Raw genomic sequence first — 115017 nt, forward strand, 5'->3', positions numbered from 1 at the left:
TCCCGTTAGGATGATGCAAGACAGGGCCCTACAGCAAGTTCAGCGTAAGCACTGTATCGACATTGTTTGGACAATGACCAGTCTTGAGCGTGAGTCGAAGCTGCTGGCTGTTCGCATTCCTTTATTAAAGGGCTTATTAGGCCAACGAGTGCTGATGATCCGCCGAGAAGACCTGCGTCGGTTTAAAGACATTCAGCACTTGAGTGAGTTACGCCAAATGCGTGCCGGACAAGGTATGGGTTGGCCAGATATTGAAATTCTAGAATACAACCGCTTGCCAGTGATTGAAGGTAAAACCTATGAAGGTTTGTTTGGCATGTTAAAGCGCGGCCGTTTTGATTATTTCCCTCGAGGTATTAGCGAAATAGGCGCGGAATTAAAACAGCATAAGCGGGATGATTTTGTTACCGAACCCAGAATACTACTAAGTTACCCAGCACCCATTTATTACTTTGTTAACCCAGAGAACACTATATTAGCCGAGCGTTTAGAACAAGGCTTAAGGCTTGCCATTGATGATGGAAGTTTTGATGCTTTGTTTAAAAAATTCAATTACCATAAGTTGGCAGATTTAATGGAAAATCGCTTGGTGTTTAAGCTACGCAATCCGTCCCTACATCCTAAAACGCCGATTGATGAAGATAAACTTTGGGTACTGCCTAACCTCGTTAAAAATTTGCAGTAGGTGCATTTATTGCTTGTTTCAAGCATTCAAGCAGCAATATATATTGTGAAAACATTGTCATTTCGCCTAGTATGAAAGGTGATGAAGTTCACTTTTTTGTTGTTAAGGCTATTACGTTTTTTGCGTCTTATGTTGAACTGTGGACTGAATCAAAAATCTATCGTTAAGCTAGGCTAGTATCGCCTTATTTAGCGGGTTGCAGAGGTCTTCCACCTTTTTGTTACTCTCATTGTATTGAATCAGTTTTAGGAGTTTTTCATGCCTTTCGCACAGCAAGATAAAAAAGTGCAAACGTTTACCCTCAAGAATGCTAGGGGGAGTGAGGCCACAGTATTAGCATGGGGAGCCACTCTGGCCAGTTTAAAAATAAAACTGAATGGCGGAGAGTTACGTGAAGTGGTTCTGGGCTGTGACAGTTTTGAAGATTACCTAAAACAAGACGCTTACTTAGGCGCAACGGTGGGGCGCTATGCTAACCGCATCAAGCAAGCGCGTTTTGAGTACCAAGGACAAGCTTATGCCTTAAGCGCTAACCAAGATGAGCATCAATTGCATGGCGCGAACGATTTTAGCCACCGCGATTGGCAAGGCGAGCAGCTGGCAGATAACAAAGTCCGTTTTACCATTAGCTCGGCCGATGGAGAGTGTGGTTTTCCTGGCAATATGCAGGCTCAGCTTGATTACACCTTAGATGAAGACAATCAATTAGTTCTCGATTACTCGGCTACTGTAGACAAGCCTTGCCCGGTAAACCTTACCGACCATAGTTACTTTAATTTAAACGCTGGGGTTTCAACGGTATTGCAACACCAACTATACATTGCAGCTGATCAATATTTACCAGTGGCAGAGGATGGTATTCCTGTTGATGGCTTAAAATCTGTAGAAGGTACCGGCTTTGATTTTAGGCAAGCTAAGCTGATTGCTGAAGATCTTAAGAAAGACGCGGATCAGCAGCTGGTGGGCGGCTACGATCATAGCTACTTGCTGCAAGAGCAGGTGGTGAGCGATGGTAAGCCAGTAGCTCGTATTATTGCCGACGACGCTTCTCTAGCGATGGAAGTGTATACCAACAAACCTGCGATTCAGCTTTATACCGGTAACTTCTTAACTGGTAATCCAGGGCATAATGGCCAGGTCTATCAGGCGCATAGTGGCGTCGCCTTAGAAACCCAATTTTTGCCGGACTCTCCCAACCGCCCAGATTGGCCACATCAAAGTTGTTGGCTACAACCTGGCGAAAGCTATCAATATCAAACCCGCTATCGGCTTTATCAACCTTAGGCATAAGCTTCCCTAAATATTGAAGTTTTTGTAGGCAGCGTACCGATTTTCAAATACATCGTGTATGCTGCTTGCACCATACTCCAAATCTAGGGATGTTTATTTATGAAGAAATGGTTGGCAATGTGTGTTGGTGTGCTTGTATTAAGCTTTCAATCCGTCGCGGATGACTATCAAGCTACAATTCAGCAATTTAAAAAGTCTGATAGAACTACCCCGTTTTTTAACAATGCTTATGGCTATGCGGTGTTTCCTACCATTGGTAAGGGCGGCATTGGTATCGGTGGCGCTTACGGCGAAGGCAAAGTCTACCGAGGTGGAGCCACAACAGGCAGTGTGAATATGGGCCAAGTTACTCTTGGTTTCCAGCTTGGTGGCCAAGCGTTCAGCCAAATCATCTTCCTTCAAGATAAACGCGCTTACGACGAGTTTACTAGCGGCAGCTTCGAGTTTGGTGCTCAAGCTAGTGCAGTGGCGCTAACCATTGGCGCTTCTGCTCAAGCTGGTACATCTGGCGCCGGAGCAGCAGCAGGCGAAACCCAATCTAAAGCCCACTATGTAAGTGGTTATGCGGTATTCACCTTAGCTAAAGGTGGTTTAATGTATGAAGCCAGCATTGGCGGACAGAAGTTTAACTATACTGCTGAATAAACTTATTGAAGTATTAATGTAAAAAGCGAACTTAAGTTCGCTTTTTACATTCTTTCAACTGAGGGGTTTAACTATTTAGCTTTCCAAAATAATTAGAAGTTATAGCGTAAGCCAGCGTAGAAACCACTTACTGTTATATCGACGCCGTCAATATCTGCGTTAGCGCTTCTGTAACCAGCATTTAAACCAAGTCCGTTATTAAATACATAGCCACCTTCTACACCCAGTTGAAGACTAGAATCAGACTCTGATGCAGTTTCATTTGTTGAAAGGTTCTTTAGCTCCAGCTCCATTGACCCTAAACCAATTAGGCCCGCGATATAAGCATTTTGGGTGAAGAAGAACATAGGTTTTGCATTAAGGTAAAAAGCACTGCCTGAGCCTTTTAGGACATCTAAATAAGTGACATCACCAATAGTGCGATACTCTGCTTCTAGGCCAATTTTAAATTTTTCCGAAGCTTCAAAAGCATATCCGCCAACTAAATTGAAGCCGACATCATTGTTATCTTTAAGAGAAATACCATCTACTTTTAGCTCAGTTTCATTGCTAAACGCAAAGTCTGCACCAAGGTAAGCTCCGCCAGCCGCGTTGGCTGCTCCTGTAACAAATAAAGAAAGTACTAGAGAAGTTTTGATAGATTTAAACACTAAATATTAATCCTTTAATTTTAGTTTAAGATAGGTTTTTATTAATATTTATATTATCAATGGTTTGTTTTTTTGACAAGTTAAAAGAAGAATGCTTATGATTTATTTAGTTTTTTTACAGATATTTTATACTTTTATCGGTTTTGCTTGAAATTATATCTGTGAGGCTCTTTTTACTGATTTACAGTCTGCCTATTCTAGGTGGCTATACTAAATAGGTAGGTAGTGTTTCTGTTTCATAGTTACGTTAATCGGAGCGGACCAGACCTTATTGTCTTTATCCCGTTAGGTTATCAGCACCTTTTTATTGATAAACCTGACGAGCTTCTTTCCGTCCAAAATCCAGTGCATACACTCAATGTCTATTCGATAGAGGTGGTGTTTCCGCTTTCAATATGCACTACTGAATTGATGTAGTAATATTTCCACTCTAGGTAGTGAAAAAACGAATCAGATATGCGGTGTTTTTCAGTTTAACAAACACAGTTCCTAAAATAGCTCCCCTCTATTTAAAGCTAAGCTCCTTAATGCTTAGCAACTAGTGATTCATTCACTGTCGATTGACATTCTCGATAGAATTATGAGTAAACAACTTACTTTCAATGACTAATTATAGTTTTGAGTTAGTTATCTAGATAATAAGAATTTGGCTTAATGGAAGGTTGGTTAGACGGTAAAAAAAGCCGCTTACTACTTCGAAGAGAAATTCCGCGTTGCAATGAGCCGAACAATAAAATTACTAAAGTCTTCTTTAGCACCTTCTTTGGCGGAAGCAGTGGTGATCGTTGGAATGCAACTAAAGACGAGTTTGCTTGGTTTGATGAATTTATCATCTCGCCCAATCGCATAGGCTATCCTGGCACTTGGCTAGACTAGTTTTTCGTGAGAAAACTGTAGTGGAACACCGCTCATTTGCTTGAGTAGTGCTCCCTATATTTACTAGCAAGTTAGCATTCAAGCTAATGAGTTACAGACGTTTACTCTTTGGAAAATGAGCAATGTTTAATTAGCTTGGCTGGTTGACGTTGAACCAGTATTTCCCCGTTACGCACAGATAACAATACTTCGCCTTGGCGTTGAATCACCGATAAATCGTCTTCTCCTTCTAGCAAAATAAAGTTTGCAGGTTTGCCTACTTCAATGCCGTATTCAGCTTCTACTTGTAAGGCTTTAGCGCCATTGTCGGTTATAAGGTCTAAGGCTTTAGATAACTCGCTATAACCCATCATGTGGCAGATGTGTAAACCCGCATCTAATACTCTTAGTAGTTTACCGTTACCTAAGGTATACCAAGGGTCTTGAATGGAATCTTGGGCAAAGCAGACGTTCATTCCGGCTTCGCGTAACTCTTTTACTCGAGTCACTCCGCGTCGTTTCGGGTAAGTATCAAAGCGACCTTGCAAGTGAATGCTCTCGGTAGGGCAAGAGACAAAGTTGATTTTAGATTTTTTGAGTAGTCTAAATAACTTAGAGCAATAGGCGTTGTTGTAAGAATGCATTGCGGTGGTATGGCTGGCAGTCACGCGCTCGCCCATATCAAGCTCTAAGGCTGCGGTGGCAAGTACTTCTAAAAAGCGTGAGGCTTCATCGTCTATCTCATCGCAGTGCACATCTACCAATAAACCATGTTGTTTGGCGAGCTCAACCACCCAGCGCATCGACTCAACCCCATACTCGCGGGTAAATTCGAAGTGGGGAATACCGCCTATTACATCTGCTCCCTCTTTAATGGCCTGTTCCATTAAGGTTTTGCCGTTAGGAAAAGACCAGATCCCCTCTTGCGGAAAAGCCACTATCTGTAAGTTGATAGCGGATGCCAGCCTGCTTTTTAACTTGGCAATGGTTTTTAGGGCAGTGAGCTGTGGATCGGTAACATCGACATGGGTTCGAATGTATTGCACCCCATTTTCCACCAAGAGTTGCACGGTTTTTAGCACCCGTTGCTCTATGTCTTCCGGTGTGAGTAGCGGCTTGCGCTCACTCCAGCGCTCAATGCCTTCAAACAAAGTGCCACTCATATTCCAAGAAGGCTGCCCGGCAGTGAGTACTGCATCTAAATGAATATGCGGTTCAACAAAAGGAGCGCATAACAAATTGCCAGCCGCATCTATGGCATCTTGATTGTCGGGCAAATCGGGGAACAAGGCTGCAGGTTGCGGCTCGATGTGAGTAATTAGGCCATTGTCGATGGATAGGCTAAATAGCTCTGCTTGCCCTCTTAAGCGTGCGTTAATAATTTTCATGATAATCCTTGAACAGAGTGTTGTTGCCGCTGGATTGTTAAAGGTTCCATCAGCAGGGCATTTTGTAATTCTAGTCGTTGCTGGGCTTGCTCTAAGTCACAACCGGTAAGTACTTGCACTTTGGCAAGGCGATTGCTGAGCGTATTACGGTGAATATTAAGCTCTTTGGCGGTTTGTCTTAAGCTGGCCAAATTGTCGAAGTAGCTGCGCAAAGTATGCTTAAGTGTGATTAAGCTCGGTTCTTGGCAATGGAATAAGGGCCCAAGTTTATCGCAACAAAACCTGAGTAAAATTTGCGGATCTTCGATTGCGGCAAAAACCCGACTTACTCCCAAATCTAAGTAATGAACAATGCTGGAGTGGTGGCTTTGTAATTGGCTGAACTCTGCGGCTTGCTTTGCCTGTAAAGCGGCATTGGCCAATTGGTTTAAGCCTTGTGGGCTTATGCTTAGCCCTAATTTGTATTTAAGCTCTTGTGTTGCCAAATACTGATTAAGTTGCTGCCAAAGACTACGCTGTTGCTCTAAAGAGTCTTGGGCTTGTATGGGTAACAGTAAATACCAACCATGGTGATCCTCAATTAAAGGGTAGGGGCTGCGCATGCGGTTAAGCCATTGGCGCAGTTGAAATACCCATACATTTAAATCACTCGCATCGCTAACCTGCGGTTGCAGTTGAGCAATACTAATGGCGGCATCAAAGTCTAAACCTAACTCTTTGGCCCTATGCTGAGACAGTAAAGACAGCTGGTTGGGGCTGTTAATCACATGGCTAATAAAGTGCTGCAGGGAATGAGTAGACTGGTTGTCTTGAATTAAGGCCTTACAAATTAGCTCGGTCACTTTCACCATTGGTAAGCTATAGGGCTGCTCTAATACTGCAAATTGATGTTGGTTGGCGTAGCTAATCACGCTATCGGGAATGGTGTCGATAAACTCAGAATGAGTAAGAATCACCATGCCTGCTGCCGACTTTTCTAATGCTTCATCAATAAGCTGATAATACTCTTGTTCACTGCGTTGCAAATTAATACCGGTAACAAAGACTAACTCACCGCCGGTTAACCAAGGTGCGAGTTCTTTATTTTCCGCCAAATATGGCCAACGAATCGCTTGCTGTGAAGCTTCCCCGGTAAGCAGCTTAATGCTAGCTAAACCGGGGATTAGGGGAATATCTTTAGCGCGAATAGCCAAGCACTATCTCCTTAACTGGCTGTTTGTTTGGTTAATGTTTGGGCCGAGCTAATGTGCAGCAATACACCATAGAAACTGGCTGACACCACAATGCCCACCAAAGGCGCTATCCAAGGTGAATAGTAAGCTGCTGCAGAGCCAACGGCATAAGCCGCTAAGCCGCATTTATCAAAGCTGGGTAGCTTAATGTGCTCTAGTGCTGGTGGATTGCCACGGTGTTTAAACCAAAAATCGGCCATGATGATTGCGCCAATCGGTGGGATAAAGGTGCCCAATAGGATTAAGAATGGGATCAATAAGTTGTACATGCCAAACACCGCCAACAGGGTGCCTATGGCTGCACCTACCACGGTAATTAAGCGGCGCTTGTCGGTTCTTACCAAGTTACAGCCGGCGGCGGCAAAGTTATAAATGGTGTTGTCTTGGGTTGTCCAGATATTGGCAAATAACATCAGAATGGCAACCAGAATAAAGCCTTGGCTTACTAGTACGTCAACGATGTCGGCTTGTTGGTAAACCATCGCGCCAAAGGCGCCAACAAATACCATTAAGCCATTGCCAATAAAGAATGCTAATAAGGTAGTGATTACCGCTATGCGCCCAGATTTAGCAAAGCGGCTCCAATTGGTTGCTTGGGTTCCGCCGCTCACAAAGGTGCCAAATACCAAAGTAATTGCCGCAGAGAACGCCATGGTATCGCTTGGCACAATGCTGTTTAGTTGCGAAAAGCCACCAATATCAATACTGCCTTGGTAAATAGACAGGCCGATAAATGCCAACATGGCGGGAACTGATATTTTGGAAAGAATTTCCAAGGCTTTGTAGCCAATAAACGCGGTAATACAAAAGCCAAAACCAAACAGCACCATTAAGGGCGTGGCGTAACTTTCAGGTAAGTTGACAAGTTTAAGCAAAATAATGGCAATGGTGGCCGTACCCCAGGCGTACCAACCAATTTGGGTAAAGCCCAATATAATGTCTGACAGCTTACTGCCGTGCTCACCAAAACAGTATCGCCCTAGCAACACCGAATTTAAGCCGGTTTTATAGGCCACGTAGGCCAGTCCAGCAGCATAGCTACCTAGCAGCAAATTGCCTATCAGTATAATCCACAACAGCTCGGTGAAGTTGAATGAGGTGCCCAGTGTGCCACCTGCCCACATAGTGGAGGTGAAGAAAGTAAACCCTAATAGTACAAAAGCGGTAGACCAAAAACCTTTACGAGCGTTTTGAGGGACCGCCGAGAGTGGAAAATCGTTAGTTTGGCTCATTGTGTTAACTCCATGTATTGGTGACAACAATCGCTAATGTTCGTGGTCACGCTAGTAAACCTTATATTCCATCGGTTTAAGCGTTCCAAAAGCTGTGCCAAATAGGGTCTTCTAGCGGGCTAAATTTTGCTGTGCAATTGGATGATTTTTGTTCTGCATGAAATGTACCGTTTGCACATAAAAATGCTGAAATTAAGGCGAGGGAGATTTAGACTAAAAAACGGCGTGATTATACGCACTACAATGGCGCGTAAGTGTTGGGTTTTGGGGCGTTGTATCACCCTTTTGCAAGAGGTGTTTTTTTGGTGATAGGGTTTACGCAAGCACAAAAAAGCCCCCTTGCGGGGGCGTTTATTAGATAGAGCTATTGAGGTTTAAAGCAGGCGCCTGCGTCGCACACTGCCGGCAACAAAGGCCAGCAAAATTAAACCATAGCCTGCCGAACCAAATAGACCATCGTCATCTGAATCATCGCTATTGGTTACACCAAGATTGGCATCTAGGTAAACTAAGCGGTGATCAGAACTAGCTACGCCTGGGCCAACTAAGTAGTAAAGCTCATCGGCTAAACCAGGCCAGAATACCGCGGTATGGTCTACTTCAATGCCCGCCACTGATGGCAATACATAATCAACTTGAATCGCCCAGTCAGCAGTATGCCTTGCTGCATATTCACTGCTAGGGGTGTTTTCTACACCGCCAATACTGGTTGGAATATCAGCACTGTTGATTAAGCTACTATTGGTTAGCATGCTAATTGGATCGTTGGTGGCATCACCCTCGTGTAAGGAGGCGTTTTGGTCACCCATAATCACAAAGCTTTGGCCGTCAGCTAAACCGCCAGTTGCGCCTTGGTCATCGTAGATGTAGCCTGCCAAGCTTGGGTCAATATAATCACGCCAGAAACGAATTTCGTCGTGGTTACGTAGCCCGTTACGATCTTCATCACCATCAAATACTGGTGGTGTTGGGTGGCTTGCCAATACATGCACAATGTTGCCATTTACATCAATTGGCACATCCCAGTGACTCTTCGAAGATAAGCGGAATACTTCCAGCTCCTCTTCGCTATACCATCCTTCAGAAGTATCAGGATTGATAGGCAGCATGGCGTCAGGCATATCTTTCCACAAGAAATGCTGGAAGGTACGTACTTGGTCGGTCACAATTGGGTAACGAGATAGCAATACCATGCCGTATTGGCCTGGGAACTCACCAAAACCGTAAGCATCGCCGCCATCACCTAGTCCGCCCACATCGCCATCGTTATCGAAATCAAATTCACTTGGGATACCGGTGTTTGATTCTGCTAGGTAAACAAATGGGTACTCAATGGGATCCGCGCCATTTTGTGAAACTTCTAGGTAGTTGGCTTTGAAGGCTGCTACGGCTGAACCATCGGCAACATAATCAAATTCTTGCAGTAACACTACGTCAGGGCGCACCCGTTGCAAAATCTCAGCAACATTGGCGATTTGACTATCGGTGCCCGACAATGAGTCGGTAAGAATTTGTCCTTCAGTTGGACGGTTTAAGTAAGCATTGAAAGTCGCGATACGCACATCAGCACTCAAGGCAGGAATAGCTTGCCCTGGTTGATAGATGGTGATGCTGCGAGTCATTGAAGTGACTGTTCCTTCGGCGTCGGTCACGGTAAGCACTACCGAATAATCACCCGCTTCAGCATATTGATGCGCAGGGCTCTCGTCGCTTGAGTTATTGCCGTCACCAAAGTTCCAGCCGTAACTATAAGGTGCTGTGCCGTTGGTTACAGTAGCGACAAAGTTTGCGTCTTCGCCACTTGCCACTACATCGTCAGCTAGCGCAAAAATAGCACTCATGCCCGCTTCGCCATAAGTACTCTTATAGCTGAAGTTGTCTACACCTAAACGGCGTCCTTCACCACTTCCGGTACCGGTAGAGGTATAACGGAATGCCAAGTAAGCGGTGCCGGTATAGCTTGATAGATCGACACGATAAGAGGTCCAAGCATCATCTACAGCGGCTAAGGCTGTTGGGGTGCTTGGTTCGTCGTCTAGGTAGCTTAACTCGGTCCAGGTTGCTGCTGCAGGGTCACCACTGCCGCTGTAATCGTTAGAGATAAGTACACTTAGTGCTGGTCCGCCGTAGTTGGTGTAAATATCAAAATCAACCACACCATTGTGCCAGCTAAGTAGCTCTACGGCAGGCGAGATTAACCAGTCATCACTGGCTGCATCGGCACCAAAACCACTGATTAGCGCGCCGGTTTGGCCAGAGCGTTCTTCAATTACCCAATCAGCGTTACTGCTGGCAGAGTAGCTACTGAAGCTACCGAAGTTATCAAGTGCATCGAAGTTCTCGCCAAGTTGCTCGTTTTCGGTTACTACGCCATCAAGGTTACGGTTAATGCTGATGTTGGCCAGTCCCATGTTGGCACCATCGCCCGGGCCGGTGCCGGTTGTGGTGTAAACAAAGGCTAGGTGAACATTACCTAAGTAAGCGGCTAGGCTAATTGGGCCAATACTTGCCCATGCTTCATGCAAGCTAGGAAGGGCCACATTTAAGTCGGTCCAGTCAGCGCTGGCTGGCTCGTTACCATCTTGATAGTTGGTAGAAGCCATTACCTTCAATGCTGGGCCAGAGTACTTCTGATAGTAATCGAAGCTTAGTGAGGCTAAGTCGTCTTCACTTAATGTTGCCGCTGGCAAAATTAACCAATCGTTACTCGCTTCGTCTGCGCCAAAGCCGTTGATAAATACTCCTGGAGTATCTAGCTGTACGCCAGCATCCCAGTTCGCTGTACTGGCGCTACTGTGGTTAGTCCAGGTGGTGGGGACGCCGGTTTCTAGGCTATCGCTAACAACTGCGCTACCTTGGTAGTTACCACGAACCGCAATGTTATCTACTTGCCAACCACGTCCATCACCGCCGCCGGTACCTGTTGAGGTGTAGCGGAAGGCAAAGCTCACTTGCTCAGCATCTACAGCACTTAGGTCGACAGTAGTGGCTTCAAAGGTCCATTGGGCTTCGCTAGGCTGGGCCCAACAGGCTGCGCCATTGGCTGCGGTACATTCAGGTATCACTACCCAAGTTGCGTCTAATGGACTGTTATGTACTGCAGGGTCGTAATCAAGCGAATAGCTTAGCTCTAATAATGGGCCGTCGTAGTTATAGGCCGACTCAAAGCTCAAGCTGGTTTCGCTGTAATAACCAAGGTTAATGCTCGGAGTGATTAACCAGTCGTCGCTTTCCATGTCGGCGCCATAGCCGTTCATGTAGGCGTAGTTGCCGTTGGTGCTAATGCCCCATTCAGCATCACTGGTCACATTAACTGCCAGCATTTGGCCTAAATCACCTAGTTCGAAATCTTCAGAGAAGATCCGTGGTACGGGGTTAGATAGGGTTTCAGCTGTAACATCGGCGCTATAGCTAGAAAGGCCGGCTGCGTTATAGGGGCGAATGCGGTAGCTGTAGCTTTCGCCTTCGATTAGCTTAGCGTCGGTGTAGCTGCTTTCATCGGCATCAATACGCCAAGTCAATACTTGCCATTCTCCTTGGCCTACACGGCGCTCTAATTGGTAACCCACTTCATCAAAGCTTGCGTCATCATTCCAGCTCAATTCTATTTCACTGATTGATAGCGGTGTGGCTTCAAGCGTGGTGGTAGAGTCAGCGGGGGTTGCGTCGATGTTAGAAATCACTGCAGTTAGGTCAACGTCGAAGCTTAAGTCTGAGCTGCCAGCGTCCGATTGGTGAACTTCTACCGCAAGGGTATTCTCACCAACAATCAGCTGCTCCGGTAACAAGGCATACTCGTAAAAGCTTTGTTCTGCCGAGCCACCAATGCCGCTGCTGGCTGGTGTTGAGCTGGTTACTTCACCTTCTGGCATGTTACTGCGAACAACTTCGCTACCATTTAAGTACACAATTGCGCCATCATCACGTAATAAACGCAAAGTTAGCTTAATCACATCTTGGCTGCTGTTGAAGTTAAAGTCATGACGGAAGTAGCTGGTAATGTGTTTGTTATCGCTGTCTCCGCCAAAGTCGATTTCGGTCACTTCGTCGCCGTCACCGTAACCGAGTTGAGCAGGGGCTTCTGGCCACGCGCTGTCATCAAATGAGGCGATATGCCAATCAGCGGGACTGCTGCCGTCATCAAGGTATTTCCAGCTTGAGCCTGCGCCGATAAGTTGCACATTATCAATCTCCGCTCCCACAAAACCGCTGAGTGGTAAATCTAAGGCTTCACCCGATAGCGGGGCCCATAGTGGTAGGCCTTCCGCTACCGCAACTGCGTTGGCGTCTTGTGTGGCTTGAGTCAGTGGCGTTACCGTGTCGGCACTAAAGGCTTTGCCGGCGAGAGTTTCATGCTCAGAGCCAAAACGTACCGTATGAATACGCATATTGTCTGGCGCTGCGTGGATCAGTTTGAACTGCCAAAATGAGCCGCTGTCCATAGTCCATGGCTTATCGTCATCGGTGGGGCGAGTTGGCGCACCCCAACTACCTTCCCCAATAATCATGCTGCCATTAGCATCATCACGAATAAAGTCTTGATAGCTACCTGCCGCTTGGCTGTATATCACTGGGTAAGTGTATTTAGCCATGTGGGTATCTGATTCAACGATAAGCTGAAAATCCTGCTGGTTGAAAATTTCAGCCCAGGCTTCGATTCGGCCAGTACCTTCGCTTTTACCACTAGTATGTGGTCGCATTGGTCGGTGGTAGTTAGCGAGCTTCCAGCTAGCGCTAGAAGCAGCTGAATCAGTGGTAAATGCTGTGTTCTGCGCGTTCCATGCGTCAGCGTTTTGATCGTCGTAAGCGCCGTAACCCACACCCGGTTCAGCTTCACTGTTTAAGCTGAAAATATCGAGCATGTTGCCACCAATACTTAGCTTGTAATAAGCGCTGTTTGGCACGCCAAACACGTAGCTAAGCATGTCGTAGACATCATTTTCATGGTTACCATGGGTGGCCACGATAGGGTACATGCGGCCATCTTCACTGCGACTTAGTTGCCAGTCGGTTAGCCAGTCTACCCACTGCTCATGATTACCATCATCAGTGAAATCGCCATTGAATAATACAAACAATGGGCGAGAAGCGGCAACCAGTTTGTTACCTTCCTGACGTGGTTGGCGGTTGGTGCGTGAGTCACCGCCGGCAATAAAGGTAAAATTTCCAGCGATATTAGGTGCAGTTTTGAACCATGAGGTGTCGCTACATCCTTCGCTGTCACAGATTTGGAAATAATATGCAGTATCAGCGCTTAAACCATTTAAGTAGGCTAACTGTGTGGTCAAGGTTATTGAGTCAACTGCATCGTCGGGATGAGCCATTACTGTAGCTTCGTCTGCCGGGTGAGTTGTCCAATTACTCCCGTCGGCAGCGGTGCCGTAACGAACATTGGGGGTATCACCAGAGACTAAACGCCAACCCAAGGTAGCGGTAGTGCTTGGGTCATCTGTCCACGCAATACGTGGCAAATCACTGCTTGCCGCTGCTGAGTGACACACTCCTGTCACTAATAGCGACAATAATCGCAATTTCATACATTACTCCATTAATATATAAGCATAAAAAAACACCTCTCGGGCGTTACCACGCGAAGATGTCATACCACTGTGACATAAGTGTGATATAAATATGACTACTTTCTGTCCAAATGGTCAAAAAGTTTAAAAATAGGTTAAAGTGCACCAATTTCAGTCATTTATGCACCAATGGGGTACATTTTTTTAAGTTAGAACAAGAAAGGATTTATTATGGCCCAAGGAAGTAGGCCTAGTTTTATTGCGTTAAGTCGAAAACAAACACCTAGATTGACCTTGTGGTTAAGTCATGTGCTGTTATTGCCGCTTTTGTTAACCTTGTTTCTCAGCGGTATGCAAATAGCGCGTGCGAATCATCCGAACAGTTTGGCGCATTATTTTGGCGCTTGGTTACCGCAAGGACAAGTGCATCTGTGGCACCAAATATCGGCCTTAGTATTAGTAGCAGCAATAGTTTCGTATATTATTTATCAGCTGCTGTGGGGACGGTTTAAACGACTTGTTATTGCTAAGCAAATCAGCGGTGGAAACAAATTTTTCAGGATTGGCATTGCTGTTAGTTTGCTGTGTTTAGCTGGGTCGGTTGCAAGCGGCTTAGCGATTTATCTGTTGCCCGTCAGACCCGCTTGGCTTAATCAAATACACCCTCTATTAGCTTGGTTTACGCTTGGTGCTGGCTTACTACATGTTTTCACCGCCTTGGTAGTGCGGGGATTACTTAATAGTGGGCGCTTTTTGCTTCCTCAAGGCTCTTTGGGCTGGCGTGGCACAGCGGTGTTTAGTTTTGCTGCCGTCGTGAGCGTGGTTTTGTGGTCGGTGTCAGCGACCCAATATCCACGTTTGCTGATGGTTAAAATACATCAGCCTTTGTCGTTAGATGGCGAGGGCCGTAATCCTCTTTGGTCGCAAGCCCCGGCATTAAAGGTTCGCACCAGCAACGGCGCCAACATGCCAGGTGGAGTGACTGATATTGAAATCCGCGCTCTTCATGATGGACAATCAGGCTACTTTTTGTTGCGCTGGGCTGATGCCACGCGCAGCTTAACTCACCTACCTTTGCAAAAAACTGCAGAAGGCTGGAAGGTGCTTCAAAGCTCAGCACTTAACGCCGACGAAAATCAGTTTTATGAAGACAAATTTGCATTGATGATTTCTCGAAGCGGGCAATTTGCTGGGGCAGGGGCTACCCACCTCGGTACTAAGCCTCATGGCGAGCGGCCGGGTTCTGCCAGTGGCCGAGGCTTACACTACACCTTAGATGGAAGCATTACGGATGTGTGGCATTGGAAGGCAGTGCGCACCGGCACCAGTATTGGCCAGGCGGATGATAACTACTTTGGCGCCCCTCGACCGTCAAAATCTGAATACAAGCGTTACACCGCAGGTTATCAAAAAGATCTCGATTGTGAACATCTGGTTCGCTGGGAAAATAATGACGCCTTGTTGAAACCTGAGTGTGGGGGCTTTGTATCTAACTGGCGAGAATATTCAGATGATATTGTGCAGCCTTTGCGTTTGCCCAAATCTGCCAGCGTGTTAAAACGGATGGGCTCTCCTAACCTTGACCCAGAATTAAGTGACGTAGGCAGTTGGTGGTTGAATTGGGAAGATACCGAAAAGTACAACCCAGACAATGACCACTTTCCACTAGGCACAGTCATTCCGTCGGTTCTCTCGCTAGGGCCCTTATCTCAAGGGCGGGGTGATGTCAGTGCGAAAGCGTCTTGGAATCACGGTTTTTGGACTTTGGAGCTTAAACGTAGCCTAATGGCTCCCGATGAATATGACTTACCCTTGGAGACCGGCATGTATTTATGGTTAAGTGCCTTTAACCACAGTCAAACTCGCCATAGTTATCATCTTCAACCTTTGCGCTTGGAGTTGCAGCTTTAATGCGAGGCTTTGAGCTAAATCCTCCGCGAAGTATATTGCTTGGCGTAATTTGTTTCATGCTTGTCTTGCAGCTCGCCGGGCAGCCTGCTTTGGAACTCTTACGCTGGCAACCAGAATTATCAACCAGTCAGCCGTGGCGTATTTATACCGCTCATTGGTTGCATGTGAATGTTTCTCACCTAGCTATCAACCTCGCTTCTTTATTGGCTGCTTTTAGCTTGTTTCCCGAGCTTATTAAATTGCGCTATTTACTGGTGTGTTTGTTGCTCCCTCCATTAGGGGTGGGCCTTGGTCTTAGTTTATTGGACTCTGATATTACTTGGTATGTGGGGTATTCAGGCGCCTTGTATGGCTTACTAACAAGCGGTGCCATCGTACTCTACAAACGAAATCCCTTCGTATTGTGGGTGGCGGGGTTTGTGATAATTAAAATTGCTTGGGAGCAGTTTCTAGGACCCATTGAGAGCGATGTGAGTCTGCCGGTTAATCAAATCGCTACGCAATCGCATCTTTACGGCGCAATCAGCGGCGTGCTGCTGGGGACACTGCTGCGACTTTATGAAGCTTGCGAGAGCGCAAAACAGCTAACTAACTAAACCAGTCAATCACCGTAAACAGAGTCGCGCTAGCTAATTCAGGCTGGTGGACCAGCTTGCTTAGCCACAAATCTAGGACTAATTACGCGATAATAGCTCGATCAATTCATTTTCAGTAGCAGGAATGCTTTGCAGCTCGATGCCCGCTGGCGAGCCACCTTTTAGCATGTAGGCGTTAGTGCTGCAGTGGTCGTAGTGAAACCATTGGCCGTCTATGCATACGTTGGTATAACAACGTGGATCTTGTTTTAATTCCATCTTAATACCCATAGTTTATTTGTTAACACAGCTTTAACATAACCCTAGGCGGCAAAAATAAAATATGATCTACATCAATTGAAGTTTAGAGCTACCTCCATAGTATTAGAGATTGTTGCTCATTTAGTGAGCTAGATCGGATGGTGCACTGTAAGGGCGCAAGAGAAATTCACCTAAAAGTCGCTTCTGTTATTGTTTGTTTTGTTATTAATTGATGAATAAGCAAGTATGATTAGCTTACTTGGGTGAACAGCTTACAAAGGAAAATTAGGCAGTATGGTTAAGTGGCTTATATCGCTGATAGCGCTTCTATCATTCCCTGTTATGGGCACTACCCTAGCGCAACAGTTGGTTGACGCCGCCTTGGCGCGAACCGAGCATACCGTCATCTACAATGGTGCATATTTTGCGCTGGATTACCCCAACGGCGATGTGCCCGAGCACTTTGGTGTATGCACTGATGTATTGATTCGCACTTACCGAAAGCTTGGCATTGATTTACAGGTTTTGGTGCATGAAGACATGCAGCAACATTTTTCGCTTTATCCATCTAAACGTATTTGGGGATTAAACCGTACTGACCGAAATATAGATCACCGAAGAGTGCCTAATTTGCAGGTGTTTTTTACCCGCCATGGTGAGTCTTTACCAATCAGTGATAATGCCAGCAGTTTTTTACCGGGAGATATAGTGAGTTGGATGCTGCCGGGTAACTTGCCCCATATCGGCATTGTCAGTGACCAATTTACAGCAGAAGGTATTCCTCAAATTGTTCACAACATTGGCCTTGGACCGCAGCTAAACGACATGCTGTTTAACTACCCCATCACTGGCCATTACCGCTATTTGCCAAGTGATAAGTAGCTATTCTGCTAGTGTCTTAAAGCGTTGTTTTAAAAATTGGGTAAAAGCCTGAACCTTAGAAGTACGGTGCATATCCACGTGGGTGGTAAGCCATTGCGGAATCGCCCAATGCTCCAGCGGCGGCATCAGTGGCAGCAGATCAGGATAATGCTTAGCGGTTTCGCAGTTAAGGGGCGCAGCACCAAAACCGGCTCTAATCGCTGGAATAAAAGCGTTAAAGTCATTCACTCGTAAGGCAATTTGTTGTGGGTCTAGCTCGCTGTTCATCCAGTTAATAAAACTAATCTGCGAATAGGGCTCAATGGTAGATATAAACCGGTGCCCAGCTACGTCGCTTAAAGACTTTATTTTACCGTGCTTCTTTAAGTAGCTGCTTGAGCCATACAGGGTGACAGGGCTGTCGGCTAAGTGTTGCACAACATAATCTAAGTCTTTTGGCTTGTTACCCGGGCGAATACTGACATGAGCCTCGCCATGTTCCAGTTTCAAAATTCTGCTATCGGCGGCGTACTCCAACTTAATGTTGGGGTAAAGCGCTTGAAAATCAGCCAGCATAGGTAACAGCAGCTCGGCCATATTATTCACCGTGGTTAATACCAAGGTGCCAGAAAGCTGATTGTCGGTGCCAGCCAGTTTGCCTAGTAAACGGTTGAAGTCGTTTTGGGTGCTCTCGGCGGTTTGGGTGAGCAGTAAACCTGCTTCGGTGACTTGATAGCCACGGGCATGGCGATGGAATAAACGAGTGCCAAGGCGTTCTTCCAAGGCATTTATTCGCCGCAATACTGTGCTGTGGTGAACATCCAAGGCTTCGGCAGCAGCGGTGAGTGTGCCTAAGGTCGCAACCTTATAAGCAATATGGATGTCGTTCCAATCGTTCTTGTGTGCATTCATGCACAGAAGTATTGCATGGGTGTTGTTTTTCTTCAAATTTGCTTATGCAAGAATGCACTTAAATCGAAAACGAATTCCACTTTAAGGCTTAGCCTAGGAGCACAACATGACTAAATTAATCGCAATTGCAGGCAGCTTACGCGCTCAATCATTTAATAAAAACCTAGTAAAAATTGCCGCCAAAGGGGCAGAAGAAGCGGGTGCTGAAGTTCGTTACGTAGACTTAGCTGACTTTGCCATTCCGCTTTATTCAGAAGATTTAGAAGCAGAAGGTACACCTGCCTCGGTGAACGACTTAAAACACTTATTTGCTCAGGCTGATGGAATCTTGCTAGCCAGCCCCGAGTACAACGGTTCCATCTCTGGCGTGCTAAAAAATGCCTTAGATTGGTTATCTCGCCCTTCTAAAGATGCCGAAATTGGCTCGGCTTTCCAAGGCAAGGTGGCTGGCATTATGGCCACTTCGCCGGGCGGTTTAGGCGGCATTCGTGGTTTGGCTCATACTCGCGATATTTTGTTTAACTTAGGTGTAATGGTTAGCCCAAAACAAGTGGCGGTGGGTTCGTCTTACCAAGCCTTTAATAGCGAAGGCCAATTAACTGATGCAGACATGGAGCAACGAGTTAAAAGCCTTGGTGCTGAAGTGGCGGAAACCGCTAAACGCTTAGCTAGTTAAGTAGGCATTGGTATAGCTCCAGCGATGCTTGGAGCTATATCTGGAGGGCTAAAACAGCGAAGCAAAGGACTGAGTTTGCTTAATGCTGTTGAGTTGGCTTTCTAAGTGTTGTTGCATGTTGGCAAACAAAAAATTACCCATGCTGATGCGCTGCACTCCGGCTGACTGCAATTGAGTAAAGTTAGCTAGCTGCGGCATGCACATTACGTTTAGCGGCACACTGCAGGTTTTGCTCAGCGTTTTAATTTGATCTAGCTGTTCTATGCCGGGTAAGAAGATCCCGTCGGCGCCTGCTTCAATATAAAGCCGAATACGTTGTTGAGCTAGTTCCAAGGCATTTTTGTGACCCAGTAGGTAAACATCGCTTCTAGCATTGATGAACATGTCGATCTGATCTTGGCCAAGTTGCTGTTTAATGTAGCTTAAAGTGGCGGCAAACTCTTCTGCGGGCAATAGCTCGCGTTGTGAATTCACCACACTATCTTCAATGTTTATGCCCACTACTCCTAGCTGGTTAAGCGATACTATATGCTCGCTTATTAACTGTGGTTCTCGGCTGTAGCCAGACTCAATATCTACTGTTAAAGGCAATTGACAGTGTTGTTTAATTTGCTGAACCACTTGCAAAAGTTCGGCAAACTTGAGGTTCTCACCATCGGCTAAACCTCTGGCAGCGGCAATTGCTGCGCTGGAGGTTCCGATGGCTGCAAAACCGAGTTTTTCAGCTACTTTAGCGCTAGCGACATCCCAAACGTTGCACAGCAGTAAAGGTGAGTTTTGACGGTGTAACTCTTTGAATGTCATGACGAAAGCCTTAATGATTAAAACTAAAAGGTACTACGGCAGAATTCGACCGACAACCGAAAACTAAACAACTATGTTTGTTGTTTAAATCACTCTAACTATAAGTAATCTTTTAAACCAAGCGGTAGCATGGATTTCAGGCGGTATTAAGCTTGCTTATGGGCAGATATGCTTCCTTAAACCTTAGAGTTTGTTGATTTTAATCCGGCCGGTCTGGCTAATCGCAATTCGAACACTCAGGCTAAGCGTGGTGGCAATTGAGACGCTAAGCATCACAAAAATGGCGATGAGTATAAGCAGTTGATACTTCACTGCGACCATCGGGTCGCTGCCGGCGAGAATTTGGCCTGTCATCATACCTGGCAGGGTGACCAAACCTACGGTACTCATAGAGGCTAGCACCGGGGCAAAGGCTTGTTGCATAGCACTTTGTACAAAGCTTTGGGTGGCTTGTAAGCGATTAGCCCCCAGTGCTAAGTAAGCGTGGTATTCGGCAGTTTTTTCATGCAGTGCGTTAAACAAACGCTGTAAGGCCACAATGTTACCGCTTAGGCTGTTACCTAACAGCATGCCTGCAAGGGGGATCAAGTATTGAGCGCTATAGCTGGGAGTGGGCTTAAGCAAGGCAAAAAGTAACAGTATTAGTAGCGGACTTAAGCCGAGCAATAGACCTAGCAATACCGGTACAAATAATGGCTTTTTAGGCAGTTTAGCTTTGCCAAGTATGGCGCTGGCTCCCACTAGCAACATCACTACCAGCCATAATAAATTTACCCACAAGTTGTTTAAATCAAACAAGAACTGTAAGTACAGGCCTAGCAATATTAATTGCACAAACATTCTTACTAAGCTGCTGCCTATGTCATTGCCTAAGCTCAGTTTGAAGTGCCAATTAAGCCCGATAGGAATCAGCAGTATTAGTGAAAAAGCAGCAAGTGCTAGCCAGCTAATATCAATGGTCATAGGTAGGGGGTCCTGTAACAAATCATTTGCTAAGCGAGTTTAGGCGATGAATAAGCAGTGTAACCTGAGTGGCTATGAGTGTCTTGTTAGAGAAGTGCTGTTTAACTGGCTTGTTGCTTAGAAACGTCGGCAAAGGTGCGAACGCAGTTTTTGCCCTCTGCTTTCGCTTGATAAACGGCTTTATCGGCCGCTTTCATAATAGCTTCGTGATGCTGCATTTCTTGGCTGCGACTGGCGATACCTACACTCACGGTAACGCGATAGCGCTGATTATTGAGTTGCATATTGGCTATGCGTTCACGAATGTTGTGGCCAAGATTTAATGCCCCTTCTTCGTTGGTATTAGGACAAACAAGCAAAAATTCATCACCGCCTAGGCGGGCGACTACATCGTCGTTGCGCACCGATTCTCGCAAGGCCCGTGCGAGTAGCATTAATACCGCGTCTCCCGCGTCATGGCCATTGCGGTCGTTAATTTGTTTAAAGTGATCGGCATCAATCATCATGCAGGCTAATGGGCTGTCGTTCTCAAGTGATTGCTTCCAAAGCTCCATCAGTTGAATCATTGCATGTCGGCGATTAGGCAGGCCGGTGAGCACGTCGGTATGTGCCAAAGATTGCAAATGTTGATTGGTTTTTTGAAGCGCTATGGTGCGCTCTTGCACTTTTTGTTCGAGGTTTTGATTTAGCTCGAGCAATTCGTTATTACGCACACTAACCTGATGAAACAGGCCGCGCAAAGCGGTAATTAATGGCTCGGTGGCTAAGTCATTAGGTTGCTCAATTTTGCTATAAGCAGAGGCTGGGCTGTCGCCGCCTTCTATATAATGCAGCTGTTTTGTTAGTACCTGATCGATGCCCAGAATATGATAGGCCAACCATTGAATCAGATAATCCAATAAGTGTTTAATTTTGCTTTGTTTGTTGTCGTAATTAAATTGCCGAAGTTTAGCCACTTCGCTTAAAAACTCTCGATGCGCTTTAACATGAGCTTGGCAATGGTGAGGGTCAACCTTGTGTTTTGCCATAAGCAACTCTTCTTCACGAAAGTGCTCTTTAACGTAGTTATTTAGCTCTTGGCTTAGTGATTCGACAGCAGCTTGTTGAGGACTATGGCTGTCGGTGAGCAGCTCACCAATTTGATTAATTAAATCAATTAAGTGGCGATGCTGATCGTCAACAACAGAAATCCCAGTTTCAAAATCTGATGTCCAACGAAATGATTCCATACTATCTTGCGTCCAGCTTAACCTAGTTAATTACTACTCGTGGGTATTGCGCCGTTGCTGTCCCGTTTGAGTGGACGCCCACCTTAACGAGTTATCAGACCAGTAGAACTAATCTACATCAAAAAAGATCAAATAAGAGTGTTTGTTGCATAAAATTTAGCTGCGGCCGTAGGTGTTCGGAATATTGAATTGATAGGTGTTCAGAAACCTGCAACAAGCCGCTGTTTCTGCCAACAGATTAACGTATTCTTAGCTAATCAATTTGAAAACCTACCTGTCGTTTTGGTTTTAAAGAGGTGAAGAGTGGAACAGAATTTAAGCCTAGAGCAAACCCGTGTTATTGGTGCCTTGTTAGAAAAAGAAACCACCACGCCCGATCAATACCCGCTATCACTGAACGCATTAACCCTAGCCTGCAATCAAAAAAGTAATCGTGAACCGGTTATGGCAATGACCGAGGCCGAAGTACAAGATGTGTTGGTGAAGCTGCAAGATTTACGCATTGTGACCGAGGCGCCTCTGGCTGGCCGCGTGGTGCGCTATCAACACCGTTTTTGTAACAGCCAGTTTGGTGGTTTGCAGTTAACTGAAGGGCAACGCGCGATTATTTGTTTGCTGTTCTTGCGTGGGCCACAAACCCCCGGTGAATTGCGGACTCGCAGCCAGCGTTTAGCTAATTTTGCAAGCGTGCAAGAGGTAGAGCAAAGCTTAAATGAACTGGCCGAGCATGAAAGTGGAAAGTTAGTGCTTAAACTTGAGCGAGAGCCAGGTAAGCGAGAATCGCGTTACGCTCATTTGTTTTCTGGTGAGCCTGCTTTACCCGCAGCCAGTCATGTAGAGGCTAGCGCCCCAGTGGCAACTCAGCAAAATGAAGAGTTGCAGCAGCAAATAGATGCGCTTCGCCAAGAGCTGGCAGAGCTAAAACAACGAGTGAGTGACTTAGAGCAATAAGTATAAGGCCAGCAAATTGCTGGCCTTTTATCTTAGGCTTATTGCTAGGTTCTAGTGGAAGGGGAAGATGTAGTTCACCCAGCCTTGCATCCTTAGCAATACCTTTCTAATCATTGAAACATGGTGAAAGTGCTCGGTATAAATGGCTACTTGACCACTAATGCCCATGGGGAAGTCAAACTCATCAAAACGTGGCTCAGGGTCGATTATCACTAAGCTGCGGCTGTTCACAAAAAAGGCCTCTGCGCCGCGCAAACTGCCATTGGCTTGGAACTCACCTTCGGCAATGGTTGGCATTACCTGAATAACCGTACCTTTAAATACAATGCCTGGCTGGGCGGTAACAATAAACTCAGCTTGGTCGCCCTCTTTTAAACGCTTGATGGAGTTTTCCCAAAAAGCGCCAACAAAAATGCTTTCTTCCTTAGGAATAAAGGTCATCACTGGGCGCAATGGCATAGGAACTGCCACCATGCCTTTACGTAAACCTAATTGCGTAACGTAACCATCGGTAGGTGCATGCACCACGGTTTGTTCAAGGTCGAACAGGGCTTTATCTAACTGGCTTTGTAATCGTGCAACGTTAGTATTCACCCCATTAATTTGCGAGTCGTAAGCTAGTTGAGCATTGGTTTGATTGGCTTGTGCCACTTGCAGTTGGGCTTCTGCCGCTAAATAGGCTTGTTGGCGATTTTCTACTTCCAGCTCAGTAAAGGGGCTGTTTTTGCCACCTTTTTTACGCCCTTCGGCATAGCGTTGATAAGCCTTTTGGGTGCGGTCTCGCTCGGCTTTCGCAGCATTGGTGGTGGCTTGAGCACTGGCAAGTTGCGCCAATAATTGCGGAACTTGTTGTTGAGCGGCTGCGACTTCGGCTTCGCGCTGCTCTACGACTGCTTCAAACGGTTCAGGGTCGAGTTTAAATAACACATCGCCAGCTTTAATTAGCTGATTAGGTTTTACGGGTACGTCGATTACCTTGCCGCGGACTAAGGGCATTATAGGCACTGAGGTATACATCTGCCGAGCATTGGCAGTAAACGGGTGGTTGTAGTTCATTAGGATCATTAATACTCCAATGATCACAATGCCGCCAAGCACTGCGGTTGGAACCGTCCATTTGGTTAATGGAATATTAAAGATTTTGAATACCGCGATGCAGATCCCTGCGTAGGTGAGAATAAGCAATAAATCCATTATTGATTCCCCTGTTGTTGCTCTAGCTGCTGTACATGTTTGCTAATAATGGCTACTTGGCGTTTTAGCTTAGTAAGCTCAGCACTTAGCTCTTCGTTTTGAGATTCTAATTGTTGCTCTTTTTGTTCGAGCTCTTGTTCTTGCTGTTGCAACTGTTTAAAACCCCAGCCTCGGTCTTCTCGATACAGGGTGGCCCATATCCATAGAAAGGGCCAAATAGCATGCAAGGTAAATAAGCTTATCCAGCCAGCTACGTGGATAGCATCTTGGTGAGGGTGATTGCGATGCTTAGATATTTCGTAAGGAATATCGTGAATAGCAATAATGCCGTAGAACAGGGTCAATCCTACAAAGAGCAGCAGGCCTAATGCGAAAAAATCCAAAAACATGGTCCCTCCTTGGGGTATTTTTGCGATTAAATGAATCTCTTATTCAGCTTAATTGATAATAGTCGATAAGGGTACAAAGTTGCTAAGCTTTTACTCAAGGAGCTGTGCAGGCTAGTTTGCTAGTTAAATCATTCGTTTATGCAGGTGCCGAAGGTTGTTTAGGAGAAACAGTTTATGAAGTTATGCTCAGTAGAGCGGGTATGGGATGAAGGAGAGCATAACGCTTTTACTGATCTGTGCGAGTTTAAGCAAGCGCTATGGTTGTGCTTTCGCGAAGCTGAAGCACATGTAAGTGATGAAGGAGATATTCGCATCTTACGCCGCTCAGCAGATGACACCCACTTCGAGTCGGCAGCGTTAATTCACCTACCTGGTATAGATTTACGCGACCCAAAATTAGTTGAAAGCCCAGACGGTCGCTTGCTGCTAACCTGCGCTGGGGTTAATCGCAGCAGCGAAAGTTTTGATTTACAAAGTTATACCGCCTGGTCTGATGATGGTGAAAACTGGAGCGAGTTAAGCGCCCAAGGCGATGCAGGCATGTGGTTATGGCGCAGCCGCTATTTGGCTGATAGCGCTTATGCAGTGGCCTACAATTACAGCTTAGATAAAGTGAATCTGTATCGTATGGACGAGCAAGGCGATTATCAGCTGCATTTAGATCCCTTATTTAGTTTGCAACAAAATGGTTTAGCCTATCCCAACGAGCATGATTTATGTTTACTCGATGATGGTGCGGCATTGTGTTTATTGCGTCGTGATAAAGACACTGGCACCGGGCAACTGGGTTATGCCAAACCGCCTTACTTAGATTGGCAGTGGCAAGATTTACAGCTGCAAATTGGTGGCCCAGCGATGATTAAACTCGACGATGGGCGTTTGCTCTGCGCAATGCGTTTGTACCAGCCGGTGCGTACCAGTTTGTGTTGGTTAGATGCCGACAAAGCACGCTTGCAGGAGTTTCAGGTATTGCCTTCCGATGGTGATACCAGCTATCCAGGATTGGTACAGCAGGGCAATAAGGTGTTTTGCAGTTATTATTCTAGCCACGAAGAGAAAACAGCTATTTATTTTGCCGAATTAGATTTGAGTCAAGACTGAGCGAGTGGCGCTAGTTTATTGAAAGATAAAGGCAGCCTAGGCTGCCTTTATTTATGCGCTTTATTTAAATGTGTAACCAAAGCCAAGGGCTGCAATGCCACCTTTGCTATCGTAAAAGGTAATGTTGGAATCGGTATTATTGTATCCACCTAGCACATTAAACATAGTGTTCTTCCAACCAAAAGGTTCGTTAAACACGTAAATCCCAAACAGCGAAGCTTTGTCATCTTTTTGGGTCTGGTTATCAAACACCGGGTTACTGCCAGAGTACTTGGTTTGGCCATATTCCGCATTTAAGGTAAATACATGCGGACCCGAGCGGTAAATGCTGGTTAAACGTAAAGTATATTGGTCGAAATCGTTGGCGCTGCCGTCGGCTTTAGCCGTGGTGTAAGCCACTGCTGGTGCTAAGAACCATTTGCGCGACAATGGCACGAAGGTTTCAGCAATTAAACGATGCAGATTGGCATTTCTATCTAAGGCTTTAGTTTCAGCAGAATTTGCACCGAATAAAGCTACACCACTTTGCTCGTTGTCTACAGTACGGTTTGCGTACACATATTCTAAAGTTAGCGGGCTGTCGGCAATCGATTCAAAACGTAAGCGACCACCTTGGTAGTTTTCATCGGTTTTTTGTCGCGCTTGACCGGTCAGGTAAGGATCGCTCCAGGTGTCGTTAAGAAGCGGAAGCTCTGGGAAATAAGCAGCGGTGATTTTACTGCGGTCACTGATTGCGCGGGTATAACCCAATTCATATTGAAATTGTGCACGGCCTAGATTCTCGCGGCTGTTACCGAGGAAAAACTGATTCTTTAAATCTTGAGTGGTGTAATCAACCCGTAATAAAGGGTAAACAATCGCCGAGCTTGAGCTTTTCCCATTATTGTTTAGGTCGTCGGTGATTTGGTTATCATCATCAGTGGAAAACTGATTTTGGCCACTCACGTAACCCACATTTAGGTTAATGGTGGCAGACCAACCAGGCGCTTCAGCTAGGGGGCGGGCATCAGTAGCGAAACTAACTGCCATACTACAACAGAGTAGCGAACTTACTCGTTTAAACATTAGTCACATCCTTGTATCAGGTAATCTGAATTAAATCATTAGTTTGGATTACACTGGTTACGTTAAAAAAACTTTAATCGATCAGATATTTATAGCTTTACCTTAACTTAAGCGAAACATTTTGTAAGCACAAGCCTTGTTGCTGTTGTCGCTTGTGTTTAGTGTCTCTGCCACTATTAAATGATTAGCTTGTTATTAAGTTTGCCTGTGATTTTAACTATAGATGAAGCAGCTTTAATTGAAGGTTTTTATACAAGTTAAGTGTTAGTAAAGAAAACAGAGCGACTGGCGCTCTGTTTATTGAGAGTAGCTGAGCTTAATCAAGCTCTGAGAATAGGCCGCGGTCGAAGGTTTTCTCGCAGTAGTGGCACTTTAGCTTGATCTCTTGCTGCTGGTGGCGCACATAAAAGTTACTGTCGATGGGTTCGTTGTGGCTAATGCAGTTGCTATTGGGGCAAGCAAATACCGCTTTAATTTGCTCTGGCGTAGACACATGAAACTTACGCACTACTTCAAAGTCTTCAATAACATTAATGGTGGCGTTGGGTGCAAACAAGGCTAACTGGTTAGCTTGGTTTTCATCAAAAACCGTATTCTCAACTTTAATTAAGTCTTTTTGTTGTTGATCGCCACTCGGCAAATTAAGCCCTACGGTGATTCGCTCTTGCGCTGCCGAGAGCTGAAAAAACTTAAGAATTTTAATGCCTTGACCCGCTGGAACGTGGTCAATTACGGTGCCATGCGCAATGGCTTCTACTTGCAGCTTCTTTTTCATTATTGCGCTCCAAATTCATTGGTCATGATTAATGCGAGTAGGGCTTGGCGAGCGTAGACCCCGTTTTCTGCTTGTTCGAAGTAGTAGGCATAAGGCGTGGTATCTACATCGGTGGTGATTTCATCAACCCGTGGCAGAGGGTGGAGAATTTTCAGATTATCTTTTACTTGCTCGAGCATATTAGCGCGTAAAATAAAGCTTGATTTGATGTGTTGATATTCGGTTTCATCAAAGCGCTCTTTTTGTACTCGAGTCATGTACAGAATATCGAGTTCATCAACCACTTCTTCTATGCTGTCGTGCAGGCTGTATTTGATTTCACGCTCATTCAACTCTTCGATTATGTAGTCGGGCATGGCCAGAGCTTTCGGTGCAATAAAGTAGAACTCGCAACCAAATAGTGACAAGGCTTGAGTAAGGGAGTGCACGGTGCGGCCATATTTTAAGTCGCCAACAAAGGCCACTTTTAAACCCTCAAGCGACCCTTGGGTTTCGTAGATGGTGAATAAGTCGAGCAAGGTTTGGGTAGGATGCTGGTTTGAGCCGTCTCCGCCATTCACCACCGGTACGCTAGAGAATTCGCTGGCTAGGCGAGCCGCGCCTTCCTGTGGGTGGCGCATGAAAAAAGCGTCGCTGTATGATGAAATCACTTTAACCGAATCAACTAAGGTTTCGCCTTTTTTACCCAGTGAGGTATTTCCGCCATCAGCAAAACCAATCACGCTGCCGCCTAAACGTTGTACGGCGGTTTCAAAAGACAAGCGCGTACGGGTCGAGGCTTCAAAAAAACAGCTGGCGACAACTTTGTTTTTTAATAATTCGGGACGGGGTTGTTGCTTGATGCTTTGGGCGGTGTCGACGATTAATTCAAGTTCCTGACGAGATAAATCAGGGATGGAGATAATGTGCTTCTGATAAAGCGGGTTGTTCATGCTCGCAGATCCTAATCCGATGTGAAATCGGAACAGAATTATAACAGCGAGCAGGCTCAGTGAATATGATCTTAATAAGGAATACTAAGATTATTTAGCCAAACAGGGCGAATTAGGCGTATTGGCTGCTTTTTCTCTCGCGATAATCTTGGCAATCAATACAGTAGCGAGACTCTGGGCGAGCGTTTAATCGCGCAACGCTAATGTCTTCGCCACAACCTTCGCAAAAACCATAATCTTGTTCTTCGATACGGCGTAGCGCGTCTTTAATGCTTTTAACATGGGCAATGTCGTGCTGGCGACGGTTCAGCTGCAGCTGTTGAGACTCTTCCTGGTTGGCGCGATCTACGTCATCACCAGAATCTTCTTTGTCTTTAAAAAGTTGAGCGTCTTGCTCAAGGCGTTGTTGAGTTTCGTTCAGTTGCTCGACGAGTTGCAGACGAATGGTCTCTATTTGTTGGTCGCTAATCATTGTTTTGAAAGTATTCCATCCTATATGTGTTAAGCGTGACTTAGTCCTGTATGCACGCAGTTAACTCAAAAATTTTAGTTAATCGTAGATTTTAGCGAGGAGTAAAGTCTTTTCAAAGCGCTTTTTTGGATATTTGTTAGCCAGCCAACACTTGGGTTTAGATAAATTTACCGTTACTATCTCGCGGCGTTCGCTTAGAGCCTAAATCTTGTGGTTTTTGCCTGTGCTGACACGCTAACTACACTAAACTAACTATCAATAACCATTGTGTGATTAGCCATCACACCATTACGAGGATTGCATGAGTGAATAAACTAAACATGTTGCTGGTAAGCCTATTGGCCATAAATGCTGGCGGAGTAACTGCTCAAGAAGAGAAAGTACTAAATGTTTATAATTGGACTGATTATATTGCCGAAGACACTATTGCTGAGTTTGAAAAAGAAACCGGTATTAAAGTGGTTTACGACGTATTTGATTCCAATGAAGTATTAGAAGCCAAGTTACTGTCGGGTAGCACCGGTTTTGATATTGTTTCACCGTCGCACGACTTTTATGCTCGTCAAATCACCGCTGGGGTGTATCAAAAGCTAGACCGCAGCCAATTAAGCAATTGGGACAACTTAGATCCTAAATTGCTCGCTACTTTAGAGGCCTACGACCCAGGCAACCTTTACGGCATTCCTTATATGTGGGGAACCACCGGTATTGGTTATAACGTAAATAAAGTAAAAGAAATCTTAGGTGAAGATGCCGAGCTGGACTCATGGTCATTGGTGTTTGACCCAGAAATTGCCGCTAAATTAAGCCAGTGTGGTATTGCCTACTTAGACGCGCCAAGTGAAGTGGTGGCGTCAATGCTTAACTATATGGGCAAAGAGCCTAACAGCGCTAAGTCTGCAGATTATAAGGGTGAGATCGAAAGTTTGATGACGCAGCTTCGCCCAAGCATTCGTTACTTTCATAGTTCGCAATACATTAACGATTTAGCCAGCGGTGACATTTGTGTTGCTATTGGTTGGTCTGGCGATGTGCTAATGGCTGGAGATCGCGCTGCAGAAGCTAACAATGGTGTAGAGCTTGAGTACATTATTCCTAAAGAAGGCGCAGGTGTATGGTTTGACATGTTTGCCATTCCTAAAGATGCTAAACACCCAGAAAATGCTCATGCCTTTATTAACTTTGTACTGCGCCCAGACGTGATTGCTAAAGTGACCGATTATGTTTGGTATGCCAACCCAAACACTAAAGCCACTGCACTAATCAACCCTGAGATTGCTGCACATGAAGGTATTTACCCTACAGAAGAAGCGTCAGAGAAGTTATTTGGCTTTGTTAGTATTCCACCAAAAGTAGAACGTACTCGCACCCGCTTATGGACTAAGTTTAAGTCAGGTCGTTAAGTCAAGATTTGGATATAAAAAAACCAGCCCACGGGCTGGTTTTTTAGTGCTTAGCGTTTTTCTAGTCCAGTTGTGGACCCGCTGCTACTAGGGCTTCACCTTCTGCATTGTCGGTGTACTTGGCAAAGTTTTTGATAAAGCGTTGGGCTAAATCTTCGGCTTTGCTTTCCCACTGCAATGGATCTTGGTAGGTATCGCGAGGGTCGAGAATCTCGCTGTCGGCACCGGGTAACGTGGTAGGTACTTCTAGATTAAAGATTGGCAATTGTTTGGTGTCTTGCGTTTCGATTGAGCCATCTAAAATGGCGTCAATAATTGCACGAGTATCTTGAATCGAGATTCGTTTGCCTGTGCCATTCCAACCGGTATTGACTAAGTAAGCCTCGGCACCTGCCGCTTCCATACGTTTAACTAATACTTCGGCGTATTTAGTTGGATGTAAGGTTAGGAAGGCTGCACCAAAACACGCTGAGAAAGTAGGTGTTGGCTCAGTAATGCCTCGCTCAGTACCGGCTAGTTTGGCGGTAAAGCCAGACAAGAAATGGTACTTAGTTTGCTCAGGCGTAAGCTTAGCAACGGGCGGCAATACTCCAAAAGCATCGGCAGTTAAGAAAATCACTTTCTTAGCATGACCGGCTTTAGATACTGGCTTAACGATATTCTCAATGTGATTGATTGGGTAAGAAACACGAGTATTTTCGGTTTTAGAACCGTCGTCGTAGTTTACGCTACCATCGTTGCGCACCGTTACGTTCTCTAACAAAGCATCACGTTTGATAGCATTGTAGATATCGGGCTCGGCTTCTTTACTTAACTTAATGGTTTTAGCGTAGCAGCCACCTTCAAAGTTAAATACGCCTTCGTCGTCCCAACCGTGCTCATCGTCACCAATTAATTGGCGTTTAGGATCGGTTGATAAGGTAGTTTTACCAGTACCAGAGAGGCCAAAGAAAATGGCGGTGTCACCGGCTTCACCTACGTTGGCTGAGCAGTGCATAGACGCCATGCCATTAAGCGGTAGGTAGTAGTTCATCATGGCGAACATGCCTTTCTTCATTTCGCCGCCGTACCATGTACCACCAATCACCTGCATTTTTTCTGTCATGTTAAATACGGTGAAGTTTTCTGAGTTTAGGCCGTGTTCTTTCCACTTTTTGTTGGTGGTTTTAGAACCGTTCATCACTACAAAGTCTGGCTCGTAGTCCTCAAGCTCTGCGGCTGTTGGGCGAATGAACATGTTGGTTACAAAGTGAGCCTGCCATGCCACTTCAACAATAAAACGTACTTTTAAGCGAGTATCAGGGTTAGCACCACAGTATGTATCAACCACAAATAAGCGTTTACCAGATAGTTGGTCGGTCACGGTTTGTTTTAGGTCGGTCCAAACCGCGGGGTCTATTGGCTTGTTGTCGTTTTTAGCTTGTTCTGAGGTCCACCACATGCTGTCGCGGGTGGTATCGTCTAGAACGATGTATTTATCTTTTGGGGAACGCCCAGTGAAGATCCCTGTGTCTACGGCAACCGCACCAGTGTTGGTGACAATACCGCGTTCGTATCCGGTAAGTTCCGGTCGAGTTTCTTCCTTGAATAGTTCTTCGTATGAGGGGTTGTACACCACGTCCGACACATCTTTGATGCCGTATTGAGCCAGGTCGATAACCTGATCTTTTTCTGCAACGTCAAGCATAGCAGTCTCCTGTAGGTAGAGAGGTAAGATTTATATTGTTTTTTTAATTGGTGTTGGCTCTGATTCTATCCCTTTAGTGGTACCAAAAAGAGAGGGGCGTCAAATTACCAGCACTTTTTTTATGGTTATTAGGGGTCTATCTAGGAAATGCGATTTGCACCGCATTTCCTGAAGTCAGTTTAATGAATTTTGGCAGGGTTTGTCGATATATTACGCGTGAAAATGTTTTCAACGTCGGCTTCGTTAAAATTATAGTCATGTCCACAGTAGTCACAATGCATCGAAATATGGCCTCTTTCATGGCAAATTTCGAGCAATTCTTTGTGGTCAATGTTGGCTAAGGCGGTTTCACAGCGCTCTCTTGAACAAGTGCATTTAAAGCAAACGTCTTGCGGCTCGTAAACGCGAACTTTATGTTCGTGATACAAACGAAATAGTAATTGCTCAGCGTCTAGCTCAAAACTTTCTTGGGCGGTGGTGGTTTCACTTAAGGTGGTAATTAACTCGAAGTGTTCGGCATCTTCATCTTTACTGGCTGGCAAGGCCTGTAAGAATAAGCCGCTGGCGTGAGGGCGACCCTCAAACATGCCTGTAAACAACCATAGGCGAGTATTAAGTTGTTCCGATTGCTGGAAGTAAGCCTCAATACTGGCGGCTACACCTTGCGGGTTTATCTCAACAATACCTTGGTAGCGCTCGCCTTGGGTGGGCGTAATGGTAATCACAATGTGGCCTTTCCCAACTAGCTCAGCAAAGCTGATATTAGGATCGATGGCGCCTTGGTAGCGCGCGACACCACGCATTTGTTGTTGGTCGGTGCCGCTTACTGCTAATACGCTTAACGGGCCATCGCCTTGTAGTTGCACAGTAATGTCACCTTCAAACTTTAAAGTGGCAGTGAGCAAACAAGTGGCCGCTAGCATTTCGCCCAATAGAGTTTGTACAGGCGCAGGGTAGTTTTGTTGATCGATGATTTCTTCGTAGCTTTGCTGCAACTGCACTAACTCGCCACGGAGGTTGTAATCTTCGAATAGGTAACGGTTAAGAATGTCTTGCTTCATAAGTAGGCCTGACTATTGTTGTTTAAACTGAATAATTTGCCGACGCTGCTTTTTATCGGGTCGGCGTTCTGGGCTGGCACTTTGTGCCATGAGCTTGCGTTGCATTGCATATTGTTCGCGCTTTTTAAGGCTTTGTTCTGTTTCTTGGTAAAGTAGTTGAGCTTGTGGCGCTGGGCCGCGTTTGTCGCTTAACTGCTCAACCACTATTTCTATTTGTTGCTGGCCTTGCCATAAGCTAATAGTAGCACCCACTTCTACATTTTTACTTGGCTTACAGCGTTGTTGGTTATAGTGCACTTTACCGCCCATAACCATGTCACGAGCAAGCCCTCGAGTTTTATAAAATCGTGCTGCCCACAACCACTTATCAAGGCGTGGTGCAGAGTTGTTAGAGTTTTGTGAATTCATGCTAAGTCTTGGCTGGCTTATATAATATCTATTAAATTATATCAGTTTTATACGTGTAAGCGATGTCACGGATTAGTGCGTTATCCAGCAGAAAACTGATAAAAGTCTAATTAAATGCAAAATTTACACTTGCAGCACTTGTTCTGCGCCTAAGTCCCTTTAGAATGAAGAACCCTCTCTATGAGGCGCTTTGCAATAGTTTTTTCATAAGGATGATCGAGAATCGGTTAACGATGACAGATGTATTATAACGAATAAATGGATATTAAATCTTTTTCAACTCAAGTTGCGCGTTACGTTCCTTCTCAAAAGAGCAGCGTATTAATCACATTACTATTGATGTGTTTTGCCGCTTATCAGCTGGCGTCTATTACTTGGTTATTAGTGCCAACGCCTTCGCCGGCTTTTCGCTGGGTTCCTCAGCAGGTACAAACTAGCAATAAAGCGGCTCAAGTTGATTTATCTAGCCTTACCAAGTTGCATTTGTTTGGTGAATATCAAGCAAAAAAAGCCAAGCCGGTTGTTCAAGCGCCTTCGTCAACTGATGCACCCAAAACCTCATTAAAGCTAACCCTTTCTGGTTTGGTGGCGAGTAGCGACCAAACTAAAGCCCTGGCCATTATTGAACACCGCGGTAAACAACAGACTTACGGCGTAGATGAATCGATTAATGGTACTCAAGCTGTAATAAAAGAGATTCAAACTGACCGGGTGATTTTATTGCATCGCGGTGTTTACGAAAGTTTATTGTTAGATCCTGAAGACAAAAAGTCGCAATCTCGGTCTAGTTCCAATACCGCTAAACGCAATACCAAAGCGCCTAGCAACGATCGTTCGGCCAAGGTCGACGTAAAAGAAGTATTAAAAGACCCTTCAAAGCTTACCGATTACATTCGTATTTCGCCGGTTCGTAAAGATGGTGCCTTAAGTGGTTATCGGATTAATCCCGGTAAAAACGCCGCCTTATTTAAACAAGTGGGCTTAAAAGCTAATGACTTAGCTGTAGCTCTTAATGGATATGACCTGCGCGACAACGCGCAAGCAATGCAAGTGATGCAAGAAATGGCCGAGCTAACGGATATTACGGTAACCGTAGAACGCAATGGCCAGTTGCAGGATGTGTTGTTCAGCCTGCCAGATGAATAGTACCGGAGATTTATTTAACATGAAGTTGCACGCCTTACGCTTTATTCGCCACAGCCTTGTTGGCCTAATTGGATTAGGCCTTTGTGGAATCGTGAGTGCCACCGAGTATTCAGCCAATTTTAAAGGTGCTGACATTAGTGAGTTCATCACCACGGTTGGTCGTAATCTCAATAAAACCATCATCGTAGACCCCGCGGTACGCGGCAAGGTTAATGTACGTAGTTACGATTTGCTTACCGAAGAGCAGTACTATCAGTTCTTTTTAAGTGTGCTAGATGTATACGGCTTTGCGGTTATTGATATGCCAAACGGCGTAACCAAAGTGGTACGCGCCAAAGACGCCAAAGCGGGAGCGATTCCGGTGGTTGACCGTGATGATCAAGCTTTAGGCGATGAAATGGTGACCCGCGTGGTGCCGGTGCGTAATGTATCGGTGCGTGAGTTGGCGCCATTATTACGCCAGCTAAATGATAATGCTGGTGGCGGTAACGTAGTGCACTACGATCCTTCCAACGTGATTATGCTTACTGGCCGCGCCGCGGTGGTTAATCGCTTAGTTGAGATTATTCGCCGAGTAGATAAAGCAGGTGACCAAGAAGTAGATATCATTCGCCTCAAGTTTGCCTCTGCTGGTGAGCTGGTACGTATTATTGAATCGCTAACGGCAAGCACTGGCGGCAAAGGTGCATCGGCCAGTTTGTTAATACCTAAAGTGGTTGCCGATGAGCGGACCAACAGCATTGTGGTATCGGGCGAACCAAGTGCTCGAGCACGAATTGTACGTTTAGTGGCAAAGCTTGATAGCGAATTAGAAACCTACGGTAATACCCGTGTTTTCTACTTAAAGTATGCTAAAGCTGGCGACTTGGTCGATGTACTTAAAGGCGTAAGTGAAACCGTAGCAGCAGAGGCAGCTGGCGGTAGCAAAAAGAGTTCTTCCAGTAATTCGCGTGGTAATTTCTCGATTGAAGCCCACGAAGATACCAATACCTTGGTAATCACCGCTCAGCCAGACAACATGCGCACCTTAGAAGGTGTGATTAATCAGCTTGATATTCGTCGCGCCCAAGTTAACGTAGAGGCCATTATTGTTGAAGTGGCCGAAGGTGACGGTATTAGCCTTGGCGTACAGTGGGCGACTAAAGCGGGTGGTACTCAGTTTAATGATGCCGGTGTATCGATCAGTGAAATTGGCGCAGGTATCTACGATGCTCAACCAACGGAAGGGTCGCTGGTTACAAATACTGATGGTTCATCGGTACAAAACCCAGACACTCCTGGTGATATCTCTGGCTTAGCCAGTGCCTTGGCTAAAATTTCTGGTGCAGCTTTTGGTTTTTATGGTGCTGATTGGGGCGTGTTAGTGCAAGCGGCGGCTAATGATTCGCGTTCAAACTTATTAGCCACTCCGTCTATTACCACCCTAGATAACAAAGAAGCCTTCTTTACTGTGGGTGAAGAAGTTCCGGTACTAACCGGCTCTGCTTCTAGCAGTAGCAACGATAATCCTTTCACTACCGTTGACCGTAAAGAAGTGGGTATCAAGCTAAAAGTAACGCCACAGATTAACGAAGGTGACGCAGTTCAGTTAACCATTGAGCAAGAAGTGTCGAAGGTACAAGGTCAAACCTCTGTCGATGTTGTATTTGCTAAACGCCAATTGCAAACCACGGTATTAGTAGACAGTGGCGATACCATTATTTTAGGCGGTTTGTTAGACGACCAAATTGAAGAAAGTGAATCTAAAGTACCATTACTGGGCGACATTCCGGTATTAGGTCACTTGTTCCGTTCAACTAACTCGAAGAAAGTTAAACGTAATTTGATGATCTTCATTCGCCCCACCATTATTCGTGACTCAGTAACCATGCAAAGTGTTAGCTCGCGTAAGTACAGCCAAATTCGTGCTCAGCAGTTGTTGCGTGAAGAGTTAGGCGTGGTGCTAATGCCAGACACTAAAGTGCCAGTATTACCAGAGTTCAACTCGGTCGATGACGTATCTCCTGAAGTTCAAGAGTACATCGACTACTTAAAAGAAAAGAACGAGCGCTTAAAGAAAGAAGAAGCTGAGAAAGCGGCAAAAGAAGCCGAAGCAGCGGCTGCTAACGAAGAGCAAGTGAGTGCCGAGTAATGGACTTAGATGCTGAGTTAAACGTAATAGAAGATGAAAAGGCCTTAGTGTCTGATACCCCCCAAATGGAAGGGGTTGAAGGTTGGCAGCTCCCCTATATGTTTGCCAAAACCTACGGCGTTATGTTGGAGAAAAAACAAGACGCTTGGCAGGTTTATCATAACTCTAAGGTGGAGCTAGAAGCGCTGCTCGAAATCCGCCGCGTATTAAAGCAAGAATTTGAATGTGAAGCGCTGTCTGATGATGATTTTGAGCAACGCCTAACCGAAGGCTATCAGCGTGATTCATCGCAAGCTCGTCAGCTAATGGAAGATATCGGTAACGATATGGACTTTTATACCTTGGCTGAAGAGCTTCCCGAAAACGAAGATCTCTTAGAAACCGAAGACGATGCGCCAATCATCAAATTGATTAACGCCATGTTAGGTGAAGCGATTAAAGAAGGTGCCAGTGATATTCACATTGAAACCTTTGAAGCTGCACTGGTAATTCGTTTTCGTATTGATGGAGTATTACGTGAAATTTTACGCCCTCATCGTAAGTTGGCGGCCTTATTGGTTTCGCGTATTAAAGTAATGGCGCGCTTAGACATTGCCGAGAAACGGGTACCGCAAGATGGTCGTATTTCCTTGCGCATTGCGGGTCGCGCCGTAGATGTGCGGGTTTCGACCATGCCGTCTAGTCATGGCGAGCGTGTGGTATTGCGTTTATTAGACAAAAACAACTCACGACTAAAACTAGAAAGCCTCGGTTTAGCAGAAAGTTACCGCGAAGTTATCAGTGAATTGCTGAAGAAACCTCACGGCATTATTTTGGTTACTGGGCCAACGGGTTCGGGTAAAAGTACTACCTTGTACGCGGGCCTTAACGACATTAATACCAAAGATAGGAACATTCTTACCGTAGAAGACCCGGTGGAATTTAATATTGAAGGTATTGGTCAAACCCAAGTGAATACCAAAGTGGATATGACCTTTGCACGTGGTCTGCGAGCGATTCTTCGTCAAGACCCCGATGTGGTAATGATTGGTGAGATCCGTGACTTAGAAACCGCGCAAATTGCAGTACAAGCCAGTTTAACTGGTCACTTAGTATTATCTACCTTGCACACCAATACCGCGATTGGTTCGGTAACCCGTTTACGCGACATGGGAGTAGAGCCGTTCTTATTATCGTCTAGTCTATTGGCGGTATTAGCTCAGCGTTTGGTGCGTACATTATGCCAAGATTGCTGCGAAGCCCATGTAGTGAGCGAGCACGAACATCAGCTCTTAGGCATTGCTAAAGATGCTACGGTGTATCGCCCTGTGGGTTGCGAAAGCTGTAACAACACAGGTTACCGTGGCCGAACCGGTATTCATGAACTATTGCCAGTGACCGATGAAGTACGCGATATGATTCACTCTGGTAGCAGCGAACAAGAAATTGAAAATGCAGTGCGCTCTAGTTGCCCAAGCATCCGACAAGATGGGGTAAATAAAGTGCTGAAGGGCATTACTAGCCTAGAAGAAGTATTGCGAGTCACCCGCGAAGGATAGTTAGTGTAATGCCGGCATTTGAGTATCAAGCCTTTAACCAAAAGGGCAAAAAATCTAACGGAGTTCATGAAGCGGAGTCGGCGCGTCAGGTGCGCGCTCATCTGCGTGAACAAGGCTTAACACCACTTAAAATTGAGCAAGTGGCCGAGCGCGCCCAAAAAGCCAGTACAGGCTTTCGTCTGCGAAGCAAAGTCAGCACCTCAGATTTAGCGCTATTAACGCGTCAGCTAGCAACCTTGGTTGCCGCAGCTATGCCTATTGAAGAGTCACTTAAAGCGGTGGCTCAGCAGTGTGACAAACCCAAACTCAAAAGCATTATTTCAGGTGTGCGATCTAAAGTTGTCGAAGGTTACAGCTTGGCCGATAGCATGGCCGAATTCCCCGATGTATTTGAAAAACTGTATTGCGCCATGGTGGCCGCCGGCGAAAAGTCAGGTCACCTAGATAAAGTGCTTGATCGCTTGGCTGATTATACCGAGCAGCGCCAAGCCATGCGCATGAAAACCATGCAAGCCTTAATCTACCCAGCAGTGCTTACCTTTGTCTGTTTAGGGGTTATCGCGATTCTGTTGGTGTCGGTTGTGCCTAAGGTTGTGGCGCAGTTTGAGCATATGGGGCAAGAGCTGCCTAACGCCACCAAGTTTTTGATTTATGTGAGTGAACTGGTCAGTGACTACGGGCTGGTTTTCTTGATTGCAGGCATGCTGGCGATGGTGGTCTGGCAGCGCTTATTGCAGAAAGACAATATTAGAATGAAATGGCATCAGCGACTTCTAGGTATGCCGGTGGTTGGCAAGGTTAGCAAGGGGCTCAATACTGCCCGCTTTGCTAGAACCTTAAGTATTTTGAATGCCAGTGCAGTGCCATTGCTAGAAGGTATGGGCATTGCCGGTGAAGTTCTCACCAATGATTACGCCCGCGCCCAGGTATTGGATGCGGCCTCTAAAGTGCGCGAAGGCGGCAGTTTGCACTCTTCGCTAGAAGCAACCAAGTTGTTTCCACCGATGATGCTACACATGATCGCCAGCGGTGAGCGTTCAGGAGAATTGGAAGGAATGTTAGAACGCGCGGCCGATAACCAAGACCGCCAGTTCGAAACGCAAGTGAACATAGCATTAGGGATATTCGAGCCTGCCTTGATCGTTACGATGGCGGGTATCGTGCTATTTATCGTAATGGCAATTCTATTGCCGATTTTGGAACTTAATAACATGGTAGGGCTATAGCCCCTACCGGTATTTCGGAGTAAGTAACATGCAAAAGTCGATGCACACACAAGCAACTAGTAAAGGTTTTACCTTGCTAGAAGTGATGGTGGTGATTGTTATTCTAGGTATTCTAGCGGGCTTGGTTGTTCCTAACCTATTAGGTAACAAAGAAAAAGCCGATATTCAAAAGGCAAAAACCGACATTATTGCCCTAGAAAATGCCCTAGATATGTACCGCTTGGATAACTCGCGTTACCCCACTACCGATCAAGGCCTAGAAGCCTTGGTAACTAAGCCAAGCTCAAGCCCTGAGCCGCGCAACTACCCAGAAGACGGTTACTTGCGTCGCCTGCAAAAAGACCCTTGGGGCAATGACTACATTCTAATTAGCCCTGGTGAAAAGGGCCGTATTGATATCTTCAGCGCTGGCTTAGACGGTGAAGAAGGTACCAATGACGATATTGGTAACTGGAATTTAGACCAGTAGTTTGATGGCTTCTCGCTTGCCTCATCGTAATCGCCAGCAAGGTTTTACCTTGCTGGAAGTGATTTTAGTACTGCTATTAATGTCGATGGGGATTTACTCCGTCGTCATGTCGGTATCGGGTTCTAGCGAGCAAAAAATTGTAGAGCAGCAAGCAAAACGCTTAGCGGCGCTAATTCAATATGCGCAAGAGCAGGCACTGTTGACGGGCTACGATTACGGCATCTACAGTGACGCCGAAAAGTACCAGTTTGTGCGTATGGAAAAGCAGCGTTGGGTAAAACTTAACGACCGCATATTTAAAGAAAAAGTATTTGAAGAACCTTATTTTCTAGAGTTAAGCCTAGAAAATGAGGAGCTTGAAGAGCAAGGCTATGGCAGTGGTAGCTTAGGCTTTGAAGGTGATGGCTTATTTGAAAAAGACTTCATCACCGAAGAGGTCGAACAAACTATTGTGCCGCAGGTATTGTTGCTAAGTAGTGGTGAAGTCACGCCCTTTAAATTGGTGTTTGCTTACGAAGATAGCCTTAATCGCTGGCAAGTAAGCAGTGATGATTTAGGCCAGCTGACTATTGCTCGAGACCAAGAGCAATGAACAAGCAACGAGGCATGACCCTACTCGAAGTGATGGTAGCCTTGGCGGTGCTAGCCATTGCTGGCACAGCAGTTATGAAAAGTGCCTCAGAAAACTTGCGCAGCCTAACTTACATTCAAGATAAAACCTTTGCCCTGTGGATTGCCGACAATCAAATGGCCGAGCTTAAGCTCAGTAATACTTGGCCCGGTACAGCTAGCCGCAAAGGAACCACCAAATTTGGTGATATTGATTGGCATTGGCGCTCACAAGGAGTGGCCACTGGCGATCCCAATTTTGTGGCAGTGACTATTTCGGTGTATCGCAATGCCGAAGAAAAAGCCGCTTTGGCCGAAATCACCAGTTATGTGAGCCGTTGATGAAGCAGCGCGGTTTTACCTTACTCGAAATGCTGGTGGCGATTGTAATTTTTGCCTTGCTGACTATGGCGGCTTATCAGGTATTGCAAGGGGTGATGCGCAGCGACGAGATTTCGCAGCGCCATGGCGAAAGCCTACAAGCCTTGCAACGCGCGATGTTTTTTATGCAGCGAGACTTTACTCAGCTGGCACCGCGTTCGGTGAGAGATGAAACCGAAGAACAGCGACCATTAATGATGGCCGAAAAGTACTTGTTAGAAAGTGATGACATGGGCATTGAAATGTTGGTGCTTGGTTGGCGAAATCCTCAGTCGGTTATCCGTCGTTCGCATCTGCAACGCGTGGCTTATTTGTTAAAAGACGAAAAGCTGATTAAACGATTTTACAACCACCCCGATGCCGTAGTGGGATACGAGCCTCGCGAAATGGTATTGCTTGAAGATGTTGAAGAACTTAACTTTCGCTTTCACGGCTCGAGCGGTTGGAGCCAGCAGGTATCGGACAGTAACCAGCTACCGCGAGCGGTAGAAGTGACTCTGCGACATAAAGATTATGGCGAATTGCGTCGAGTATTTTTAAGCCCGGAAGGCAGCCGAGCAACAGTTGCTAGCCAAGCCCAAGAAGACGCCAATCGTAATACCAACCAAGGTGGTAGCGATTCTGGCACCAATAATGGCGATAATAACTCTGGCAGCCAACCTAATCCGGACGGCTCATAATGCAGAGTATTCCTGCTTTCCCTCAACGGCAACGAGGCGTTGCACTGCTAACCGTAATGCTAATTTTGGCGGTGATGGTGGTGGTAGCGGCTCAGTTTAGTCAGCGTTTGCAACTGGATTTAGCCAGAGCAACCAACTTGCAGCACTCTTTGCGCTCAAACTGGATGCTGTCAGGCGCCGAAGCGTTTGCCTTAAAAGTGATAAAGCAAGATCTCGAAGATGATGATCGGGTGCACCTTGGTCAATATTGGGCTACCGAGGGCATGGTTTTCCCTGTTGAAGACTCGGTGATTAAGGGGCAAATTGTGGACATGCAGGCCTGCTTCAACTTAAACGCCTTGGGCCAGCCAAATAAAACTGATGGACAGCCGCCTAAGGTTGCCGATCAGTTTATCGGTTTATTGGTGGCAATAGGGGTTGATGCCTATAGCGCCGAACAAATTACCGATGCTACTCGAGATTGGATTGACGCCGATACCATCCCGTTGCCGCAGGGTGCGGAAGATGGGGTTTACGAAGGTTTAAATCCAGCCTATTTGCCAGCTAATATGCCGATGGCAGATAAAAGTGAGTTTAGAGCGGTGTATGGAGTTACAGCTGGGATTTACCGAAAAGTCGCACCATTTATTTGTGCCTTGCCGGAGTCTAACTTAGCGGTGAACGTGAATACTATCGCCCCAGATCACCCACAGCTTTTAGAAGCGTTGTTTTATCCTGATCTGGATAACACTGGCGCACAGCAGGTCTTGAATGACCGTCCCGATGAGGGGTATCGTTTGTTGGACGAGATGATGACTCATCCAGCCTTAGCGGGAATTCCGCTTACTCAACCGGGTTTACAGCAAACATTGGCGTTGCAATCAAATTACTTTAAAGCGCAATTGTTAGTGGAAAATGAACAAGGACAAGCACAAATGAGCAGCGTTATTCAGCGCAGTGGTACTTCTGATCTTAAAGTGATTAGACGCTCTTACGGAGACCAACTGTGAACGAACAACTCATTATTCGACTACCGAGCACCGGCAAAGAAATCATTAACTGGATGGTTTGGTCCGACAGCGAGCAGGAGCTTATTGCCGCTGGCGAGCTGACCAGTAGCGCCGAGTTAGGTTTGCTGAAAGAAAAGGCCGAACAGCGCCGAGTTATTGTATTAGTTCCAGCCAGTGATATTAGTCAGCATAGCTTAGAGCTACCTAAATCGGCACAGCGCTCTTGGCAACAAGTGGCGCCATTTATGCTCGAAGAGCAGTTGGCACAAGATCCAGACAACTTACATATCTGTCTGCTAGACAAAGGCAAAGACAGTATTGATGTTGCCTGTGTGAGCCACCAACAGATGGAAAGCTGGCTAGACATGCTCGAAACGGCCGGCATAGAAAGCCAAACCTGGTGTGTGGACGCGCTGTGTTTACCTGAAGCGGAAGAAGGCCAATCGACAGCGATTCAGCTCAATCAGCAATGGCTATTTCGCTTTTTTGATGGCCGCATAATGAGCATTGATGAAGGCTGGTTAGCTACAGCGTTCCCACTGATTGCTAAGCAGTATCCTGAGCTAGTAATTCAGCATTACAGCCCATCAGCTAAGCTCGAAAATGATACGGTCGAATGGCAAGCTCGCGCGCCTGAACTGCCGATGAAGCTGTTAAGTGATGGTGCCAAAAAAGCTAAGCTTAATTTATTACAAGGGCGATATGCTGCGGCTAACCCTATTGCTCAGCTTTGGTTGCAGTGGCGAAAAGTGGCTATTGCTGCCAGCGTGTGTTTTGTATTGGCCTTGGCCTATCAGCTTATCGACACTCACAAAACAGAACAACAAATTGCTAGTGTTGATGAAAACATTCGCACCGTTTACAAACGGGTATTTCCTGAAGTTTCTCGAGTACGAGATAGTCGTATTCGCAGTGATTTTCGCAAGGCCCTTACCGGCATTGGCGAAGCACCCGATCAAGACTTTTTGAAAATGATGATTCATCTTTCGGTAGCCTTCGATAAAAACCAAGATTTGAATCCAATTAGCCTGCGCTACGACCACAAAAAAGGTGAAATACGCTTGCAGGCGCAAGCTAAAAACTTCCAAACCTTTGAGCAGTTCCGCCAGTCGGTGCAACCTTTTGAAAGTGAGCAAGGCACCTTGAGTAACAAAGCGGGTGCAGTGGTTGGCACCTTAGTTATAAGGAATGCATCATGAAGCAGTGGTGGCAAAGTTTAAACAAACGCGAACAAAACCTGGTCACTGCAGCTGCGGTACTCGTGGCCATAGCGGTATTGTATTGGGGTATTTGGTCACCAATAGCTGGCGCTAATGCTCAGGCTAAACAGCGTTTGGCTAGCCAACAGCAAACCTTAGAATGGGCTCAGCAGCAAGGCTCAGTGATTTTGGCTAATGGACGCCCTCAACAAACCAGCACTGAGGTAAAGGTAAGCCAAGCTGTGAGCAGCTCCGCTCGCCAGCAACGCATTACTATTAGCCGCATTCAGCCAAAGGGTGATGAAGTCGAAGTATGGATTGAAAGTGTGCCTTTTAATCAGTTAATGACTTGGTTAAAAATGCTCAGCCAACGCTATGGCATTATTGTTGAAAACGTAGATTTAGATGAAGGTAAACAAGAGGGCATTGTTGGTGTTCGCCGTTTACGCTTAGGAAAAGCTGAATGAAGAAGTATTTCGCTTTAGCGCTATTACTGATATCGGTGTATTTGATTAGTTTGATAGCAACCACTCCATTGGCGGTGGTATTAAATTATGCGCCTTTACCAAAGGGCATCGCGCTTAATCATCCCAGCGGCAGCATTTGGAGTGGCAAGTTAAACAGTGTTGATACGCCAAACTTAAGCCTAAACCAAGTACATTGGCAGTTAAAACCCAGCGCCTTATTGTTGGGGCGTATTGCCGCCGATGTGCAGCTTGGTACTGGTCAAGAGCTACATGGAGAGGGGCAGGTCGGTTTAAGCTTTTCCGGTTGGTATGCCAAGGATTTTGAATTAGAAGCTCCCGCCAGTTGGGTGGTTGAGCAGGTGCCAATGCCGCTGCCTTTATCAATTGAAGGTGATATTCAATTAAACCTTGCCGAAGCTAGTCAAGGCAGCCCTTGGTGTGAGCAATTAGCCGGGCAGCTCCGTTGGCTTGGACCGCTAATTGGTACCCCATTAGGCGAACTGCGTTTAGATAACGCGAATGCCGAGCTAAGTTGCAATGAAGGGCAGCCTACTATTCAGCTTAGCCATAGCGACCCTCAGCTTGAGCTAGAGTTATTGGCCTCCATTGGACAGCCAAATTGGTTGGCCGAAGGCAAAATTAAAGCGGGCGCAGAAATGCCCAAAACCATGAGTGGTAATCTAAAGTACATAGGCCGCCCAGACCCCCAAGGTTTTTATCGCTTTAAGCAGCAAGGCCGCCTGCCTCGATAAAGCAAAAGCTAGCGCTAAGAGCTAGCTTTTTTAGCCTAGCAACTCTTTAGTGAAATGATGGTAGTCATCAATAGACGGGAAGTGGCTAAACACTTTACTGGCCTGTTTTGAGTCTGGGTTATTGATCCCTAATAGATACTTAATGCCAAACTTATTGGCTTGATCGAGCACAGTTTCGTTGTCGTCAATAAACAAAGTACGCTCTGGGTCAAAGGGATGGTGCTCTATTAAGGCTTCCCAAAGCTTTGGATCTTCTTTGGGGTAACCAAATTGGTGGGAGCTAAACAAAGTATCAAGATATTGATCTAGGCCGGTCACTTTAATCTTGGTAGTGAGCCCGTCGGGATGACAGTTGGTCAGCAATACCCGCTTTTTTCCCGCTGTAGCGAGCGCTTCTAAAAAGGGTTTTACGTCGTCTCGCCACTGAATCTTGTGCTCAACTTCTGTTTTTAAGTTTCGAATATCAATATTGGTTTTATTGCTCCAATAGTCGAAGCAATACCAATCTAGCGTGCCAGACACGGTTTCGTAGTCGGCGAACAAACGCTCGCGTGCTTCAGCTAAACTCAGCTTATTTTGGTGGGCAAAGGAGATGGGTAGATAGTGCATCCAGAAGTAATTATCGTAATGCAGATCTAATAAAGTGCCATCCATATCTAATAAAACGGTATCGATTTTAGTCCAGTCAAACATTCTTAGTCGCTAATCCTTGAGTGCTTCTAACAGCAATGTAACAATGACATTAAGTTAATGATAGCAGGAAGATAGATGAGCAAGCATCATCCGCCTCGATTATTAGACAGCGCCATTGCTGCCGAAAGTCGCTTCTTCAAGATTGAAGAATTACACCTCGAGTTTAGCAACGGCGAACGACGGATTTATGAACGCTTAGTAGGATCAGGTCAGGGTGCGGTAATGGTATTACCGATTACCGAACAAAATGAACTGCTGCTTATTAGTGAATATGCCGCCGGAACAGAGCGTTATGAACTAGGCTTTGTTAAAGGATTGGTCGATCGTGGTGAAGCTGCTATTGATGCCGCCAACCGCGAATTACAAGAAGAAGTGGGATTTAAAGCACAAGATTTGCAACTACTCACCGAGTTATCGGTAGCACCGGGATATTTCTCTAGTCATATGTCGGTGTATGTAGCGCAGGGTTTGCAACCCAGTGTGTTAGAAGGCGATGAGCCTGAGCCCTTAGAAGTGATAAAGCTACCACTTGATGAGATAGATAATTTGTACGCAAATCCGGCCTTTTCAGAAGCGCGTAGTGTTGCGTCATTGTTGCTCCTTGAGAAATGGTTAAAGCAGAACAAGGTGAGAAGTATATAGGATGATAGACCCTGCTAGTGTGTTGTCAGAGGTGATTGAAATTGCTCGTGGTGCTGGCGAAATTATTCGTAAAATCTATGAAGAAGGTGATTTTGTTAGCGAAGTAAAAGATGATGCTACGCCGGTAACCTCGGCGGATTATGCTGCGCATCATTACATTATGGACGCACTAAGCAAGCTTACCCCAGAGATCCCTATTTTATCTGAAGAACAAGCCGATATTAGCTTAGCGGAAAGAGAAGCTTGGCAGTGTTATTGGTTGGTTGACCCGCTTGATGGTACGCAAGAATTTGTTTCTGGTAGCGGTGACTTTGCTACCGAGATTGCCTTGGTTCAAAATAACCAACCAGTGCTTGGCGTAGTGTATGGGCCCATTGTACAAATCTTGTATGCAGCAGTAAAAGGCCACGGCGCCTTTAAAGAGCAAAACGGTACTCGTACCTTGATTAAGAGTCGCCATTACCCCGATAAGCCAGAACATATTCGAGTCGCCACTAGTCGCGTTCAACGTCCAGCTTTGCTGCAAGCAATCTTAAACTGTAACTATCATTACAAGCTGTATCCTTTAGGCAGTGCTAGCTTAAAAAGTTGTATGGTGGCAGAAGGGGCTGCGGATTGTTATATCAGGGTAGGGCCAACCGGCGAATGGGATACTGGTGCTCCGCAGATTATTTTGCAAGAAGCAGGCGGAACCTTGTTAGATTTGCATTTGCGCGACTTAACTTACAACCTGAGGGAATCTTTAGAAAACCCTAATTTTATCTCTTTGGGTGACCCACAACTACCGTGGCGTGACATACTAAAAAATCCCAGTTAGTGGGTACAAAGCTAAACAAGCAAGCTTAAGCCGCTTTAAACTCGTTTAGCTAACAACTCGGACACATCTGGCTAATATTCGTTTTTACAATGGTTTAACCTCAAGGTAATAGCGGGTATAATTTTGCCAATAATGACAAGGATGCCTAATACTGCGGTCAGTAGGCACGATGAGGAGAGATAAGGGTGAAGCTTTTGAACTGGAAAACACTGGTACTATCTATTTGCTTAACAATTGTGCCGAATGCTTTTGCGGCTGATATGTCTGATGAGGCGATTGCCGAGCGTATTAAGCCAGTGGGTGAAGTTTATCTTGATGGCGAGTTAGAAGTTGCCAAAGCACCTGCTGCTTCAAGCGGTCCTCGTGCTGGCGACGCGGTATATAACACTTTCTGTACTGCCTGTCACAGTACTGGCGCAGCAGGCGCACCGAAGAAAGGTGACAGTGCAGCGTGGGCACCACGTATTGCTCAAGGTGATCAAACAATGTTTGACCATGCTTGGAAGGGCTTTAACGCAATGCCAGCAAAAGGTACTTGTGGTGATTGTAGCGAAGACGAAATTAAAGCCGCTATCGCTTATATGATTAAGTAAGCGACAGTTTTCATTAAAAAAACACCACGCATTGCGTGGTGTTTTTGTTTGTACTGCACAATGATAGTCGCTGTTGTGGCTAACTGTTTTTTCTGCGGCGTTGGCGCTTTTTGGCTTTTTGTAACTCTTCCACCATCTTTTTGCGCTCTTCCTTTTCGGCCACAATTTTAGCGGTTTCTACTTTTTCTACCGCTACCATTTCTGGTGTTTCTAAGGTGATGCGCCCAATGGTAGCGTCACGTAATTCATTAAGAATAATGGTAGCTGCTTTAACGTAATCGACTTGTCCGCCGCGCACTAAGCAGCCGCGCTTACGGCCAATTTCTTCCATCAATACCACTTCAGATTCTGGCAGTTCTTCGAGTTTATATCGCGCTTTAAGCTGCTCTGGGTAGGCTTGTAGTAAGTATTCACAAGCAAAGGCGGCTACGTCATCGTATTCCATGGCGGTGTCTTTGACTGCACCGGTGGCGGCTAAGCGGTAGCCACTGGCTACGTTGTCGAACTTTGGCCACAAAATACCAGGCGTATCTGAGAGGATAATATTGCCTTCTAGGCGGATCCGCTGTTGGGCCTTAGTCACCGCCGGCTCGTTACCCGTTTTCGCGATTTGGCGACCGGCTAATGCATTAATTAAGGTAGATTTACCCACATTAGGAATACCACAAATCATGGTGTGAATAGGTTTATCTACGCCGCCTTTGTTAGGCAACATACTACGGCACAGCTTAAGTAGGTCTTGGTTTTGGTTACCTTGAATGGTACAAAGAGGAATCGCTTTTACGCCTTGCTCCTGTTCAAAATACTCTTGCCACAGGGCGGTTGTTTTGGGGTCGGCTAAGTCGCTTTTATTCAATACCTTTATACAAGGTTTGTCGCCACGTAGGCTCGCAACCATTGGGTTTTCACTGCTGTAGGGAATACGCGCATCCAATACTTCGATGATTAAATCGATTTTAGGCATCACTTCTTTAATTTGTTTTTGGGCCTTGTGCATGTGCCCTGGATACCATTGAATAGCCATTTTATCCCACCTCAACTGCGTAATTGGCGCTCATTGTACTTGCTAAATTGTTAAAGTGTAGCGCTTTGTGATCGAACTATTAGTTCGTATAGCTCAATATCAGTACATTAATTAAGCAGATAGGGAAATCTTTCAGTATTCTGTGCAACTTGCTGCTATGGTTTTAGCATCGATTCATTCAAGTGCTGTTTTCTTATGGTTAACAGTACCAAAGGACAATCTTAGGGAAGAGATAATGTCTAGCAGTGAACTACCTAGTGATATTGAAATAGAAGCCCTGCAGCCGACAGAGCAGCAAGCTGCAGCGAGTCATCGCTCCGGTATCAGCTTGCAAGCGCGCTATGAGCATCATAAAGCGCGCCACAAGCATTATAAAAAAGGCTATAAACACCTGCGGCGCTATCGTTGGATTAGCCTTGGCTTAGGCATTGTAAGCTTTAGTGCAGTATTTTCTTTAATGGCGGTGTTGCCCACCTACAATGAAGTAAAAAATGATTATGACGATAGCTTGGCCGAGCTCAAAATTGTTGAAGACCAAAACCGCCAGCTTAAAGAAGCCTTGCTGATAGAACGGCGTAACAACTTTGATTTGAATAAAGAGAACCACCCAGAACTACGTATCTTTGCCTTCAATACGCTGATTGCCACCGACCAAAGTAATATTCGCTCTGCTTTTTTTGAAGCCTCTGACGATATGGGAAAAAAGATGGCGATTAGCTATCAGTTATTGGCTGAGGGCCCCGTTGAGCTGGCCTTGGCACTGGCGCTAATTGATCAAACAGGTCAGCAGGTGTTCCAACACCCCATCGACTTTGGTGAAGTACCTCCAAAGCAAGGCGAGTCCTTAACTGTGGAAAGCACCATCAACTTAGATAAAAACTTAGATGTTCGTTACTTTAGAATTGTTGAATTGAGTGAAGAATAGACCATTAACTGGCCGAGTTAATAAGAGGAGCTTAATGCTCCTTTTTTGTTGCTTATTAAGCGCTATACTGCCCCTAGAAATCGATTAACTTTGCTGTGAGGGCAAGTATGTATATCAGCGATAAATTTGATAGTGGCAATATTCGTGTTGTAGAACTTAATGATCCTCAAAATATTCAACTAGAGATAAAACACGACCATCAATCGGAATTTTTCCAATGGTTTCACTTTCGTTTTGAAGGACCCTTGGAGCAACAATATCGTTTTTCTCTGATCAATGCGGGTCAATCTGCCTATGCGAAAGGCTGGCAAGGTTATCAAGTGGTAGCCTCTTACGACCGTGAAGAGTGGTTTAGGATTGATACTGAGTTTGATGGCGAGCAATTACATTTCTCTTTGCTACTCGAGCAGCCTAGTGTTTACTTTGCTTACTTCGCCCCCTACAGCTACGAGCGTCATCAAGATTTACTGCATACCATGCAGCAGGACTATCGGGTAAATCTAAATACTCTAGGGCAAACCTTAGATGGCAGAGACATGAGCCTGCTAACTATTGGTGACGCCGAAAAAGCCAAACATAAAGTTTGGGTTATTGCTCGCCAACACCCTGGAGAAACCATGGCCGAATGGTTTGTTGAAGGCTTGTTAGGCAACCTGCTTGATCAAGATAATCCCCTGGCAATGAAACTGTTAGAAGACACTGTATTTTACGTGGTACCCAACATGAACCCTGATGGTTCAGTACGAGGCCACTTAAGAACCAATGCTGTAGGCGCTAACTTAAACCGCGAGTGGCAAAGTCCCAGCATGGAGCGAAGCCCAGAAGTGTTTTTGGTGAGAGAGAAAATGCTAGAGCTGGGCGGTGACTTATTTTTAGATATTCATGGCGATGAAGACTTACCCTATAACTTCGTGGCTGGATGTGAAGGGATCCCGTCTTACGATGAGCGCCACAAACTGCTAGAGGACACCTTTAAAGAGGCGTTTATGGCCATTTCTCCTGATTTTCAGGATACCCACGGTTACGCTAAAGACGAACCGGGGCAGGCGAACTTAACCATTGCCGCAGCGTGGTTAGGCGAGCAGTTCAAAACCCTGTCTTACACCATAGAAATGCCATTTAAAGACAATGCAGATATGCCAGACGAAGCTTTTGGTTGGTCACCAGAACGCGCCATGCAATTGGGCTGCGATGTATTGTTCCCAATAAAACAAACCCTAGCTAAGCTGTAACTAGCTAGTGAGCACCTGGCTACCCGCTGGGTGCTTGTCGGTTTTTTTTACACTGTCGGTTTGAGAAAAATCATCAAGCTCATCATCTTTTCTCGGCTTTTGTCGCTTGCTGACCTTCAAATTGTGAGCAAGCTCACTAAGCATCTATCTGTTGTTTGTCAAATATCTATACAAATATAACTGTCTGATTTGTAAATAAATAATGACGTCATGTCTATCTTGCTGAAATCTATCTAGTTCCTTTAGTGGGAGCAATTTATGCATGTGAAGCTGGTGTAACAAGAACATCTAACAAACCGCATGGAGTGCTAAATGAGAATAATAAAAGCAAGCATGGTTAGTATTGGCTTAGGTCTTTTGCTACTAACGCAATCGGCCATAGCTACAGTGATGTATGACCAAAACGTAACGAGTGATGTGATATTTGGTAGTGGTAATGCTAACGGAGGCTTTACCGTTGATAGACAAAATGGCATCGAGTTAGGCCTAAGAGCGAAACTTCGTTTTGACGAGTTTAATAACCCGCAGAACATCTTTAATAGTAACGGTGACGGTACTTACCAGTTCGATAACATCGCACCACCTACTGGATTTGACTCCGCACCAGGTTCGCTGGCTACCGCTATTTGGAATTTTGAATGGTCTATTAATAGTAACTTTGATGGCAGCGGTGGAGCTTTAGACAGCCTTTCTTATTTGTTAGAAATCGATTTTGATCCTAGCGCTAGTACTAACTTTTTGGGCTTTGACCCAGTTAATGTACCGAATTCTGATAACGCCTTAGGAAATAACAGTACTGCCAATGGCGATGGCTTAGTTGATTCAGGTAATTACGCTAGTTTGTTAAGTGTATATAATTTGGCGCAAAACTCATGGAATATGGAATTTGGCACGAGCGATTTCATCTCCACTGAAGTAGGAATTTATGATTTTGTCCTAACTGCTTTTGGGCCGCAAGATGAAGTGCTTGCACGCACTTCTATGCAAGTGATTAACGCCACTGTCGCAGAGCCGCAAACCTTGCTTATTATGTTGTTGTCATTAGCGGGTTTAGCCTGGATTAGGCGCCAAAGAAGCTAATAAACATCAAGTAAAAAAGGAGCTCAATCGAGCTCCTTTTTATTATCTGCTTGGCTAATCTCTTAGCTTAAAAAGCTAATATAAGTTTGTAGCACGATTAGATTCACGATATCGATGAAGAAAGCGCCAACAATAGGCACCACCATAAATGCTGGTGGTGAAGGTCCATTACGAGACACCAGCGCACTCATGTTCATAACCGCAGTGGGCGTTGCTCCTAGGCCAAAGCCGCAATGGCCACCGGCAATTACTGCTGAGTCATAACCTCCACCCATAAAGCGATAGCTGACATAACTAGCAAACAGCGCAATCATAATGGTTTGGCAGAGTAAAATGATGAGTAGCGGTAAGGCCAAATCAAAAATTTCCCAAAGTCGTAAGCTCATTAAAGCCATTGAAAGAAACAATGAAAGGGACAGGGTTCCGAGCAAGTCTACGCATTCATGATTAATCTCATAGCGGCCGCTAAACTCACTCACATTGGCAATAAGTACGCCAAAGAACAGAGCATACACAAAGTCTGGCATTTTAAGCCAAGCGAGTGCGAGCTCCGTTTCTAAGCCTTTTGCTACCTTGGCCATCACTACACACGCCAGCAGCAAAAATAGCACTTCTATCACCGAAGTTGGGGTAACTAGATCTTCTTCTTTGCGACTATAAGTGATTAAGTCAGGGTGGGTTTTATGGTGACTTTTGCCCTTGGAGAACGGCGATTCTAGATTCTTTTTGTTAATTAAACGCTGGCCTACCGGGCCGCCAATAATACCGCCCATCACCAAGCCAAAGGTAGCTGCGGCCATGGCAAATTCTAAGGTTTGAATATTGTACTCATCGGCAAAGATTTGTGACCAAGCCGCGCCTGTTCCGTGCCCTCCAGAGAGAGTAATGGAACCAGCAAACAATCCCATCATCGGTTCTAGCCCGAGCAAAGTAGCTAGCACCACACCTAAACCGTTTTGCAGCACGATGTACACCGAGGCTATTGCCAAAAATACAAAAACTTTTCTACCGCCTTTTATCAGGAGTTTGTAGTTGGCGGCAAGGCCAATGGTGGCAAAGAACATCAGCATTAAGGTGTCTTGCAAGGGCAGTGCAAAACTCAACTCTATACCGCGCATTTTTAGTACGGTTATAACAATGGCTACCACTAAGCCGCCAACAATTGGCTCGGGGATGTTGTACTTTTTGAGTATTGCCACGTAGTGACAAATGATACGTCCGATAAACAACACAGTAAGTGCTATAAGAAAAGAGCCCAGCTCTCCGACTGGATAAACAGTGTCCATGTATTCAAAGCCTTACAATAAACTCGCCTATATAATCAGTGTAGTTGGCTGATTGCCAAGTGCGCTGATTTTATTGCTTTAAATTGCTGGGTTTTAAGTGGAGCGCTTGGAAGCGGAGGAAGCGGAGGAAGCGAATAGAAGAACTTAAAGGGTATAAATAGGCTAAGCATTGCTATGCTTAGCCTAAGATTGGCTAGCGAAGTGTTACAAACTCTTCTGCGCTAGTGGGGTGAATCGCCACACAAGCGTCAAAATCAGCCTTAGTTGCGCCCATTTTCATGGCTACACCAAAACCTTGTAAGATCTCATCCATGCCTAAACCAATACCGTGCAGGCCAACCACTTTTTGGTCTTCGCCGGCACAAATTAGTTTCATTTTGGTCACTTGGCGATGTTGGGTAACTGCTGTGTACATCGCGCCAAAGCTAGAGTTATACACTTTCACCTTATCTTCACCGTATTGAGCAATCGCTTCTGGCTCGGTTAAGCCAATGGTGCCAATGGCTGGGTGGCTAAATACTACGGTAGGGATTAAGTCATAATCCATTTTCGCCTTAGTTTGACCATTGAATAAACGCTCAGACAATAAGCGTCCAGCTTTTACTGCAACTGGGGTCAATTCAACTTTACCGATGTTGTCACCTACCGCATAAACGCCAGCAACGTTGGTATTTGAGTATTCATCAACCTTAATGTAACCACGTTCATCGGTTTCAACACCAATGCCTTCAAGGTTAATTTTGTCGTTGGCGGGCTCGCGGCCAATAGCCCAAATTACGCTGTCTACTTGTAAGCTATTACCGTTTTCAAAGCTAACCACTAGGCTTCCATCAGCTTGTTTTTCAATGGCTTTTGGCGTGCTGTTGGTATGCAATGTTGGGCCATCTTCGGCCATTATCTCTACCAAGGTTTCGCTTAGCATAGGGTCAAAGTTGCGCAGCGGCGCATGCTTGCGAACGGCTAGGTGAGTTTCGCTACCTAAAGAGTGTAATACCCCTGCTAACTCAACGGCGATATAACCAGCACCTAAAACCAACACGCGCTTGGGTTGCTCGGTAAGCGCAAAAAAGCCATCTGAATCTATGCCTAGCTCAGCGCCAGGAATATTAGGTATCGTTGGGCGGCCACCGGTGGCAATAAGGATGTGTTTTGCGCGGATTTGCTCGCCGTTTACTTCAACAGTGTTGGCGTCTACAAACTTGGCGAAGCCATTGATAACGGTTACACCATTGTTGCCTAGTACACGGTCATAAGAGCCATGAATACGCTTAATGTAGGCTTCGCGGCTCGCCACTAAGGTAGACCAATCAAACTTGTTTACTTGAACATCAAAGCCATAGTCTGGGGCGTAGCGGTGAATGGCTTCAGCAACCTGAGCGCCAAACCACATGGCTTTTTTGGGTACACAACCCACGTTTACACAAGTGCCGCCAACATGGCGCGCTTCAACCAAGGCAACTTTTTGTCCGTGCATTGAGGCACGGTTAGCCGAGGCGATACCGCCACTGCCTGCGCCGATGCATAGGTAGTCGAATTCTCTCATTAAGGTACTCCGAATAGGGGCCGAAAACTTGCAGCAGTATAGCCTGTACTAAAGACAGATGTTAATCAGCTTTTTGCGCTTGGTAAGGCAAACGGATAGAAAAGTGCACCCCTTCATCGGGTTTGCTATCAAAAGCAATGTGCCCTTTAAGCAGCTGAACCACTAGGTTGTAGACAATGTGGGTGCCTAAACCGCTGCCGCCTTGGCCACGCTTTGAGGTAACAAAGGGGTCAAAAATACGTTGGGCAATGTTGCTATCTACTCCACGCCCCGAGTCGCGGTAGTCGATATGCAGTTGGTCGTCTTCTCGGTGAATGGAAATGTCGATGCGTTTATCGCCTTCCCAGCCATCAAAGCCGTGTTTAACCGAGTTAAGAATTAAGTTGGAATAGATTTGGGTAAAGCTACCCGGAAAGCTGTAAAGCTCTAAGTCGTCATCACAATCAACCACTATCTCACAGCCCGAGCGTCTAATTTTGTGGCCAAGAGAAGTAATCACTTGATGAACATTTTCGTTGAGATTAAAGGTGTAACACGCCTCTGAGCTTTGATCTACCGCCACTTGTTTAAAGCTGCTGATAAGATCGGATGCACGGCGTAAGTTGTTGAGTAGTAGCTCGGTAGATTGGTTGAGATTTTGGATCAACTCTTCCATAAACTTGCGGCTTAGTTTTCCGCTCTCGATGTTTTTCTCTAACTGATTGCCTTGCTCTTGCAAGTATGAGGCGGCGGTTACACTGATGCCAATGGGCGTATTAATTTCATGGGCAACGCCGGCAACTAAGCCACCCAGCGACGCCATTTTTTCGGCTTCAACCAGCGATTGTTGGGCGTTTTTAAGCTTGTCGAAGGCGCTGGCTAGTTGCAGGTTACTTTCTTCTAGGCGCTCGGTTCGAGATTGTACTTTTTGCTCTAGCTCGTCGTTGAGCTCTTTAATCTCTTTCTCAACCCGTTTAAGCGGAGTTACGTCGTAACCAAAGGCAATCATTCGAGATACATGGTTACCTTCGTAAAAAGGTACAAAGGTCCACAGCAGTGTGTATTGATTGTTGGCTTGATCGGTAAGGGTTAATTCTTGGTCTTGAATAACCCGCAGTTGGCGCAAGTCGGCTTCAATTTTCTCGCGCATGTCATTATCAATGAATACGCTTAGCCAATTTTGACCTTCTAATTCTTCTTGGTGGAAACCGGTGAGCATTACCCCAGCAGGATTTGCGGTGAGAACATTAAGCTGGTTATCGAGAGTAACAATGACCGCGTTACTGGCATTAATTACCGTGGCTGAGAAGTCGCGCTCGTGTGCCAGCTGTTCAGTGGCCTTGAGTTTTTGATCAAACTCGTGGTCGATCTTCTTGGTCATTTGATTAAGGGTATTAACCAGCTCTCCCAATTCATCGTTACGCGTTTTATTGCCAGTCTCAATTTTTAGTGGCGCGCCTAAGTTATCTAAATCAAGGTTACGAGTGTATTCCACAATGGTGTTTAAGTGGCGCACAATCACGTAATAAATGATGAACAAAATACCAATAGAGACCACTAAGGTTTTCACGGTTTGGCTGATTAAGATCAGCATGGCTTTTTGCCACAAACGCTCATAAACCTGTTCAAGTGAGGCTGCTACAAACAGTTTACCTACCATTTCACCTTGATAGATAAGCTCAAATTCTTGGGATAAGTCGTAGCGGTCGGCAGAGCGGCCGCGCGCGAGCAATGGTACTTCAGATGAACCAAGGATCTCTTTCACCAACACATATTGCATATTGGGCAGGTTCATAATGCCTTCAATTTGCACTTCTACTTGTTCTTCATCAAGGTTCCATAAACTGGCAGCAATTGGCTGTAAAAAGCTCACTTCAATTTGATCAATACTTTCTTCGATAACTTGAACATCTTGTTTGTAGTCGTAACGAAGTTGGATGAGAGTGATGATAAGCGCAAGTAGGGTAGAACAGATAAGGATGTAGGACAGCATCCGCAATGACAGGCTGTTAGTGCCTTTGTTTAAGGCTAATTTTTGCCACAGGCTTGAGTTTTCAACACGTGGAGTATTGTTATTATTGTCCATTAATCGATGAGTCCTGTTGGTCTAGGTTATTGATAAACCAAGAAACCAAAATAATCCCTAAGGAAATCATAGTCTAATTCAAGGCTATGTAAACTGCCCAAATCACTAAACGTGGGTTGATTTACAAAATTTTAGCCCCAGATTAAGCTATTCGTAGCTAGGGTCAGTTGATCTTTCGAGCTGATTTTTGCAGCTGTTGTGGATTATTTAAACAAGCCAGAGGTTTTGATTTGTAGCTAGCCTACATGAGAAGCCGATATCGCAGTAGAAATAAACCATAAACGTTGCCCGAAGGGTTCGGCTAAAATCGTTTTATGCTTTGTTAAGGAGTCTTTGCTTAGAATAACTAGGCTACACACTCCTAGCCGCGCCTAAAACGATTTTATCTCGAACAAAATTTAACTGCGAAAGGTCAACTGACCCTAACATTTCTCAATCTTTAAGGATCCCCTATGAGTAACCCTTTACTTGATTTACCTGGATTACCGCCGTTTAGCAAAATTAAACCTGAACATGTGCAGCCTGCTGTAGAGCAAGTGATTGAGGAATGCCGCACCACCATTGACGAAGTGCTTAAGCATTCAAGCCCAAGCTGGCAAAACTTCATTCTGCCTTTGGATGAAGTAAACGATCGCCTTAGTCGCCTATGGTCACCGGTGAGTCACTGTAATTCGGTGGTGAATAGCCAAGAATTGCGCGAAGCCTATGAAGCCTGTTTACCCTTGCTGTCGGAATACAGCACTTTTGTAGGCCAACACAAAGGCTTGTATCAAGCTTACAAGCAACTGGCAGAGAGTGATGCGTTTGCCAGTTACAACTTAGCTCAGCAAAAATCGATTAGCGATGCACTGCGTGATTTTGAATTATCGGGCATTGGCTTAGAGGCCGAGCAGCAAAGCCGCTATGGCGAGATAGTTAAGCGCCTATCTGAGCTGTCGTCGCAGTTCTCTAATAACGTATTAGACGCTACCTTAGCGTGGCAAAAACAAATTACCGATGTAAATGATCTTGCTGGTTTACCAGAGTCTGCCTTGGCAGCAGCCAAACAAGCTGCCGAAGCCAAAGAACTTGATGGCTACTTGCTGACTTTAGAATTCCCAAGCTACTTGCCAGTGATGACCTATGCCGACAAGCGAGAGCTACGCGAAGAAATGTACCGCGCCTTTAGTACTCGCGCTTCGGAGCAAGCCAGTACCGAAGAGAAGTTTGATAACACCGCAATTATTGATGAAGAATTAGAGCTGCGTAGTGAATTAGCTAAGCTGCTCGGTTTTGATAGTTACGCCGACAAATCTCTAGCGACTAAAATGGCGGAATCACCATCTCAAGTATTAGGCTTTTTAAATGACCTAGCCGAGCGCTCTAAGCCACAAGCTGAGCGCGAATTAGCCGAACTAGAAGCCTTTGCCAAAGAACAACACCAAGTCTCTGAGCTAGCTGCTTGGGACATGGCCTATTACTCTGAGAAACTAAAACAACATACTTACGCTATTTCTGATGAAGAGCTGCGTCCTTACTTCCCAGAAGACAAGGTACTTGGTGGTTTGTTTGAAGTGGTAAAACGCCTATTTAAGGTTGAGGTAAGCGAAAAGCAAAACGTAGATACTTGGCATTCTGACGTACGCTTTTTTGAAATTAGCGACCAAAGCGGTGAGCTACGCGGTTCGTTCTACCTAGATTTATATGCTCGCGAACACAAACGTGGCGGTGCTTGGATGGACGGCTGCATAGATCGCCGAGTGGATGCCAATGGTGAGCTGATTAAGCCAGTGGCTTATTTAACCTGTAACTTCAATAAACCCGTGGGCGACAAGCCAGCGCTATTTACTCATGATGAAGTGATTACCTTGTTCCATGAATTTGGCCACGGCATTCACCACATGCTTACCAAAGTTGATGAAGCGGCGGTATCGGGGATTAATGGTGTAGCTTGGGACGCTGTTGAGCTACCTAGCCAGTTTTTAGAAAACTGGTGCTGGCAAAGTGACGCGCTAGCGTTTATCTCGGGTCATTACGAAACTGGCGAGCCACTGCCACAAGCTTTGTTAGACAAAATGCTTGCAGCACGTAACTTCCAATCGGCGATGACCATGGTTCGCCAGCTTGAGTTTTCACTGTTTGATTTCCGTTTGCACCACGAGCCAGCCAATGGCCGCAGTGTATTAGATCTGCTTAATGAAGTTCGTGCTCAAGTGTCGGTGATTAAGCCACCTAGTTTTAATCGCTTCCAAAATAGCTTTAGCCATATTTTTGCTGGCGGTTACAGCGCCGGTTACTACAGCTACAAGTGGGCCGAAGTATTGTCTGCCGATGCCTTCTCGAAATTTGAAGATGAAGGGATCTTTAACCCAGACACCGGTTTACATTTCTTGAGTAATATTCTTGAGAAAGGTGGCTCGCAAGAACCTATGGAATTGTTTAAAGCCTTTAGGGGGCGTGAGCCTAAAGTTGATGCTTTATTACGTCACTCTGGCATCGCTGCCTAAGTGGCTAGCAAGTTATAATTTACAACGCGGCTAAGGCCGCGTTTTGTTTTTAAGGCTTAGATAAATTTTTGCTCACAGCAACTAGGTGTTGAGTTAAGCTTGTCTAGATTTAACCGCGAAAGATAAACAGCCCCTAGTTACCAAAGAAAGAGATGGATTAATGTTTGAAGAATTTGCCCAGTGGTTAGAGCAGGAGCAAGCTCAGCTAGCCACGTCTAACTGGTTATTTGATGTATTTGTCGTGTTAAGCATTACGCTGGTGGCCTTTTTAGTTTGGCGTATCTTGGCCTCACGCATGAGTCGCTTAACCGAGAAAACTAAAACCGTATGGGATGACGCTATTTGGTTTTCACTTTGGAAACCGATTAACTGGATGATTGCGGTGGTGGGTTTGTCTTTAGTTGCAGTCGCTTTTGCGAATGCCTTAGACTCTGACTTTAAACCTTATATTCCGATTATTCGCCAAGTGATGGTGGTATTCATGGTTGCTTGGGCGGCGATGCGCTTTGTGCGCAGAGCCGAAGAGCAGCTGATCGTGGTGGGGAAAGACAAAACCACTGTACAGGCTGTGGCTAAGTTATGCCGCGCTGCGGTGATCATTCTATTTTTACTGGCGGTGTTTCAAACTCTTGGCTTTAGTATTTCTGGGGTTTTGGCCTTTGGTGGTATGGGCGGCCTTATTGTTGGCATGGCTGCTAAAGACTTACTGGCAAACTTCTTTGGCGCTCTGTTAGTCTACTTTGACAAGCCCTTTAAGGTGGGCGATTGGATCCGTTCCCCCGATCGCAGCATTGAAGGCACGGTTGAAAACATAGGCTGGCGAGTAACCAAAATTCGCACCTTCGACAAACGCCCTTTGTATGTGCCTAACTCAATCTTTTCTAGCATTGCGGTAGAAAACCCGAGCCGCATGAGTCATCGCCGAATTAAAGAAACCATTGGTTTACGTTACGACGACGCAGACAAGGTGAGCAAGGTGGTGGCTGATGTAGAAAATATGCTGCGTAATCACCCGGAAATTGATACCAGCCAAACCCTAATGGTGAACTTTGATAGCTTTAATGCTTCTTCACTCGACTTCTTTATTTACACCTTTACTAAAACTACCAATTGGGTGAAGTATCACGAAGTGAAGCAAGACGTTTTAAATCAGATTGTAGAGATTGTAACGGCTAACGGCGCAGAGTTTGCCTTCCCAACTCGCACCTTGCACTTAAACACTAGCCCGGCAGATCTAGAAGCCTAAGAAAAACGGCAGAAGCAGCAGCGATGCTGTTTCTACCGAGCGCTAAATTGGCGTATAGCAGCCTGCATATTTATTCTCTGTAAAAGCGTAAAACTTCAAAACTCCACCAGTGATACTAGCTAAATCTTATGCTATTTATACAAATTGCTTTATTTTTATCCTGCAAAAATTAATTTAACCTTATCAAAATTTAGTTATTCAGCAGAGCTGTAGCATATTTGAGATAAATAAGGCTTAAATTTCGGATTTAGATCTTTTTATAGCTTAAAACTTTGCTTGTGTGGAATAAGTTGCTGTATGTGATCGGTGTATTGTTTTTTGTCTAGACAAATAAGTTGTTAAAACCCTATGTGATAGAGCCGGCAATCCTAGGCTGACTTGTGAAACACTGCAAACTTAGGGTAAAACAACAGCCAATGGGGTGAAATCTGCATTATGGTTTAATGCGGCACTTCTGCAAACACACTCAATATAACAAAAAGCTAACATGGAGTTATCAATGACTAAATGGACAAAATCAGCTTCAGGGGTAGCGGTATCGCTAGCTCTATTCGGCGCTGCTACTTTCGCACAAGCGGCAGACACTATTAAAGTGGCAATTGCTGGCCCAGTAACGGGTCCAGTAGCGCAATACGGTGACATGCAATTTGCTGGTGGCGGCATTGCTGTAGAACTGCTTAACCAAGCTGGCGCATTAACTGGCAAGCAAATTGAAGCAGTGGTTTATGATGATGCTTGTGAGCCCAAACAAGCCGTGGCCGTGGCCAACAAAATCATTAACGACGGTGTTAAATACGTAATTGGTCACCTTTGTTCAGGTGCGACTCAGCCAGCCTCAGACGTATATGAAGATGAAGGTGTATTGATGATTACACCTGCTTCAACTAACCCAGACATCACCACTCGTGATTACCAACTTATTTTCCGCACCATTGGTTTAGATAGCGACCAAGGTCCTACTGCTGCGCGTTACATTGTTGATGCTGTTAAACCAGAGCGCGTAGCCGTTATTCACGATAAGCAACAATACGGTGAAGGTATTGCTACATCTGTGAAAAATGAGCTAGAAGCTGCTGGTACCAAAGTAGTGGCGTTTGAAGGTGTAACCGCCGGCGATAAAGATTTCTCAGCACTGATTGCTAAGTTGAAGAAAGAGAATGTAGATTTTGTTTACTACGGTGGTTACCACCCAGAGCTAGGTCTTATTCTTCGTCAGTCTTCAGAAAAAGGCTTAAAAGCAACCTTTATGGGCCCTGAAGGTGTGGGTAACAAAGACATTTCTGCGATTGCTGGTGCAGCTTCAGAAGGCTTATTAGTAACCCTTCCTAAGAAATACGACCTAGATCCAGCTAACAAACCTGTTGTAGATGCCTTAGTTAAAAATGGCGACGATCCTACCGGTCCGTTCGTATGGACGGCCTTTGCTGCAATGCAAAGTATTGTTGCTGGCGTAAATGCTGCCGGTGATGATCCAGAAGCGGTAGCTGAGTTCCTACGTAGCAACACCGTTGAAACGGTTATGGGCCCACTTCAGTGGGACGCTAAAGGCGACCTTAAAGGCTTCGACTTTGGTGTATTCACTTGGCACGCTGACGGTTCTTCATCAGCCGCTAAGTAAGCGCGAACTATCACACCGACTAACTAGCAGTTAGTCGGTGTTTCTGTTTTTAAGATTCTACATTTAGCAAACCTGATAAGTCAGCATTGATAATTTGTTTATCAGCGGTTTGGGCCGCAATGTTGAATAGCAACTTACTGGTTTGGTATTGGTGGCTCTAGCCACTAGATTGGGGCAGTTATGTCTGAGCAATTTTTCTACTTTTTTCAGCAGCTGGTTAATGGTTTAACCATTGGCAGCACCTACGCATTAATCGCCATTGGTTACACTATGGTGTATGGCATTATCGGCATGATTAACTTCGCTCACGGTGAAGTGTATATGATCGGTAGTTACGTGGCTTTTATCGTGCTGGCTGCATTGGCCTTAATGGGCCTAGATTCCTTACCTATTTTATTATTTGGTGCCTTTGCAATAAGCATCATTATTACCAGCGCCTATGGCTGGACCATTGAAAAGATCGCCTATCGGCCAGTGCGCGGTGGTAACCGCCTAATTGCACTCATTTCGGCCATTGGTATGTCTATTTTCTTGCAAAACTTGGTGCGACTGTCGCAGGGCAGCCGAGACATTGCTATGCCCAGCTTAATTACTGGTGGTTGGACATTTGGCCCAGAAGACGGCTTTAACCTGACGATTTCTTACATGCAGCTGGTTATTTTTGTGGTGACCTTTGTCACCATGATTGCACTAACCACCTTCATTACCCACTCACGCATGGGCCGCGCCTGTCGCGCCTGTTCTGAAGATATCGGCATGGCTAACTTATTGGGTATCGATACCAATAAAGTGATTTCATTAACCTTTGTTATTGGTGCTGCGTTGGCGGCAGTAGCGGGTGTGCTATTAGGCATTTATTACGGGGTAATTAATCCTTACATTGGCTTTATGGCAGGCTTAAAAGCCTTTACTGCAGCGGTGTTAGGCGGTATTGGTTCTATTCCTGGCGCAGTGGTAGGCGGTTTGTTGTTAGGTATAACCGAAGCGATTACCGCCGGTTACTTTAGTACTGAATACAAAGACGTGGTGTCGTTTGGCTTGCTGTGTTTTGTATTGCTGTTTATGCCGACTGGTTTGCTAGGTAAGCCGGAGGTTGAGAAAGTATGAAGAAGTTTAATTTTTCTGGCAGTTTAATTTCTGCGTTTACTTTTTTACTTTTGGGGGGGTGGCTACTAGGTATACGTATGGAACCAAGTAGTGATGGTTTACAGCTTGCCTTAGCTGAAGGTCGATCATTAGTTTTATTGCCTGGCGGGGTTGTTCTTGTTTTTATTGGTCAGGCTATTAGGTCTTACTTTTTTAGCAATAAACCCTCGAATGGTTCGAAAAGTAGATTTTCGTTTAAATTACCTAGCCCAGAGCAAAACCCAAAAGCTTATCGTTTAGTGGTGTCTTTTGCCCTAGCTGGCGCAATTATTTGGCCATTTATGGTGAGTCGAGGCTCGGTAGACTTAGCCACACTCACGCTTATTTACGTGATGTTAGGTTTAGGCCTTAACGTGGTAGTTGGCCTTGCCGGCTTACTCGATTTGGGTTACGTAGGTTTTTATGCGGTAGGTGCTTATACCTATGCGCTGCTAAGTGCCGATGGTTTTGGTTTTTGGATTTGCTTGCCTATTGCCGGTGGTATGGCCGCTTTATTTGGTTTCTTGCTGGGATTCCCTGTATTGCGCTTGCGCGGCGACTACCTTGCCATCGTAACCTTGGGTTTTGGCGAAATTATCCGTTTGATGCTGAACAACCTAACTCATCTTACCGGTGGCCCAAATGGGATAAGCGGTATTCCTAAACCTACCTTGTTTGGTTTGGAATTTAACCGCCGTTTGAAAGGTGAGGGTTTTGATACCTTCCACAACTTTTTTGGCATTAGTTACAACTCCCAATACAAAGTGATTTTCTTGTATTTAATGGCTCTATTATTGGTAGTGCTAACGGTGATTGTGATTAACCGTTTATTAAGAATGCCAATTGGCCGTGCATGGGAAGCACTACGCGAGGACGAAATTGCCTGTCGTTCGTTAGGCTTGAATCCTACCGTGGTTAAACTGAGTGCCTTTACCATTGGTGCTGCGTTTGCTGGATTTGCCGGAAGCTTTTTTGCGGCTCGCCAAGGCTTTATTAGCCCCGAATCTTTCACCTTTATTGAATCGGCAATTATTTTAGCCATTGTGGTGCTGGGCGGCATGGGCTCGCAAATTGGTGTAGTACTAGCAGCAATCATTATGACTGTGCTGCCAGAAATGGCGCGTGAATTTAACGAATACCGCATGTTGATGTTTGGTTTGATGATGGTATTTATGATGGTTTGGCGACCACAGGGTCTATTGCCAATGTCTCGTCCTCATATTGAGTTAAAAGAGGAGGCCAAGGCATGAGTACTTTATTAGATGTAAATGGCCTTACCATGCGTTTTGGTGGCTTATTGGCGGTAAATAATGTTGCCCTTAAGCTAAATGAAAAAGAAGTGGTATCGGTTATTGGCCCAAATGGGGCAGGTAAAACCACGGTATTTAACTGCTTAACTGGTTTTTACAAACCAACCGCTGGGCAAATTCTTTATCGCGGTGAAGCGCTGCAAGGTTTAGCGGGTCATCAAATTGCCCGTAAAGGCGTTGTGCGTACCTTCCAACACGTGCGTTTGTTTAAAGATATGAGCGTGGTAGAAAACCTATTAGTGGCGCAGCATCGCCACCTAAATACCAACTTTCTAGCGGGTTTGTTAAAAACGCCAAGCTTTAAGAAAAGTGAGGCCGATGCCTTAGCCTTTGCTGAATATTGGCTTGAGAAGGTTGATCTCAAAGAGTTTGCCAACCGCAAAGCCGGTAACTTGGCTTATGGTCAGCAGCGCCGTTTGGAAATTGCTCGTTGTATGGTCACGCGTCCAGAAATTCTGATGCTTGATGAGCCAGCCGCTGGTTTAAACCCCAAGGAAACCGACGATCTAGACCGCTTGATTATGGACCTACGTGACAACGAAAATGTCTCGGTCTTGCTGATTGAGCACGATATGAAGTTGGTGATGGGCATATCGGATCGTATTTACGTGGTTAACCAAGGCTGTCCTTTAGCCAACGGTACACCAGAAGAAATTCGCAACAACCCTGAGGTGATTAAAGCCTACTTGGGCGAGTTTTAGGCTGAGGTAGAAAATAACAATGTTAGAGTTAAAAAATGTTTCAACCCACTACGGCCCAATTCAAGCTCTGCACGATGTAAGTGTAAAAGTGGACCAAGGCGAGATTGTTAGTTTAATTGGCGCCAATGGTGCGGGTAAAACCACCTTGTTAATGACCTTGTGTGGCGATCCGCGTGCTAGCAGTGGCCAAGTTTTGTTTGACGGTAAAGACATTACCAATAGTCAAACACACGACATAATGCGTGGCGATATTGCCGTGGTGCCTGAAGGACGTCGAATCTTTTCGCGCTTAACCGTAGAAGAAAACCTGCACATGGGCGCCTTTTTCGCGACCAAAGAACAGACAGCAGAGCGTATCGAAGAAGTGTATAGCTTATTCCCGCGTTTGCTCGAGCGGGTCAGTCAGCGCGCCGGTACTATGTCGGGTGGTGAGCAACAAATGCTGGCCATTGGCCGCGCTTTAATGAGTAACCCCCGTTTGCTGCTATTAGATGAGCCTTCTTTAGGTTTAGCACCGATTATCATTCAGCAGATTTTTGATATTGTGGAGCAATTGCGCCAACGTGGCATGACGGTATTTTTGGTAGAGCAAAATGCCAACCAAGCATTGCGTTTAGCCGATCGTGGCTACGTGCTTGAAAACGGCCGTATTGTGCTGGAAGACACTGGCGATAACCTCTTGGTTAACGAGGATGTACGTAAAGCCTACCTCGGCGCTTAAGCCACTTTCAATACTCAATCTAAGCAAGCTTCGGCTTGCTTTTTTTATCTCTACACTTAGCCATTTCCTTATGGTTTGTGGCTTTTTCTTTGCCGTTAAACCAGTTAAAGTGAAACAAAAATGACAGCGAAGAAAAAGATGATGGAACAGTTCGAACAAATTGATGTAAATGGCGCTCAGCAAAAACTCGCTTCGGAAGGAGCGGTATTGCTAGATATGCGTGACCCTCAGTCTTTTTCTCAAGCACACCCCATTAATGCCTTTCATTTAAGCGATGGCAGTTTAAATCAGCTTATTTCTGAAACTGAGTTTGATACTCCGCTTATCGTTATGTGCTACCACGGGATTTCTAGTCAAGGAGCTGCACAGTACTTGATTCATCAAGGTTTTGAAGAGGTGTATAGCCTGCAGGGTGGCTTTGAGGCCTGGCGCCAAGTGGCTCCTTTTGAATCGGGTGATGCTGAGTGAAGCAACTAATCGTAATGGGCAACCCTCGGGTAGCCCAAGCTTTTGTTGATTATATGGCAGTGCTCAAGATTGAGTGCCAACTCGCACCGGCTGATCAGGGCGTGGCGGTTTTCTTAATGGATGAGCAACACTTAGAGAAGGCTGAATACGAGCTCAAGCAGTTTATCGAAAACCCCAATGATGAAAAGTACTTAGCTGCCTCTTGGACTGTGGCCGATAGCCGCAAAGCCAAGTTCTCCTATGGGGGGAAAGGTCTGGTTAAAAGCGCTTTTTTTGCTCATGCCGGCCCGGTTACTTTAGCTGTATTGCTAATTTCAGCAGTGGTTTATTTGTTTATGAACATTGGTTTTGAGCGTTATTTAATGCTCAACCTCACCATTCCACCGCAGCTAAGCATGTTAGCCTCAGATCAGTTTTGGCGAGTGATTACCCCTATCTTTTTGCACTTTTCGGTGATCCACATTGTGTTTAATGGCTTGTGGTGGTGGCAGCTCGGGGGAGAGATTGAACGCCAGCTGGGTAGCTCAAAACTGTTGCTAATTACGCTGGTGGCTGCGGTGATCCCTAATGTGGCGCAGCTGTTAGCAACGGGTCCATACTTTGGCGGTTTATCGGGAGTGGTGTACGCCTTACTGGGTTATTGCTGGTTTACCGGATGGTTACGCCCACAGGCTGGTTTGCAACTTAGCCCGGCCATTGTCGGCTTTATGTTGGTATGGCTAGTGATTGGCTTTATGGATGTAGTAGGTCCATCTACTGCTAACTTAGCCCACTTATTTGGCCTATTTGTTGGTTGTGCTCAGGCTCTTTTAGATAAGTTTTTCGATAAACAGCAGCCAAACTAAAAGCAGCGCTTAATCAGCAAAAAGCCCATCATTGATGGGCTTTTTGGGTTTTATCTATCGAATTGCGTTATTGGTACAAGTACTTAGTGAACAGCAGTTTGCTTACGAGTTTTTTACCGGTTTCTTGTACCAATAAATCGTTAACGGCTTCTTGGCATAAGACGCGAATCTCTTCGCGGCCTTTTAAAGACTTAATGTCTTCTTCACGTTGGTGACCCAGTATTTCAATAATCGCGTCGCGAATTAGCGGTGCGTGGTGCTCAATGCTGCTTAAGGCACTTTGGTTTTCTACCATTACTTCGGCAGTAATGCGCACGTAACCAAGCTTTTTGCCGGTGCTAATGTAGTTAGTGATGATATCGGGTTCGAAGCCAAAATATGCATAACTAGAGGTTCCTGCTTCTTGGCTGTAAGCCAACGAGGAGAAGAATAAGCTGCAACATAACAGCAGGCTGTGAACAAATTTCATGCGGCGGTGTATTTCCTTGGTAGTCCTAGCTTTATTGTTTCTGTTAGTGGGCACTAGGTCAAGCAGGTGACCGAAAATAATACAAGACTTGTTAGCAAAGCGGCTTAGTCTCTTAGAATAACCCTAGCAATTATGCTGGCAAATCTAGGGTAAATCAGCGAACTATTCGCGCAAAGTAGAGTTTACTTTAAACCGCTGTTTACTGGATAATGCCACTCTAATTCTTTGCAATGTGATCGCGTGAAACCAAATCAACAGCAGCCTTGCGGGGCCGATGGCAAGTGGCAATTACCACAACAAATATCCATGACAGCGCCAGTGTTGCGTGACTGGTTAGAATACCCAGGCTCGTTAACCGCGCGCTTACGCCAACATTGCCAACAATTTTCTATTCAAGTGTTGTTTGAAGGTTACGCCGAGATTGCCGATCATGAATCTAAAACCTTAGCCTGTGCTGGGCCCTATTGGGTGCGCGAAGTGCTGTTGTGCTGTGATGGTGAGCCCTGGGTATTTGCCCGCAGTGTCATACCCAAAAGTTCTTTAGAGGGCGATGCCGCCGAGGTGAGCCGTCTCGCTAACAAGCCGCTGGGTGAGTTATTGTTTACCGACAAAGGCCAACGACAAACTCTAGAGTTAGCCCAGATTGACCAAGGCTCAGCTATTTACCAACATGTTGCCGACCAGCAGTGCCTATGGGGACGACGTTCACGTTTCTTATTAGCCTCGGCGCCATTGTTGGTTTCTGAGATCTTTTTGCCATCTTGTATCGCCTATCAAGGAGAAAGCGGTGTTGCAGTTAGCTAACGCAAAACCCTACTGGCAGTTAATGCGTGCAGACAAGCCCATTGGCACCTTGTTGTTACTGTGGCCGGCATTATGGGCACTTTGGCTAGCCGCCGAAGGTCTCCCTGATTTCTCTATTTTACTGGTGTTTGTGTTGGGCGTGTTTTTTATGCGCTCGGCTGGATGTGTGATTAACGATTTCGCTGACCGCAAGGTAGATGCTCATGTAAAACGCACCGCCCAGCGACCATTGGCAACAGGGGTGGTGAGCGAGCGTGAAGCACTTACCTTGTTTTTTGGCTTGGTAGCTTTATCGTTTTTGCTAGTATTAAGCCAAAACACCTTTACCATTTTATTGTCTTTTGCAGCCTTGGTATTGGCGGCAATCTATCCATTTATGAAGCGCTATACCCATTTACCACAGCTATTTTTAGGTTTGGCCTTTAGCTGGTGCATTCCCATGGCTTACGCGGCGCAAACCAACACAGTGCCTGCCGAGGCGTGGTTACTGTTAGTGGCTAATGTATGTTGGACGGTGGCTTACGATACCAAGTATGCCATGGTAGATCGCGATGATGATTTAAAGGTAGGCATCAAATCTACTGCTATTTTGTTTGGTCGTTTCGACAAGCTTATTGTGGCTTTATTGCAAGCAGCTAGTTTGTTGTGCTTGGCGCTTTTAGGACACGTGAAACAACTAGGTGTTATTTTTGATCTTGGTTTGCTAGCAGCTGCGGTGCTGTTTGTTTATCAGCAAAAATTGATTAGGTATCGTGACAGAGACGCTTGTTTCCAAGCCTTCTTAAATAACAACTATGTGGGTTTGGCGGTGTTTTTAGGCATAGCCAGCCATTATGCATGGCTGGCTATTAGTGCGACTTAAGCTTCTAAATCTAACAATTCACTAATCGATTGGTAAACCCCATCGGCCAGCAATGGCGAGAGTTGCTTAAATAAACCCTCTGCCGATTGGCTATCGTTTAAGCCTTGTTCACGCATTAGTGACAGTAAGTTGGTGGTAATTCGTTTGTCGTAATACTCCGGCGCGTCGATATTGTGCAATTGAGCTAAACGTTGCGCGCCGGCCAAAGCTTGTTGTTCTAACTCAGCACGTTCTAGGTGAGGTCGCTTCGCCAGCAAAGCCGCCACAATGGCGTAGCGGTGCAAACTTTCTTGAGCAACTTGCGATAGCAGCAACAAACGCCCGCGACGTTGGCTGTCAATGTTAAAGCAATCGCCTTCATCACTAATCAGTTTTAGCGCGGCAAATTCTTCTAAATAGCGATCGGCCAGGTCGCTCATATCACTGACTTGATAACGCAGGAATAATTCACCCTTTAGCAGTGGGTAAAGCTGCTCAAGTAAGGTGACTAGCTGGCTACGACACAGGCTGCGATGCTGCAATAAGGCGCTGGCGATAAAGGCTGGAATAATCAGCAAGTGGATAATGTTATTGCGATAGAAATTAAGCAGCACTTGCTGTTTTTCATCTAGGCCAATAATCTCACCAAGGTAGTCGCTGCGAGTCTCAAACTTGTCGAGGCTAATTGCCTGATCTAACAATGTTTCCGCATCAACCTCAGGTAGCGTAACGTGATCGCTATAAGGCACATTTTCTATTAAAGATGTGTATAAACTTATCTGCTTAACCAGTTGCTTGCGTGGCAGAGCTCGGTTCTCGGCGGCCAATAAAATAGTGGCGCTTAAACACAAGCCATTCACCGCTGCGGCGCTGTTTATGTTCTCCATTAATTGGTTAGAGATATCGTTAACCGCCGGCACCAGCCAATTGGGTTTTAAGCCTTCTTCTGGGTGTTCTCGCCATTCTGGTGCTAGTTTGTTTAGGCTTTGGTTTACGTTAATTGGCTCTCCGAAGTTTACGTAGCCGTGACCAAAGTTACGCAATTTACGCAGCATGCCAAACAGCGAAAACAACGATTCTTTATCTTTAGATTTGCCTTTGAGTTCTTTGTAGTAAGTGCCGACTTCCATTACGTGTTCGTAGCCAAAGTACACGGGAACAATGGTTACAGGGCGCTCTAAGCCTTTGAGCATGGCTTGAACGGTCATGGCTAACATGCCGGTTTTAGGCGGCAATAATCGCCCGGTGCGACTGCGCCCGCCCTCGGTAAAATACTCCACAGAATAGCCGCGGCTAAACAATTGTCCTAAGTATTCTCTAAATACCGTGGAATAGAGTTTGTTGCCTTTAAAGCTACGGCGAATGAAAAATGCACCCGCGCGACGGAAGAATGGACCGGCAGGCCAAAAGTTTAGATTTACCCCTGCCGCAATATGCGGTGGTACCATGCCTTGGTGGTATAAAACATAAGACAGTAGCAAGTAGTCCATATGGCTGCGGTGACAAGGTGCGTAGACAATCTCATGACCTTCTTGGGCCAGTTTACGTACCTTTTCGGCATGGTTTACCTCAATGCCAGAATAGATTTTATTCCATACCCAGCTGAGTACAGAATCAGCCATGCGCAAGTTACGGTAAGAGAAATCAGCAGCAATTTCTTCTAGGTATTTTAAGGCAGCTTGGCGAGCGGCAGCTTTATCGATGTTCTTGGCCTTGGCTTCTTCATTAATTGCTTCACGAATGGTTGCCGAAGCCAGTAGCTGCTCAAACATATGGCGGCGGTTAGGCAACTTAGGGCCAGTTGCGATCATTTGCATACGGCTAAAGTGAATTCGCGCCACACGCGCCAGTTTATGACCAATGCGTTTGTCTGAGCCTTGGCGTTGTGCCATGTCTTTGAGTGAAACTGGTGGACTAAAACGCACCAAGTTTTCACGTCCCTTAAACACCAGTTGCCAGGTTTTCTTTAATACTCCGGCAGGACGTTCAGGCTTGCCACCCATCAGGTCATTTACACTTTCACGCCCCGGATAGCGATCCCAAAATAGTTTTACTGGCACCAACTGCGCATTGTGGCTCTCGTCTGCGCGATGAATGCTTAATGCCGAAGTAAACTGTTCAATGGTTTGCTCTAAGGTTTCGCCCTTGCTATCCACCAAAAATGCCACTCGTTTATGTGCTTCGCCAGCAAACATCACCGGTTCAAAAGGATCGGGCAGCTCAAGCTCTTTACAGGCTAACTGTAGAGTTAAGACATCGACCAAGGAGTTGCTTGGAATCACGTAAATAATCGGCTGAGATAAATCTAAGTTGAACTCGGCGATAGGATTGTCAGGAACAAATTTTCCGCGCGTAAAAAAGCCAATTATGGCTCGTAAAACGGCTAAAACTGGAGAGGGTAAATGTAACATCTCAAGAGCTTATAGTGGTGAATGGATACAGGGCATAGGGTAGCAGACTTATCTAATTTTGGCTTTGATTTGATGCATTATCTCAAATAAATCAGTACTTAGATAATTAACTAAAATAAAGCTCAATAGTTACTCTGAGTAGGTTAATCTCGCTGAAAAAATTAGTTTATTTAGCAGTGGCTGCTATTGTTAATTATGTTACTCAAGGTTTTCATTAGGCTTACCACGCTAAGGAACGCACCATGTTTTTAACAATAAAACGCGCTGCATTTGCGCTAACTCTAATAGTTTCGCCATTTGTTCAAGCAGCATTTATTACCACCAACGAAGCAGCAATGGATGAAATTTATTCCCAAGCTAACTTTGGCCAAAACATCATTGATATTCGCATTGGTACCGCCAGCGAGTTGGTGTTTCCGGAACTGCTAAGTATTACCACCAGCACAGAAGTCACTCAGTTGTTTAATCAACACATTGGTCCCTCCAACGTGGTCAATTTTTACTTTGTCGACACGATTAGCGCCTGTGGAGGTACCATTAATGCGGGGATTGTTGGCTGTGGTGAGTATTTTGGTAATGATTTTGTGGTTGAGTCTTCTTATGCTGCGGGATCTTACGGGGGTGAGTTATTAGCCCATGAGCTTGGCCATAATTTAGGCTTACCACATATGAACGGCGCATTTTTAATGAATCCGTCTTTGAATAGACAAACTCTTATTACCGAAGATGAAGTAACGCGTATTTTTAATAGTCCCTTGGTACAAGGCGATGAAGATTACTATTGGATTGATATCAATCCGGTGCTGGTTGTAGCGGAAGCTACGCGGGTTAATGAACCGCTTTCGGCAGGCTTGTTTGCCAGTATTGTATTAATGCTAGCGTGGAAAAACAGTAGGCGTGAAACTAAAAAGCGGTGTAGCAATTTGCATGCTACACCGCTTCAACAACTTACTTAAACTACTTCTCTAATTTTAGGAAGTAATCGAAGATTTCAGGCACGTTGCCGTTGCCTAGGCCTGCGTCTAGTGCAGCGTTTAGATTGGCAGAAGAACCTTCTGCAATCTTAGATTCAGTGCCTAAATCTTTAACCATTTCTAAGAAGTAGCCAAGGTCTTTGTTTGCGTTAGCAATAGAGAAACCTAAGTCACTTACGCCATCTACAGCGTAGTTTTTACAAAACTGCATGAATGGTGAGTTAGATGGGCCAGCAGACATAATGTCGAACAATTGTTGGCGGTTTACACCAGCGCGGTCGGCAACAGCGAAAGCTTGCGACATAGCAACAACGGTAGTCATGCCCATAAAGTTATTTACTAACTTAGTGGTATGGCCGGCACCTAGAGCGCCTAGGTGGAATACGTTCTCACCTTGCTCATCTAATACTGGCTTAACTTTGTTAAATGTTTCTGTATCACCAGCAGCCATGATGTTTAGTAAACCATCTTTAGCGTGAGCAGGAGTACGACCTAAAGGTGCGTCAATCATGCCAGCGCCTTTAGCGGCTAGGTCTTCACCAATCTTACGTGTAGAGGCTGGGATAGAAGTACCAAAATCTACTAATACTGCGCCGTCTTTAATGCCGGCTAAAATGCCGTCGTCAGCGTAGATAAGTTTTTCAACTACTGCAGAAGTGGTTAAACAAAGCATTACAATGTCACTTGCAGCGGCAAGTTCTTTTGCTGAGCTAGCTTCTTTAGCACCACGAGCAACACAAGTAGCAACAGCCTCTTTGTTTAAGTCCATTACATTTAGTTGGTAACCGCGCTTTTGCAGGTTTTCAACCATGTTGCCGCCCATAAGACCAAGGCCGATGAAACCGATGACAGGTTTTGTCATATTCAACTCCAGTAAATCATATTGTATTATTAATAGGGGGTAAGCATATACCTCAGTCACTTTTTAAGCAATTGGGCAGTAGCTTAAATTTATCTTAAAGTATGAATTATTTGATTTTGATCGTACTAAAGAAACGATTTATTACTCTCTAAGCAAATATTTCGTACAGCTCAACAAAGCTTAGCTTTCTCTTCCTGCTTGTTTTCCTGCGGCTTAAACAAGCCCTTTTTAGCACTTTAGTGTTGGCCGATAGTCTAGGATCCGAGGGTTTGATCCATCAAAGCTGATTCACCAATATTCTCCCTCAGCCATAAGCTCATGCTTCATTTATGAACTTGAGGTAATGATGAAAGACATTCGATTTGGCGTTATTGGCAATATGGGACCAGAAGCAGATGCACTGTTTCAAGATATCGTGGCTAAAACAGAAATGCAGCATGGTGCATTAAAAGACCAAGATCACATGGCGATGATTGTGGTTAAAAACTCAGACATTCCAGATCGCTCAGAAGCGATTAACGAAGGGGGGGAAGACCCAGTTCCTGAGCTAAGTAAGTCAGCCAAGTTGCTAGCAAACTGCGGAGTGCAATTTGCGGTGATGACTTGCAACACTGCGCACTACTTTAGAGATGAAGTGCAAAAACATAGCCCGGTGTACTTGCTCGATATGCTACAAACCACCACCCAGCTTATTAAAGATAAGGATACAGAATCGATTGTTGGCATCCTATGTACTAACGGCACCTATAACTCTGGTATTTATGACCGTTACTTAGAGCAGGCAAATTTGGTGTTTGTAAAACCACAAGCCTATGAGCAGGAGCATTATGTTCACAGTGCTATTTACGGGGAAGTAACCGGTGAAAAAAGTGCGGCTGGGCAAGCGGTACGACAAGCTAATGGCATTAAATCAGGTGAGTTTGACCGTAATGCTGAGTTGCTAGCAAAAGCCATTGAACCACTGGTAGCAAAAGGGGTAAACACAATTATATTAGGTTGTACCGAGCTTCCTCTGGTAAGAAAGCAACTAGAGCAAGCTTTCCCTAACTTAAATTTTATTGATCCAATGGAAGCGGTGGCAGAACGCGCAGTTGAGATATACCAACAAGCAGAACAAGCCTTAAAACAAGGTGCTTTGACCGAGGTGATTCCTGCAATTAGCGGCATTCATAACAATCAAGATATTGTAAATTATGTGCTAAGCCGCGCTCGCGTTTAAGTGTGTGTTATTCAACCAAGAACGGGTTCTTGGTTGAATACCCTTGGTTTATTAAGCGTGCATTATTGCTAAGGTGCTAAGCCAGACTAAATACTTGAATGGGGTTCGGCTACGAAGTCGCTTTATCCTTAGCGTGTTTCCAGTGGCTAATTGCTTGAATATGTTCTGGGTGAATACCACAACAACCGCCTATGATAGTGGCGCCAAGTCGCTGCCACTGCTTTACAAACTCCAGGTACTCTTCAGCCGACAAACCCTTAGTTTGATTTAATGAGCTATTGGCTTTGTGACCTGCTTTAATAGGTCCAAAGCTATTGGCATAGGCACCAATTTCCAGCTCTTTCCCATATTCATCACCTAGTGTTTTAGTTTGTTTAATAGCCTCTGCCATTACCTCGGGAATAGAGCAATTAAATAGTATTCCGTCTGCGTCTGCATCACACACGTGTGTTACTGCCTCTGTGACTAGCTCGCCAGATCTAAGCTTTACCTGTTCATCGGGAGCATCTTGCAGCGTGAAGGCGTAATACTTTTTCTTGTTGCTATTTTTAAGAGCGCGCTGAATAGCTGTAAACTCTTCGATGCTAGAAATGGTTTCGGCAATCCAAATATCTACATAGGGTTCTTGGGCGTTTATCAAAGTATCGAGAATACTCATTGCTTGTTTTGGCTCAAACAAGTCGGGCCGGTAACTGCCTAATACCGGCGGGATAGCGCCGGCCACAGTAATGGTGCGTTGGGTATTGCTAAGGGCATCCCTCGCTACAGAATTTGCAATCTCAGCCGCTTGTTGCGCAAGCACTGCCCCCTGGCGTTGAAATAGCTCTTGGCCAAGATGAAAAGGCACACAAGCGTAGCTGTTTACGGTAATTATCTCGGCGCCGGCATCAATAAAGTTTTGATGGGCTTGGCGCACTAAAGAAGGGGATTCAATCAGCGCTTGAGCACTCCATAAAGGTTGTGAAAAAGGCGCGCCCATTCTTTTAAGCTCTCGGCCCATGCCACCATCTAGCACTACTACATCTTTACCCATAACTTCTTATACCACCACTGTGAGCTGTTCGAACTATCATGGTGAGTCTAATTCAGATTCGATATCAAAATAATGAAATTTGTTCATGTTGATTAAGCTAGCTCTACCTTTAAACATTCTCAGCGTAAAAGTTCAAAGCTCTATGAAGTCGCTTAAGACTAGTAACAACTGGAGGGGATTTTAGCGCTAAAGCGGATTGCAAAAACACAGCATAGGCTTTATTCATCCCACTGCTTATGAACTACTCTTAAGGCTAGCAAGCGGTTAAGCCTTGGTATGAAAGCGGCAAATATAAACCGTATCTTAGTGACCAGTCGCGAAATGATCATTTTTGACCGAGTGGAGCAATACCATTTGCTTCATTCGCGCATTTTAGAAAAGCTCGACACGCCTAATTTAAGCAATAAACGTTTTAGTTGTAGTTACTATCAAACCTTGAGAGAACATACATGATGAACAAATTTTTAATTGCCCCTCTTGCCTTAGCCACTTTGAGTATATCGACCATTGCTAATGCTCAAACAGAGGTGACTCGCGATAATTATATTGTGGCTGAAACATCTAAATATTTTGCAGTAACCGAAGCTAAAGCAACGGATGGTGTAAATTCTTGGCGGCATTTTCGTGTACCACCGTTAACCGAAGATCAACCTATTGTTCGAATGAATCGTGACACCATTTACTCAACAGCGGTTGTAGATACCGAGAAGGGAGCCAGTGTAACCCTTCCTGACTTCGGTGAGCGTTTTGTTATGGTGCAGTTTACTGATGAAAACCATCAAACTTACGATATGGTATATACCCAAGGTAACGAAACCCTAGAAGTGCCAAGTTCAACCAAGTTTATGTTTGTTATGGTGCGAGCGTATTTACCAAATATTCATGATAAACAAGAGATTGCAGAGCTTAACAAGTTGCAAGATAAGCTAGTAATTGATGCTGCCTCTAGCGATGATTACCCAATCTTTGCGGGCTACGACTTAGCGACTTTAGCAGCCAAGCTTGAGCCTGTGAAAAAAGGCATACTAGAAGAGATAGCAGCACAAGGCGTTGGCGATTCAGAAAAAATGTTTGGCACTAATGATTACACTACTGCAGAAAAGCGAATTCAAGGGGCTGCTTACGGCTGGGGCGGCGCCACCTTTAAAGACAATGTGTATCAGTACTCTGCTAACTTTGAAACAACCGAGTGTCACTCGGTGACCTTTGAAGATCCTAAGAATAAAGGTTTTTGGTCATTCACCGTTTATAACGATGATGGCTTTATGTTTAATGATGACGCCAGCACCAACAGCGGTGTAGCTAAGCCAAATGCAGATGGCAGTTACAGCGTGCATTTTGGTTGTGATGAAGCAAAATACGGCGCAAACAACATTCCATTAACCGGGCTTAAAGAAGGTCAAGAGTGGAACGTATTGGTTCGTCACTATGCACCAAGCAGCCAACTCGCCGATAAAAACATCGACCCGAGTAAAGGTATCATGCCCAGCAAATAAGCTACCTGATTTAGTTACTTATAATAAAGGCCTGCACACGCAGGCCTTTTAGTTTGCACCGAGCATCCAAGCGGATCCTCCGATAAACTTTTCCCAAGTCTAACTGCCTTAAGCTAGTTTTTAACTCGCTTATTTGCAAATTGAAGTATCCGATTTAATCTGAAGGAGTACAAAAAAATGGTGAGATATGACATCGCCATTATATTAGATGTAAGTGGCTTTATTCAGTCGTTATCTTTAAGCTCAGCCTTAATTTGCACCATTCTTTTTTCAAGGCTTTTCTGAAGTGATAAGGCCTGAGAACCCTAGGCTTTTTCTAGGTTCCCAAAATACCGCTGCTTCCACCCTGACTCGAAAGTGCCCCATTATGAGTTTGCGCAACAGAATAGTGTGTTTTTCATTCAGGAATACACCCTACAATTACTAATGAGTGAGCTTGTAAAACAGCTTTCTGAGTGATGTGTTCACATCAAGCTCTTAACCTTACGACTCTCGTGAAATTGCAAGTATAAGCGGGTAAAAGTAGATATACCGAATCCAGCCTCATGGCTCGGCTTCTTCTTGGAATACGGTCAATGACAGAAGTGTCACACATGAAGTCTAACAGTTGGTGTATAGTTAATCCGCAAGCAACTTTAGCGAGTTATGATGGATAGATCGCTAAAGTGCATGTCTATCATTGAGGTAAGCCAAGCGTTGCTTGTTTTCGTTTACTTAGTGCTGAGGAGACTATTCGATAGGATTCAGACAGGTAATACTTCAGCTCTTCATCAAGTTTCCCGTCGGTGTCGGTTTGCTGGATCCATTTCATCCCTCGACTAGCAAAGTATGGAGCAGGACGGTAGCCATCATGGTTACACAAAAACTCATAATTCAGGTTCGATGCTTTGAATGTATATGCTGTCGTGCCTTCTTTTAAAGTAAAGCCAATTGCATACACCTTTCCTCCCACCTTCCACACATGTGAGTTTCCCCATTGCATGACATAGGTTGAGGATTTTAAAGCTTCACAAAATTGATTGAATTCATCGTGTTTCATACCCCTGTATTCCTTATCTGATGCTTTTTAAGCTACTTAGCTCACTTTAGCTACATTGGCTACATTGGCTACATTGGCTTTATAAGTGAAAAAGCGAAAGCTTTTAAGAAGCGGACTTTCCTAAAATCAGAGACATAACTGGAATCCCCGTTATTTTTGAACTTCCGATTATGTAGATTGTGGCAGCGAGCAGATCCATTAATGAAATAGGAATAAATGCCATTGGCGCGATACCAAGTAAAGCGGCATAGCTGACAACGAAGAAGCCAAAAAGTCGAACAAGGCCATTCCAAACAATTATAGGAGCACGGCTAGGTAAGTCTGAGACAGCCCAAAGTAATGCTGCCCCGATACTTATAAAGAACGAAGCGAGTACAAGAGTAACAATGAATGAACTTGGCTTAGGAGAAAGAAGCTCAGGGATCATGATCCCAATCGCGACAGGAAAATTAAAAATGGCGGTAATTTGTACAAACTTCTTAAACATATTCCTACTCAATCATTTGAATGTATCGGTTGACTAGGATTTATTTTGTAGTGATCAGTAAGTAATGTCAATATTTTTTAGCGATAACTACAAAATAGGTTTCACCCCTTATCCTCGTTGCAAATCAATCACACAGACTGCATGAAGAATTCACTTATGCTCTGTCATTTACCAGAACAACAAAAAAAAGAGTTTGCCAACTTACAACAAGACTCAAACGGCGATACTCACCATAACAATAAGCGACACAAACTCCTTCACCCATTCTCTCCCCAATCAAAAGAAAGGGTTGTTAGAACTAATTCTGCATCGTTCACTAAAAAATATTTAGTTATAGCTTTGACATTACTTAGTGATCGATACGGAATATTCACCCTGGCGTGGTTGCAACAAATATGGCTGATATTACTGGTTTAAGTGAAATGGCATCGTCACCACAATAGTATTACTGACCGCTGCTAGTCTGTATCGAATTGAGTGCGTAGTCCATGACCGATACTGCAACTTGCTGTGACTCACCCGCTCGAATCTGAGTAGAAAGCCCATAAAGAACCGATAGCAGGTATTTTGTCTGCAGTTCTGCGGTCTCAGACTCAGTTATTACACCCTCAGACTCGATCAAGGTAGTGATCAGCTTTTGGGTTTTCAATCCAAATTGATTGATGTACACCGTCGCTTCCTCAGGAAAGGCAACGCTGTCAGACTCATTGACGCTTTTTACTAATAAACACCCCAGCGGGGTATCAGCATCTGAAAACTCTTGAATTAGCTCATAGAAACACGCTCGTAGCCTTTCTATGAAAGGCGCGTCTGAAGGCTCTGTGATATGGCGATAACACGGGTCAGTATATTGCGTGATGTAATGCGCGATCACTTCTTTGAATAGCTTCTCTTTGTTGCCAAAAGCGGCATACAAGCTAGGCGTATTGATCCCAAGTTCTGAGGTTAGATGCGCCACAGATGTAGCTGTATAACCGTTGTTCCAAAATATGCGCATTGCCTTATCGAGTGCGATATCTCTGTCAAACGCCCTTTTTCTTCCTACCATTACCGATGGTACTCCTACCTAAAGTATATTGATTGATACCTATTTTGTAGTACTCACTATAAAATGTCAATTTCGTTGTTGACTTTACTTATCGATCGGTACAGAATTTATCCATACCATTTGTATCGATCACTACATAATACCAATGACCGTGCAGATGACTTTATGAATACCAACCAATTTGTAGGAAATAATAATGACGATTAAAGCATTAAGAACTCGAGAAGAGCGTTTTTCAGTACTCCCTGCGTTTCCTTATCAGCCTAATTATGTTGATGATCTCAGCGGATATGAATCGCTGCGAATGGCGTATATCGATGAAGGTGATAAAAACTCGGAATACACATTTCTCTGTTTGCACGGTGAACCAACATGGAGTTATCTATATCGTAAAATGATCCCAGTTTTTACTGATGCAGGTCATCGTGTTGTTGCCCCTGATTTATTCGGCTTTGGCCGCTCAGATAAGCCTATTGAAGACTCTGTGTACAACTTTGAGTTCCACAGAAACAGTCTAATTCAATTAATTGAACGCTTAGATCTTAAAAATATTGTGTTGGTTTGTCAGGATTGGGGAGGGGGCCTTGGTTTGACGATACCAATGGATATGCAAGATCGTTTCAAAAAACTTATTGTGATGAACACTGCTATCTCAAATGGTGAACCGCTGGCTGAAGCCGCAGTACAGTGGATGGCTCTTAATGAAACAATTTCAGAATTACCAGTAGCAGGGGTCATAGCATGTGATGCTGGCGCAGCTGTCAATGTGATGGATGCAATTGCGTATGACGCGCCATTCCCTGACAAAACCTACAAAGTTGGCGTGAAACGATTCCCACAGATGATCCCAACGAATGCGGATGATGATGCGGTGAAGTATGGACTTCGTGCGATTGAGTTCTGGTCAAATGAATGGAGCGGTGAAAGCTTTATGGCGATAGGAATGAAAGATGCAATCTTAGGTGAGGCAGCGATGATGCAACTAAAAGCGGTGATCAAAGGTTGCCCTGAGCCAATGAAAATTGAAGAAGCGGGTCACTTTGTTCAAGAGTATGGTGTTGAAGTAGCAGAGCAAGCTCTTGCTTCATTTACTATGATTTAGTTGTACTCATTCAGCCCTGACATATGCTCAAAAATGCTCATAAGCATTTTTGAGCATGCCGTATTGTTCTAAACACAGTGAACTTACAAACCAATCTTCCGAGAAGTTAAACCTAGGAATCAGTTATATGAAGACAAATATTGAAAACAAAGTAGTTGTAATTACAGGCGCAAGCAGTGGACTAGGTGAGGCAATGGCTAGAAAACTGGCTTCTCAGGGTGCAAAAGTGGTGTTAGGTGCGCGCCGCATTGAAAAACTGGACGCGATTGTTGCTGAAATTCAAAGCGAAAATGGTCAGGCAGTAGCATTGGCAACAGATGTCACTATAGGTGAGAGCGTTAAAGCACTGGTTGACTTGGCAGTAACGACGTTTGGTCGCGCAGATGTGATGATCAATAACGCTGGTATTATGCCGCTTTCACCTTTAAGTGCGCTGAAAGTACAAGAGTGGAATGACACCATCGATGTGAATATAAAGGGTGTACTTAATGGTATTGCAGCTGCACTTCCAGTGTTTGAGCGACAAGAAACTGGTCACTTTATTAACATTTCCTCTGTTGCTGGTCATAAAGTTTCGCCAGCGAGCAGTGTGTATGCAGGTACTAAATTTGCCGTTCGTGCAATTAGTGAGGGGCTACGTATGGAGGTAGGTCGTAATATTCGCACAACTGTCATCTCACCTGGACTTATTGATTCTGAGCTTAAACATGGCACCTCAGATGCAACGATCTCTCAATTTGTGAATGAGGTGTATAACGATGCCATTTCAGCGACGTCTATCGCTAATGCTGTCGCTTATGTGATTGAACAGCCAAACGATGTTGATGTAAACGAGATTGTACTGCGCCCTACAGTACAAGAGTTTTAACTGGCACTAACAGTATGTGTGGTCGATATGACGTGTGTCGACCATGATCTGTTGTAATGGATGAGTAATTTTGGACACCTGATTAGAGGTTTTCAATACCTCAGGTAGTCCATGAACTGCTAATTTAGAAGAAGCACTGACACAGTTCTGTCCAAAAATGAGCTACCTAGACTCTTCGTATCCTTCTTTATTCCAACCTCTGCTTATTTGTGATGTACGTCAAAAAATATAGGGTGTAGTTTCAAAGTAGCGGAAAGAATTCCAATGAAACTGAAACCTACAAATAAGTCACTGATTTAGATAAAGCCTTGCTTCATTATTTATGCTGTATATACTAACAGTGTGCTGTATAAACCTACAGGTAAATTATGAAGCCCTTAACACCTCGTCAAACCGAAGTCTTTGAACTTATTCGCCGCCATATTTCCGATACCGGAATGCCGCCAACTCGCGCAGAAATTGCCAAGGAGTTAGGCTTTCGCTCAGCTAATGCGGCGGAAGAGCACTTACGTGCTTTAGCTAAAAAGGGCGCTATTGAGATGATCCCGGGGGCTTCGCGTGGTATCCGTTTAAGTGAAGCGTACTTGCCCGCCAGTGCCAATGAGTCTGCGGCCGAGGAAGCAGAGCCGGGTTTACCTTTAATTGGCCAAGTGGCTGCCGGTGAGCCTATTTTGGCGCAAGAACATGTAGAGTCGCACTATGCGGTAGATGCTAACTTGTTTAACCCTCATGCAGATTATTTGCTGCGGGTGCAAGGTATGAGCATGAAGGATATTGGCATAATGGATGGCGATTTACTGGCTGTGCATAAAACCAATGATGTTCACAACGGCCAAGTGGTGGTGGCGCGTTTAGAAGACGATGTTACTGTTAAGCGTTTTGAGCGCGACGGTAAAATGGTTTACTTGCATCCAGAGAATGAAGAGCTCTCTACTATTGAAGTTGATTTAGAATATCAAAGCATCGAAATAGAAGGTTTAGCGGTAGGTATTATTCGCACTGCCGATTGGATGTAAGCCTTACATAGCAATAAGTTCCGCCCTTTTTAAGCCCAAATCAGCCTGATTTGGGCTTTTGTCGTTAGCATCACATCTTTCGTGTTTATCCATAAAAATCTCAACAATATATTTACATTTCTTTAACTTAGGGGTTAATTTATAAGCAGTAGCTTGTATTTAGCTGTTGCTGTCTACTACTTTTGGGGTGGGGGATTTCCCTTTTTCTGCAGCTACTTTCCTAGTTTGGAGAGTTGTTGTCGTTGGCTACTAGCAAAGGAGAGCGCTGTGGGCCGATGGATTCAGCTATTAATGCTGACATTCTTTTCGTCGCAAGTATTTGCGCAAGAAATGTCATTCAACTTACGTCCGGGTGTTACCGCCATTAGTGAGCAGGTTTATGGCCTGCACATGACAATTTTTTATATTTGTTGTGCTATTGGGGTGCTGGTGTTTGGCGCCATGTTCTGGGCTATTTTTCATCATCGTAAGTCTAAAGGAGCCAAGCCGGCTCAATTTCATGAAAGTACCAAAGTAGAAATTATTTGGACCATTATTCCCTTCATTATTTTGATTGGAATGGCGATCCCTGCCACTAAAACCCTGCTGGCCATGGAAGATCCTTCCGATGCCGATATCACCATTCAAGTTACGGGTTCTCAGTGGAAGTGGCATTACAAGTACTTTGACCGTGAATTAGAGTTCTACAGCGTGCTGGCTTCTGATATGGATGAAGTTAACGGCAAACTGGAAAAACGCAAAAACTACTTGCTTGAGGTAGACCGCCCACTGGTATTGCCTATCGATAAAAAAGTGCGGTTCTTGATGACCTCAGAAGATGTTATCCACTCGTGGTGGGTACCTGATTTTGCAGTTAAAAAAGACGCCAACCCAGGCTTTATTAACGAAGCTTGGACCATCATTGATAAACCCGGTATATACCGCGGCCAGTGTGCTGAGTTATGTGGTAAAGACCATGGCTTTATGCCGATTGTGGTTATTGCTAAAACTCAGGCCGACTACGATACCTGGCTAGCCGAAGAAGAGGCGGCTTATCTAGCTAAGCAAGCCCAAGAGTTAGAGCTGGTGGCTATGACCATGGAACAGGATGAGCTGATGTCGCTAGGCAAAAAAGTTTACGACAAGAGCTGTGCGGCTTGTCACCAAGTTAATGGTGAAGGTTTACCGGGTGTATTCCCTGGTCTTAAAGACAGCCCAATTGCTGTGGGGGATGTAACTAAACACATCGAAGTGGTTGTACACGGGGTACCAGGCACTGCAATGCAAGCCTTTGGTAAACAGCTAGGTTTAAAAGAACTGGCTGCTGTAATTACTTACGAGCGTAATGCTTGGGGTAATGATACCGGTGATTTAGTGCAGGCCAAGGATGTTGTGGCCGTGCAAAACGCAGCGCAGTAGGGAGAGAAATAATGAGCACGATTAGTGACGTTCATGCTGACCATGACGAGCACCATCACGGCGCCCCTCGCGGCCTTATGCGTTGGGTATTAACCACTAACCACAAAGACATTGGCTCTATGTATTTGTGGTTCAGTTTTGCCATGTTTATTACCGGTGGCGCTATGGCTATGGTAATTCGCGCAGAACTGTTTCAACCTGGCTTACAGTTGGTTGAACCTAACTTCTTTAATCAAATGACCACCATGCATGGCCTTATTATGGTGTTTGGTGCGGTAATGCCGGCCTTTACTGGATTGGCTAACTGGCTGATTCCAATGATGATTGGCGCGCCAGATATGGCCTTGCCTCGGATGAATAACTGGAGCTTTTGGATTCTACCTTTTGCCTTCACCATGCTGTTGGCTTCGTTATTTATGGAAGGCGGCGGCCCCAACTTTGGTTGGACTTTCTACGCTCCGCTCTCTACTAACTACAGTCCCGATAGTACTGCCTTGTTTGTATTCTCGGTGCATATTATGGGCATCAGTTCGATTATGGGCGCGATCAACGTGATTGTGACCATTATGAACTTGCGCGCACCTGGTATGACTTACATGAAGCTGCCGCTATTTGTGTGGACCTGGTTTATTACCGCATTTTTGTTGATCGCGGTAATGCCGGTGCTCGCTGGAGCGGTCACCATGGTGCTCACTGATAAGTATTTTGGCACCTCGTTTTTTGATGCTGCGGGCGGGGGAGACCCCGTGCTGTTCCAGCACATATTCTGGTTCTTTGGCCATCCTGAAGTTTACATTATGATTTTGCCGTCATTCGGCATTATCTCGGCCATTGTTCCTGCCTTCTCACGTAAAAGATTGTTCGGTTATGCCTCGATGGTTTACGCCACTGCATCTATTGCTGGCTTAAGCTTTGTAGTGTGGGCACACCACATGTTTACCACGGGAATGCCGGTAGAAGCAGAGCTGTTCTTTATGTTCTGTACCATGCTGATCTCGGTGCCTACCGGGGTGAAGGTATTTAACTGGGTAGCCACCATGTGGCGTGGCTCAATGACCTTTGAAACCCCCATGTTGTTTGCGCTGGCCTTTATCGTACTGTTCACTATTGGTGGCTTCTCTGGTTTGATGCTGGCGATTACGCCGGTGGACTTCCAGTATCATGATACCTATTTTGTGGTGGCGCACTTCCACTATGTATTGGTAACTGGCGCGGTATTCTCGATTATGGCGGCTGCCTATTATTGGCTACCCAAGTGGACTGGCAACATGTACGACGAAGGTTTGGGTAGGTTGCACTTTTGGTGCTCGCTTATCTCGGTGAATGTGTTGTTCTTCCCAATGCACTTCTTAGGTTTAGGTGGAATGCCACGGCGTATACCAGACTATGCCCTGCAGTTTGCCGATGTTAACGCCATTGTAAGCATTGGTGGCTTTGCCTTTGGTTTGTCTCAATTCATCTTCTTGTACATGGTTATCAAGTGCATTCGCAGCGGTGAACCCGCTCCGGCTAAACCTTGGGAAGGAGCTGAAGGTTTAGAGTGGGATGCACTGCCATCGCCAGCGCCTTATCACAGCTTCTCTACTCCGCCGGAGATTAAATAATATGCTTGGCCATCGTCGTTTAGTCACAAAACTGCTGGTGGTAGTGGTGGCTATGTTCGGCTTTGGTTACGCCTTAGTGCCGCTTTATGACGTGTTTTGTCAGGTTACTGGCATTAACGGCAAAACAGCTAAAGAAGCCAGTGAGCTAAGCCTAGTTACTGACGAGCAGCGCACCGTAACCGTAGAGTTTATTAGCTATGTACCGCAAGGGCTTAACTGGAAGTTTGGCCCTAAGGTTAACCGAGTAAAAGTGCATCCGGGTGAAACGCTACAGGTAGATTTTAGCGCGAGTAATCTCACTCCCAAGCGAGGCACGGTACAGGCGGTTCCTTCGGTTAGCCCTGGTTTAGCTGCCAATCACTTAAAAAAAGTCAGCTGTTTTTGTTTTGAGCAGCAAACCTTAGCCCCGGGTCAACAACAAGATATGCCTTTGTTTTTCTATGTGGACCCAGAGTTACCTAAAGATATTAATACCTTAACCTTGGCTTACACCTTATTTGCCGTAGAGGGCGAGCCGATTGAATCTGAAACAGCACAAGTAAGTGCCGATGGAGAGGTGGGCAATGACGCAGCCTTATGAGAAGTATTATGTTCCCGCACAAAGTATATGGCCAATTGTTGGCGCGGTGGGTTTATTCCTAATTGCGATGGGCGCGGGTTTTTCTGTTCAGCAAATGGGCAGTGAGCAAAGCTACGGCCTATGGATATTGTCTTGCGGCTTTGTGGTGATAGTTACCATGATGTTTGGCTGGTTTGGCAATGTTATTCAAGAAAGCATGGATGGCTTATATAGCGCGCAAATGGATCGCTCTTTTCGCCAAGGCATGAGCTGGTTTATTTTTTCTGAAGTAATGTTCTTTGGCGCATTTTTTGGTGCTCTATTCTACGCCAGAATGATTGCTGTGCCATGGCTTGGTGGTGCCGGTAACAATGAAATGACCGGCGCAGTGTTGTGGCCAGAGTTCACAGCTATGTGGCCGCTAGTGGAAACGCCCGGAGGAACAACCACAAAGGCAATGGGGTGGTTCGGTTTACCATTGTTGAACACGGTAATACTGGTTATTTCGTCAGTGACTTTGCACTTTGCTCATGTGAGTTTGGAGAAAGATAAGCGCGGGCCACTTAAATTGTGGTTAGCCATTACCTTGGTGCTGGGTTTTGCCTTCCTGTTTTTCCAAATTGAAGAATACATTCATGCATATCAGGAATTAGGTTTACGTCTTGATTCGGGCATCTATGGCAATACCTTTTTCTTACTCACTGGATTCCATGGCTTACACGTTACCTTGGGCGCCATCATGCTTACGGTGATGTTTTTGCGGGTACTAAAAGGTCACTTTACCGGTAAGAGTCACTTTGCCTTTATGGCCTCGAGTTGGTATTGGCACTTTGTAGACGTGGTGTGGTTGTGTCTGTTTATTTTTGTGTATGTGCTTTAGTAAGGGCGTGGGTTGGGCTGAATAATGCCCAAAGCCATGGCGAGTAGAACCAATAGTATAAGCAACACGCTAAAGATTAAGCGTTTACCCAAATAATGGGTCATTGGTTTTTCTCCGCCCTTTAGCATTACCCGTAAAGCAAACAGCATGTTTACTACTACAAACAAGATTAACGCGGTAATTAGCAGTTTTATGACCATAACAAAGCTCTCTCAACAGGCTGATAAAAAAACAGTTTCTTACCGCTTGATACTGTTTGTTGTGCTTATGGTTGCGCTGATAGGGCTAATGGTCAAGCTTTCCTTGTGGCAATGGCAACGCAGTGAACAAAAACAGCAATTATTAGATCAATACCAGCAGCAATCTTTGCAAGAAAGCAGTTTAGAGCAAGCGCTTCGCTCTGGTGTGCAGCCATTTCAGCTGGTGACGGTAAGCAGTATTACCGCTATGGGTAAGTACTTATGGTTAGACAATAAAGTGAACGACGGTGTGGTGGGCTACGACGCTTATACACTGGCGAGCACTCCGCAAGGTAATGTATTGGTGCGCTTAGCTTGGCAGCCTGCTGGTTTAGACCGCAGTATTTTGCCCGAAGTGCTTAAGACTGATGCATTAGCAAAGCGTTTTCGAGTGAGAGAAATAAGTTTACCCGTGGTGCTAAAGCAAGAGCATTGGTTAGAAGAGTTACCCCTGGGCTTGCGAGTGCAGCAAATAAATATCGCCGCCTTGGCCGATTATTGGGGTATTGATTTACTGCCATTTGTATTAGATAGCCAGCTTGAGCATAGCTCGACGCAATTGGTTTCTATATCGCCGCAAAAGCACCAAGGCTACGCTTTGCAGTGGCTATTAATGGCCCTGGTTGCGGCTGGCTTAACTATTTATTTTTGCAAGCAAAACAGAAACAAGGAAGGTTTATGAGAAGTCACCAAAAAACCATGTTGTTACTTGCTTCGGTATTTTTAGTGCCGCTTATTTTAGCTTGGGTGGTACTTAAAATGGGTTGGTATGAACCCGGTGCACTAAGTCATGGTGAGTGGTTCGAGCCGCCAATGCAGATAGAAAACTACCCAATTGGTAAGTGGTCGATCGCTCAAGTGATTGATGGCGACTGCTCACAAGCCTGTTTGCAACAACTGAGCAAACTCAATAATGCTTGGTTAGCCTTAGGCATAGCCAAACAGCAAACCCAAATGGTTGCTCTTATGTCTGGTGAGAAACTTGAACAGATAAACGATGGCCTTGAGCAAATGACGCTAGGACAGGCTAATCAACAATTAGCTGATTACGACCAGCAGTGGTTGGTGGTAGACCCAACCGGTTGGGTGATTTTGAGTTACCAGCCCGCTCAAGGTGATGAGCAAGTTAAAGGGCTAATAACCGATTTGAAACGCTTAATCAAAAACTCGCGGTTTCAATAGAGCCTAAGGACAGCAAATGCAAAAGGGACTAATTGCAGCTATTTTACTTGCCGTGGTGGTGATTGGCTTAGGTGCATTCACCCGTTTAACTGATGCTGGGCTGGGTTGTCCGGATTGGCCCGGTTGTTATGGGCAGCTAATGGTTCCTCAAAGTGAAGAACACATTCAACACGCGGCAAATGCCTATCCAGAACGGCCCTTAGAAACCCACAAAGCCTGGAATGAAATGATCCATCGTTATTTTGCAGGCACTTTGGGTTTACTGGTAGTGGCTTTAGCTGCTCTAGCATTTTGGCAAAAACAACATCGCTTTTTGGCATTGGCGTCGGTGCTATTGATTGGCTTTCAAGCCATATTAGGCATGCTAACGGTAACGCTGGGTTTAATGCCGATTGTGGTCATGGGTCACCTATTAGGTGGCTTTTCGATGCTGGCTTTGCTGTTCACTTGGTTGATGATTGCTAAACGACCTGTCGGTAAACCGCAGCGCAGTGGCCGTTGGCTCTGGCTGGGTTTATTGGTATTAGTGGTGCAAATCGCGCTGGGCGGTTGGACGTCGGCTAACTACTCGGCAATTTCTTGTCAGGGTTTACCGCTTTGTCATGAAGAGTGGCTGAGCTCTTATCAGTTAGAAGCGTTTGATCCCTTGCCAGCAACTAGTGGCAATGATTACGAATTTGGGGTGCTAAGCCACGAGCAGCGTAAAACCATTCATGTTACCCACCGGATTTGGGGCGGGGTCACAGCCATTTACCTATTCATTTTAGCCTTAAGTTACATCCAACGGCGACATAGTGATATGGAGCGGGGGCGTGCTTCTAGGTTGATCTTTGTATTGTTTACCCAAGTTGGCTTGGGGGTTGCCAATGTGCTTTGGCAAGTTCCGCTGGCCATTGCGGTGGCGCATAACTTAGTTGCGGCCATGCTGCTGTTAAGTTTAATCAGTTTAATCTTGGCTCACTATCAAGGTGGAGCTGTAGCAACATACCTTGAGGAAAAGGAGACGCATTATGGCGAAGTTGAACACGCTTAATCCGCCAAGTTCATTGACTAAAGGGATTAATTGGCGAGCTTTATACAAGCTTACTAAGCCAAAGGTAGTGGCACTCATTGTACTTACTGCGGTAGTGGGAGCCTGCTTGGCTACGTCTGGCTTACCACCATGGCAGGCATTGCTGATAGGTAATCTAGGCATTGGCTTAATGGCAGGAGGTGCGGCAGCCTTCAATCATTATATAGATAGTGAAGCTGATGCAGCCATGGCGCGCACACACAAGCGCCCCTTGCCTACCGGTGCCATCGCTAATTGGCAGGCTTTGCTGTGGGCTTCGTTATTGTCTGTGGTGGGCTTTGCGATGCTGTATTGGTGGGTTAATCCGCTTACCGCTTGGCTAACTGCTGCCAGCTTAGTGGGCTACGCGGTGGTGTATACCCTTTGGTTAAAACGGGCAACCCCGCAAAATATTGTGATTGGTGGTTTGGCTGGTGCGATGCCGCCACTGCTGGGCTGGACGGCCGTAAATAACGCCATATCGGCTGAACCCTTGTTGCTGGTAATGCTGATTTTCACTTGGACACCACCACACTTTTGGGCTTTAGCTATTGCTCGACGTGATGATTACGCCAAGGTTAATATTCCAATGTTGCCGGTTACTCACGGCATTACCTTTACTAAAAAACTGATCCTGCTGTATTCCTTGCTGCTATTTGCAGTAGCTTGGTTGCCCTTTTTAGTTGGCATGAGCGGCGTAGTTTATTTGGTATTGAGTTGTGCGCTTAACTTGCGTTTTATGCACTTGGCCTGGCGACTGTATAAGGGAGATAATCAGCGAGACGCAATGCGTTTATTTGCCTTCTCGATAGTGTATTTGATGCTGCTGTTTGTTGCCCTGTTGGCTGACCACTGGTTATTTGCTTTACTGTAGGCTCTAAGCCTATCGCCCTCAAGGCTTGCCGAGAGTGTAACTAACTCTTACACTCTCGCTATCGCCTGCTTAATTTTCCTTTCATGTCTGTTTCGCGTTTTTCTGCCATTGCGGCTATTGCCGTGCCAATGATTTTATCCAATATTACTATCCCCTTATTAGGGCTGGTGGATACTGCTGTCATTGGTCATTTAGATCATGCTTATTACCTTGGTGGTGTTGCCTTAGGCTCAATGATGATTAGCTTAGTGTACTGGCTATGTGGCTTTTTACGCATGTCTACCACTGGCCTGAGCGCTCAAGCTTTTGGCGCAAACGATCAGCAAGCTTTGCAGAGAGTGGGATTTAATTCTGCCTGCATTGCGGTAACTATTGGCTTGGCATTGCTGCTGTTAAAACAGCCAATATTACAGCTAGGATTGTCTTTGGCGGGCGGCAGTGAACAAGTTCAGTATTATGCGGCTGAGTACTTTTCTACCCGCATTTGGGGCGCGCCTGCTGCATTGCTTAATTTGGTGTTACTGGGTTGGTTGCTGGGTATGCAAAATGCTCGCGCGCCGATGTTACTGCTGATCGTTGCCAATACCACTAACATTGCCTTGGATGTATTGTTTGTAGTGGGCTTAGATTGGAAAGTGCAGGGTGCAGCCTTAGCCAGCGTAATTGCCGATTACTTTTCTTTGCTGGTGGGTTTAGCCTTGTGTCGCAAGCAATTTTTAGCGCGTTTTGCTGCTTTACCTTCACTTCAGGATTGCTGGGCCGATTTTAACCGCGAGCACCTAGCGGGATTGTTTTCCTTAAGCCGAGACATTTTTTTACGCTCGCTTGCCTTACAAGCTTGCTTTGCTTTTATTACCTTTCAAGGCTCCCGTTTGGGTGACAACATTGTAGCGGCTAATGCGGTGTTGCTTAACTTTTTGATGTTTGTCTCTTTCGCGCTAGACGGTTTAGCTTACGCTGTAGAAGCCCTCGCCGGTAAAGCAAAAGGGAGGAATGACCGCGGCTTATTTGTTGAAACCATTAAGCAATGTTTGCTGTTAGCGCTGGTGGCTGGCATTGGTTTTAGTTTGCTATTTGGTGTATTTGGCTCGCAATTAGTGGCCTTACTTACCGACATACCTGAGATTCGCAGCACTGCCGGTAGCTATCTTAATTGGATGATTTTGCTGCCTTTGGTATCGGTATGGTGCTTTATCTTAGATGGGGTTTTTATCGCTACTTCCGAAGGGCGGATTATGCGTAACTCGATGCTGTTGGCCAGTTTTGCTGGTTTCTTTCCGCTTTGGTGGCTTACGCAAAGTTGGGGAAACCACGCCTTATGGCTAGCAATGTGCGGTTTTATGGCGATTAGAGGTTTAAGCCTAGGCTGGATTTATTACCAAGCCTTAAGCCAACAGCGTTGGTTTAAGGCTTAGCACTTATCACTTAGAGCTACCTACACGCCGTCTACGTAACCTAGTTGACGCCAAGCTTCATAAACAAATACCGATACGGCATTTGATAAATTCATGCTGCGGCTGTCTGCTAACATTGGAATTCGTAGGCGGTATTGACCATCAATCTCATTGAGTACTTCGTCCGGCAAGCCACGGGTTTCTGGGCCAAACATTAAGTAATCACCTGACTCAAAAGCAAAGTCACTATGAAAGCCGCTACCTTTGGTAGTGCAAGCAAGCAGGCGTTTGGGCTGCTCGCTGTCTAAAAAAGCTTGGTAGTCGGCGTGGCGTTTCACCTCGGCAAACTCGTGGTAATCCAAGCCAGCACGTTTTACTTTTTTATCATCCCAAGCGAAACCTAAAGGCTCGATAAGATGTAAGTTACAACCGCTGTTCGCCGCTAAACGGATAATTGCGCCGGTGTTTTGCGGTATTTCTGGTTGGTATAGCACAATGTTAATCATGATTAATCCAAGTGGCTGCGAAAAGCGCTATTGTAGTGGCAAGCGCAGGCTAACTTCTAGCCCTTTAAGTGAATGATTGCTGGCACTGATGCTGCCGCCGTGTTGGCGAATCGCTGATTCGGCAATTGCCAAACCTAAACCTACCCCGCCGCTATCGCGATCGCGGGCTTCTCCACTGCGATAAAACGGGCGGAAAATGCTGTTGAGCTCGGCTTCTGGAAGACCTGGGCCATCATCTCTAATCACCAGCGTTAAGGTACTGCCTTGCACTGTGGCACTTAAGGTAACCTGCTGTTCCGCATATTTGAGCGCATTACGGCAAACGTTCTCCAAAGCGGAGGCAAGCAATTCTGGGTAGCACACCACACTTAGTTGCTGAGGGTAGTTGGCGCTAAACTGCTTATTAAGTTGTTCGGCTTCAAACTCACAGTCGCTGACTAAATCTTCCATGAGTTCTTGCAAGGTCATTTTTTGTTGCTTGGCATTTACCTGCATGCGCGATAGCGACAAAAGTGCATCTATCATTTCTGCTAGTCGCTGGGATTCACGTTCAATACGGGCGATCTCCGGCGTGGTTTGTTGGCGTTTTTTGTGCAGCGCCAAAGCCATATTTAAACGGGTAAGTGGCGACCGTAATTCGTGGGAAATATCGCTAAGTAAACGTTGTTGATTATTAATGGCTTGGTTGAGCGTATCTACCATACGTTGCAAGCTGTCTGACAGTTGACCAACTTCATCACCACGATGGATCTCGGGTAGTTGAGTATCTAAATACCCCAGCGAAACCTTATTTGCCGCAGACTGCAGTTTTTTTAATGGCCTAACAATGTGACGAGTAAGCAGAAAACAGAGGGCTAAACTTAAGCCTATTGCCACTAGCGATAAGAACAACGGCGATACACCAAAGTTACGTATGGCGTGGCGCTGCTCTGGGTTGCTACGACGCTCTGCGTAGAGTAGGTAGTCTTGGTTATTGATGGTAAGCGCTTGTGGGCCTATAAGAATACGCTTCTTGTCGAGCATGATGCGTGGGTCGTCGAGCTTGTCGTGGTTAACAATAAAGCGGCGCATACCACGGCTAAGCTCGTCATGGTTTACTACCTCACCATCACTGTTAACCAGGAAGGGTTTACCAAAGCGTGATTTAATATGTGGCTCAACGCGTGGGCTAAGCATGCGTTGAGGATTGCGCTCAATACGCTGAGCAAACTCTTGTAAGTTTTTCACCGCCCACTTAGGTGCTTTAAAGTTATCTTCGCTGAGCATTCTAGATAGGTTAATGGACACAAAGGCAGTGACCAGCAATATCATCCAAAATGAGATGAAGATTTTTACAAAGAGATTGTTGATTAAGCGCTTCATTATTACCACTCTAGCCACATGTAGCCCTTGCCTCTCACGGTTTTTATCCGTGGAAGCTGGTCTTTTCTAGCCGGTATTTTTTTACGTAAATTACTAATGTGCATATCTAAGCTGCGGTCAAAGGCTTGCAGGCGTTTACCTAACACCTTTTGATTTAGGCTGTCTTTTTCCAATAGCTTGCCTGGCTGTTCAAGCAAGTGTTGTAGCAATAACAGCTCGGTACTGGTGAGCTCTAACTCTTGCTCGTCGCAGTGCACTTGCTGCTTAGCAACCGAGAGGCATAAGTCTTGGTGGCAAATCAAATCTTGCTTGGGATCTGTGGCTTGGCTGCTTTGCGTACGGCGCAAAATCGCTCTTATGCGCGCTAGCAATTCTCGCTCGCTAAAAGGTTTAGCTAAGTAATCGTCGGCGCCTAACTCTAAACCCAGCACGCGATCTATTTCATCACCTTTGGCGGTAAGCATTAATACCGGTTGCTGGTTGTCTTTGCGTAATTCTTTTAATACTTCAAAACCATTTTTGCCTGGCATCATTACGTCGAGCAGTACTAAGTCGTAGCGCTTTTCGGCTAGCTTGGCTAAGCCGCTTAAACCGTCGTTGCATACCTCACAACTAAATCCTTCTAGTTCTAAGAGTTCGCCGAGTAACTCGGTCAGTTCTTTGTCGTCATCTATAAGTAGTAAATCCACTGGGCGATTCTCTATTCAACATCAATAAGCAAATTGTACAAAACTCACAGCGCTTTGCCGTGCTTAATGTTCGGCTTTTACATAGCTTTACACTTTGCTGCGGTTAGTTTGCATTGGCTTTTGTAGACTACAAATGACCGAACAGACCTGAGGAAAGAAAATGAAAAAGTTACTAGTTACTGCCCTTGTTGGCGCACTTGTTGTTGCCCCTGTAGCCTTTGCCGCTAAATCTAATAGTGAAGGTAAGAATCGCGGCGGCCATCCAGCTATGAAAATGATGAAGCAGCTAGACTTAAGTGATGAGCAAAAAGCTCAAGTAAAAGAGATTATGCAACAGCATAAACCTAAGGCAGATCAAGAGCAGCGCCAAGCGATGTACCAACAACGCATGGAAATTATCACTGCTGCCAGCTTTGACCAAGAAGCGGCACAGGCCTTAATTGATATTCAACAAGCTAAGCTTCAAACTCGTATGCTAAATATGTTGCAAGCTCAGCAGCAAATCTATCAAGTACTAACGCCTGAGCAACAGCAGAAATACCAAGAGATAAGCGCTAAAAAGATGGAAAAACAGCAAAAGCGTATGCAGAAGGGCGATAAAAAAGCTCAACTTTAACATGCACTAAACGTTATACTTTACAAAACCTTCCAAAGAATTTGTAAAGTGGATAAGCAACGTTATCAGCGCTTGGTCACCTTAGCTACATGGGTTGCAACTTGTGTAGCGGTGACCTTGCTTGTTATTAAAAGCGCCGCATTTTTATATACTGGCGCGGTAAGTATTCTAGCTTCCTTAATTGATTCGCTGATGGACATAGCTATGTCTTTGGTGAACCTGCTTGCAGTGCGCTACGCTCTGCAACCCCCCGACAAAGAACACAGCTTTGGCCATGGTAAGGCAGAGCATTTAGCCGGCCTAGCTCAAGCGGCCTTTATCACCGGTTCCGCCTTAATGTTGATGTTTGGCGGTGTGAATGAGCTGCTGCATCCCAAAGCCATTGAACACAGCTCTGTAGGCATTACGGTCATGGTAATTTCTACTGTTATCACTTTTGCTTTGGTGATGTTCCAACGCTACGTTATCGCTAAAACAAATAACGCTGTTATTAAAGCTGACTCGATGCACTATGCCATGGATATATACATGAACATTGCGGTGCTGGTCGCTTTGCTGTTGAGTTTTTATGGCTGGTATTGGGCAGATGGCTTGTTTGCCGTGCTTATTGCCATCTACATTTGTTATGGCGCTTTTGGCATCGGTAAAGAGTCGGTACAAAACTTATTGGATAGGCAGCTTCCAGAGGCCTTTCAAAAACAAGTGTTTAACACTGCTTTAGCGGTGGATGGTGTATTAGGTGCTCATGATATTCGCACTCGACAATCTGGGCAGACTAAATTTATACAACTTCATTTAGAGCTAGATGATAAGCTTAGCCTGTATGAAGCGCATAGAATTGCCGATGAAGTTGAAGATGCCTTTATGGTCGAATGGCCAGAGGCAGACGTTTTGATCCATCAAGACCCTCAATCGGTGGTTCCGCAAGAAAAGAAATTAGATCTTGAGTAAGGTGAAGTAGTGGCAAAGGTAAAGGATTATCAAATCAAACAAACTCTGGCTGAGACGGTATGGTTACAAATCCGTGATGAAGCAACCCGCATGGCGGCAGATGAGCCAATGCTATCTAGTTTCTTTTACTCTACCATTCTTAATCATCACAGTTTGTCTTCGGCATTAAGTTTTCAGCTGGCTAGTAAGCTTGATAGCTCAACGGTTCAAGCGATTTTGCTGCGTGAGTTTATTGAAGAAGCTTTATTGGCGGATCCTTGCATTTTAGAAGCCGTAGCTGCAGATATTGTTGCGGTAAAAGACCGAGACCCCGCGGTTAAGTATTACGCTATTCCCTTACTTTACTTAAAAGGTTTTCATGCCTTGCAAGGCCATCGCGTGGCTAATTGGCTTTGGCACAAGGGCAGACTTGCTTTAGCCCGTTATATGCAAAACCAAATCTCGGCGGTATTTGCGGTAGATATTCACCCAGCAGCAACAATTGGTAAAGGCATAATGCTCGATCATGCTACCGGTATTGTGGTGGGTGAAACAGCGGTTATTGAAGATGAAGTTTCTATTTTGCAGTCGGTTACCTTAGGCGGTACCGGTAAAGATCGCGGTGACCGTCACCCGAAAATTCGTCGCGGCGTATTGATTGGCGCGGGGGCTAAAATTCTTGGCAACATCGAAGTGGGCCGCGGCGCTAAAGTGGGTGCAGGTAGCGTAGTATTAGAGTCGGTTCCAGCTCATACCACGGTTGCTGGCGTACCGGCAAAGGTGGTTGGCACGCCTAGCTGCGACATGCCAGCCATTGATATGGGGCAAAATATTTAGCCTTGTTTATCAAGTGCTTCGATAAATGCAAACCGAGGCACTTGCTTACCTTCAAACTCGACGTTTTCAAAAAACATATCGTAAGGCCTTACCCATAGTTTCCCTTCACTATACAACGGTTTGTATAGCACTAATACTTCTTCTGTTTCTGAGTGTATTGCAGTATCAATAACTTGGTATTCAGGGCCTTTGTAGTGACGATAACGGCCTTTTTGTAGATTCATGATTATTTATTCAACAACTAGTTAGGGAAATACATTTCTACTCTTGTTGGCTATAGATGACAAGAGTATGCTGCTTTAAAAGCAGTCATCATCAGTAGGTGAACACTAACTAGCGTTCATATATCCATGATGACTGACTCAACGAAAATAAGCTGAGTTGGCTTTGAGACGGAATTAACGGGAGAAATATTAATGTCTTTTGATGTATTAGAAAAATTAGAAGCAAAAGTTCAGGTTGCAGTAGATAGCATCGAACTATTACGTATGGAAATTGACGAGCTTAAAGAGCAAAACAGCCAGTTAAACGACGAGAACGGCCGTTTAGTGCAAGAGCAACAAGCTTGGCAAGAACGCCTTAAAGCCTTATTAGGCCGTATTGAAGACGTTCACGCCGAATAATTTAAAGCTTGAGCGCTTATTCTATATCTAGCGGCTCAGGCGATAAAATTACCCCGGTGGTATCTGCATAGATGTGATCTTCTGGAAGGAAGGTCACTCCACCAAAGTTAACCGGAATGTTCACATCACCGGTTTCATCTTCTGCGTCAGCGCCTACTGGAATAGAAGCTAGAGCTTGAATACCAATGTCTAAGTCTTCCAGCGCATCAACATCACGCACACAACCATAAACAATAATACCGTCCCATTCGTTGTCGGCTGCTGTCTCGGCAATGCTCTCATCAACCAAGGCGCGGCGTAATGAGCCACCACCGTCAATGAGTAGTACGCGACCAGTTCCAGACTCTTGAACTACCTGAGCAATTAAGCCGGCATTTTCAAAGCATTTAATGGTAGTAATTTCGCCCCCAAAAGCGTTTTTGCCACCGTAGCTGGCAAACATGGGTTCAACAACGTCAACCGTATCTGCGTAAAGGTCACAAAGTTCAGAGGTATTATATTCCATGGTCTGGATCCTAAATTGGCCCGAGTATTCGCTACCAGTATAAACCCTAAGTTGCCGTTTTCAATTAAGAAATATCAAGTCTTTTGCAGAAGCCTTAATCAGCAAATCAGCAAATAACAGGTGCAAAAAAGCCGCCAATCTGGCGGCTTAGGATTTACTTAGCAAGCTGCTTACAGAATAAAGCGGCTTAAATCTTCATCAGCCACAAGTTCGTCTAAGTACTTAGTCACGTAATCAGCATCAATCACGATGGTTTGGCCTGCGTTGTCTGAAGCTACAAAGCTTAGTTCTTCCATCAGCTTTTCCATTACCGTATGCAAGCGGCGAGCACCGATGTTTTCGGTACGCTCATTCACCTGCCAGGCAGCGTTAGCGATGTGGCGAATACCATCTTCGGTAAACTCAATATCCAAACCTTCGGTGGCCATTAAGGCTTTGTATTGCTCGGTTAACGAGGCATTTGGCTCGGTTAGAATACGCACAAAGTCTTCGGCACTTAAAGCGCTTAAGTTTACCCGAATTGGCAAACGACCCTGCAGCTCTGGGATCAAGTCTGACGGCTTAGCCACTTGGAAAGCGCCAGAGGCAATAAACAAGATGTGGTCGGTTTTTACCATGCCGTGTTTAGTGCTAACGGTTGAGCCTTCTACCAAAGGTAGTAAGTCACGCTGCACACCTTCGCGGCTTACATCTGGGCCAGAAGTGTCAGCGCGTTTACAAATTTTGTCGATTTCGTCGAGAAACACGATGCCGTTGTTTTCTACCGCATGCAGGGCTTTTTCTTTAAGCTCTTCAGGGTTCACCATTTTGGCGGCTTCTTCTTCAACCAAAAGCTTAAAGGCTTCTTTAATCTTGAGTTTGCGCTTCTTGCTATCTTTGTTACCCGACAAGTTTTGGAACATGCCTTGTAGCTGGTTGGTCATCTCTTCCATACCAGGAGGCGCCATGATCTCTACGCCAACTTGTGGCTGAGCCACATCAATCTCGATTTCTTTATCATCGAGTTGGCCCTCGCGTAGCTTTTTACGAAAAGCTTGGCGGGTTGAGTTTTCTTTGGTGTCTTCTTCGTGACCAAAGGTATCTTTAGCGGGTGGCAGTAGGGCATCTAATATGCGGTCTTCTGCTTGGTCTTCGGCGCGGAAACGGAATTTTTCGGTTTCTTGCTCGCGGGTAATTTTGAAGGCAACATCAGCTAAATCGCGAATGATGGTTTCAACTTCTTTACCCACATAACCCACTTCGGTGAATTTGGTGGCTTCAACTTTAATGAATGGCGCGTTGGCTAGCTTGGCTAAGCGGCGAGCAATTTCGGTTTTACCCACACCGGTTGGGCCAATCATTAAGATGTTTTTTGGGGTAACTTCTTGGCGCAACTCGTTATCGAGTTGCATGCGACGCCAGCGGTTACGTAGGGCAATGGCTACTGCACGCTTTGCTTCACCTTGGCCAATAATGTGGTTGTCTAACTCTGAGACAATTTCTCTTGGGGTCATTTCCGACATAATATCTTCCTGCAAAGCCTTAGGCTTTGGCGTCTAATTCTTCAATAGTGTGGTTAAGGTTGGTAAACACACAAATGTTTCCGGCGATGGTAAGGCTCTTTTCAGCAATCTCACGGGCGCCTAGTTCGGTATTTTCGAGCAATGCTAATGCTGCAGACTGAGCAAATGGCCCACCAGAACCAATAGCAATAAGGTCATGCTCTGGCTGCACTACATCGCCGTTACCAGTAATAATTAGCGAGGCTTCGCTATCGGCTACTGCCAGCAAGGCTTCTAGTTTGCGCAGCATACGATCGGTTCGCCAGTCTTTGGCGAGTTCTACGGCAGCTTTGGTTAAGTGGCCTTGGTGCATTTCTAGCTTAGCTTCAAAACGCTCAAATAGGGTGAATGCATCTGCAGTACCACCGGCAAATCCAGCGAGTACTTTTCCGTGGTAAAGGCGACGCACTTTTTTGGCGTTGCCTTTCATTACGGTGTTGCCAAGGGAGACTTGGCCATCGCCAGCAATGATCACTTTGCCGTTGCGGCGTACGGAGACGATAGTAGTCACGTTATTTCCTCAGTTTGTTGAGCTAACTTGCAGCGTTAGCTTGGCTATAAGTGTGAAATGGGGGGGAGTGACAGGATTTTCAAGGTGTAAGCTAAAAAACAGCGCGCTTTTAGGGCTCTTTACTCACGGCTAACAGTGCTTGTTGCTGTTGTGGGCTGAGTGAGTCAAATTGCTTTAGCAGTTGCCTAAGTAGTTTAGATTTAGCTACTTTATGTTGTTCCGAGGCTTGTTGTAAGTGAGCAATCGCCGCTGCGTCGAAGGTAAAGGTGCAGTGACGAAAGTTAGTGGTAGCTTTTGGATTTTTAATCGGTTTATTGCTGGCACCTGCTTTACCTTGGGCGTAGTTGTCGGCGTCTTCAATAAACTGGTCAACACTCACTTTGCTGCGCTTTACGGGCTGCTTTGTGCGCTTTTTTAGATCAGTTAAACTCATGAGAGTCTTCTTGTTGAATCGCAAATAGTTCATCAACAATGGCGGCAATTTCTGCTGCTGCCTTGCCATCTTGTTCTATCTCAATCACCGAGCGACCGCTTTCTTCGCTGTCGTCATAAATGTTACGTGAGAAGGTGACGGCATCTAATACATGTAAGCCAAAAGAGCGACAGACCTCTTTGGCATCGAGAATTCGTTGTACTTGGCTTGGTAGGGCTGGGCACTGGGTTATGACAAAGCTCGCAACCATTTTGGGATTGACCATTTTACAGGTGCTAAGCATGTCTTCCATGTGCGGTAAGGTTTTTAAGTCGCGGCGTTTAGGGCGTAGCGGAATGAGCACATATTTGGCTACCGACATAGCGGCTCGCATTGCCAGGTTATCTTGTCCACCGCAGTCAACAATCACAAAGTCGTAGCCGCCATCTAGGCTTAATAGGTCTTTGCGAATTTTTCCGTAAAGCTGAATACAGTTGATACCGGGCAGAGATTCATCTTCGTTGCGGGCTTGGATCCAATCGGAAGTGGTGCGCTGAGGGTCGCAGTCCACCATAAGGATGTTAGCATTTAGGCTAGTTTTTAGGTGTACAGCGATGTTTTGTGCGAGGCAGCTTTTACCACTGCCGCCTTTCTCTCCACCCACTAGTATTAACATGGCTGCTCCTTGCTATTGCTACTTGTACCTAATTAACCAACTTATCGTTGGAACAAGTAATAATAAGTATAAGACAGTTCGCCAATTTTGCTCGGATAGGTGATTTTTCTATAGTAATAACAAAAACATATGATAGCTGGAGAAATTTTTACGATGACAACGTGCAACCTTGGCCTTCATTTCTGAAGTATCACTATGCTCAGCTGAAAACTGAATGATTAACTTAGTGCCTATTTGCAGATCGTTGCTATGTTTTACCAACAAGCCACGTCGCGAAATATCTATGCAGGTTGCTTCAAGGCTTTGATCTTCACCATCGCTGTCTTTCCACGTTAGTTGCACCGGCTCATTTTCCAAATCCAGTCGCATTGAGCGACGGCGGTCGAGCTGCTCTAGTTCCGTGTTTTCCATTTCATCGCGTTCCTATTACGAGTCGCGGATTGAAGCTATAGATATTCCGCATTTTAGTTGTCCCTAACATACTAGCCTAGCTACATTTTTATAACATAGTTGAGAACTAGTTCAAATAACTAATATTTTTAATTGCTTAGCGTTGTTTTTTTCTATCTTTTTCACTAAAGGATGAGAACAATTTGCTGATTAAGTGTGCTATAGCAGTTGTTTTAACGTGCAATTGTTAATACATAACTGCAATAGTACATCATGGTTAAGTAATTAAAAAATAAGCTGAATTAGGAATATTCAGCTTATTTAGAGTGGTAGGTGGTTTAAAAGTTCCAATGCCATATTTGACAGCCATTTATCTTGGCGCGTTGCAAGATATGGCGAGCACGTTCAGCGTCGCGTTTGGTTGGGTAAGGCCCCAATACAACCCTATACCATGCGCCATTTTTGCCTTCGGTGCGCCTAATTTGGCTTTCTAAGCCAGCAAAGGCGATAAGCGCTTTACTTTCTTCTGCTTTGTCGCGGCTACGAAATGACGCACACTGCATTTGATAAGGCTTGCTTGGCTTAGAAGATTGCTCAGCAATTTCAACTTCAACCTTTTTCTCTTCCAGCTCTTTTACGTAAGTACGCTCTTTAGGTGGCTCTGGCAGCTTTGCTTTGGGTTTAGGTGCTGTGGTTTTAGGTTGTACTATTCCGCTTAGCTCCGGCGGCGGAGTAGGTGCTGTGCCTTTAATGTTGAATAGCAACACCGCAAAGCCAGCGATAGCCGCAATTACCGCTAAAGCTAGCGGTAAAGGAAAGCGTTTATTATTAGATACCGTACGGCTCGATTTAGCCGCGCGTTTCTTGGGCTTGCTACGCCCTACGTAGTCCTTGGCCATGCTTACATGCGTTCCAGGGTTTCAATTCCTAGTAGTGATAGACCTTGGTCTAGAACTTTGGCGGTTAGTGAAGCTAGGCGTAAGCGGCTAGATTTAGTATCGGCTGTTACATCTTCTTTAAGAATTGGGCAGGCCTCGTAGAAGGTCATAAAGGCACCCGCTAGTTCGTAAAGGTAGTTACACATCATGTGTGGCATGCCTTTGTTCGCTACGTTGTGCACTGCATCGCTAAACTGAATAAGTTTTTGCGCAAGGGCGATCTCGGCGTCTTGCTCTAAGCTAATTGCTTGCTGCAAATTGGCTACATCCACTTCCGAGCGGCGAATAATTGATTGAATACGGGTATAAGCGTATTGCAAGTAAGGAGCCGTGTTGCCGTTAAAGGCCAGCATGTTTTCCCAATCAAAGATGTAGTCGGTCGTGCGGTTCTTTGATAGGTCGGCGTATTTTACTGCGCCCATGGCGATGGCTTTTGCCGCTACTACTTGTTGCTCGGCGTCTAAGTCACGCGATTTCTCGGCCACAATGCTTTGCGCACGTTGTTCGGCTTCTTCCAATAAATCCACTAACTTAACCGTGCCGCCGCTACGGGTTTTAAACGGGCGACCATCTTTACCTAACATCATGCCAAAGGCGTGGTGCTCTAGTGGTACTTCTTCTGGCACGTAACCGGCTTTACGCACAATGTTCCAGGCTTGCATTAAGTGCTGGTGTTGGCGTGAGTCAATGAAGTACAACACGCGATCAGCATTAAGGTTTTGGTAGCGGTATTTAGCGCAGGCGATGTCGGTGGTGGTATACAAGAAGCCGCCGTCTTTTTTCTGGATGATCACACCCATTGGGTCGCCGTCTTTGTTTTTGTATTCATCAAGGAATACCACGGTGGCGCCGTTGTCTTCTACCGCTAAGCCCTTTTGTTTTAAGTCAGCCACAACCTCGTTAAGCATTGGGTTGTACATGCTTTCGCCCATCACATCGTTTTTGGTTAACGATACGTTTAAGCGGTCGTAAACGGCTTGGTTATGGCTAAGGGTAATGTCTACCAGCTTGCGCCACATGGTATTGCAGTACTCGTCGCCACTTTGCAGTTTCACCACGTAGTTACGAGCACGTTCGGCGAATACTTCGTCGCTGTCGTAGCGCGCTTTAGATTCGCGGTAAAATACTTCTAAATCGGCTAATTCAATATCACCAGCATCGGTGCCGCGAGCTTCCACTTCTTCGAGGTTGGCGATAAGCATGCCAAACTGGGTACCCCAGTCGCCAATGTGGTTAGCGCGTACCACTTTGTGGCCTAAAAATTCTAGAGTGCGAACTACAGCGTCACCAATAATGGTTGAGCGTAAGTGGCCTACGTGCATTTCTTTAGCTACGTTTGGCGCCGAGTAATCCACCACGATGGTTTGGGCTTTCTCTACCTTCTTAACATTGGCGGTCGCCGAACTGGCCATGGCTTCTACTTGCGACGCTAACCAGTGGTTGTTTAGGTAGAAGTTGATAAAACCAGGACCAGCAATGGCGGTTTTTTCTACCAAGGTAGATTCTGGTAGGTTATCTACAATTAGCTGGGCTAGCTCGCGTGGGTTTTTACCCGCTGGCTTAGCGGCCATTAAGGCAAGGTTGGTGGCTAAATCACCATGAGCTTTATCTTTGGTTCGGTCTACTTGGATTCGTGGTTCGAATCCTTCAGGAAGCACCTGTTGTTGTTTTAGGGCTGTGACCGTTTGTTCCAGAAGTTGTTGAATAAGCTCTTTCATGAAGGTTGGCACCAATCTCGCGTGAATAAATTGTACAAAGCGGGCATTTTACCGACAATTTGTGACGAAGACTATCTCTTATCTGGGCTAATTAGCCTTAGTTTTGGCTGTTGCGATAAATCATTGATGATCCTAGGCGCTAACTGGCCAGAGATTGATCTTTTAACTGGCGCTTAAAGCGTTTCGACTTACTGCATATCGTAGGGGTCTATATCTAAAGACCAACGTACTTTGCGGCTAAGTTTTAAGTTTTCTAGCTGCGGCAACAGGCGGTAAACCAGCTGATGCAGTTGCGCGCGTTGCTCGGCTTGAATCAACAATTGCATGCGATATTTGCCGGCGCGACGTGCTTGTGGTGCAGGGCAGGGCGGGAAAACCCAGGTTTCGCCTTGTTGCAGTGGTTGTGCGAGTTGATAAAGCTGTTGGCTTAATTCGTTAACCGCGTTGCCATCGGCCGCTTCTAAACGGAATAAGGCTTGAAAGCTAAAAGGTGGTAGCTCGGTGTCTTTACGCTCATTAAGCGCAAAGCGAGCAAAATGCTGGTAACCGTTATTGATTAAATCTTGCAGTAGTTCGTGTTCGGGGTGATGTGATTGCAGCAGCACTTTACCGAGTAGGTTGGCACGGCCAGCGCGACCCGCCACTTGCACGTATAGCTGTGCTAGTCGCTCTGGAGCTCGAAAATCCGAGCAAAACAGCGCGTGGTCAATATCTAACAAAGCCACCAAGGTAACGTTAGGAAAATGGTGACCTTTAGCCAGCATTTGTGTGCCAATTAATATTTGGTATTGGTTATTGTGAATATCGTCTAGCAGCTGCTCTAAGCTGCCTTTGCGCCGAGTGCTGTCACGATCGATACGCGCCACTTTGTATTCAGGGAAAACCTCCAGCAAGGCTTCTTGTAGCTGCTCGGTGCCCAAACCGGTGGTGACAAGGTTAGTAGAGCCACATTTCTCGCATTGGTGTGGCACGGGCTTTTGGCTACCACAATGGTGACAAGCCAAATGGCGTGGCTGTTGGTGGTAAGTATAATAGGCCTCACAGCGCTCACACTCACATACGTGGCCACATTCGTGACACAGCAGCGCGGGTGCATAACCGCGCCGATTAAGAAACAGCATCACTTGGCGACCCGCTTTTAACTCAATGCGCATGGCTTTAATTAGCGCTGGCGATAAGCCAGAAGACAAAGGTTGCTGGCGAATATCTAGCAATTGCTGTTCGGCTAAAGCGGCATTACCAGCACGTTGTTTTAACTCTAAATGTGAATAACGGCCGCTAAGTGCATTATGTAAGCTTTCTAAAGACGGCGTTGCAGAGCCTAACACCACCGGCATTTTCTCTAAGCGAGCGCGCACTATGGCTAAGTCGCGGGCGTGGTAGCGAAAGCTGTCTTGCTGTTTAAAGGAGCTGTCGTGCTCCTCGTCGATAATTATTACCCCAGGGTTTTTCATTGGAGTGAATACCGCCGAGCGGGTGCCAATAATAATGCCTGCTTCGCCCTGTTTGGCTTTTAGCCAGGCGGTAAAGCGCTCGGTATCGTTTAAGCCCGAATGGATGGCAAAAACCGGCACTTTAAAGCGCTCGGCAAAGCGTGCCAAGGTTTGCGGAGTTAAGCCAATTTCTGGCACCAATACTAGCGCTTGTTTGCCTTGGGCTAGCACCTCGGCGATAACATTTAAGTAAACTTCGGTTTTGCCCGAGCCGGTAATTCCCTCTATAAGGAAAGCTTGAAAACTGCTAATGCTTTGGTTGATAGCGGCCACCGCGATGGCTTGTTCGGCATTAAGCTGCAGTGAGTCTTGCCTGCTGGTATCGTTTTTTGACCAAAGAGTGGGCTGAGGTGTTATATCGCGCTTTTCAACTAAGCCTTTTTCAACCAGTGCTTTAAGGGCGGTGCGTGATAGCTCTTGCTGTTTGCATTGTTCGTCACTGAGTTGGCCATTTTCTTGTTGCTGCAAACTGCCTAGTACTACACCTTGTTTGGGGGCGCGGCTAAATTCACTCAACTCTGCTCGCTGGCCTTGCTCGGTTAAACGCCAAGCAAGGATGCTTTTGGCTTTAGCTGGCTCGCCTTTGCGCAACAATGCTGGCAGTGCTTGGCTCATCACGTCACCCAAGCTGTGGTGATAATAAGAGCTAGCCCAATTTAGCAGCTTAAATAGGCTCTCTGGCAATAGGGCTTGTTGGTCTAAGGATTCATTAAACGGTTTGAGTTTATCTTCGGCAATGTCGCTATCGCTGGGGTGCTCAATGACCAAACCTACTTTTTCGCCTTTGCCAAAAGGCACCTTAATGCGGCTGCCAATCACCGGCATTGGGGTATTTTCAGGCACGCTGTAATCAAAAAGGCGACGCAGGGGAATAGCTAAGGCAACACGAACAATCGACACTAATGAATAAACTCAAGCAAAAAACCTGTCTCATTCTACTGGCAGAGCCCCTTGCGGAGCAAATTAAGCGTTTGGTGAATTTTTACCCGGTTTTTGTTGCAGGGAGCTTGCTATGCTAGGTGGCTTCTTATATGATCCGCCACCTAAAATTTATAGGCTCTGATAGAGTTGCTTTCGTATGGTGTTTGGTGTCAATTGTGGCGACCGAATGGCGATACGGCCCAAGTATTGAGGTAATCCATGAAAACTGATATCCACCCAACTTACGAAGTACTTACTGCTACTTGTTCTTGCGGTAACGTAATCGAAACTAAATCTACTCGCACTGGTTCTATGTTCCTAGACGTATGTGACAAATGTCACCCGTTCTACACTGGTAAGCAACGTAACGTTGATACCGGTGGTCGTGTTGATCGTTTCAACAAGAAATTCGCTGTATTGGGCAAAAAATAAGCCAGCCTTATTTACGCTACACAGCAAACGAAAAGCGCCTAAGGGCGCTTTTTTTGTGTCTATAGTTGGACCGAGGACTTAGTGTGCTTTCAACCTATGTGTAGCGGTGCTCTTGCTAGATACTTCTAGTTATAAATTTGTTCAATGGATCTAACTAAGCGCAACAAAAGCGACACTTAATACTAAAACTGCCAAAATCGAGCTTATAGCGATGATGGTTGAACCTTCGATATGTACATTTTTTATATTAATTCTCAGCATATAACGTTTCCAAAGAGCTAACCGATTGATTGAGTATTAGCTTAAAGGAGATTGGTATTGCTGTGATGTGCAGATAATAAAAAGATATCAGCCTAGCTTCTCTTGTTAGATTTTATCCACTCTTCCCACTGCTCTATGTGATGCATATCCATATAGGCAATAAAGTACTGTTTGGCTCTCTCCATGATCGCAGTGTTCCCGCCTACATTACGAAGTTCACTAAAGTAGGTCATTTTTCTCTGGTACGAGGTCATATTGTCGTCTTTATTCTCATTTAGACGAACATCTATATCTTCTGCAAAAGTCCCCATATCTCTTTTAAATGAAGATATATCTTTACTGAAGAGTATTGCTGTTGCTGATAGGTTGTCTGTAGCCAACCATGCGAAAAGTGCAGCATAATGTACCTGTTGTTTAACAGTACGTTTACCTGGTTTTCGTTTGAACGGATCTTCGCCATCTAGATAGCTTAAGAGAGCTTTGGCGACATCAACTTCAGTGTCTGGGTATGGATATTCGAATTCGAAGCTAGGCATGTGTGTTTTGAGGTGCTCTCTCACATTGTGGATATTTAGATCAAAGTCTTTAGCTAGATTTGCGGATAGTTTTTCTATTAATTTTGTACGTAGCTGGCGCATATCGCGGTAACCCAAGCTGCCATCAACGCGCTCTTGAGCCCATGTTTTGCATTTCGACTTTCTTTGATTGAGCTGTAATTCTTTTCTTTTCATTGTTAGCCCCGATATTCCCTCTTCCATAAAGGTACTCTACTGACATACGTAAAAGGCAGTCAAATAACGCTGAGCTAAGATATATGAAAATCTATTTCAGTAGGGAAAGGGTCTGTGCGCTAGCAGCGAGTTTTCTCTATTCCCTTCATTATCGCCGAGTAGCGGAAGTTTAAAGCGATTAAGCCAAGCACTGTTTGAGCGAAGCGAGTTGCGCAGGCGCGCTTTAAACTGAGCATCGCAGGGTTAAGATAATGCGGGGCAACCTTTCTTTTGCTTCGTTTTCTTTGGTTGTTCAAAGAAAATGACGTCGCCGAAGGCGAAACCAATGCGCAGAGCTAACGGATGAAGAATATAGCGAATGGAGGCAAGCTTTGCTTTTTACCGAGAAGTACCAAGTATACTTGGGGACTCATTACAAACAAAAAAGCCGCTCAATGAGCGGCTTCCTAGTATCTTATTCTTCTTTATCCAATTCCGCTTGCACGGCTTTTTCTAAAGCCGGGTCGGGTTTGTCTTTTTGCAGGTCGCTATCGTCGGGCAGGGGTTGCCCAGTGTAGGCGTGTAAAAATGCTTCGCAAAGTAGCTCACTGTTAGTGGCGTGGCGTAGGTTGTTTATTTGTCTACGGGTACGCTCATCGGTCAATATCTTTAGCACTTTTAGTGGGATAGATACCGTAATCTTTTTAACTTGTTCGCTTTTTTTACCGTGTTCAGCATAAGGGCTGATCCACTCACCATTCCAATCTGTCGACATTCTGCAATACACACCAAACTAAAGAGACCCTATTGTAACGGGGGAAATGCCACTTAGCAATCCAACAGCAAAGACATTTAGACGTCTAGAAGTGTTGACGTCTTTTTTGCTAGTGGTAAAGTGGCAGGATAAATTGAGGGAGTGAATCAGCAATGTCTTTAAAAGATCTTCAAGCGGCTACTATAGCAGTACGCAGCGGTATTGAAAGTGATACCCAACACGGTGCGGTAGTGCCACCTATTTATTTATCGAGCAACTACAGCTTTGCTGATTTTAACCAAAAGCGCCAATTTGATTACAGCCGTTCGGGTAACCCGACTCGTCACATACTGGCCGAGGCGATTGCCGATTTAGAACATGGTGCTGGTGCGGTGATTACTAACACTGGTATGTCGGCAGTAAACTTGGTTACCGCCTTGTTAGAGCCGGGTGATTTGTTGGTTGCTCCACACGATTGTTACGGCGGCAGTTACCGCTTATTTGACAGCTTAGCCAAGAAAAATGCCTTTGAGGTGGCCTTTGTTGATCAAAATGACCAAGGCGCGCTAACCGAGCTGTTGGCTAAAAAGCCTAAATTGGTGTGGTTAGAAACGCCTAGCAACCCACTGTTACGCATTGTAGATATTAAAGCGATTGCCGAACAGGCTCATGCCGTGGGTGCCTTGGTAGTGGTTGATAACACCTTCTTGTCTCCTGCTTTGCAAACGCCGATTTTGTTGGGCGCCGATATTGTGGTGCACTCTGCTACTAAATACATTAACGGTCACTCAGATGTAGTGGCTGGCATGGTGGTAGCGGCTAATCAAGAATTGGCCGAGCAATTAGCGTGGTGGGCAAACTGTTTAGGTTTAACCGGTTCGGCTTTTGATTCTTACCTTACTTTACGCGGCCTGCGCACCCTTAAAGCACGTATGAATGTGCACCAGCAGAATGCTCAAGCCTTGGTGGCGTGTTTGCAACAACAAGAGGCGGTGGGCGCGATTTACTACCCTGGTTTGCCAGAGCACCCAGGACATGCTTTAGCGCAAAGTCAGCAAAAGGGTTTTGGTGCTATGTTCAGTTTTGAATTGAACTTAGAAGAAAGCCAAATGGTTAAATTCTTGAAAAGCTTGCAGCTATTTTCTTTAGCGGAGTCATTAGGTGGCGTAGAAAGCTTAATTGCTCACCCAGCCACCATGACCCATGCTGCGATGTCGAGTGAGGCCTTAGCTGAAGCGGGAATTTCTAATCAGTTATTACGTGTATCGGTTGGTTTGGAAGATGCACAAGATTTAGTGGATGATTTACAGCAGGCTTTTGCCCAACTGTAGTAAAGCCAGCGTTGTAGAGAGGTAATCCATGTCAGTGAATAGGCATGTGCATAAATTTGGCGGCAGCAGCTTAGCTGATGCTGGGTGCTTTAAGCGAGTGGCGGCGATTGTTGCCAAGCATACTCAAGCGCAAGACTTAATTGTGGTATCGGCGGCCGGTAAAACCACCAACCGCTTAATTAACATTATTGAATTGGCTAAACAGGCCGACAATGCCGCGGCTGATGCACTTAAAGGTTTAATTGAGTTTCAAAGCAAGTTGGTTAATGAGCTGCTTGATGAAACCGCCGCTAAGCCGATTTTGAGTGCGCTAGATGGTGAGCATCATCAAATAGCTAGCTTGCTTGAAGGTGAGCTTACAGCCTTTACCTGCAACGAGGTACTCTCTTTTGGCGAACGTTGGTCTGCCCGTTTATTAGCTGCTTTATTAAGTTCTCAAGATTGCCAAGCCGAGTGGTTAGATTCTCGCCAGTTTTTTAAAGCCGAGTTATCCACTCAACCGCAAGTAGATGTCGCGCAAAGCACGCCATTGTTAGCTAGCTGCTTAGCAGATAAACCAGCTTGTAGAGTGGTAGTTACCGGCTTTATTTGCAGCGATAGTGAGCAACGTACAGTGACCTTAGGTCGTAATGGCAGTGACTACTCGGCCACAGAGCTTGCGGCCTTGGCAGATGCTGTTTCTACTACAATTTGGAGCGATGTTGCGGGTATTTATAGTGCCGATCCTCGCTTGGTTAAAGACGCGGTATTGCTAGAAAACCTAGCACTTGCTGAGGCGGCTGAGCTATCGCGCATTGGCACCTCGGTATTGCATGCTCGCACGCTGGAACCACTGGCGCGTTCTCGGCAAAAGGTGAACTTGCGCTGCAGTTACGCTCCCAACGATGGTCAAACTCTTATTCACCGCAAAGGTACTAATAGCCACAGCGCAAAAATTGTTACCTCGGTAGATAATGTGGTGCTGCTAGAGCTTACCTTTACCCAAGACTTTACGCTTAATGCTACGGCCTTGTTAGAAGCTTTAGCCAACCATCACCTAGCGCCAGCTACTCGTCATAAGCACAGCGAAACAGGCTCGTTGCGTATGGCTTACACTTGCGAATTAGTCGATGAAGCCTTGGCAAAAATCGATCAGCTGGCTAGCCAATTTCATATTCAGAAAATTAACCGCAGCGAAGGCTATAGCTTGGTGGCGCTAGTGGGCGCAGGCGTGTGTGATAACCCGCAGCAGTGTTATCAGTTTTTTCAACACTTAGCTGAGCAGCCACTGGAGTTTATTCACTCCAGTGCCGACAAATTAAGCTTGTGTGCGGTGGTGAGAAAAATCACCTTAGAGCCACTATTAAAAGATTTGCACAGCCACCTATTCAAACAAAAAAACAAGTTGGGTTTGGTGGTATTTGGCAAGGGCAATATTGGCAGCCAGTGGCTAGAGCTATTTGACCAGCAGCAAACTACCTTGGCACAGCAGCATGAGCTTGAACTTAGCTTAGCGGGTGTATTTTCAAGTAAAGCTGGGCACTTAGACTTTGCCGGCCTAAATCTAGAGCAGCTTGATAATACTGAAGCCAATACGCCGCTTATTTGGCCAGAGCTATTCGACAAATTAAAACGCCACCCCTACGACGAGCTGGCAGTGTTAGACATAACCGCCAGCGAAGCGCTAAGTGCGTATTATGCAGAATTTGCTCGCCATGGTTTTCACTTAATCACCGCAAACAAGCACGCTGGAGCGAGTGAGCAAGCTAACTACACGGCATTGCAACAAGCTTTTAGCGACCATGGCGCTCAGTGGTTGAGCAATGCTACGGTTGGCGCTGGTTTGCCGGTGCAAAAAAGCATTCAAAGCTTACGAGATTCTGGTGATGAAATTCATGCCATTTCAGGAATATTCTCGGGTACCTTGAGTTGGTTATTCCAGCAATATGACGGAACCGTAGCATTTTCAGACTTATTGGCCGATGCGCTTAATCAAGGCTTAACCGAACCTGACCCACGTGAAGATCTCTCCGGTAAAGATGTGCAACGTAAGTTGCTTATTTTAGCTAGGGAAGCGGGTTTAGAATTGGAACTGGCGGATATTTCACTTAGTTCTTTAGTACCAGAGCATTTAGCGGCCTTAAGTGTAGAGCAATTTTTGGATGCGATGAGCGAGCTAGACCAAAGCATGCTAGAAGCCTTTAACGATGCTAAACGCCAAGGCAAAGTGATTCGCTTTTTAGCAAAAGTGAATCAAAAAGGGCAGGCTGAAGTTGGCCTGTCTGCCATTGATGCCCTACATCCCTTTGCTAACCTTAAACCTTGCGACAATATATTTGCCATTGAGAGCTTGTGGTACAAGCAAAATCCTTTGGTGATTCAAGGGCCAGGGGCTGGCAGAGAAGTGACTGCTGGTGCCATTCAGGCTGATTTAGTTAGCCTTTGTAAGAGTATTAAGTAAGGCAAATATCAAGCAAAAAAAAGGCCTCTTAAACTAAGAGGCCAAACAGGATATTAAGGGTGTTTACAAACGAGAGAAGGTCTTTACTCAACTAACAATAAGCGCCCACTCAAACCACTTATTGCCACTTCCAAACTGTTTCCATCTGCTGTTATTACATCTCCACTAATCAGATCTTTTAGTTGAGCATTATCATTCACTAAGCTTGTAGATAGATTGGCAGTTCTATCTGTTGTTGATGTATTCAAAAAGTAAACTATCTGCTGTGAGTCAGTTTCTTTTGAAATAACCAGCAGGCTACTGTCTACATAAAGATTTTGTACACTACCTTCATACAACGCCGGATTGTTTTTACGCACTTCCATTAGATTTGACAGGTAGTCCATTAAGTCTTGCTGTTCGGTGCTAGGTGTGAACCCGTCGGTAACGCCAGCGATCTTCGCACTTGAGCGAGCTACATGGTCGTCGCACAAACCTCTTTCTGCACAGTTATTAGTGAGTCTACCTGAGTAGTTAGGCACCTCGTCACCAATTTCCTCCCCGTAGTAGAAAGTGATTGGTCCACTATAAGCTGCCATATATGAGAAGGCTGCTTTATGGCGCTCCCAGTAATTACCTAAAATACCGCGTTGAATTAAGTCACCAAAGCGCACTAAGTCGTGATTGCCTAACATTAAGTTTGGCTGGGCATGATCCGGAAAGGTTCTGTGAGAGTTCCAATCTTCTAAAAGAGTGGTGGGAGCTTTACTTTTGTTACCACTATTGGCTACATCCTCTTCCGCTGCTAGAGTTTGTACTAAAGCGTAACGACGGCCAAAGTCAAAAGCAGAAGGCAAGCCTGGAGAAGCGTTGCTTCCGTATGCTTCATCAACGATATCGTCATTACCTTTCCATATTTCGGCAACCATGTAACCTAAGGTTCCCCATTGTGTGCCATTTACATTACAGGCACTATTTGCGGCATTGGTGGTTCCTGCTTCGGTAAGTGTTTGTTGAATCTCACTCCAGGCACTTAATGGTACTTGATACGCTTGATCTAAGCGCCAGCCATCAAGACAAAGCTCTGTAGTCCAGTATTCAGTAACTTCTTGGAAAAAGGCCAAGGTATCAGGGTCTGTATAATCTACAGGATTGTGACCACCCGCAGGAGTTAAACCGTTCGGAGAAGCTTCAATAACTGATTCTTTATGATGGCCGAAGACGCCATCAAAAAACACATATAAGCCTTTCTCATGAGCTTTAGTGACTAGTTCTTTTGCTTTATCTAAATCACCAAAGTTAGGGTCGATTTTAAAGAAATCACTAGCGAAGTAACCTGTTGCATCTAAGCGATCATCCCAAATGCTTTGACCGCCAACAGGGGCTGATTCGAAAACAGGGGTTAGCCAAAGCGCATTAACTCCCAGTCCTGCGATATAATCAAGAGAATCGATAATACCTTGAATATCGCCCATATGGTGGCTTGTTCCGTAACCTTCACCATGACCTATATTTCCATCACCATTTACAAATGACTCAGTCATTACCTGGTAGATTCTTAAGTCACAAAACTCGCCAGTAGCGGTTTCACAAGGAAGCCGATCTTGAGCAGCTTCTCTGGCAGTACTAATTGATATGGCATTAGTTGGCGGCGTTAAGCCTGAATCGCCATCACCTGAACCACTATCTCCACTGCTTCCGCATGCGGCTAAAAGCAGAGCTAAAGATGTTGCTAGAGAAGCTCTCTTAAATGTCATTTCTATTCCTTGTAAACTTCAACTACCTGTTTTGCAAATCAGTTAACCACAGCGCTGCGCGACTAGATACTTGATAGCGTTTTCAGGTTGATGGAAAATTGACCTGGCTCGCATCTTTTGTTTAATTGAGAATATTGTTTTTTTATGAAATGGTTTTCATTGGATTTATTCTGGCCTTGAAACGATTCGCAGTTAAAAACTTGGTTTGTGAGGATTTGCATTGTTCGATTTGGGTTTTTTACGACTCACGGTATGATAGCCCTATAAATAGAAAGGAAGTGGCAGGTTTATGAGCGGCGTTAGGGCCCAGCAAAAAGAGAAAACACGCAGAGCAATTATTGATGCAGCATTTAGTCAGCTAAGTGCCGAGCGTGGCTTGTCGAGCTTAAGTCTTAGGGAAGTGGCTAGGGAAGCGGGTATTGCGCCTACTTCTTTTTATCGTCACTTTTCCGATATGGAAGAACTAGGGCTAACCTTAGTAGATGAAGGCGGCTTAACCTTGCGCCAACTTATGCGCCAAGCGCGGCAACGAATTATTGCCAGTGGTGGCAGTGTTATTGGCACCTCGGTGGAAACCTTTATGGAGTTTGTTTATAACAATCCTAATGTGTTTCGTTTGTTATTGCGTGAGCGTTCTGGGACATCCCCGGCCTTTAGGGCCGCGGTGGCCCGCGAGATTGCTCATTTTATTGCCGAGCTTAC

At 45.4% G+C, this 115017-nt stretch carries 111 protein-coding genes (2 of these 111 only partly in view); 63 read left to right on the top strand and 48 right to left on the bottom strand.

The genetic code is table 11. The features are described 5' to 3' along the window. The 3 genes from G6R11_RS15350 to G6R11_RS15360 form a co-directional block, all read left to right on the top strand. Positions 1 to 685, top strand: the 3' portion of a protein-coding gene (locus tag G6R11_RS15350; protein WP_240352487.1) for an ABC transporter substrate-binding protein. It extends 194 nt beyond the left edge of the window; 685 of the gene's 879 nt are visible here — the last part of the coding sequence; its start codon lies off the left edge, out of view; the stop codon is at positions 683 to 685. 258 nt (positions 686 to 943) lie between these two features. After that, positions 944 to 1969, top strand: a complete 1026-nt coding sequence (gene galM, locus G6R11_RS15355) for a galactose-1-epimerase (protein ID WP_163133952.1) — start codon at positions 944 to 946, stop codon at positions 1967 to 1969. Positions 1970 to 2074: 105 nt separating this feature from the next. After that, positions 2075 to 2620 (top strand): YSC84-related protein, encoded by a 546-nt coding sequence (locus G6R11_RS15360; RefSeq protein WP_163133953.1) that lies wholly within the window; start codon positions 2075 to 2077, stop codon positions 2618 to 2620. A gap of 92 nt (positions 2621 to 2712) precedes the next feature. Here G6R11_RS15360 and G6R11_RS15365 read toward each other — a convergent pair whose 3' ends face one another. Continuing rightward, complete coding sequence (locus G6R11_RS15365; protein WP_163133954.1) at positions 2713 to 3270, bottom strand: outer membrane beta-barrel protein; 558 nt, start codon at positions 3268 to 3270, stop codon at positions 2713 to 2715. A gap of 654 nt (positions 3271 to 3924) precedes the next feature. Between G6R11_RS15365 and G6R11_RS15370 the strand changes: the two genes are divergently transcribed. Then, positions 3925 to 4146, top strand: a complete 222-nt coding sequence (locus tag G6R11_RS15370) for a hypothetical protein (protein WP_163133955.1) — start codon at positions 3925 to 3927, stop codon at positions 4144 to 4146. Positions 4147 to 4247: 101 nt separating this feature from the next. Here G6R11_RS15370 and codA read toward each other — a convergent pair whose 3' ends face one another. The 4 genes from codA to G6R11_RS15390 all read right to left on the bottom strand — a co-directional run bounded on the left by codA (position 4248) and on the right by G6R11_RS15390 (position 13514). Continuing rightward, positions 4248 to 5513, bottom strand: coding sequence for a cytosine deaminase (gene codA / locus G6R11_RS15375; protein WP_163133956.1), 1266 nt, complete (start codon positions 5511 to 5513; stop codon positions 4248 to 4250). Further along, positions 5510 to 6706, bottom strand: coding sequence for a PucR family transcriptional regulator ligand-binding domain-containing protein (locus tag G6R11_RS15380; protein ID WP_163133957.1), 1197 nt, complete (start codon positions 6704 to 6706; stop codon positions 5510 to 5512). The genes codA and G6R11_RS15380 overlap by 4 nt, the downstream gene beginning before the upstream one ends. Positions 6707 to 6717: 11 nt before the next feature. Further along, the gene (codB, locus tag G6R11_RS15385; protein WP_163133958.1) at positions 6718 to 7977 is read right to left on the bottom strand and encodes a cytosine permease; all 1260 of its coding nucleotides are present in this window, start codon (positions 7975 to 7977) and stop codon (positions 6718 to 6720) included. Positions 7978 to 8351: 374 nt separating this feature from the next. Beyond that, positions 8352 to 13514: a choice-of-anchor J domain-containing protein gene (locus tag G6R11_RS15390; protein ID WP_163133959.1), complete on the bottom strand. Its 5163-nt coding sequence runs from the start codon at positions 13512 to 13514 to the stop codon at positions 8352 to 8354. Between the two features lie 213 nt (positions 13515 to 13727). Between G6R11_RS15390 and G6R11_RS15395 the strand changes: the two genes are divergently transcribed. Both G6R11_RS15395 and rrtA read left to right on the top strand, forming a co-directional pair. Then, on the top strand, positions 13728 to 15407 hold the full coding sequence (locus G6R11_RS15395) for an ethylbenzene dehydrogenase-related protein (protein WP_163133960.1): 1680 nt from the start codon (positions 13728 to 13730) through the stop codon (positions 15405 to 15407). An 89-nt stretch (positions 15408 to 15496) separates the two neighbouring features. Further along, entirely contained in the window at positions 15497 to 16003 is a 507-nt protein-coding gene (gene rrtA, locus G6R11_RS15400; RefSeq protein WP_163133961.1) for a rhombosortase, read from the top strand. Between the two features lie 78 nt (positions 16004 to 16081). On the opposite strand, the gene G6R11_RS15405 is transcribed toward rrtA, so the two are convergent. After that, entirely contained in the window at positions 16082 to 16261 is a 180-nt protein-coding gene (locus tag G6R11_RS15405; RefSeq protein WP_163133962.1) for a hypothetical protein, read from the bottom strand. 276 nt (positions 16262 to 16537) lie between these two features. On the opposite strand from G6R11_RS15405, the gene G6R11_RS15410 reads away from it, so the two are divergent. Then, positions 16538 to 17125, top strand: coding sequence for a DUF1287 domain-containing protein (locus tag G6R11_RS15410; RefSeq protein WP_163133963.1), 588 nt, complete (start codon positions 16538 to 16540; stop codon positions 17123 to 17125). Here G6R11_RS15410 and G6R11_RS15415 read toward each other — a convergent pair whose 3' ends face one another. Further along, positions 17126 to 18016 carry a LysR family transcriptional regulator gene (locus tag G6R11_RS15415; RefSeq protein WP_163133964.1) on the bottom strand — a complete coding sequence of 297 codons (891 nt, stop codon included), beginning with the start codon at positions 18014 to 18016 and terminating at the stop codon, positions 17126 to 17128. It abuts the gene before it with no gap. 106 nt (positions 18017 to 18122) lie between these two features. Here G6R11_RS15415 and G6R11_RS15420 point away from each other — a divergent pair, with 106 nt between their 5' ends. Continuing rightward, complete coding sequence (locus tag G6R11_RS15420) at positions 18123 to 18692, top strand: NADPH-dependent FMN reductase (protein WP_163133965.1); 570 nt, start codon at positions 18123 to 18125, stop codon at positions 18690 to 18692. Positions 18693 to 18740: 48 nt separating this feature from the next. On the opposite strand, the gene G6R11_RS15425 is transcribed toward G6R11_RS15420, so the two are convergent. The 3 genes from G6R11_RS15425 to G6R11_RS15435 all read right to left on the bottom strand — a co-directional run bounded on the left by G6R11_RS15425 (position 18741) and on the right by G6R11_RS15435 (position 21688). Continuing rightward, on the bottom strand, positions 18741 to 19496 hold the full coding sequence (locus tag G6R11_RS15425; protein WP_163133966.1) for an isocitrate lyase/phosphoenolpyruvate mutase family protein: 756 nt from the start codon (positions 19494 to 19496) through the stop codon (positions 18741 to 18743). Positions 19497 to 19679: 183 nt separating this feature from the next. After that, positions 19680 to 20459 (bottom strand): ABC transporter permease, encoded by a 780-nt coding sequence (locus G6R11_RS15430; RefSeq protein WP_163133967.1) that lies wholly within the window; start codon positions 20457 to 20459, stop codon positions 19680 to 19682. A 101-nt stretch (positions 20460 to 20560) separates the two neighbouring features. Continuing rightward, on the bottom strand, positions 20561 to 21688 hold the full coding sequence (locus tag G6R11_RS15435) for a GGDEF domain-containing protein (protein ID WP_163133968.1): 1128 nt from the start codon (positions 21686 to 21688) through the stop codon (positions 20561 to 20563). A 303-nt stretch (positions 21689 to 21991) separates the two neighbouring features. Between G6R11_RS15435 and G6R11_RS15440 the strand changes: the two genes are divergently transcribed. Next, a complete protein-coding gene (locus G6R11_RS15440) occupies positions 21992 to 22639 on the top strand; it encodes a YceH family protein (RefSeq protein ID WP_163133969.1) in 648 nt (215 codons plus the stop codon). Between the two features lie 51 nt (positions 22640 to 22690). Here G6R11_RS15440 and G6R11_RS15445 read toward each other — a convergent pair whose 3' ends face one another. Both G6R11_RS15445 and G6R11_RS15450 read right to left on the bottom strand, forming a co-directional pair. Beyond that, positions 22691 to 23833: an HlyD family secretion protein gene (locus G6R11_RS15445; protein ID WP_163133970.1), complete on the bottom strand. Its 1143-nt coding sequence runs from the start codon at positions 23831 to 23833 to the stop codon at positions 22691 to 22693. Continuing rightward, the gene (locus G6R11_RS15450; RefSeq protein WP_163133971.1) at positions 23833 to 24222 is read right to left on the bottom strand and encodes a DUF3302 domain-containing protein; all 390 of its coding nucleotides are present in this window, start codon (positions 24220 to 24222) and stop codon (positions 23833 to 23835) included. The genes G6R11_RS15445 and G6R11_RS15450 overlap by 1 nt, the downstream gene beginning before the upstream one ends. Positions 24223 to 24396: 174 nt before the next feature. On the opposite strand from G6R11_RS15450, the gene G6R11_RS15455 reads away from it, so the two are divergent. Beyond that, on the top strand, positions 24397 to 25323 hold the full coding sequence (locus tag G6R11_RS15455) for an exo-alpha-sialidase (RefSeq protein ID WP_163133972.1): 927 nt from the start codon (positions 24397 to 24399) through the stop codon (positions 25321 to 25323). 60 nt (positions 25324 to 25383) lie between these two features. On the opposite strand, the gene G6R11_RS15460 is transcribed toward G6R11_RS15455, so the two are convergent. The 4 genes from G6R11_RS15460 to G6R11_RS15475 all read right to left on the bottom strand — a co-directional run bounded on the left by G6R11_RS15460 (position 25384) and on the right by G6R11_RS15475 (position 28567). Continuing rightward, entirely contained in the window at positions 25384 to 26388 is a 1005-nt protein-coding gene (locus G6R11_RS15460; RefSeq protein WP_163133973.1) for a DUF2860 domain-containing protein, read from the bottom strand. A 316-nt stretch (positions 26389 to 26704) separates the two neighbouring features. Beyond that, a complete protein-coding gene (pyrI, locus tag G6R11_RS15465) occupies positions 26705 to 27163 on the bottom strand; it encodes an aspartate carbamoyltransferase regulatory subunit (RefSeq protein WP_163133974.1) in 459 nt (152 codons plus the stop codon). Then, on the bottom strand, positions 27163 to 28095 hold the full coding sequence (pyrB, locus tag G6R11_RS15470) for an aspartate carbamoyltransferase (RefSeq protein ID WP_163133975.1): 933 nt from the start codon (positions 28093 to 28095) through the stop codon (positions 27163 to 27165). Before pyrB ends, pyrI begins: the two co-directional genes overlap by 1 nt. A gap of 112 nt (positions 28096 to 28207) precedes the next feature. Continuing rightward, positions 28208 to 28567 (bottom strand): TraR/DksA family transcriptional regulator, encoded by a 360-nt coding sequence (locus tag G6R11_RS15475; protein WP_163133976.1) that lies wholly within the window; start codon positions 28565 to 28567, stop codon positions 28208 to 28210. A gap of 305 nt (positions 28568 to 28872) precedes the next feature. On the opposite strand from G6R11_RS15475, the gene G6R11_RS15480 reads away from it, so the two are divergent. Beyond that, positions 28873 to 29970 carry an extracellular solute-binding protein gene (locus G6R11_RS15480; protein WP_163133977.1) on the top strand — a complete coding sequence of 366 codons (1098 nt, stop codon included), beginning with the start codon at positions 28873 to 28875 and terminating at the stop codon, positions 29968 to 29970. 61 nt (positions 29971 to 30031) lie between these two features. On the opposite strand, the gene pckA is transcribed toward G6R11_RS15480, so the two are convergent. The 3 genes from pckA to hslR form a co-directional block, all read right to left on the bottom strand. Continuing rightward, positions 30032 to 31657 carry a phosphoenolpyruvate carboxykinase (ATP) gene (pckA, locus tag G6R11_RS15485; protein WP_163133978.1) on the bottom strand — a complete coding sequence of 542 codons (1626 nt, stop codon included), beginning with the start codon at positions 31655 to 31657 and terminating at the stop codon, positions 30032 to 30034. A 179-nt stretch (positions 31658 to 31836) separates the two neighbouring features. Continuing rightward, on the bottom strand, positions 31837 to 32718 hold the full coding sequence (hslO, locus tag G6R11_RS15490) for an Hsp33 family molecular chaperone HslO (RefSeq protein ID WP_163133979.1): 882 nt from the start codon (positions 32716 to 32718) through the stop codon (positions 31837 to 31839). A 12-nt stretch (positions 32719 to 32730) separates the two neighbouring features. Beyond that, the gene (gene hslR, locus G6R11_RS15495; protein WP_163133980.1) at positions 32731 to 33126 is read right to left on the bottom strand and encodes a ribosome-associated heat shock protein Hsp15; all 396 of its coding nucleotides are present in this window, start codon (positions 33124 to 33126) and stop codon (positions 32731 to 32733) included. Positions 33127 to 33384: 258 nt separating this feature from the next. Between hslR and gspC the strand changes: the two genes are divergently transcribed. The 12 genes from gspC to G6R11_RS15555 are packed head-to-tail and all read left to right on the top strand — an operon-like array spanning position 33385 to position 44713. Next, a complete protein-coding gene (gspC, locus tag G6R11_RS15500) occupies positions 33385 to 34272 on the top strand; it encodes a type II secretion system protein GspC (RefSeq protein WP_163133981.1) in 888 nt (295 codons plus the stop codon). 19 nt (positions 34273 to 34291) lie between these two features. Continuing rightward, entirely contained in the window at positions 34292 to 36403 is a 2112-nt protein-coding gene (gspD, locus tag G6R11_RS15505) for a type II secretion system secretin GspD (RefSeq protein ID WP_163133982.1), read from the top strand. Next, positions 36403 to 37941, top strand: a complete 1539-nt coding sequence (gene gspE, locus G6R11_RS15510; RefSeq protein WP_370525668.1) for a type II secretion system ATPase GspE — start codon at positions 36403 to 36405, stop codon at positions 37939 to 37941. Before gspD ends, gspE begins: the two co-directional genes overlap by 1 nt. A gap of 8 nt (positions 37942 to 37949) precedes the next feature. Continuing rightward, positions 37950 to 39167 (top strand): type II secretion system inner membrane protein GspF, encoded by a 1218-nt coding sequence (gene gspF / locus G6R11_RS15515; RefSeq protein ID WP_163133983.1) that lies wholly within the window; start codon positions 37950 to 37952, stop codon positions 39165 to 39167. A gap of 28 nt (positions 39168 to 39195) precedes the next feature. Continuing rightward, positions 39196 to 39636 carry a type II secretion system major pseudopilin GspG gene (gene gspG / locus G6R11_RS15520; protein ID WP_240352488.1) on the top strand — a complete coding sequence of 147 codons (441 nt, stop codon included), beginning with the start codon at positions 39196 to 39198 and terminating at the stop codon, positions 39634 to 39636. Positions 39637 to 39640: 4 nt separating this feature from the next. After that, positions 39641 to 40228, top strand: coding sequence for a type II secretion system minor pseudopilin GspH (gene gspH, locus G6R11_RS15525; protein WP_163133984.1), 588 nt, complete (start codon positions 39641 to 39643; stop codon positions 40226 to 40228). Then, the gene (gspI, locus tag G6R11_RS15530; protein ID WP_163133985.1) at positions 40225 to 40587 is read left to right on the top strand and encodes a type II secretion system minor pseudopilin GspI; all 363 of its coding nucleotides are present in this window, start codon (positions 40225 to 40227) and stop codon (positions 40585 to 40587) included. The genes gspH and gspI overlap by 4 nt, the downstream gene beginning before the upstream one ends. Beyond that, entirely contained in the window at positions 40587 to 41306 is a 720-nt protein-coding gene (gspJ, locus tag G6R11_RS15535) for a type II secretion system minor pseudopilin GspJ (protein ID WP_163133986.1), read from the top strand. The genes gspI and gspJ overlap by 1 nt, the downstream gene beginning before the upstream one ends. Further along, complete coding sequence (gene gspK, locus G6R11_RS15540; RefSeq protein WP_163133987.1) at positions 41306 to 42295, top strand: type II secretion system minor pseudopilin GspK; 990 nt, start codon at positions 41306 to 41308, stop codon at positions 42293 to 42295. Before gspJ ends, gspK begins: the two co-directional genes overlap by 1 nt. After that, entirely contained in the window at positions 42292 to 43494 is a 1203-nt protein-coding gene (gene gspL / locus G6R11_RS15545) for a type II secretion system protein GspL (RefSeq protein WP_163133988.1), read from the top strand. The genes gspK and gspL overlap by 4 nt, the downstream gene beginning before the upstream one ends. Then, on the top strand, positions 43491 to 43961 hold the full coding sequence (gene gspM / locus G6R11_RS15550) for a type II secretion system protein GspM (protein ID WP_163133989.1): 471 nt from the start codon (positions 43491 to 43493) through the stop codon (positions 43959 to 43961). Before gspL ends, gspM begins: the two co-directional genes overlap by 4 nt. Next, complete coding sequence (locus G6R11_RS15555; RefSeq protein ID WP_163133990.1) at positions 43958 to 44713, top strand: type II secretion system protein N; 756 nt, start codon at positions 43958 to 43960, stop codon at positions 44711 to 44713. The genes gspM and G6R11_RS15555 overlap by 4 nt, the downstream gene beginning before the upstream one ends. A gap of 30 nt (positions 44714 to 44743) precedes the next feature. On the opposite strand, the gene yrfG is transcribed toward G6R11_RS15555, so the two are convergent. Continuing rightward, the gene (yrfG, locus tag G6R11_RS15560) at positions 44744 to 45406 is read right to left on the bottom strand and encodes a GMP/IMP nucleotidase (RefSeq protein WP_163133991.1); all 663 of its coding nucleotides are present in this window, start codon (positions 45404 to 45406) and stop codon (positions 44744 to 44746) included. 75 nt (positions 45407 to 45481) lie between these two features. Between yrfG and nudE the strand changes: the two genes are divergently transcribed. From nudE to G6R11_RS15575, 3 genes are all read left to right on the top strand, one after another. Next, positions 45482 to 46048: an ADP compounds hydrolase NudE gene (gene nudE / locus G6R11_RS15565; RefSeq protein ID WP_016399771.1), complete on the top strand. Its 567-nt coding sequence runs from the start codon at positions 45482 to 45484 to the stop codon at positions 46046 to 46048. A gap of 1 nt (position 46049) precedes the next feature. After that, positions 46050 to 46865, top strand: coding sequence for a 3'(2'),5'-bisphosphate nucleotidase CysQ (gene cysQ, locus G6R11_RS15570; protein ID WP_370525669.1), 816 nt, complete (start codon positions 46050 to 46052; stop codon positions 46863 to 46865). A 185-nt stretch (positions 46866 to 47050) separates the two neighbouring features. Beyond that, positions 47051 to 47458, top strand: coding sequence for a cytochrome c5 family protein (locus G6R11_RS15575; RefSeq protein ID WP_163133992.1), 408 nt, complete (start codon positions 47051 to 47053; stop codon positions 47456 to 47458). A 79-nt stretch (positions 47459 to 47537) separates the two neighbouring features. On the opposite strand, the gene ylqF is transcribed toward G6R11_RS15575, so the two are convergent. Next, positions 47538 to 48482 carry a ribosome biogenesis GTPase YlqF gene (gene ylqF / locus G6R11_RS15580; RefSeq protein ID WP_163133993.1) on the bottom strand — a complete coding sequence of 315 codons (945 nt, stop codon included), beginning with the start codon at positions 48480 to 48482 and terminating at the stop codon, positions 47538 to 47540. 235 nt (positions 48483 to 48717) lie between these two features. On the opposite strand from ylqF, the gene G6R11_RS15585 reads away from it, so the two are divergent. From G6R11_RS15585 to G6R11_RS15595, 3 genes are all read left to right on the top strand, one after another. After that, positions 48718 to 49407 (top strand): hypothetical protein, encoded by a 690-nt coding sequence (locus G6R11_RS15585; RefSeq protein ID WP_163133994.1) that lies wholly within the window; start codon positions 48718 to 48720, stop codon positions 49405 to 49407. A 107-nt stretch (positions 49408 to 49514) separates the two neighbouring features. Beyond that, positions 49515 to 50639 carry a M14-type cytosolic carboxypeptidase gene (locus G6R11_RS15590; RefSeq protein ID WP_163133995.1) on the top strand — a complete coding sequence of 375 codons (1125 nt, stop codon included), beginning with the start codon at positions 49515 to 49517 and terminating at the stop codon, positions 50637 to 50639. Positions 50640 to 50951: 312 nt separating this feature from the next. Continuing rightward, positions 50952 to 51719: a PEP-CTERM sorting domain-containing protein gene (locus G6R11_RS15595; RefSeq protein WP_163133996.1), complete on the top strand. Its 768-nt coding sequence runs from the start codon at positions 50952 to 50954 to the stop codon at positions 51717 to 51719. 62 nt (positions 51720 to 51781) lie between these two features. Here the strand turns inward: G6R11_RS15595 and gltS are convergent, their stop codons facing one another. The 3 genes from gltS to G6R11_RS15610 form a co-directional block, all read right to left on the bottom strand. After that, positions 51782 to 53005 carry a sodium/glutamate symporter gene (gene gltS, locus G6R11_RS15600; protein ID WP_163133997.1) on the bottom strand — a complete coding sequence of 408 codons (1224 nt, stop codon included), beginning with the start codon at positions 53003 to 53005 and terminating at the stop codon, positions 51782 to 51784. Positions 53006 to 53198: 193 nt separating this feature from the next. Further along, a complete protein-coding gene (gorA, locus tag G6R11_RS15605) occupies positions 53199 to 54548 on the bottom strand; it encodes a glutathione-disulfide reductase (RefSeq protein ID WP_163133998.1) in 1350 nt (449 codons plus the stop codon). 61 nt (positions 54549 to 54609) lie between these two features. Continuing rightward, positions 54610 to 56613, bottom strand: coding sequence for an ATP-binding protein (locus G6R11_RS15610; RefSeq protein ID WP_163133999.1), 2004 nt, complete (start codon positions 56611 to 56613; stop codon positions 54610 to 54612). A gap of 452 nt (positions 56614 to 57065) precedes the next feature. Here G6R11_RS15610 and prlC point away from each other — a divergent pair, with 452 nt between their 5' ends. The 9 genes from prlC to glpG all read left to right on the top strand — a co-directional run bounded on the left by prlC (position 57066) and on the right by glpG (position 67133). Further along, positions 57066 to 59099 (top strand): oligopeptidase A, encoded by a 2034-nt coding sequence (prlC, locus tag G6R11_RS15615; RefSeq protein WP_163134000.1) that lies wholly within the window; start codon positions 57066 to 57068, stop codon positions 59097 to 59099. Positions 59100 to 59259: 160 nt separating this feature from the next. Then, a complete protein-coding gene (locus G6R11_RS15620) occupies positions 59260 to 60345 on the top strand; it encodes a mechanosensitive ion channel family protein (protein ID WP_163134001.1) in 1086 nt (361 codons plus the stop codon). Positions 60346 to 60844: 499 nt separating this feature from the next. Then, entirely contained in the window at positions 60845 to 61963 is a 1119-nt protein-coding gene (locus G6R11_RS15625) for a branched-chain amino acid ABC transporter substrate-binding protein (RefSeq protein ID WP_163134002.1), read from the top strand. Between the two features lie 180 nt (positions 61964 to 62143). Then, positions 62144 to 63070, top strand: a complete 927-nt coding sequence (gene livH, locus G6R11_RS15630) for a high-affinity branched-chain amino acid ABC transporter permease LivH (RefSeq protein WP_016399757.1) — start codon at positions 62144 to 62146, stop codon at positions 63068 to 63070. Beyond that, positions 63067 to 64338, top strand: coding sequence for a high-affinity branched-chain amino acid ABC transporter permease LivM (locus tag G6R11_RS15635; RefSeq protein WP_163134003.1), 1272 nt, complete (start codon positions 63067 to 63069; stop codon positions 64336 to 64338). Before livH ends, G6R11_RS15635 begins: the two co-directional genes overlap by 4 nt. Next, positions 64335 to 65099, top strand: a complete 765-nt coding sequence (gene livG, locus G6R11_RS15640; protein ID WP_163134004.1) for a high-affinity branched-chain amino acid ABC transporter ATP-binding protein LivG — start codon at positions 64335 to 64337, stop codon at positions 65097 to 65099. The genes G6R11_RS15635 and livG overlap by 4 nt, the downstream gene beginning before the upstream one ends. Positions 65100 to 65118: 19 nt before the next feature. Continuing rightward, complete coding sequence (locus G6R11_RS15645) at positions 65119 to 65820, top strand: ATP-binding cassette domain-containing protein (protein ID WP_163134005.1); 702 nt, start codon at positions 65119 to 65121, stop codon at positions 65818 to 65820. Between the two features lie 141 nt (positions 65821 to 65961). After that, positions 65962 to 66288: a thiosulfate sulfurtransferase GlpE gene (gene glpE, locus G6R11_RS15650; protein WP_163134071.1), complete on the top strand. Its 327-nt coding sequence runs from the start codon at positions 65962 to 65964 to the stop codon at positions 66286 to 66288. Continuing rightward, on the top strand, positions 66285 to 67133 hold the full coding sequence (gene glpG / locus G6R11_RS15655; RefSeq protein ID WP_163134006.1) for a rhomboid family intramembrane serine protease GlpG: 849 nt from the start codon (positions 66285 to 66287) through the stop codon (positions 67131 to 67133). Before glpE ends, glpG begins: the two co-directional genes overlap by 4 nt. A 67-nt stretch (positions 67134 to 67200) precedes the next feature. On the opposite strand, the gene G6R11_RS15660 is transcribed toward glpG, so the two are convergent. Next, the gene (locus G6R11_RS15660; RefSeq protein WP_205472865.1) at positions 67201 to 67602 is read right to left on the bottom strand and encodes a flagellar basal body-associated protein FliL; all 402 of its coding nucleotides are present in this window, start codon (positions 67600 to 67602) and stop codon (positions 67201 to 67203) included. A 240-nt stretch (positions 67603 to 67842) separates the two neighbouring features. On the opposite strand from G6R11_RS15660, the gene G6R11_RS15665 reads away from it, so the two are divergent. Together G6R11_RS15665 and ubiA are read left to right on the top strand one after the other, a co-directional pair. After that, positions 67843 to 68406 carry a chorismate lyase gene (locus G6R11_RS15665; RefSeq protein WP_163134007.1) on the top strand — a complete coding sequence of 188 codons (564 nt, stop codon included), beginning with the start codon at positions 67843 to 67845 and terminating at the stop codon, positions 68404 to 68406. After that, positions 68393 to 69268, top strand: a complete 876-nt coding sequence (gene ubiA, locus G6R11_RS15670; protein WP_163134073.1) for a 4-hydroxybenzoate octaprenyltransferase — start codon at positions 68393 to 68395, stop codon at positions 69266 to 69268. Before G6R11_RS15665 ends, ubiA begins: the two co-directional genes overlap by 14 nt. Here ubiA and plsB read toward each other — a convergent pair. Next, positions 69265 to 71658, bottom strand: a complete 2394-nt coding sequence (gene plsB, locus G6R11_RS15675; RefSeq protein WP_163134008.1) for a glycerol-3-phosphate 1-O-acyltransferase PlsB — start codon at positions 71656 to 71658, stop codon at positions 69265 to 69267. The genes ubiA and plsB overlap by 4 nt on opposite strands. Before the next feature lie 242 nt (positions 71659 to 71900). Here plsB and G6R11_RS15680 point away from each other — a divergent pair, with 242 nt between their 5' ends. Next, complete coding sequence (locus G6R11_RS15680) at positions 71901 to 72614, top strand: zinc-dependent metalloprotease family protein (RefSeq protein WP_163134009.1); 714 nt, start codon at positions 71901 to 71903, stop codon at positions 72612 to 72614. Position 72615: 1 nt separating this feature from the next. Here the strand turns inward: G6R11_RS15680 and G6R11_RS15685 are convergent, their stop codons facing one another. Next, the gene (locus G6R11_RS15685) at positions 72616 to 73494 is read right to left on the bottom strand and encodes an NAD(P)-dependent oxidoreductase (protein WP_163134010.1); all 879 of its coding nucleotides are present in this window, start codon (positions 73492 to 73494) and stop codon (positions 72616 to 72618) included. A gap of 343 nt (positions 73495 to 73837) precedes the next feature. Here G6R11_RS15685 and G6R11_RS15690 point away from each other — a divergent pair, with 343 nt between their 5' ends. Further along, positions 73838 to 74713, top strand: coding sequence for an aspartate/glutamate racemase family protein (locus G6R11_RS15690; protein ID WP_205472867.1), 876 nt, complete (start codon positions 73838 to 73840; stop codon positions 74711 to 74713). 109 nt (positions 74714 to 74822) lie between these two features. Here G6R11_RS15690 and G6R11_RS15695 read toward each other — a convergent pair whose 3' ends face one another. Then, positions 74823 to 75746 carry a homocysteine S-methyltransferase family protein gene (locus G6R11_RS15695; protein WP_163134011.1) on the bottom strand — a complete coding sequence of 308 codons (924 nt, stop codon included), beginning with the start codon at positions 75744 to 75746 and terminating at the stop codon, positions 74823 to 74825. A gap of 449 nt (positions 75747 to 76195) precedes the next feature. Here G6R11_RS15695 and G6R11_RS15700 point away from each other — a divergent pair, with 449 nt between their 5' ends. Beyond that, entirely contained in the window at positions 76196 to 77242 is a 1047-nt protein-coding gene (locus G6R11_RS15700) for a DUF1254 domain-containing protein (protein WP_205472869.1), read from the top strand. A gap of 676 nt (positions 77243 to 77918) precedes the next feature. On the opposite strand, the gene G6R11_RS15705 is transcribed toward G6R11_RS15700, so the two are convergent. The 3 genes from G6R11_RS15705 to G6R11_RS15715 all read right to left on the bottom strand — a co-directional run bounded on the left by G6R11_RS15705 (position 77919) and on the right by G6R11_RS15715 (position 79816). After that, positions 77919 to 78281, bottom strand: a complete 363-nt coding sequence (locus G6R11_RS15705) for an MmcQ/YjbR family DNA-binding protein (protein ID WP_163134012.1) — start codon at positions 78279 to 78281, stop codon at positions 77919 to 77921. A gap of 103 nt (positions 78282 to 78384) precedes the next feature. Continuing rightward, positions 78385 to 78768 (bottom strand): hypothetical protein, encoded by a 384-nt coding sequence (locus tag G6R11_RS15710; protein ID WP_163134013.1) that lies wholly within the window; start codon positions 78766 to 78768, stop codon positions 78385 to 78387. 445 nt (positions 78769 to 79213) lie between these two features. Continuing rightward, entirely contained in the window at positions 79214 to 79816 is a 603-nt protein-coding gene (locus G6R11_RS15715) for a TetR/AcrR family transcriptional regulator (protein ID WP_163134014.1), read from the bottom strand. A 196-nt stretch (positions 79817 to 80012) separates the two neighbouring features. Here G6R11_RS15715 and G6R11_RS15720 point away from each other — a divergent pair, with 196 nt between their 5' ends. From G6R11_RS15720 to G6R11_RS15750, 7 genes are all read left to right on the top strand, one after another. Continuing rightward, complete coding sequence (locus G6R11_RS15720; RefSeq protein ID WP_163134015.1) at positions 80013 to 80918, top strand: haloalkane dehalogenase; 906 nt, start codon at positions 80013 to 80015, stop codon at positions 80916 to 80918. A gap of 127 nt (positions 80919 to 81045) precedes the next feature. Then, positions 81046 to 81786, top strand: coding sequence for an SDR family oxidoreductase (locus tag G6R11_RS15725; RefSeq protein ID WP_163134016.1), 741 nt, complete (start codon positions 81046 to 81048; stop codon positions 81784 to 81786). A gap of 368 nt (positions 81787 to 82154) precedes the next feature. Beyond that, positions 82155 to 82802, top strand: coding sequence for a transcriptional repressor LexA (gene lexA, locus G6R11_RS15730; protein ID WP_163134017.1), 648 nt, complete (start codon positions 82155 to 82157; stop codon positions 82800 to 82802). A 330-nt stretch (positions 82803 to 83132) separates the two neighbouring features. Continuing rightward, complete coding sequence (gene coxB, locus G6R11_RS15735; protein WP_205472887.1) at positions 83133 to 84200, top strand: cytochrome c oxidase subunit II; 1068 nt, start codon at positions 83133 to 83135, stop codon at positions 84198 to 84200. Between the two features lie 11 nt (positions 84201 to 84211). Beyond that, entirely contained in the window at positions 84212 to 85804 is a 1593-nt protein-coding gene (gene ctaD / locus G6R11_RS15740; RefSeq protein WP_163134018.1) for a cytochrome c oxidase subunit I, read from the top strand. A gap of 1 nt (position 85805) precedes the next feature. After that, positions 85806 to 86384 (top strand): cytochrome c oxidase assembly protein, encoded by a 579-nt coding sequence (locus tag G6R11_RS15745; RefSeq protein WP_163134019.1) that lies wholly within the window; start codon positions 85806 to 85808, stop codon positions 86382 to 86384. Further along, a complete protein-coding gene (locus G6R11_RS15750) occupies positions 86368 to 87243 on the top strand; it encodes a cytochrome c oxidase subunit 3 (RefSeq protein ID WP_163134020.1) in 876 nt (291 codons plus the stop codon). Before G6R11_RS15745 ends, G6R11_RS15750 begins: the two co-directional genes overlap by 17 nt. Here G6R11_RS15750 and G6R11_RS15755 read toward each other — a convergent pair. Next, a complete protein-coding gene (locus G6R11_RS15755) occupies positions 87240 to 87443 on the bottom strand; it encodes a DUF2909 family protein (protein WP_163134021.1) in 204 nt (67 codons plus the stop codon). The genes G6R11_RS15750 and G6R11_RS15755 overlap by 4 nt on opposite strands. Between G6R11_RS15755 and G6R11_RS15760 the strand changes: the two genes are divergently transcribed. The 5 genes from G6R11_RS15760 (at position 87436) to dinF (ending at position 92004) form a co-directional block, all read left to right on the top strand. Then, the gene (locus tag G6R11_RS15760) at positions 87436 to 88164 is read left to right on the top strand and encodes an SURF1 family protein (RefSeq protein ID WP_163134022.1); all 729 of its coding nucleotides are present in this window, start codon (positions 87436 to 87438) and stop codon (positions 88162 to 88164) included. The genes G6R11_RS15755 and G6R11_RS15760 overlap by 8 nt on opposite strands. Beyond that, the gene (locus tag G6R11_RS15765; protein WP_163134023.1) at positions 88161 to 88664 is read left to right on the top strand and encodes a hypothetical protein; all 504 of its coding nucleotides are present in this window, start codon (positions 88161 to 88163) and stop codon (positions 88662 to 88664) included. The genes G6R11_RS15760 and G6R11_RS15765 overlap by 4 nt, the downstream gene beginning before the upstream one ends. A gap of 16 nt (positions 88665 to 88680) precedes the next feature. Beyond that, a complete protein-coding gene (locus tag G6R11_RS15770; RefSeq protein ID WP_163134024.1) occupies positions 88681 to 89697 on the top strand; it encodes a heme A synthase in 1017 nt (338 codons plus the stop codon). Continuing rightward, positions 89675 to 90589 (top strand): heme o synthase, encoded by a 915-nt coding sequence (gene cyoE / locus G6R11_RS15775; RefSeq protein WP_205472870.1) that lies wholly within the window; start codon positions 89675 to 89677, stop codon positions 90587 to 90589. The genes G6R11_RS15770 and cyoE overlap by 23 nt, the downstream gene beginning before the upstream one ends. A gap of 83 nt (positions 90590 to 90672) precedes the next feature. Continuing rightward, positions 90673 to 92004, top strand: a complete 1332-nt coding sequence (gene dinF / locus G6R11_RS15780) for an MATE family efflux transporter DinF (protein ID WP_163134025.1) — start codon at positions 90673 to 90675, stop codon at positions 92002 to 92004. A 20-nt stretch (positions 92005 to 92024) separates the two neighbouring features. Here dinF and trmL read toward each other — a convergent pair whose 3' ends face one another. From trmL to G6R11_RS15795, 3 genes are read right to left on the bottom strand one after another with little or no spacing between them, the layout of a single operon-like run. Continuing rightward, complete coding sequence (gene trmL, locus G6R11_RS15785; protein ID WP_163134026.1) at positions 92025 to 92489, bottom strand: tRNA (uridine(34)/cytosine(34)/5-carboxymethylaminomethyluridine(34)-2'-O)-methyltransferase TrmL; 465 nt, start codon at positions 92487 to 92489, stop codon at positions 92025 to 92027. Positions 92490 to 92516: 27 nt separating this feature from the next. Continuing rightward, positions 92517 to 93851 carry an ATP-binding protein gene (locus tag G6R11_RS15790; protein WP_163134027.1) on the bottom strand — a complete coding sequence of 445 codons (1335 nt, stop codon included), beginning with the start codon at positions 93849 to 93851 and terminating at the stop codon, positions 92517 to 92519. 2 nt (positions 93852 to 93853) lie between these two features. Further along, positions 93854 to 94540 (bottom strand): response regulator, encoded by a 687-nt coding sequence (locus tag G6R11_RS15795; protein WP_163134028.1) that lies wholly within the window; start codon positions 94538 to 94540, stop codon positions 93854 to 93856. Between the two features lie 160 nt (positions 94541 to 94700). Between G6R11_RS15795 and G6R11_RS15800 the strand changes: the two genes are divergently transcribed. From G6R11_RS15800 to cysE, 3 genes are read left to right on the top strand one after another with little or no spacing between them, the layout of a single operon-like run. After that, positions 94701 to 95156 carry a Spy/CpxP family protein refolding chaperone gene (locus G6R11_RS15800; RefSeq protein WP_163134029.1) on the top strand — a complete coding sequence of 152 codons (456 nt, stop codon included), beginning with the start codon at positions 94701 to 94703 and terminating at the stop codon, positions 95154 to 95156. Positions 95157 to 95204: 48 nt separating this feature from the next. Further along, positions 95205 to 96107: a cation diffusion facilitator family transporter gene (locus G6R11_RS15805; protein ID WP_163134030.1), complete on the top strand. Its 903-nt coding sequence runs from the start codon at positions 95205 to 95207 to the stop codon at positions 96105 to 96107. A 9-nt stretch (positions 96108 to 96116) separates the two neighbouring features. Further along, positions 96117 to 96923 (top strand): serine O-acetyltransferase, encoded by an 807-nt coding sequence (cysE, locus tag G6R11_RS15810; RefSeq protein ID WP_329776166.1) that lies wholly within the window; start codon positions 96117 to 96119, stop codon positions 96921 to 96923. On the opposite strand, the gene G6R11_RS15815 is transcribed toward cysE, so the two are convergent. Continuing rightward, a complete protein-coding gene (locus G6R11_RS15815; RefSeq protein ID WP_163134031.1) occupies positions 96920 to 97147 on the bottom strand; it encodes a DUF1653 domain-containing protein in 228 nt (75 codons plus the stop codon). The two genes, cysE and G6R11_RS15815, sit on opposite strands and share 4 nt — an antisense overlap. 192 nt (positions 97148 to 97339) lie before the next feature. Between G6R11_RS15815 and G6R11_RS15820 the strand changes: the two genes are divergently transcribed. Next, entirely contained in the window at positions 97340 to 97546 is a 207-nt protein-coding gene (locus tag G6R11_RS15820) for a cell division protein ZapB (protein ID WP_163134032.1), read from the top strand. A 16-nt stretch (positions 97547 to 97562) separates the two neighbouring features. Here the strand turns inward: G6R11_RS15820 and rraA are convergent, their stop codons facing one another. The 9 genes from rraA to priA all read right to left on the bottom strand — a co-directional run bounded on the left by rraA (position 97563) and on the right by priA (position 106630). Further along, positions 97563 to 98051 (bottom strand): ribonuclease E activity regulator RraA, encoded by a 489-nt coding sequence (rraA, locus tag G6R11_RS15825; RefSeq protein WP_163134033.1) that lies wholly within the window; start codon positions 98049 to 98051, stop codon positions 97563 to 97565. 170 nt (positions 98052 to 98221) lie between these two features. Continuing rightward, complete coding sequence (gene hslU, locus G6R11_RS15830; protein WP_163134034.1) at positions 98222 to 99553, bottom strand: HslU--HslV peptidase ATPase subunit; 1332 nt, start codon at positions 99551 to 99553, stop codon at positions 98222 to 98224. Positions 99554 to 99572: 19 nt separating this feature from the next. After that, positions 99573 to 100103 carry an ATP-dependent protease subunit HslV gene (gene hslV / locus G6R11_RS15835; RefSeq protein ID WP_016399711.1) on the bottom strand — a complete coding sequence of 177 codons (531 nt, stop codon included), beginning with the start codon at positions 100101 to 100103 and terminating at the stop codon, positions 99573 to 99575. 109 nt (positions 100104 to 100212) lie between these two features. Beyond that, positions 100213 to 100536 (bottom strand): replication protein RepA, encoded by a 324-nt coding sequence (locus G6R11_RS15840; protein WP_163134035.1) that lies wholly within the window; start codon positions 100534 to 100536, stop codon positions 100213 to 100215. Further along, entirely contained in the window at positions 100523 to 101191 is a 669-nt protein-coding gene (locus G6R11_RS15845) for an AAA family ATPase (RefSeq protein ID WP_163134036.1), read from the bottom strand. Before G6R11_RS15845 ends, G6R11_RS15840 begins: the two co-directional genes overlap by 14 nt. A gap of 108 nt (positions 101192 to 101299) precedes the next feature. Continuing rightward, the gene (locus G6R11_RS15850) at positions 101300 to 101602 is read right to left on the bottom strand and encodes a PilZ domain-containing protein (protein WP_163134037.1); all 303 of its coding nucleotides are present in this window, start codon (positions 101600 to 101602) and stop codon (positions 101300 to 101302) included. 317 nt (positions 101603 to 101919) lie between these two features. Further along, positions 101920 to 102480 (bottom strand): SPOR domain-containing protein, encoded by a 561-nt coding sequence (locus G6R11_RS15855; protein ID WP_163134038.1) that lies wholly within the window; start codon positions 102478 to 102480, stop codon positions 101920 to 101922. 2 nt (positions 102481 to 102482) lie between these two features. Then, positions 102483 to 104237 carry an arginine--tRNA ligase gene (argS, locus tag G6R11_RS15860; protein ID WP_163134039.1) on the bottom strand — a complete coding sequence of 585 codons (1755 nt, stop codon included), beginning with the start codon at positions 104235 to 104237 and terminating at the stop codon, positions 102483 to 102485. Positions 104238 to 104425: 188 nt separating this feature from the next. Continuing rightward, positions 104426 to 106630: a primosomal protein N' gene (priA, locus tag G6R11_RS15865; protein ID WP_163134040.1), complete on the bottom strand. Its 2205-nt coding sequence runs from the start codon at positions 106628 to 106630 to the stop codon at positions 104426 to 104428. A gap of 240 nt (positions 106631 to 106870) precedes the next feature. On the opposite strand from priA, the gene rpmE reads away from it, so the two are divergent. Beyond that, positions 106871 to 107083: a 50S ribosomal protein L31 gene (gene rpmE, locus G6R11_RS15870; RefSeq protein ID WP_163134041.1), complete on the top strand. Its 213-nt coding sequence runs from the start codon at positions 106871 to 106873 to the stop codon at positions 107081 to 107083. 353 nt (positions 107084 to 107436) lie between these two features. On the opposite strand, the gene G6R11_RS15875 is transcribed toward rpmE, so the two are convergent. Together G6R11_RS15875 and metJ are read right to left on the bottom strand one after the other, a co-directional pair. Further along, on the bottom strand, positions 107437 to 108102 hold the full coding sequence (locus tag G6R11_RS15875) for a hypothetical protein (RefSeq protein WP_163134042.1): 666 nt from the start codon (positions 108100 to 108102) through the stop codon (positions 107437 to 107439). A 427-nt stretch (positions 108103 to 108529) separates the two neighbouring features. Then, a complete protein-coding gene (gene metJ / locus G6R11_RS15880) occupies positions 108530 to 108829 on the bottom strand; it encodes a met regulon transcriptional regulator MetJ (RefSeq protein WP_163134043.1) in 300 nt (99 codons plus the stop codon). 152 nt (positions 108830 to 108981) lie between these two features. Here metJ and metB point away from each other — a divergent pair, with 152 nt between their 5' ends. Continuing rightward, entirely contained in the window at positions 108982 to 110139 is a 1158-nt protein-coding gene (gene metB, locus G6R11_RS15885; protein ID WP_163134044.1) for a cystathionine gamma-synthase, read from the top strand. A gap of 28 nt (positions 110140 to 110167) precedes the next feature. Then, entirely contained in the window at positions 110168 to 112579 is a 2412-nt protein-coding gene (gene metL / locus G6R11_RS15890; RefSeq protein ID WP_163134045.1) for a bifunctional aspartate kinase/homoserine dehydrogenase II, read from the top strand. An 83-nt stretch (positions 112580 to 112662) separates the two neighbouring features. On the opposite strand, the gene G6R11_RS15895 is transcribed toward metL, so the two are convergent. Continuing rightward, the gene (locus G6R11_RS15895) at positions 112663 to 114315 is read right to left on the bottom strand and encodes an alpha-amylase family protein (protein ID WP_163134046.1); all 1653 of its coding nucleotides are present in this window, start codon (positions 114313 to 114315) and stop codon (positions 112663 to 112665) included. A gap of 289 nt (positions 114316 to 114604) precedes the next feature. Here G6R11_RS15895 and fabR point away from each other — a divergent pair, with 289 nt between their 5' ends. Then, on the top strand, positions 114605 to 115017 hold the 5' portion of the coding sequence (gene fabR, locus G6R11_RS15900) for an HTH-type transcriptional repressor FabR (protein WP_163134047.1). Its footprint extends 208 nt past the window's final position; 413 of the gene's 621 nt are visible here — the first part of the coding sequence; the start codon lies at positions 114605 to 114607; the stop codon falls past the right edge of the window.

Source organism: Agarivorans sp. Alg241-V36, assembly GCF_900537085.1.
In the GTDB taxonomy this organism is placed as follows: domain Bacteria; phylum Pseudomonadota; class Gammaproteobacteria; order Enterobacterales; family Celerinatantimonadaceae; genus Agarivorans.

Bases quoted from the DNA above. Each gene is read 5' to 3' on its own strand.
- G6R11_RS15850 (WP_163134037.1), bottom strand. From the start codon at position 101,602: ATGGAAAACACGGAACTAGAGCAGCTCGACCGCCGTCGCTCAATGCGA.
- pyrB (WP_163133975.1), bottom strand. From the start codon at position 28,095: ATGAACAACCCGCTTTATCAGAAGCACATTATCTCCATCCCTGATTTA.
- G6R11_RS15610 (WP_163133999.1), bottom strand. From the start codon at position 56,613: ATGGACAATAATAACAATACTCCACGTGTTGAAAACTCAAGCCTGTGG.
- gspK (WP_163133987.1), top strand. From the start codon at position 41,306: ATGCAGAGTATTCCTGCTTTCCCTCAACGGCAACGAGGCGTTGCACTG.
- G6R11_RS15555 (WP_163133990.1), top strand. From the start codon at position 43,958: ATGAAGAAGTATTTCGCTTTAGCGCTATTACTGATATCGGTGTATTTG.
- G6R11_RS15590 (WP_163133995.1), top strand. From the start codon at position 49,515: ATGTATATCAGCGATAAATTTGATAGTGGCAATATTCGTGTTGTAGAA.
- G6R11_RS15710 (WP_163134013.1), bottom strand. From the start codon at position 78,768: ATGTTTAAGAAGTTTGTACAAATTACCGCCATTTTTAATTTTCCTGTC.
- G6R11_RS15625 (WP_163134002.1), top strand. From the start codon at position 60,845: ATGACTAAATGGACAAAATCAGCTTCAGGGGTAGCGGTATCGCTAGCT.
- G6R11_RS15840 (WP_163134035.1), bottom strand. From the start codon at position 100,536: ATGAGTTTAACTGATCTAAAAAAGCGCACAAAGCAGCCCGTAAAGCGC.
- G6R11_RS15680 (WP_163134009.1), top strand. From the start codon at position 71,901: ATGTTTTTAACAATAAAACGCGCTGCATTTGCGCTAACTCTAATAGTT.
- G6R11_RS15770 (WP_163134024.1), top strand. From the start codon at position 88,681: ATGCAAAAGGGACTAATTGCAGCTATTTTACTTGCCGTGGTGGTGATT.
- G6R11_RS15370 (WP_163133955.1), top strand. From the start codon at position 3,925: ATGGAAGGTTGGTTAGACGGTAAAAAAAGCCGCTTACTACTTCGAAGA.
- G6R11_RS15435 (WP_163133968.1), bottom strand. From the start codon at position 21,688: ATGGAATCATTTCGTTGGACATCAGATTTTGAAACTGGGATTTCTGTT.
- G6R11_RS15405 (WP_163133962.1), bottom strand. From the start codon at position 16,261: ATGGAATTAAAACAAGATCCACGTTGTTATACCAACGTATGCATAGAC.
- G6R11_RS15720 (WP_163134015.1), top strand. From the start codon at position 80,013: ATGACGATTAAAGCATTAAGAACTCGAGAAGAGCGTTTTTCAGTACTC.
- G6R11_RS15595 (WP_163133996.1), top strand. From the start codon at position 50,952: ATGAGAATAATAAAAGCAAGCATGGTTAGTATTGGCTTAGGTCTTTTG.
- glpE (WP_163134071.1), top strand. From the start codon at position 65,962: ATGGAACAGTTCGAACAAATTGATGTAAATGGCGCTCAGCAAAAACTC.
- G6R11_RS15660 (WP_205472865.1), bottom strand. From the start codon at position 67,602: ATGAAATTTGTTCACAGCCTGCTGTTATGTTGCAGCTTATTCTTCTCC.
- gspF (WP_163133983.1), top strand. From the start codon at position 37,950: ATGCCGGCATTTGAGTATCAAGCCTTTAACCAAAAGGGCAAAAAATCT.
- G6R11_RS15450 (WP_163133971.1), bottom strand. From the start codon at position 24,222: ATGTTTTTGGATTTTTTCGCATTAGGCCTGCTGCTCTTTGTAGGATTG.
- prlC (WP_163134000.1), top strand. From the start codon at position 57,066: ATGAGTAACCCTTTACTTGATTTACCTGGATTACCGCCGTTTAGCAAA.
- ctaD (WP_163134018.1), top strand. From the start codon at position 84,212: ATGAGCACGATTAGTGACGTTCATGCTGACCATGACGAGCACCATCAC.
- G6R11_RS15765 (WP_163134023.1), top strand. From the start codon at position 88,161: ATGAGAAGTCACCAAAAAACCATGTTGTTACTTGCTTCGGTATTTTTA.
- codA (WP_163133956.1), bottom strand. From the start codon at position 5,513: ATGAAAATTATTAACGCACGCTTAAGAGGGCAAGCAGAGCTATTTAGC.
- G6R11_RS15705 (WP_163134012.1), bottom strand. From the start codon at position 78,281: ATGAAACACGATGAATTCAATCAATTTTGTGAAGCTTTAAAATCCTCA.
- G6R11_RS15755 (WP_163134021.1), bottom strand. From the start codon at position 87,443: ATGGTCATAAAACTGCTAATTACCGCGTTAATCTTGTTTGTAGTAGTA.
- G6R11_RS15790 (WP_163134027.1), bottom strand. From the start codon at position 93,851: ATGAAGCGCTTAATCAACAATCTCTTTGTAAAAATCTTCATCTCATTT.
- livG (WP_163134004.1), top strand. From the start codon at position 64,335: ATGAGTACTTTATTAGATGTAAATGGCCTTACCATGCGTTTTGGTGGC.
- galM (WP_163133952.1), top strand. From the start codon at position 944: ATGCCTTTCGCACAGCAAGATAAAAAAGTGCAAACGTTTACCCTCAAG.
- plsB (WP_163134008.1), bottom strand. From the start codon at position 71,658: ATGTTACATTTACCCTCTCCAGTTTTAGCCGTTTTACGAGCCATAATT.
- G6R11_RS15685 (WP_163134010.1), bottom strand. From the start codon at position 73,494: ATGACAAAACCTGTCATCGGTTTCATCGGCCTTGGTCTTATGGGCGGC.
- gspM (WP_163133989.1), top strand. From the start codon at position 43,491: ATGAAGCAGTGGTGGCAAAGTTTAAACAAACGCGAACAAAACCTGGTC.
- trmL (WP_163134026.1), bottom strand. From the start codon at position 92,489: ATGATTAACATTGTGCTATACCAACCAGAAATACCGCAAAACACCGGC.
- G6R11_RS15690 (WP_205472867.1), top strand. From the start codon at position 73,838: ATGATGAAAGACATTCGATTTGGCGTTATTGGCAATATGGGACCAGAA.
- G6R11_RS15695 (WP_163134011.1), bottom strand. From the start codon at position 75,746: ATGGGTAAAGATGTAGTAGTGCTAGATGGTGGCATGGGCCGAGAGCTT.
- G6R11_RS15445 (WP_163133970.1), bottom strand. From the start codon at position 23,833: ATGGATTTATTGCTTATTCTCACCTACGCAGGGATCTGCATCGCGGTA.
- dinF (WP_163134025.1), top strand. From the start codon at position 90,673: ATGTCTGTTTCGCGTTTTTCTGCCATTGCGGCTATTGCCGTGCCAATG.
- cysQ (WP_370525669.1), top strand. From the start codon at position 46,050: ATGATAGACCCTGCTAGTGTGTTGTCAGAGGTGATTGAAATTGCTCGT.
- G6R11_RS15360 (WP_163133953.1), top strand. From the start codon at position 2,075: ATGAAGAAATGGTTGGCAATGTGTGTTGGTGTGCTTGTATTAAGCTTT.
- G6R11_RS15750 (WP_163134020.1), top strand. From the start codon at position 86,368: ATGACGCAGCCTTATGAGAAGTATTATGTTCCCGCACAAAGTATATGG.
- rpmE (WP_163134041.1), top strand. From the start codon at position 106,871: ATGAAAACTGATATCCACCCAACTTACGAAGTACTTACTGCTACTTGT.
- G6R11_RS15875 (WP_163134042.1), bottom strand. From the start codon at position 108,102: ATGGAAGAGGGAATATCGGGGCTAACAATGAAAAGAAAAGAATTACAG.
- livH (WP_016399757.1), top strand. From the start codon at position 62,144: ATGTCTGAGCAATTTTTCTACTTTTTTCAGCAGCTGGTTAATGGTTTA.
- yrfG (WP_163133991.1), bottom strand. From the start codon at position 45,406: ATGTTTGACTGGACTAAAATCGATACCGTTTTATTAGATATGGATGGC.
- G6R11_RS15715 (WP_163134014.1), bottom strand. From the start codon at position 79,816: ATGGTAGGAAGAAAAAGGGCGTTTGACAGAGATATCGCACTCGATAAG.
- gspE (WP_370525668.1), top strand. From the start codon at position 36,403: ATGGACTTAGATGCTGAGTTAAACGTAATAGAAGATGAAAAGGCCTTA.
- pckA (WP_163133978.1), bottom strand. From the start codon at position 31,657: ATGCTTGACGTTGCAGAAAAAGATCAGGTTATCGACCTGGCTCAATAC.
- G6R11_RS15415 (WP_163133964.1), bottom strand. From the start codon at position 18,016: ATGAATGCACACAAGAACGATTGGAACGACATCCATATTGCTTATAAG.
- gorA (WP_163133998.1), bottom strand. From the start codon at position 54,548: ATGAGAGAATTCGACTACCTATGCATCGGCGCAGGCAGTGGCGGTATC.
- hslU (WP_163134034.1), bottom strand. From the start codon at position 99,553: ATGTCGGAAATGACCCCAAGAGAAATTGTCTCAGAGTTAGACAACCAC.
- G6R11_RS15700 (WP_205472869.1), top strand. From the start codon at position 76,196: ATGATGAACAAATTTTTAATTGCCCCTCTTGCCTTAGCCACTTTGAGT.
- G6R11_RS15635 (WP_163134003.1), top strand. From the start codon at position 63,067: ATGAAGAAGTTTAATTTTTCTGGCAGTTTAATTTCTGCGTTTACTTTT.
- G6R11_RS15815 (WP_163134031.1), bottom strand. From the start codon at position 97,147: ATGAATCTACAAAAAGGCCGTTATCGTCACTACAAAGGCCCTGAATAC.
- gspJ (WP_163133986.1), top strand. From the start codon at position 40,587: ATGAAGCAGCGCGGTTTTACCTTACTCGAAATGCTGGTGGCGATTGTA.
- G6R11_RS15620 (WP_163134001.1), top strand. From the start codon at position 59,260: ATGTTTGAAGAATTTGCCCAGTGGTTAGAGCAGGAGCAAGCTCAGCTA.
- G6R11_RS15460 (WP_163133973.1), bottom strand. From the start codon at position 26,388: ATGTTTAAACGAGTAAGTTCGCTACTCTGTTGTAGTATGGCAGTTAGT.
- pyrI (WP_163133974.1), bottom strand. From the start codon at position 27,163: ATGAAAAAGAAGCTGCAAGTAGAAGCCATTGCGCATGGCACCGTAATT.
- gspG (WP_240352488.1), top strand. From the start codon at position 39,196: ATGCAAAAGTCGATGCACACACAAGCAACTAGTAAAGGTTTTACCTTG.
- metB (WP_163134044.1), top strand. From the start codon at position 108,982: ATGTCTTTAAAAGATCTTCAAGCGGCTACTATAGCAGTACGCAGCGGT.
- lexA (WP_163134017.1), top strand. From the start codon at position 82,155: ATGAAGCCCTTAACACCTCGTCAAACCGAAGTCTTTGAACTTATTCGC.
- G6R11_RS15425 (WP_163133966.1), bottom strand. From the start codon at position 19,496: ATGACATTCAAAGAGTTACACCGTCAAAACTCACCTTTACTGCTGTGC.
- metJ (WP_163134043.1), bottom strand. From the start codon at position 108,829: ATGTCGACAGATTGGAATGGTGAGTGGATCAGCCCTTATGCTGAACAC.
- G6R11_RS15390 (WP_163133959.1), bottom strand. From the start codon at position 13,514: ATGAAATTGCGATTATTGTCGCTATTAGTGACAGGAGTGTGTCACTCA.
- gltS (WP_163133997.1), bottom strand. From the start codon at position 53,005: ATGGACACTGTTTATCCAGTCGGAGAGCTGGGCTCTTTTCTTATAGCA.
- G6R11_RS15745 (WP_163134019.1), top strand. From the start codon at position 85,806: ATGCTTGGCCATCGTCGTTTAGTCACAAAACTGCTGGTGGTAGTGGTG.
- G6R11_RS15410 (WP_163133963.1), top strand. From the start codon at position 16,538: ATGGTTAAGTGGCTTATATCGCTGATAGCGCTTCTATCATTCCCTGTT.
- G6R11_RS15820 (WP_163134032.1), top strand. From the start codon at position 97,340: ATGTCTTTTGATGTATTAGAAAAATTAGAAGCAAAAGTTCAGGTTGCA.
- rraA (WP_163134033.1), bottom strand. From the start codon at position 98,051: ATGGAATATAATACCTCTGAACTTTGTGACCTTTACGCAGATACGGTT.
- G6R11_RS15895 (WP_163134046.1), bottom strand. From the start codon at position 114,315: ATGACATTTAAGAGAGCTTCTCTAGCAACATCTTTAGCTCTGCTTTTA.
- codB (WP_163133958.1), bottom strand. From the start codon at position 7,977: ATGAGCCAAACTAACGATTTTCCACTCTCGGCGGTCCCTCAAAACGCT.
- G6R11_RS15420 (WP_163133965.1), top strand. From the start codon at position 18,123: ATGACTAAATTAATCGCAATTGCAGGCAGCTTACGCGCTCAATCATTT.
- G6R11_RS15395 (WP_163133960.1), top strand. From the start codon at position 13,728: ATGGCCCAAGGAAGTAGGCCTAGTTTTATTGCGTTAAGTCGAAAACAA.
- G6R11_RS15645 (WP_163134005.1), top strand. From the start codon at position 65,119: ATGTTAGAGTTAAAAAATGTTTCAACCCACTACGGCCCAATTCAAGCT.
- G6R11_RS15585 (WP_163133994.1), top strand. From the start codon at position 48,718: ATGTCTAGCAGTGAACTACCTAGTGATATTGAAATAGAAGCCCTGCAG.
- G6R11_RS15760 (WP_163134022.1), top strand. From the start codon at position 87,436: ATGACCATAACAAAGCTCTCTCAACAGGCTGATAAAAAAACAGTTTCT.
- nudE (WP_016399771.1), top strand. From the start codon at position 45,482: ATGAGCAAGCATCATCCGCCTCGATTATTAGACAGCGCCATTGCTGCC.
- gspC (WP_163133981.1), top strand. From the start codon at position 33,385: ATGGATATTAAATCTTTTTCAACTCAAGTTGCGCGTTACGTTCCTTCT.
- hslO (WP_163133979.1), bottom strand. From the start codon at position 32,718: ATGAAGCAAGACATTCTTAACCGTTACCTATTCGAAGATTACAACCTC.
- gspI (WP_163133985.1), top strand. From the start codon at position 40,225: ATGAACAAGCAACGAGGCATGACCCTACTCGAAGTGATGGTAGCCTTG.
- G6R11_RS15430 (WP_163133967.1), bottom strand. From the start codon at position 20,459: ATGACCATTGATATTAGCTGGCTAGCACTTGCTGCTTTTTCACTAATA.
- G6R11_RS15845 (WP_163134036.1), bottom strand. From the start codon at position 101,191: ATGTTAATACTAGTGGGTGGAGAGAAAGGCGGCAGTGGTAAAAGCTGC.
- cyoE (WP_205472870.1), top strand. From the start codon at position 89,675: ATGGCGAAGTTGAACACGCTTAATCCGCCAAGTTCATTGACTAAAGGG.
- ylqF (WP_163133993.1), bottom strand. From the start codon at position 48,482: ATGGCTATTCAATGGTATCCAGGGCACATGCACAAGGCCCAAAAACAA.
- metL (WP_163134045.1), top strand. From the start codon at position 110,168: ATGTCAGTGAATAGGCATGTGCATAAATTTGGCGGCAGCAGCTTAGCT.
- G6R11_RS15725 (WP_163134016.1), top strand. From the start codon at position 81,046: ATGAAGACAAATATTGAAAACAAAGTAGTTGTAATTACAGGCGCAAGC.
- argS (WP_163134039.1), bottom strand. From the start codon at position 104,237: ATGAAAGAGCTTATTCAACAACTTCTGGAACAAACGGTCACAGCCCTA.
- coxB (WP_205472887.1), top strand. From the start codon at position 83,133: ATGTCATTCAACTTACGTCCGGGTGTTACCGCCATTAGTGAGCAGGTT.
- gspD (WP_163133982.1), top strand. From the start codon at position 34,292: ATGAAGTTGCACGCCTTACGCTTTATTCGCCACAGCCTTGTTGGCCTA.
- hslR (WP_163133980.1), bottom strand. From the start codon at position 33,126: ATGAATTCACAAAACTCTAACAACTCTGCACCACGCCTTGATAAGTGG.
- G6R11_RS15800 (WP_163134029.1), top strand. From the start codon at position 94,701: ATGAAAAAGTTACTAGTTACTGCCCTTGTTGGCGCACTTGTTGTTGCC.
- gspH (WP_163133984.1), top strand. From the start codon at position 39,641: ATGGCTTCTCGCTTGCCTCATCGTAATCGCCAGCAAGGTTTTACCTTG.
- G6R11_RS15455 (WP_163133972.1), top strand. From the start codon at position 24,397: ATGAAGTTATGCTCAGTAGAGCGGGTATGGGATGAAGGAGAGCATAAC.
- G6R11_RS15855 (WP_163134038.1), bottom strand. From the start codon at position 102,480: ATGGCCAAGGACTACGTAGGGCGTAGCAAGCCCAAGAAACGCGCGGCT.
- G6R11_RS15475 (WP_163133976.1), bottom strand. From the start codon at position 28,567: ATGATTAGCGACCAACAAATAGAGACCATTCGTCTGCAACTCGTCGAG.